The sequence below is a fragment of the Nitratireductor aquibiodomus NL21 = JCM 21793 genome (assembly GCF_000615975.1).
GTDB classification, from domain to species: Bacteria; Pseudomonadota; Alphaproteobacteria; order Rhizobiales; family Rhizobiaceae; genus Nitratireductor; species Nitratireductor aquibiodomus.
The window spans coordinates 1-100,815 of the sequence record NZ_BAMP01000005.1 but is presented as its reverse complement, the minus strand read 5'-3'; the positions used below and the strand labels follow the sequence as shown (position 1 = coordinate 100,815).

Genomic DNA, 100,815 nt, shown 5'->3' with positions numbered 1-100,815 from the left:
AAGCGCGCCCTGCGCCCTGACGCCGGCGGCGGTTTCCGCCGTCAGCTCGGTCTTTAGCGGCTGCATGACGTCGTCCGGAAAAAGCTCCTGACTGTTGCTGTCGACCGGCTTCTGGCTCCAGATGAGACCCATGGGGGAAACCTCCGCATAGTCGCCGCCAACGGGCGCATCGCGCGTCAGATCAACGACGCGTCGGCATCGGCCATGAATGTCGCTTGGCTGTACCAGACAACGCCGCCGGCCCGCACCGTCCGCGCGGAAATCGCGACGAGCTCGTCGGGCGCGAGGCCCGAAACGACAATGCGGCGTGGCTCGTCGATCAGCCCGTCAGCGGGGGTGACGGAAACAACGGGCGCGGAAGCAGGATTTGTCGTCATCTAAGGCACCATTTCTGCATAGGAGAACTTCAGCGGTTTGAGGAAGAGCGGTGCGGCATTGTCACTGCGCCCTGCCGGAAATGCGTGCGAGCTGTGCATCGAGACGTTTTGCGAAATCATCGTCCAGCGCGGCTTCGGGCGAGCGCGCGCCGCCGCGCGGCCAGTGGCCGCCACTTCCGGTCCAGTCGCTTTTGAGGGCTGCAAGCCGCGCCTGCCAGTCGATGCTGTCTCCGGCCGCTTCAGGATCGAAGGCAAGCAGGAACACGCCCCGGCCTTTCGGGTCGTCGCGGCCACCGCCGGCGACGCCGGCCAGAAGTTCGACCACAAGGCCGAGCAGGGAGCCGACCTGTCCGCCGCGCGGCAGAAGTGCGGCGACTTCGGAGGCGATGGTGGTTGGCTGTCCTTCGCTATTCAGCGCTATTCCCTCCGGCAGGGTGGCGCCGGTGCTGCGGGCGTTGCGGATGTCGGCCATGGTGGCTGTGCTCGTGGCCACGTCGATCACCACGCGGTCTGCGCCGGTGCCTATGGCGAGGGCAAATGGATTGGTGCCGATGACGGCGCGCGTGCCGCCATGGGCGGCGACGAAAGGCGGGCCTTCGGCCCCGGCGATCCCGACAAGGCCGGAATCGGCAAGATGGCGAACGAAGGGAGCAAGCCGCCCGAAGCCCCTGACGCCACGCAGAAAGACGGCGGCGATGCCCTTCGCCTGAGCGGCACCGGTGAGGTCCAGCGTGGCGCTCGCAACGGCAAGCGGTGCAAAGGAGGCCGAGCAGTCGAGCCAGCTCACGGCCTGCGGGGTTTCGGCAGCGCGAACGGGTGTGGTGTCGGCTGTCCACTCATCCAGCATGGCAATGCCAAAACGCGGGAGGTTGAGCGCGTCGGCTTCGATCAGTGCTGCGGCTGCAAGTTTCGCTGCCGGACTGTCGCCAAGCGCTGCCGACAGCCGCGCAACTGCGTCGGGAAATGCGATCATTCGTCCAGGCCCCGCGCTGCATTGCCGATCTGGACTTCGCCAGCGGATAGGTAACCGAGCGTCATCAGGCGTTCGATCAGGAACTCCCGGCTGTGTTTGATGTGGGCCGCTTCGATGGCGGCCGCCCGCTCGCCATCGCCGGCCTCGATGGCGTCGACAAGCGCTGTGTGCTCGTCCGAGTGCTCGCCGATCTTCACCGAGAAGTCGATTGCGAAGCGCAGAAGGCGCTCCAGTTCGTCGAACAGGGTTTCCGAGAGAGCGACAACGCGCTTGTTGCGGCTGCACCGTGCGATGGCGACATGGAAGCGCCGCGCCACCTGCTGCATGGCCCCGATGTCGAGCGGCGTGGCGTATTCGGCGACGATCTCGCGCAGCTCGGCGATGTCGGCGGGGGTGGCATAGCGCGCTGCCTGCCGTGCCGCGTGCGGGCCGATGGCCGCGCGCAGGTCAAGAATCTCATGCACGGCCTGAAACGTGATGGTGGCCACGCGATAGCCGCTGCGCGGCAGGATCGTCACCAGCCCGTCGGCGGCCAGCTTCTGCATGGCGTCACGCACCGGCGTTTTCGAGACGTCGTAGTCACGCGCAATGGAATTCGCATCGAGCGTGGTACCCGGTGCTATCTCGCAACGCACGATCTTCTGCCGGAGCGCAAGGTAGATGCGCTCCGAAACGGGTGTGTGGGCGTTGGGGGCCGGGCCGGTGTCGACGGTCATGAGCCTCTTGTCCTCAGCCGATCAGTTTTTCGCCCAGGCTACGAAATGCCGCTCCAGCGCCTCAAGGGCGAGGATGGTGAGATAGCCCATGACCGAGATCACGACGATGCCGACGAACATGCGCGAGACCGCAAAGGTCTGCCACGATGCCCAGATGAAGAAGCCGACGCCGCTGCGCGCACCGAGGAACTCGGCGGCCGCGATGATGATGTAGGATGAACCCGCGGCAAGCTTCAGTCCGGTGAAGATGCTTGGCAGCGCAGCCGGGAAGGCGATGCGCGTGAAGGTCTGGAACCGGCTCGCGCCTGCGTTCTTGGCAACATCCATGTAGATCTGCGGGGTCTGCAGGACACCGCCCATGGTGTTGTAGAACATCAGGAAGAAAACGCCGATGGCGATGACGACGAACTTGGAGGCGTCGCCGACGCGAAGATCAGCAGGATCAATGGGAGGATGGCGATCTTCGGCACAGGATAGAGCGCGGAGAAGATCGGACCGAGGAGGCGGCGAACAGGCCGGGAGAGGCCGAGGATGAGGCCGAGCGTGATGCCGGGAACCGCACCCATGACATAGCCCACACCCACGCGGCGCAGGGTTGCGCCGATATGCTCAAAGAGCTCCAGGCTCACAATCATGCGCCAGGCCGTTTCGGCGATGGCGCTGGGAGCCGGGAAGAAGCGGCGGTCGATCAGGTTGAATTGGCTCGACAACTCCCAGATCAAAAGGAGCAGAAGCGGGCTGAAATAGGACGCGAAGCGGAACAGCTTTTCGCGCCGTGCCGGTGCTTTGAGCCGACGCAGTTCGTCTTCAGTCAGTGTCGTGGTGGGAGTGCTCATCTCATGCCTCCGCAGGAGAGGCCAGCAAGCGCCAGACCTCGTAAGTCATGTCCCAGAAGCGCTTGTCGCGGCGCATCTCGACCACGTCGCGCGGGCGCTCGAAGGGAACCCGCATGTCGGCGACCAGCCTGCCGGGGCGTGGCGACATGACGAGAACGCGATCCGCCAGCGTCAGCGCTTCATCGACGCTGTGCGTGATGAAGACCACGGTCTTGCCGGTCGTCTCCCATATCCGCAACAATTCCTGCTGGAGGACCAGACGCGTCTGTTCATCGAGCGCGCCGAACGGCTCGTCCATCAGCAGAATGTCGCGGTCGTCGACAAGGGCGCGCGCCACGGAGACGCGTTGTTTCATGCCGCCGGAAAGCTGGTGGGGGAGGGCGCTGGCGAATTCTGTAAGGCCGGTCAGTGTCAGCATTTCGCGCACGCGTTCGGCCTGTTGTGAACGGGGCGTGCCTTTCAGGCTCAGCGGGAAAGCGATGTTCTGCGAAACGGTGAGCCAGGGCAGAACGGACGCTTCCTGGAAAACCATTGCCGGCGGTGTGGAGCTGTGAAGCTTCACCGTGCCGTTCAGCTCGTCCTCAAGGCCTGCGAGAATGCGCAGTACCGTTGTTTTGCCGCAGCCGCTGGGGCCGACAATGCAAACGAATTCGCCGCGTTCGACTTTAAAGCTGACATCGGAGACGGCCACGGTCACGCGGTCGTCCTGGCTGTCATAGAACGCCTTGGTAAGATGGTTGACCTCAATGGCCGCTCCGGCGGATTTCGCCGGAGCGGGAGGCAGTTTTTCCTGCGCGGCCTGCATCATTTCTTGCTTGCGAGTAGGTCGTTGGCACGCTGCAGCAGATCGCGGCGATAGACGCCGTCGATATCGGAAAGCCCTTCATATTCAAGTGCACCGCGCTGACGGAAGAACTCTTCCTGTTCACGCACGGACTCCATGTCGATGGCACCATCTTCGGAGCGAACCGTATAGGGGATGCCACGCAGGGCGTCTGGCTCGGTGCCGGTGTAGTTCGAGACGATTTCGAGAATCCTGTCGTCCTGCCAGCCGCCATTGTCGAGCTGGCGGGCAGCCTTGAGATAGGCTGCTACGAAGCGCACAACCGCGTCTTCGTTCTCTTCAACGAAATCCTGATTGAAGGCGATCAAACCAAGCTCTGTGCCAAAAGTGTGATCTTCGACCAGGCGGCGGCCCAGCCCCTGTTTTTCGAGCTGGTGAGCGAAAGGCTCGATGCTCCAGCCGGCTTCAAGGCCGCCATTTGCGAAGGCGGCAGCCGTTGCGGGCGGTGGCAGGTAAACCGCCTCGACATCTTCTATTGTCAGGCCGCCCTTCTCGAGTGCCTTTGCCACCGAATACATGCCGAAACCGCCGGGGCCGGGAATGCCGATGCGCTTGCCTTTCAGGTCGGCGACGGTGCGGATGCCTTCGTCCCACGCTTTCTGCGACACCATGAATGGCGAGGGGGAGGGAACCGTGTCGGGCATGCGTGCCATGGTGGCAATGATGGAGACGGTTGCGCCGCGGTCGAGCGCGTTGAAAAGGCTGGAAGCCCAGGTGGCGGCACCTGCTTCGATGTTGCCGGAGGCAAGCATCTGGATGGTTTCGGCCGTGTTGCCCTTGGGCGAAAGTGTCACGTCAACGCCAAACTCCTCGAAATAGCCGAGGTCCTCGGCGACGAAGAAGGGCGCATAGTCGGCGAAGGGCGAATAGAGGAACTCGATCTCCGGCAGGTCCTGGGCCCTGACCGGCAGGGCGGCTGCGGGCGTCAAAGCGGCAGCGAATGCGGCTGCCATAAGAACACGACGACTGACTGAGAGCATGCGTGAGACTCCTCCTTCTCCGCAAAAATTGTTTTCCGCGCCCGGACGATCTGCTTGCCGGTTACGAAGATTGGCGCCGGCTTGCATAAGCCGGGCCTGAGAAGAAAGCCTACAACTGATGTATCAGATGCGCAACTTGATATTTTAATTTTGTCGCGCCGGTTTGGCATTACCGATAGGGATCGGCTGCAGTGTCCCGTTATGCCGCCCGCGCCATCACATATGAAATGCCTGCGGTTTCGGTCTGTCGCAGGCAAAGAAATTGCGGGACCGAAGCCCCGCCTTTCAGAAGCCGGATCACGCCGTTTCAGGTTCCCGGATTTCCTCGACCCTGTATCCGCCATTGTGCACGCAGATCAACGATACCGGCTGCAGTGGCACCATGGTTTCGCGCGTGTAGATGATCTCGCCGCCGAATGGGCAGACCTCATTGCGAGAGGTCCCGTGGCCACCAAGCCGAAGTTGGGTGGCCAGCCAGGTCTGGCTTTTCACGTGAGAGGATGAGGCTGTCGCTCAGGCCGTATGCTTGCGGATGACACCGTAGACGATGTTGCGATTGCTGCCGTAGAACACCTCGGTCTCGGCATGGTTCCTGTCAATCGCGCGGTCGATTATGTCCTGCATGTCCTTGTCCGAGCGCAGGATCAGCGGCCAGTCCATGAAGGTTTCCATGTAGCCATCGGTGGTGATCTCGTCGCTGAAATTGGCGAACAGGAATTCTCCGCCCGGCTTGACCAGTTCCATGGCGCGTTGCGTGAGGCGGATTGCGACTGCACGCGGCAGATAGTCGTAAAGCCCCGACGCATAGACGAGATCGAACGTGCCGAGACTGTAGGAGCGGCGCAGGATGCCTTTCACGGAACCGTCAATGGCCTCCACACCAGTGCCGGCCAGGTCCCGGTTGACCGTTCCCACACTGATCGGGTCCTGATCCAGCCCGATCCAGCGCTTCAGCTTCTTTCCGGCCAGGGCCGTCGAGAGTTCCGCTTCGCGCAGGTGACCGCATGCGATTGCAAGAACTTCCGCATTCTCCACACGCTCTGCGGTGGCATCCACCGTGCGCGCAAGAATGTCGCGCCGCTCGCGTCCGGCGACCGAACTCGCTGCTTCGCTGGTGTAAGCGTAGATTTCACGGCCGAGTTCCGTGGAAGAAGCCACGATCTCGTCGGCGCTTGGATGCTTGTAATAGATGTCGAGCAGGCTGGCATCGCCGGAATAACCGCGCGGCTTGTCGAAGGACCAGCGCGTGAAGGGATCCTGCTTCAGAAACTCTGAAACCGGATGCTCCTGAGCCAGGGGAATGAGCTGTTGCCATACGACAGGCGAAGCCTGGTTGCGGAGATCGTGCAGACGGGCCGCCAGACGGTCGACAATGTCCGCTGCCGGTGTGCCCGATTCGAAGCCCTGGCGCGCCAGATCGAGAACCAGCGCAAGCTGGGCAACCTTCTCCTTTAACTCCGTGGAATCGGCTACATCCGACGTGGTCGTATGCTTCTTGACGAGCTGAGATGTGATCAAACTCTGCTCATCAAGCTTCAGGTGAGAGGCTTGTGCCACTGGTCCGTCCCCATTGATTTGCACACTTTCACTATACCCACACAGACCGGGATGCGAAAGAATTTAATCAATTTCGACTAAAAGTTATCCGGGTTCAGGACCTCGATAAGCCGGGTAAAGAGACGGATGATCGTGTCATCATTTACGCACTATTAATATAAAATACCCTTTCCCGCGGCGCTCCGGCGGGGGAATGGGGAAGTTAAGACATCCTAACCGATTCCCGTGTACTGAGGGTCTGTTGCAAAGGAAGGTCACGATGCAACTATCCGCGGATATCGCACGAAAGGTTGTAGAAGCGCTTTCGAGCCCTCGTACGGGTCTTGCAGATCCGAAACTGCTCCGGCTGCTTTTTCAGCATGACGCTGCCCAGCAACGCCTGGTCGTTCGCTGGGGCATGTGGGCTGCCGTGCTCAGTTATATGGCCTATGGGGTCTTCGACTGGTTCCTGTTTCCCGACATCGCGGATCAGCTGGTGTTTGCCCGGTGCGCGATCGGCATTTCCTTTCTTGCGGTGATCGAGTTTGGTGTGCGCCGCGGCGCATCCCTTGCCGTGATGCATCTGGTGGCTGCCGCAGCCATTGTCGTCGGTGCTGTCGGGTGGTTGCTTCTGGCGCTTGAAACCTCACATCAGCAGGCGCTTTCGCACTTTGTGGCGTTCGGTATCGTCTTTGTGCTTGGCGCAAATCTGTTCTTCAATTTCCGCTTCATGCTGTCCGCGATCTCGTCGACGGTCATCGCCGTCGTCTTCATCGCTGCGACGCTGTACACGCTACAGATCGGCCTGACTGCGCGGATCGTCATTGCCGCGCTCTTCGTCAACTGCCTTGTCTTTTCACTTTACCTGTCGTGGCGACTGGGGGTGGAGCGCTACTGGACGTTTCTTGAAGCGCTGCAGGCAAAATCTCAGGCCCATGCTGCCGTCAAGAAGGGCGACGAGCTCCACAGGATCGCTCACACCGATCCCCTCACGGGATTGCGCAATCGCCGTGCGATCACAAGCGCTTTCGCCGAGCTTCATGAATCGTGTGTTCGGGACGGGAAGGAGCTCGGCGTCGTGCTGATCGACGTGGATCACTTCAAGCGCTTTAACGACCGGCTGGGCCATCAGGCCGGTGACGATTGCCTGATACGGGTTGCCCAGACGCTGGAGGCGGCGGCGGATGCGAACGAAGCAATCGTCGGGCGTTATGGCGGCGAGGAGTTTCTGGTGTTGCGCCGCGTCTCCGGGTCGGACGAACTGCGTGAACTGGCGCAGGAGTTCTGCCGTGTGGTTGAGGAACTGGAAATCTACCATCCAGACCGGGGTGACGGTATCGACATTGTGACGATCAGTGCTGGTGCATCGCAGACGCTGGAAGATGGGGCCTCCGAGTTGCAGGAGGTTCTGCAGGAAGCTGACCGGGCACTTTATATCTCGAAGTTTACCGGCCGCTCCAGAGTGACGGTTTACGATCCGCAGATCGTCGACGCCGACCATTCGAATGAAAGCCTCGCCGGCCTGTTGGCGCACGCCATTGAAAGGCAGTGCATTTCAGTGGTCTACCAGCCGATCGTGCAACTGGGAACCGGCGAGGTTCTTGGCTATGAGGCGCTGATGCGGCTCAAGGGCAGCAATGGGCGGCTGGTGAAACCCGATGTGTTCATTCCGGTGGCAGAGCAGAACGGCGCGATCGTCGAACTGGGCGCATGGGTTTTCGAACAGGCCTGTGCGGACGTGGCGCGCTACAAGCTTACCGGGATTGTTGCCGTCAACATATCCGCCGTTCAGCTCAAGGCTCCAGGATTTGCGCTTCGCGTTGCCGAGATGCTGGCCCGTCACGGACTGGCGCCAAGACAGTTTGCGCTCGAACTCTCCGAACGGGGCGACATCCTGGGACAGTCGCAGGCCGCTCAGGCAGTGGAGCAGCTTCGGAGCCTCGGTGTGCAGATCTGGCTCGATGACTTCGGGACCGGTTACGCCGGGATCGACTGCCTGCGCCGCTTCGACCTCGATATTGTCAAGATCGACCGAAGCTTTCTGCCTGAACGCCAGTGCGCGCAGGATGTCCGCATGCTCGAGGGCATGATCCAGCTTCTGCGCAGTCTTGGCCGTACCGTTCTCGTTGAAGGCGTCGAGACGGAAGAGCAGAAGGCGCTTCTTGAAGAACTCGATGTCGACCTCATTCAGGGCTTTCTTATCGGCCGTCCTCAGCCGGTCGGTGAAATCGTGGGGATCGAAAACTCTGAAGTCGCCTGAGCGGTGGCGCGCCGAACGACAATCCTCATTGACATGGCTTCTCGAAGGAGGCACCGCACGGCATCGAAGCTGCGATGAACAGCGCCAGCGGATGGGGACGGGGAATGTCGAGACGCGATTGGCTGGCTGCTGAAGCAGCCGCGCATGAAAAGCTCAAAAGCTGGACCAGTGACGGGCCAGGGGGTGTGGTTCTCGGCATGGAAAGAGGCATGCCACGCCTGATCGCGGTAGCGGGTCATTGCGGGGCAGGGCGCGGGCCGCTGGGGCCCGACAGCGTCTTTCGCTGGGCGTCCGTGACCAAGCATGTTTTCGCAACCTGTCTACTGGAGTCCGAGGCGTTTAGCTCGACATGCCTCTGGGCGAGGCGCTGTGCGAGCTTGCAGCCGCGCCCGCGGCGGTGACGGTCGGACAGGCGCTGGCCATGCAGGGCGGTTTGCCGGATCCTCGCGAATGTCTGACGCTGCTGGGCGTCGGCGCGCATGAGCGCACCGAGGCGGATGCGCTCTATACGTGGATGGCCGGTTTTGACTGGCTCAACGCCGCGCCGGGGTCGGAGGTCGCTTATTCGAATGGCGCTATCGCCTGCTGGAAATGGCGTTGGCACGACGGGGTTTTGTCTTCTCGGAGATGGTCGCGGCCCATGCGGCGCGGCTCGGGATCGGAATGCGGGCTTCGGAGTTCTGGACCGATCCCGTGCCGGGGCTGGTGCCCGGGCACGTGCCCGAGGCCGGTGGCTGGTCCGAAGGAATTCAGGGCATGCATCTTTCGGCAGCCGGCTCACTTTCCGGGTCTGCCATGGATCTCGCCCGCTGGCTCGCGGACCTGATGCCGCGCGCGATTTTCGACCGGATAGCCCGGCCGCTGCCGCTCGGCTCGGGAGAGGCAACCGGCTACGGGCTTGGAATAAGCCTGACGCGCATCGGCAATATGGCGGTGCCGGGACATGGCGGGGCGCAGGCCGGTTACCGTGCCGGGTTCCTGTGCGATCGCGAGCGGGAGATCGCGCTGATGGTTCTCACCAACCGTGACGATGGCGATGCGACCGGGCTCGCAGCGCATGTGTGGGCAGCGCTTTGCGGTGTGTCGCCCGGCGTTTTGCCGAAGCCTGCAGGGGAATGGGCACCGCCGGGTCTCTATGCGGCTGCAGAGGGGGAGCTCTGGGCGGAGGTGCGGCCAGGATCGATCGTGGTCCGCGATGCAGAGGAGATGTTGTTTGAGGGGGATGACGGCTGGTTCGTCTCCAACGCAGCTCAGTCGCGCATGCGCCTGCGGTATGAGGATGGTGCACTGACCGGAGAGCTCTTTCATCGTCCAGTCAGGCTGTTGCCTGTGGCAGCCGATGACGAAGCGCCGGACCTCGACGGCGACTGGATGTGCGATGGCGCGCATCTGCAGATCAGGGGGCGGACGCTGCATTGGGGACGCGGCCCATTGCGCCAGACGGTGACATTGATGCCACTGGGCAGTGGGCGGTGGCTCTTTTCGGCCGGTGGTCGGCGCATTTGTCTTTGCCGCCTCACGCGTGATCGCATCAAACTGTCACTTGCGCGGGCGCGTGGTGTTGAATATCGGCGGGTATAGTGTTCCGGAACGAAGAGAGGGAGACGAATGCACAACATCATTCTGATGGGCATCATCGTTCTTGTCTCGGCAGCCGCCGTGATTCAGGGCGACACCTACATTCTCGGTATCAACACCCATCTTGTAACGCTGTTCTTCACCTCAATGCTGTTGGCACGAGCCATCATGCTCAGGTGCAGAGACGACGACTGATTTTCCTTGCTGCGGACACGGGGCTGCAGACACGGGTTTTCTCGAATTGATGAGCATGAGCTCCGGAGCAGTTGCTGGCATCAATATTGATCATTTCGTTTCAATATGATGGTATTCCATCAAAACTTATGAACCTTTGAAGTGCGGTGCCTACTGTTGCGACCATCGCTTCCGGCCACACAACAGGCTGGCGCTTCGTGGGCCTGGAGAAGCATTTGGCGAGACCTTCCGGACGAGAAGCGCGGATCATGGCGCTCAAGAAACTCTGTGCTTCGGGAAAGATACTGCACATCGCTGAGGCTGCGCGGGAACTCGGCACTTCGGAGATAACCATTCGCCGCGATCTGGGGAATGGTGAAAACGGGCTCTTGTGCCTGGGCGGCTACATCATGTCGGCCAATGAGAACGGCGAACGCTATTCGCTGTCGCACGCGCAGGGCACGAACACACAGGCCAAAACGCAGGTGGCACGCCGGGCGGCAGCTCTGGTCGAACCGGAAGACACGATCTTCGTGGACTGCGGGTCGACGCTGCAATATCTCGCTGCGAGCCTTCCGCACAACGCGAATGTCACGGTGGTGACGCAGGCGATGAACATCGCCGAAATGGTCTCCCGGCTGGATGGCGTGACCCTAATCCTGCTGGCCGGCATCTATCATCCGAGAGCGGAAGCTTTAGCTCCGACACCGCGCTTGGCATGCTGCAGGAAATCAACATCACCAAAGGCTTCTTCTCCGCCGCCGGAATCCATGAAAGCGAAGGTGTGACCTGCTTTCACTTTCATGAAGTTGCCGTCAAACGCGCGGCGATGGCGCGGTCGCAGCGGAGATTTCTTGTTTCCGATGCCTCCAAATGGGGAAAGCTGCGCCCGGCAACTTTCGCCCAGTTGGATGAGTTCGAGACATGGATCGGGAAGCCCGAAACCGAGTGAAAAGGCTCGACGAAACTAGTCGCGCAGGACTGTCAAACGTTCCGGCTCCCAGCTAATCCAGAGCTGATCATTGGCAATTTCGGCAGCATTGCCAGCGTCCATATAGCGCGGATGATGCTGTCTTCGCGCTCGCCGACACGGATGTCCAGCGAGGTGCGACTGCCTTTGAAGAGCTTGCTGATCACCTTGCCCTCGACGGCATTCTGATTTGCCGGCTTTTTGTTGTGGCAGGTCACGTTTTCCAGCCTTAGCGAGGCAGTGACGTTGTCGCCGGCGGCGGGACGGTGACCATGGCCCGAACCACGGACGGAAAGGCCGTTCCAGTCGAGAACGACCGCGTTCTCCTCCACGCCGCGCACGGTGCCGTTGATCAGGTTCGTTTCGCCGATGAACTCGGCGACGAAACGGCTTTCGGGACGGAAGTAGAGATCTTCAGGCGTGCCGGACTGCTCGACGCGGCCGGCATTCATGACGACGATGCGGTCGGACATGGTCAGCGCTTCTTCCTGGTCGTGGGTGACGAAGAAGAAGGTTTTGCCCGTGCGCTTCTGGATATCCTTGAGCTCGATCTGAACCTGACCGCGCAGCTTGGCATCGAGCGCGCCGAGTGGCTCGTCCAACAGCAGGAGTTTCGGGTCCGGGGCAAGCGCGCGGGCAAGCGCGACGCGCTGGCGCTGGCCACCGGAAAGCTGGTCGGGCGTGCGGTCGCGGAAGCCGGAAAGCTGCAGGAAGTCGAGCAGTTCAGCCATGCGCCGCTCGATCTCGGGCCGTGACTTGCCCTTGAGTTCGAGCCCGAAGGACACGTTCTGGCCCACGGTCATGTGCGGGAAGAGCGCATAGTCCTGAAACACCATGTTGACGTCGCGCCGGTTGGGGGGCTGGCTTGTCACATCGACGCCATCGAGCACGATCCGGCCCTCGGAGGGGTTTTCGAACCCGCCCAGCATGCGCAGGGTCGTCGACTTGCCGCAGCCGGAGGGGCCGAGGAAGGTCACGAATTCGCCGGCCATGATTTTCATGTCCAGTTGATCCACCGCGACGACATTGCCGAAGCGTTTGGTGACGTTGTCGATATGGACGATGGTGTCCTTTTCGCCGGTCATGGTCAGGAACCTTTGTTCAGGCGCCGCATGGAACGCTCGGCCCATAGGCCGAGGATCGCGGTCATGATGAGAACGATAGTGGAAATGGCGTTGATCTCGGGCGACATGCCCGACCGCAGTTTGGCGAAGATCAGCACCGGAAGCGTCGGCTGGTAGCCGCCGAGGAAGAAGGCGCGCACAAAGTCGTCAAAGGACAGGAGCATGCAGAAGATGCCGGCTCCGATCAGCGCGGGCTTCAGATAGGGCAGCGTGACGCGGAAGAAGGCGACGATGCTGTCGGCCCCCAGATCGCGCGCGGCCTCGATATGGCTTTTCGGCTGGGTCGAAAGGCGGGCCATCACCACCAGAGCCACGAAGGGCACATTGTGCACCGTGTGGCCGAGAATGATGGCGAACATGCCCGGCTCGATGTCGATCAGGCGGGCGAAGATGCGCAGCGCGATCGCCGAAATGATGCCGGGGATGACCGCTGGCAGGCAGGCGAGCGCAAAGATGATCGCCTTCCCGCGAAACTGGTTCGGACCGAGAAAGACGGCCACCCATGTGCCGATGATCAGCGACAGGATCGTGGTCGCAATGGCGATGGTCATCGAATAGCCGAAGACCGACAGGACCTGCGTGTCCTGTATGACGGCGGCGTACCAGTCGAGTGTCCAGGAGCGGATCGGGAAACCGATGAACTTCGAATCCTTGAAGCCCATAGTGACCATGAGCGCCAGCGGCACAAAGAGATAGACGATGAAGGCCCAGTAGATGACCGACATCAGAATGCGTGTGTTACGGGTCATCGCATCATCCCCTTTCCGTCACGGCCCATCAGCTTGAGGAAAAGGCCGGTTACGCCGAGCGTCGCGATCAGCATGATCGAGGAGAAGGCCGCGCCCATGGGCCACTAATCGCCGGCGACGTGGAAGAAGCCGGCAATGGTTTCCGCAAAGACGGTCGAGCGTGGCCCGCCCAGAAGGACGGGCGTCGCGTAATAGCCGGTGGAAATCAGGAAGACGAGGGTGCAGCCCGAGGCGATGCCTTCTTTGGAAAGCGGCAGCGTGATGCGGCGGAAGCGCGTCCACGCACCCGCACCGAGATCGGCTGCGGCTTCGAGATAATTGTCTGGCAGCTTTTCCAGCGCCGAGTAGAGCGGCAGAAGCATGTAAAGCGCGGTCAGATAGATAATGCCGACACCGAGCGAGAAGCCCGTATACATGAACGGTATGGGTCGATCGATGAGCCCGAGCGACTTGAGCGCCAGATTGACCGCGCCGTTGTTGCCGAGCAGGATCATGATCGCGTAGGTGCGCACGATCTCGCCCACCCAGAACGGAATGAGCAGGAGCAGCAGGAACAGAAGCTGGTTCTTGCGGCTTACATGCTTGGCCAGAAAATAGGCCACCGGATAGGTGATGAGCAGCGTGATCGCGGTGAAGATGAACGAGAAGGCCAGCGTGCGGAAGAACGGGATGATGAACACCCGGTCCTGAAAGAACGCTGCCCAGTTTGCGAGCGTGAACTGCGGCTCATGACCCACTTTCGGCGGATAGGAGTCCAGAAATCCGATCCAGAACATCTCGACGATGGGGCCGAGGTTGGCAAAGAATATCCAGAAGAGCGGCAGGCTCGCCAGAATCCAGAACTGGCGGCGCTGCGACTTGAACAGCGTGTTGGCGACGGCCTGATAAGCGCCGTTCTGCAGCAGTGCTCCCCAAAAGGTCATCCTGCCATCCGGCGCGGTCGACTTTCGAAGGTCTGCCCTGTCGGTATCTGCGTGGGCCATTGAGACGGTTGCTCGTATTTTTCATTGCGCGCTGTCCGGGGTGTGATGAACCCGGCGGCACGACGAAGGTTTAAGACCTGCCGGGCGAGGGTTGCCCGCCCGGCGTTTTGGCCATCAGGCGGCCTTGATCTGCTCCACTGCCGGGTCGATGAGCTTGTATTTCATGTCGTTGGCCTCGGCGCGGAAGAACTGCAGACCGGCCAGTTCCTCTTCCGTGAAGGACGATGCCTTTTTCTCGATGTCCGAGAGATACTGGTCAGCGCCCTTGTAGGTGGAGATGAAGCCCGACGACTGGGTCATCTTGGCACCCACTTCAGGGTTGGCCAGCAGCGCATCGAGAAGCGCATAGGCATTGTCGGAATTGGGAGCGTTGTTGGCGACGTTCAGCGTGTAGACAAAGCCATAGGTGCCTTCCTTCGGAATGGTCATGTCGACCGGGAAGCCATCGGTGATGAGCTTGGCGATCGGGCCGTTCCAGGCGTGAGCCAGGACGATGTCCTGATTGATGAACATCTGCTGCACTTCTGCGCCTGCGTCGTAATATTTGCGCACGAGCGGCTTCTTCTCGATCAGGAAGTCGCGCGCTTCCGCAACGACCGCCGCAGCCTTCTCCGGATCGTCCATATAGGCGACCATGTTGCCATCATAGCCCTTGTAGAGCATCACGACGGACATCATGTCCTGAATGGTGTAGGCCGTCTGGCCGCTGTACTTGTCCGAGAAGAGAACGTCCCAGCTCTTCACTTCGTCTTCGCTGACGACTTCGGTGTTGTAGGCAAGGATTTCGGCACCCGAAAGGATCGGCGCGCCCCATTTGTTGCCGTTGATCGTGGCCCAGTCGCTTTCTGAATAGATCGGATTGATGTTGCCCCAGTTCTTGAGGCGATCCGTATCGAGCGGAGCCAAAAGATCGGAAGAGATGAACTGAAGGAAACGGTGCCCGGCGACCGTGACAATGTCGGCAGTCGGGTTCGGTGCTTCGGCGGCGAGCAGGTTGAACTGCTTGCCCTGATCGTCCACGAGGCGGATCTGGATCTCGATGCCCGTGTCCTTCTCGAACTCGGCCTTGAAATCATCGGGAATGAAGTTGGCGTAGGTCCACACATTGACGACGCCAGAGGCGCGCGCGGCAGTGGAACGGAGATAGGCGGGAGCAGCGACAAGGGCGGCGCCGGCGGCGCTGCTCTTGATGAATTGCCTGCGGTTGGTGATGAATTTGGTCATCGTTCTAACCCTCTTTCGGTTGTTGTCTGTTCGTCGCGTTCTGCGCAGTTCTGTCGGAGCTCTTTACGGCTCCTGTTGTCGCCCTGTTTTTATGCGGGTACCGTTTGTGCGCGATAGCCCTCACGACACAGGGTCTTCAGGTCATCGAGCGTCATGCTGTCCAGTGCTAAAGCGCCCAGAAGTTCGTTCTCGGCAAAGAAATTGCGCCCGTACATGGCCGAGAAAATCTCCACACCGGACCGGTGCAGACTGGCGTCACATTCGGTCATTTCGCCCAGCTTCACCGTCATCAGCAGGCCGTAGGGCACGTCTTCGGTGACGTAGCGGCTGTCTGCCGTGGCAGGACCGGTGCCGCCGCGGCCTTCCTCATGCATTTTCTGGTTCATGGCCGAGACGGTGTCCTGCGGCACATGGAACGACAGATGGAAATGTTCGAATATGGTGCGTACCGAAAGGCCAAGCGCTTCTGCGATGGCCAGCCGCTCACGGTCGAGCGCTTCGAGAAGCCGCCCCACATTGGGTGTGACGTTGAAACCCTGGCTCCAGGTTTCGCCATGCTCCATGCGGGTCATGTTGCAAAGGGCGATGCCCATATGGTTTTGCGGGTTCAGATTGCTGAGTGCAATGGCAAGCAGTCCGTCGCGCTCCACGAAACGGTCGCCGAAAAGACGCTGGCAAAGCGCCAGTCCTTCGCTGGCCCGGCTTTCAGGAACCGTGCAGAGATCGATCTTGCTGCGCACGGTGTTGACGCTGGCCTCCACCAGGCTCGGCTGGCGGCCTGTGGTGGCGGTGGTGCCCCATGCGACGATGGGGACGGTGATGCCGCGCGCGGCCAGAAGCTTGGACAGGTAGAGCGCGCCGAAGGAGGCGTGCGAGGAAATGATCACCGCCTGATCGGAGCGGATATGGGGGGCGATCGCATCGAAGACGTGCTTGTGGCCGTAGCCGGGCAGGGCAATCAGGATCACGTCTGCATCGGCGACGAGCGCCTCGGCCGACTGCGCAACGCCCGGATGGAACGTGCCTTCGACAGCACCGGTGGCAATCAGGGGTTCGCCCGCTGCCAGTCTCTTTGTGCGTTCGCCCGAGGGCGACCAGAGAACCGGGCTGTGGCCCGACTGCTCAAGAAAGGCCGCGGCGCCGAAGGCGATGGCTCCGGCCCCGGCGATGCCCACACGCAGATTGTTTTCCACTTTACTCAAAACATCAGCCCCAAAAGTTTCTACTCGACCACCGGATCGCCCAGCGTGTGCATCAGCCGGTTTGCCCAGCCGAACAGCGATGCGGACAGAATGAGATCGAGAATCTCGTCGTCCTTGAGCCCCGCATCGCGCAGCGCCTGCATGTCTTCTTCTGTCGCCTCGCTCGGCGCTTTGGACAGCTTTGCCGCAAACAGGAAGATCGCCTTCTGGCGTTCGTCAAGCTCGGCCTTCTCGCCGTCGGCGAAGATGGCTCCATCACCTGCTCGTCCTTGGTGAGCTGGTTGTACCGGCTTGCGTGGACGGCAGCGCAATAGACGCAGCGATTGACCACCGAGGCACCAACGGCGCTCAGCTCGCGCTCTGCCCGGCCCATGCCGCCACGATTATACATGATCGCGTTGAAAAGCGGGGTGCGGACTTTCAGCGTCTCGACATCATTGGCGAGCACCAGCACATAGTCGGAGACCTTCGTGTTGGAAGGCGTGACTTTCAGCGCATCGAGCTGTTCGGGTGTGGCCTCATCCAGCTTGATGGGCTGAACGCGCGGGCGCCAGGTCGGGATGCTGGTGGTGAACTCGTGGATGATGGTGCTCATGCTGTCGCCTTCATCAGCTTGAGGCCGGCGATCACGCGGATCTGATAGGCCAGGAATGCGTTCAGTTCGGAAAGCCGGACAATGTCGGCATCGGAAATGCCGGCGCTCCTTAGGGCTTCGATGTCTTCCGGTGCCGTGTCACGTGGATGCGCGGAAACGAGGTCGGTGTAGGCGAGAAGCGCGGCCCGGCGGGCGTTTCCTTCGCCGTCATGAGCCGGATCGGCCATGGATGAGACGGCTTCGTCAGCGCCTGCTTCTTCGAGCAGTGCCATGTAGTGCGCGGCAAGAGCCTCGTCTTCGTTGAGCCGGGCGACGCGTGCGGCGAGTGCGGCGCGTTCTCCATGGGAGAGGCCACCCGCATCACCGGGTTTCAGGGCGGCATCATGGGTTGCCTGCGTCATGGCCATGATGTCGGCACGACCTTCGAGCGCTTCGCGGACGGAGCCGCTCGCGTCGATCCCGGCCTGTGTGATGACGATGTCGTTGGGCGAAAGGTCGCTCATGAGGGTGTTCAGCCTCCAGTCTGATAGGTCGGTTCGCGCGCGCCCATGGCGGCACAGTCTTCCAGCTCGGTTTCGGTCCATTCGTCGCCGAGCAGTTCGGGTTTGTCGTAGTCGAGCATCGCCTGCCAATGGGTCTCGACGTCTTCGCCATAGAGCGTGGCCGCGATGGAATAAGCGAGCCAGCGGGCGCCGTCGCTGATGCCGGGAATGTCGCCGGAAACCTTGCCGAGGCTCGCGGATGCGCCGTAGTTGAAACAGTAAATGTTCGACAGCCACGGGGCGGCACCGGGCGTGCGCTCGCGGAACGAGAAGTCGGCGTTCAGATAGGGGAAGTTGGCCAGCTCGCGGCTTTCCTCGCCTGCCGGCGGTGTATAGCGGTCGCGCCAAAGCAGGATCTCGCCAGCAGCATCGCCGAGCTCGGCGCGGGCCAGGGGGTCGACGGTGAAACCGGTGCCGAGGATGAGATAGTCGGTGCGAACGGTCTTTCCGGCGGTGGTTTCGATGACAACCTCGTCGCCGTCGTTCCAGACGCGGGCTATGCCCTGTCCGAAATGGAAGAAGGCGTTTTCATGCCGGCTGACGCGCATGGTCGAGCCGCGCGGCGAGGGCGTCTGCGTACTGAAGGAATACTGCATGAAACGCCAGCGCCATTCGTCCGGCAGCGCGGCATAGCCCGAGGTGAAACCGAAGGAGCCGATGCCCATCATCTTGTTGATGGTGGGCATTTCGCGGCGGCGGATGAGGTGGCGCACTTCCTTGGCGCCGGCTTCCAGCGCTTCGGCCGAATTGTCGACCGCCGAGGCGCCGACGCCGATTACGACGACGCGCTTGTCCTTGAGCGAAGGGAAATCGATGTTTTCGGAGGAGTGGGCCCAGAGATGTTTCGGCAGGCCGGAAACGAAATCTGGAATGTTGGGGTGACCGGTGCCGTCGCGGCCCGTGGCCATGACGAATTTGCGGGTGAGGACGGAGCTTTCCTTCGCGCCTGCGCCGCGCAGCTCGAGCCGCAGGAATTCATCCTCCGGCGTGACACTGGTGACCTCCACCTCGTTCTCGACGGGAAGATCGAGAACGTTGCGGTACCAGATGAGATACTCCATCCACATGGGACGGGGGATCTTGTCGAGCCGTTCCCAGGCGTCCGCACCATGCTGCGCCTCGTACCATGCGCGGAAGGTCAGCGCGCCCATCCCAAAGGCCGGGCCGGGCAGGGTCTTCGGCGAACGCAGTGTCTCCATGCGGGCGTAGGTCAGCCACGGGCCTTCGAGCCTTCCGGGTTTCGGTCGAAGATGCGCATGTTGCGGATGCCGCTGGTGCGAAGCGCAAAGCTTGCGACGAGGCCGCACATGCCGCCGCCGATGACCACCACATCATTCACCGTCTCGCCCTTTTCGGTCCGCCGCTCGGGCACCCAGTTGGGAGACGGAAGGTTGAGACAGTCGAGATCGAAGCGGATGCGCTTTGCCAGAGCATCCAGACTGTTCGCGGCGCCGGGCGTGGTGTGGGGCTGACTGGTCATTCTGATCCTCGGTGGGGGACCGGACTGTCTGAAGCATGCCGGTCTATGGTCTGCGCACTGCGTGCGGGGTCGAGTATCTGCAGGTCGGGAATGAGACGGAGCGCTTCGGCTTCGACGGCTTCGATCATCTGGGTGACGAGAGGGCGAAGGGGGCGTGATGACGCGGTGACGGCGCCCCAGTAAAACGGGACGGCAACATCGATCGGCCGTATCACCACACCGGGCAGTTGGACACCGTATGCGCTGACCGGGTCGATGATGGAAACGACGCCGGTTTTCTGCACAAGACGGAGTGCGGAATAGGACACATTGGTGCGGATCAGCGGACCGGGTGTGACGCCGCGCGCTTCCATCGTCTGCGAAACCTGTCGCTGGAAGCGGCCCGGATCGAGCATGGTCACGAACCGTCGCCCGGCGAAGGCCGAAAGCGGCACCACGTCATAGTCGGCAAGCGGATCGCCTTCGGGCAGGGCGGCAACGTCGTTGGCGCAATAAAGGCGCACGACCTCGAGACCGGGCACATCCAGCGGCATGCTGGAAAAGCCGAGTTCGGCACCGCCGGAGCCCACTTCCTGGGCAACCCGGTTGGGCAGATATTGTGCGATCTGGATTTCAGGCGGCAGTTTTTCGACGGCGAATTGGGAAAGCGCGGCGGGGATGACGCCGGTTGCGATGGCCGAAGTTGCGGCGACTTGAAGCGTGCGGCCCCGGCCGGTGGCAATGGCACGCGCGCGGGCTGCCAGTCCCGTCAGCGAGTTCAGGACACGGCGGGCTTCTTCTTCGAAGGCGATGCCTCATCGGACAGCATGACCCGCCTGCCGGCGCGCTGGAGAAGCGAAAAGCCGAGTTTTGCCTCAAGTTCCTGGATGGTGCGGGTGACGGAGGGCTGAGAACGTTCCAGCAGCACCGCCGCTTTGGTGATGCTCCCTGTTTCGGCAACAGCCAGAAAAGTCTGAAGGTCCCGCGTCTCCATCCTTTATATGCTATATGAATGATTTCAAATAATCTATCCAAAATTGACATATATCAATGCGCGCCCGAAAAATGCCGGCGCGTAGAGTGGCGGAGCCCTTCGTCCCCCGGCTTCAGATGAAGCCGAGGCCGTTGATGAGGATCAGCAGAATCGCCACGGGCGCGACATAGCGGATAATGAACCGCCATGCCCCGACCAGAGCCGGGGCCAGAGTGGAGCCGTCGACGAACTCTTCTTCGCCCCTGTGCTTCAGAACCCACCCCAGGAACAGGGCGACCAGCAGCCCGCCGAGCGGCAGCGTGATGTTGTTGGTGAGATAGTCCAGCGCATCGAAGAGCACTTTTCCACCGATGGTGAAGCCGGACATCACGCCGAGGCTGAGAGACGCGGGCACGGCAAGGGCAAAGGTGGCAATGCCGGCTGTGACGGCCACTTTCCTCCGGTTCGCGCTGCCCTCGTCCATGAAATAGGCGATGACCACCTCCAAAAGGGCGACCGCGCTTGTCAGCGCGGCGATGGCCAGCAGAAAGAAGAAAAGGGCGGCGAAAAGAAAGCCGAAGGGCATCTGCGCGAAGATCGATGGCAGGGTAATGAAGGTGAGGCCCGGCCCGGCGGTCGGGGCGGCACCGAAGGCAAAGACCGCCGGCAGGATTACCAGCCCCGACAGCACGGCGACGAGTGCGTCCAGAACCGTAACGGCGAGGGCCGAACCGGCAATGTCGTCATGGCGCTGCATGTAGGAGCCATAGGTGATCATCGCCCCCATGCCGAGCGAGAGGGAGAAGAAGGCCTGCCCAAGGGCAGCCAGCAGGGTCTCCCACGTCACTTTTGAGAAATCGGGCTCCAGAAAGAACGCGATGCCTTCGACGGCACCGTCCAGGGTGACCGAGCGCGCGACCAGGACCAGGAGAATGAAGAACAGCGCCGGCATGAGGATGCGCGCCGCACGCTCGATGCCGCTGGCGACGCCGCCAAGCGCGACAAAGACAGTGAGCCCGATGAAAAGTGCGGTGTATAAGACCGGTTCGAGCGGATCGGTGATGAAAGCATCGAACACGCCGCCGATGTCTTCCGCATTTGCAGTCAGCACCGAGCCGGTGATCGACTTGATCATGTAAGCGACGGTCCATCCGGCGATCACGCAGTAGAACGACAGGATCACGAATGCGGTGAGAATGCTCATATACCCGACAATCGGCCAGGCGCCGCCGGCGAGTTTTCTGAACGCACCTGCGGGATCGAGCTGCGTTGAGCGGCCGATGATCAGTTCCGCGACAAGAACCGAGACGCCAATCGAAAAGACGATGCCGAGATAGATCAGGAGAAACGCCCCGCCGCCGTTCTCCCCCGTGACATAGGGAAAGCGCCAGACATTGCCCAGGCCGACAGCCGAGCCGGCGGCAGCCAGAATGAACCCCATTCTCGAGGTCCAGTGTTCGCGTGTTCGATTCATGATTTCAAAAATCTGCTATCTGGAGGAAAAGTGTTTGCCCGAACGGAAATGACTCCGGTTTTCGTTCAGCCCGACCAGTTCGGGAGCCTCAAGGTTCCCTCTGGGGGGTGCCTCTGGGGGTTGCCTTTTGGGGATGCCTTTTGGGTGCATTCTGTGTCGCCGACCGGAGCCGGCGCGATGCAGTCCGGTGGCGTGTAGGATCATTCGCGCCGAACTGCAAAATCAATTTGGTCATCGCGCGGCAACATTTGATGATCCGAAAATGAACGGTTTTGCTTCATGCGCTTTCTGCCATCGCTGTCGCATTTGCGCTGCACACCGAAAACCTGTCGATGGGGCAGTGTTGCGGAAGCTCTTCCGTTGAAAGAGCCGGCAGGGTTCATCAAGGTGGAGACATGATTCGAGCTGCGCCACAACGAGCCAGAGGGTGGAACGGTCCGCCAGGTGGCAGCGCGATGTGCGCGGGATGTTTCCTTTGTCTGGCATCGGACGCCCGACAAGAAACAGTCGCCGCCGATACGGAATCTGAGAGATGAGCCCGCAAGCCAGCCGGCACAAGAGTGATGTGGATGCAGACAGTCCCCTGTTCGATCGGGAACTGGAGCATCTGCCGCCGGCCCTGCGCTGGCGCGAATGGATGGCGCGTGTGGAAGCGGTGATCTTCGCGGCGCCGGACCCGGTCAGCCGCGAGACACTGCTTCGGGTTGTGGGGCGCGACTGCAATCTCGATCTGATCATCGATGACATCCGCGCAGAACTTGCAGACCGGCCTTATGAACTGGTGCGTGTGGCGGGTGGCTGGCAGCACCGGACCCGTCCGTCCCTTGCCGAGGCGATACGAACGGCATTCGGCATTGTCGAGGCCGGGGAGAGCCTGAGCGATGCCGAGGCGCTGGTGCTGATGACCATTGGCTATTTCCAGCCGATCACGCGCGCCGAGCTGTCGAGGTTTTTTGCCCGCGAGATCTCGCGCGACGTGATCGGCAAGCTGCGCCGTTCCGGGTTCATCGCCTCCGGTCCGCGCAGCCCGCAGCCGGGCGCGCCCTATACCTATGTGACGACATCGGCCTTTCTTGGCCATTTCGGGTTTGAAACGCTTCGAGATCTTCCTGATTTCGAGAAGCTGGAGGATGCCGGCCTTCTGAACAAGGAGCGGCTCCTTGAAGACATCCCAGGCGCCATCGAGCGCTGGTAGAGTATCGATAATTTATTGAAATATAATAATTTTTGCGAATGCACTCCGAGTGCGCCCGCTGTTAGCCGGGTGACGTAACTCCAAACGCCGAGCACCAATCCGACGTGAGAGCGATTGACTGAAATGCGAAACGGTGTAATAAGTTCGGTAACAGAACGAACTAAAAGAAATGGCTGTGAACGAAGCTCCGCGCATCTCCCGTCAATTCTCTCTCTGCATGGTCATGGAGGCGATCGTTCATTGCGGTCCGATCTCCCGCGCAAGCATTGCCAAGCAGACAGGTCTTTCCAAGCAGACGATCTCCGAGATCGCCCGTCAGCTCGAGGAGGACGGGTGGATCCGGGAGACCGGGCGCACCCAGGGGCATGTGGGGCGAAGCGCCGTCACCTATGAGATCGTCCCGGACGCAGCCTGCATCGCCACCGTCGATCTTGGTGGCACCAAGGTGCGCGCGGCGATTGCCGATCTTTCCTGTCAGGTCCTGGCGGAAGTGACCGAACCGACGGATGCACGGGGCGGTGTTCATGTGATCAGCCAGATTGCCCGTCTTTGCCGCGAGGCTGCGGCGCACAACGATATCCCCTATGAGAGACTCCGCATGGCCGTTGTCGGTGTCCCGGGCGTGCCGGATCAGGAGCGCGGGCGCATTGTGATGTCACCCAATGTGACGGGTTTCGAGACGCTCGATGTGCGTGCGGCGCTCGCCGCTGAACTCGGGGTCGAGATCGTTCTGGAGAATGACGTCAACCTTGCCGCCATCGGTGAGCACTGGATTGGCAGTGTCGCCGGTGTGGACGATCTGGCCTACATCGCCATCGGAACGGGTATTGGCGCGGGGCTGATGGTCGGTGGCGACCTGGTGCGCGGCTTCGGCAACGCGGCGGGTGAGCTTGGCTTTCTGCCGTTTGGCACCGATCCGTTTGAAGCGGAATCGCTGAAGGTGGGTGCGCTGGAGCGGGTGACGGGAACCGTGGGCATCCGCCGGCGATATCGGGAGCTGTCCGGCCATGAACTCGACGTTCCGGGAATTTTCGATGCGCTTGGGGCGGGTGACGTCCACGCGCGTCAGGTTCTCGACGAAACGGCGCGTTATGTGGCGCGCGCCGTCGCCGCGATCTGCGCCATCACCAATCCCGGCAAGGTCGTGCTCGGAGGGTCCATAGGCAGCCGCAGAGAGCTGGTCGAGCGTGTGCGCGACCTGCTGCCGCTCTGCTTTCCGTCTCCGGTGGAGCTCGATGTTTCCGAGCTTGGGTCGCGTGTTGCGATTGTCGGTGGCGCGGCCGTGGGGCTCACACATCTTCATTCAACGCTCTTCGCAGGCGGTGTGCCGGGAGCCGAGATCAGCCTGCCTCCGGCGAAGGTGGTCAAGCTGGTGGAGGCGGCGCAATGACGGGCGACAGGAGCGTGCAGGACAGGCTGAAAAGCGCTCTCGATGCCGATTCCGCGCTGGACCTTCTCAAGGGCGCGATAGCGCGGGAGAGCGTGACCGGCAACGAGGCCAACTTCGTTTCCTTCCTTGAAACGCAGATGCGGAAACTCGGGCTCTCGCCGCAGAGTGCCGAATTCCTGCCGGGCCGTCCCAATGTCTGGGGCGAGCGCAAAGGGGCGGGCGGTGGTCCGCGGCTCCTTTTCATCGGGCATACCGATACGGTCCATGTGCGCGGCTGGGCCGAGCACTGGGAGGGCACCGAGCGCGAAAACCCGTTCTCCGGCGCTGTCATCGACGGTGAAATATGGGGCCGGGGTTCCGGCGATCTGAAGGCTGGTATCTCAGCCTCGCTTTGCGCGCTCAATCTGCTGGATCGAGCGGGACTGGCACTCAAGGGCGACGTCTCCTTCGCTTTCGTCGGTGACGAGGAGAGCGGGGAGCCCGGAACGGGTGTAAGTGCCGGCATCAAGGACCTGGCGCAGCGCTTCGAACGCGGCGAGATCGCAAAGCCGGATTTCGCGGTTTATGTCGAGCCGACGAAACTCTCCGTTTTTCCGGCCCAGATGGGTTTTTTCATTGCGGATGTCACGGTGACCGGAAAGTCGGCCTATTTCGGTGTTCCCGAAGAGGGCATCGACGCGCTCAGGGCCATGCACGGTGTTCTTGATGCGATCTGGCGCCACTCGGACGCGATTGCCGCAAGGGCCAGCCACCCGCTTGTCGGACGGGCCTTTGCCCTTGTGACCGGCATTGATGGCGGCGGCTACATAGCCGTGCCTGGCGAATGCCGCATTTCGCTCATTCGCAAGCTTTTGCCCGGTGAGGCGCTGGACGATGCGGTTGCCGAGCTTGAAAGCGTCGTCAACGAGGCGGTCTCCGGCACGGGCACGACCGTATCGATGGACTATCCGGCGGGGCGCGATCATCGCCATGGCGGATCGCCTGCCGAAGTCGATTCCGAACGCCAGGACATTCAGGCCCTGGCGGCAGCGATGAATAAAGCGCTGCCGGGCCGGGGCGCGATCACCGGGGCTCCCTACTGGTCGGAAGCGCCTTTCCTGATCGACCGGGTCGGTTGCCCGACCGTCTATTGCGCGCCGGGCGATATCTCCAACTGCCACACATTCGAAGAGCGCGTGAGCGTTGAGGAATATTTCGCGGGCATTGTCGGCTTCGCGAGCTTTATCGCCGGCTATTGCGGCATCGAAAACGCATAAGCGCCCGCAAGGGGCAAAGAGAAGGGGAAGAGGAGAAAATCATGTCGATAGTCAATCTGTTGCGCGCGGCATCGCTTTCCGCGCTTTTCATCACGGGCGGCGCTTATGCGCAGACCGTTGGTCCGCAGGGCGAGACCGCTACGCCCACAGCCGACATTTCGGTTCCCGACGACAAGGTCGAGGGCCTGAAGGCAGGCGGCCATCGCGCAGCCCTTTTGTGGCACGACCAGTCGGATTTCGTGAATGCGGTGACGGCCGGCGCAAGCGATGAGTTCGCGCGACTTGGCATTGAAGTGGTGGCAACCACCAGTGCCGGTTTCGACGCCGCCAAGCAGCGCAGCGACATTGAAACGGCCATGGCCAAGAAGCCGGACATCATTCTTTCGCTGCCGCTCGACCCGGTGACATCGGCAGCTGCCTTTGAGGAAGCGAAGGCGCAGGGTGTGAAGCTTGTGTTCCTTTCCAATCTGCCGAAAGACTACAAGCACGGGTCCGACTATGCGGCGATTGTCACCGACGATCTGTTCCAGATGGGCAAGCAGGCCGCCGATGCGCTGGCAAAGGCCATGGGCAGCAAGGGCACGGTGGGCTGGGTCTATCACGATGCCGATTATTACGTGACCAACCAGCGTGACAACGCTTTCAAGAGCACCATCGAAAACGACTATCCGGAAATGAAGATCGTTGCCGAACAGGGCATCAGCGATCCCGCACGGGCAGAAGAGATCGCCAATGCGATGCTTTTGAAGAACCCGGATATCGGCGGCATCTTCGTGACCTGGGCAGGGCCTGCCGAAGGTGTTCTGGCCGCCCTGCGCGCCAATGGCAACAAGACCACGAAGGTGGTCACGCTGGACCTGAGCGAGCCGGTCGCGCTCGACATGGTGCGTGGCGGCAATGTGACCGCCATCGTTGCCGACGAAGCCTATGAGCTTGGCCGCGCCATGGCGGCGACCGGCGCACTGGCCCTGATCGGTGAAGAGACGCCGCCCTTCATCGTCGCGCCGGCGGTGACGGCGACGGCCGACAATGTGAGTGAGGCCTGGCACCAGTCGCTGCATGTGGATGCACCGAAAAGCGTGATGCAGGCCGGGAAATAATGCCTGCGCGGCGGCCGCGGGGCGCGGCCGCCAAACGGGGAAACGGGAGGAAACGATATGAAACTCAAAGCTCTTTTTGCAGCGGTCCCGCTTCTGGCAGCGACAACCGCGATGGCCTTTGCCGAACAGCCCGCAACGGTCGGGCCGAACGGTGAGGCACCCACGCCGGCGGCTTCGCTCACCCTCAGCGATGCGGATATCGAGACCATCAAGTCCGGCGGCCACACCGCCGCGCTCGTCTGGCACGAACTCTATGACTGGTCGAACGCCGTCGCGCAGGGTGCGAAGGACGAATTCGCCCGGCTTGGCATCGAGGTGGTCGCGGAAACCGATGCCGGTTTCGACACCGCGCGCCAGAAGGCCGATGTGGAAACGGTGATGGCGCGCAATCCTTCCATCATCGTGTCGCTGCCCATCGATCCGCCGACGGCCAAGTCCGTCTATGGCGTTGCCAGGGATGCGGGCGTCGAACTGGTCTTCATCGACAATGCGGTTCAGGGCTTCACCCATGGTGAGGATTACACAACCGTGGTTTCGGCCGACCTCTTTCAGATCGGCAACAAGGCGGCAGTGGCGCTGGCCGAGGCCATCGGCGGCAAGGGCAAGGTGGGCTATATGTTCCACGATGCCGACTTTCCCGTCACCAACCAGCGCGACGGTGCGTTCAAATGGACCATCGAAAACGAGTATCCCGAAATCGAGATCGTTATCGAATCCGGCATGACCGATCCGGCCAATGCCGAGGACATTGCAAGCGCCATGCTTTCGCGCAATCCTGACCTCGACGGCATCTATACTCCATGGGCCGAGCCGGCTCTGGGCGTGCTCTCCGTTCTCCGCCAGCAGTCCAACGACCGGACCAAGGTGGTGACGATCGATCTGAACGAGCCTGCCGCGCTCGACATGCTGAAGGGTGGCAACATTGCCGCCATCGTCGCCGACGAGGCGTATCAGATCGGTGTCACGGCGGCGCGGGCCGCCGCCGCCGGCCTGCTCGACAAGGCGGTGGAGCCTTTCCTCGTCGTCGATGCGCTGAGTGTCGGCTCCGACAATGTTGTCGACGGCTGGATGCAGTCGATGAACCGGCAGCCGCCGGAAAGCGTCAAGGCCGCGGCCCAATAGCAACTCCGGCAGGCCGTGGTGGGATCCTGAACCCACGGCCTGCCAACCCGTTCAGTTCTTTCAGAGATGTCACATGTTCAAGCGCACATCCGCGATAGCCAGAAAGTTCGATCTGCAGGGCAGCGTCATCTATCTGGGCTTCATCGCGATCTTTCTCTTCTTCGCCATCACGCTCGCGGATGACGGCTTCCTGACCACCAGGAACCTTTCGAACATCGTGCTCCAGACCGCACCGGCGACGATCATGGCCATCGGCCTCGTCTTCGTTCTATCGGCGGGCGAGATCGATCTTTCCTTCGGCTCCATTGTTGCCGTCTCAGCCCTTGCGGCCGCTGTGGTGATGCAGGAGCATTCCATGCTGTTCGGCATTCTTGCCGGGCTTGGCGCGGGTCTCGCCATTGGCTGGATCAACGGGGTGATGGTGGCTTATCTGCGCTTGCCATCCTTTCTTGTGACACTCGCCACGATGGGGCTTTTTGCTGGTGTGGCACGGTCCATGACGGATTTGCGCTCCATTCCGGTTCTGAGCGACACGTTCACCGGCTTCTTCGGTTCGGGCTCGTTCTTCGGCATCCCCTCGCTTGTACTGTGGACGCTTGCCGCCGTGATCGTCGGCCATCTGGTCTACCGGGAAAGCCGGTTCGGTGCGCATGTGATCGCGACCGGTGACAATGCGCGCGCCGCGCAGGTTTCCGGCATCAAGGTTCCACGCCTCCGTCTTGCGGTGCTGATGATAAGCGGCGGCTGTGCCGGGCTTGCCGGGCTGCTCTATGCCGGGCGGCTGCAGGCGGCAAAATACACGCTCGGCGAAAGCGACCTGATGACCGTGATCGCGGCCGTGATCGTCGGCGGCACGGCGCTGAACGGCGGCAAGGGCTCCGTGATCGGCGCGCTGGTGGGCTCGCTTCTCATGGGCATGCTGAACAACGGGCTGATCCTGATGGGGCTCTCGGTCTCCGATCAGATGATCGTGCGCGGGCTCATCATCCTTCTGGCCGTTGCCATTTCCCTGCGCGACACCACACGCGCCTGATCCGAATTCTGGAGAAGTCCGATGTTTCTCGATGTTCTTAGACGCCGCAATCCCGCATTCATCGAAGCGGCAATCCGCCTGCATCAGGAGGGCAGGGTGCCCGCCAATGCCTATCTGCTCGATCTGGACGCGGTCGAGGAAAATGCCCGGCATTTCCGCACCGCTGCCGACAGGCATGGCCTGAAAGTGTTCGCCATGACCAAGCAGGTGGGGCGGAACAGCGGCTTCTGTCAGGCGGTGATGCGCGGCGGCATCGACCGTTCCGTGGCCGTGGACATGGCCTGCGCGGTGGCCTGCGATCGTGCAGGCCTCAAGACCGGGCACCTCGGCCATCTGGTGCAGGTGCCGCGTCGTGAGGCGCCGATGGCCGCATCGCGTCTGGCGCCTGATTTCTGGACCGTTTTCAGCAGGGAGAAGGCGCAGGAGGCCGCCCACGCGGCAAAGCTAGCCGGGCGCACGCAGTCTCTCCTCGCGCGGATCCACACGGAGAAGGACACGTTCTATCGCGGGCATGAGGGCGGTTTTCCCGCGGAGGACATCGCCGATGTGGCGGCGATGATCGACGGGCTGGATGGCGCGCGGTTCGCGGGTCTCACCACATTCCCGGCGCTGCTTTACGATCAGGAAAAAAAGAAGGTTCTGCCCACGCACAACCTCTCGACTCTCGCCCGTGCCGCCGAAGCGCTGGCGAAGGCCGGTCGCACCGATGTGGAGGTGAACGCGCCGGGCACCACTTCGTCAATCGTGCTCGACACGCTGGCCGAGGCGGGCGCAACGCAGTGTGAGCCGGGCAACGGCCTGCACGGAACGACGCCCCTTCACGCCATTGAGGACCTGCCGGAGCGTCCCGCTGTGCTCTACCTCTCGGAGGTTTCGCATCTTCACCAGCAGCGCGCCTACTGTTTCGGCGGCGGCCTTTATATCGATCCGGTCTTCCCGGATTACGATGTTCAGGCAATCGTGTCCGATACGCCGACGGCTTCGGCGCAGGCGATGGCCAGCGTGGAAATTCCGCCACCTTCGGCAATCGACTATTACGGCATGATCGATACGACCGGCGCGGTTAAGCCCAGGGCGGGCGACAGTGTCGTCTTCGGTTTCCGGGGGCAGGCCTTCGTCACCCGTGCCTACACAGTGGGAATTTCCGGCGTTTCCAGCGGCGATCCCAAAGTGGTGACCATCGAGAACCCGTTCGGGGTTGCACAAGACTGGCCGGAGCTGAGGTAAGCTATGTCAGCGAATTCGGAAACCATCACCAGCCCCGTTCTCGAATTGAAGAACATTCACAAGGCGTTTGGCGGGGTTGTCGCCATTCAGGATTTCTCGCTCGACCTGAAGGCCGGTGAAATCGTTGCGCTGGTCGGCGACAACGGTGCCGGCAAGTCGACGTTGATCAAGATCATCTCCGGCGTGCATGCCCCGACCTCGGGCACCATCCGGCTCGATGGCGAGGCGGTCAGCTTCTCCGATGCCAGCATGGCGCGCTCCAGCGGCATCGAGGTGGTCTATCAGGATCTGGCGCTGGCCGATCTTCAGCCCGTTTACATGAACCTCTTTCTCGGGCGCGAGAAGGTGCGAAAGCCTTTCGGCATGCTCGACCGCCGCGCGATGATGCAGGAAACGCAGGCGCTTGTTGACGAACTGGACGTCCGGATTCCATCGGCCAATGCGATGATCCGCGATCTTTCGGGCGGGCAGCGGCAGGGTGTCGCGATTGCGCGGGCGACACACTGGGCCACCAAGCTGATCCTGCTCGACGAGCCGACCGCCGCGCTCGGCGTTGCCGAAACGGCCAAGGTCGAGGAAATCGTCCAGTCGCTCAAGGCCCGCAATCTGGCGATCCTCATCATCAGCCACAGCCTCGACCAGGTTTTCCGCCTCTCGGACAGGATCTGCGTCTTGCGCCGCGGCAATCAGATCGGCGTGCGCGAAACCGCGAAAACAGACAAGAACGAGATCGTATCGATGATTACCGGCCTCGCCTGAGGCAGTTCGCCGCCGGGTGCCCGCACCCGGCGCGGCAGGCGTTTTCATTGCCCTTCACGACCTGAATCCATTCGCACGGCGCGATGCGTAAAGCACCGCGCCGTCATCTGTTTGTCCGGTCGCTTCACGATGCATACGTTATTGAGGAGGTGCCGGATTTTACAAACTTCCTGATGTTCCTTGTTTTGCATGTTGCGCTCCATTCGGATTGAAGCCACTATGCAACAATGAATACATTAAGGAGGGAGGAGCCTTAATGGCCACAGTGAAGTTTCGCGATGTCCGCAAGGCGTTCGGGCAGGTGGAAGTTCTGCATGGCGTTTCGGTGGATATCGAGGAGGGGCAGTTCGTCGTTCTGGTCGGGCCGTCCGGCTGTGGGAAATCGACCCTGCTGCGCATGCTGGCAGGGCTGGAGCACATCAGCTCCGGAGACATCGTGATCGGCGACCGGGTGGTCAACGCGCTTCCGCCCAAGGAGCGCGATATTGCGATGGTGTTCCAGAATTATGCGCTTTATCCGCACATTACCGTGGCCGAGAACATGGGTTTCTCGCTCATGCTCAAGGGGGCGTCCAAGAGCGATATCGAGGCGAAGGTTCGGCCGGCGGCGGAAATTCTTGGCCTGACGCATCTGCTTGACCGCTATCCGCGCCAGCTTTCCGGCGGCCAGCGCCAGCGCGTCGCCATGGGGCGCGCAATCGTGCGCAACCCGCAGGTGTTTCTCTTCGACGAACCGCTCTCGAATCTGGATGCGAAGCTACGCGTTTCCATGCGCTCGGAAATCAAGAACCTGCATCAGCGGCTGAAGACCACGACAGTCTATGTGACCCATGACCAGATCGAGGCCATGACCATGGCCGACAAGATCGTGGTCATGCATGACGGCATTGTCGAGCAGGTCGGCGAACCGCTGGAGCTCTATGATCGCCCGGCCAATCTTTTTGTCGCAGGTTCATCGGATCGCCGGCGATGAACATGACACCGGGCATGCTGGCCGAGGGTGAGCCCGGCATTTTCGTGACAGGGCAGGGGCAACGCATTGCGGTTGCCAATGCCGGAACGGCAAAGCCCGGTCAAAAGCTCATCTGCGGGATCAGGCCCGAGGCAATCCATCTGCGTGGTGATGTCGCCCTGCGGGTGAAGGTGGTGGAGCCGACAGGGTCTGAAACCCATGTCGTCGCCGAGCTCGACGGCAATGAGATGACCTGCGTTTTCCGCGAGCGCATCAAGGCCGGGCCGGGTGACGAACTGAAGGTCTCCATCGATCCGGAGGCAATCCATCTCTTTGATGCGGAGGGAGGACAAAGGCTCTCGGCATGATCGGATTGGCGCTGCCGGGGAGGGCGGCGTCAGGACGGGGCGTTTCAGCGCCCGGCGTTAATGCGGCAGTCAACCGCTTTGCGGCATCGGGAGGATGCCCGCAGATTTGAGGAGGAGACGTGCAATGACGATCAATCGCAGGAGATTTCTTTCAGGCACGGCGGGTCTCGCCGCCGGTGGCCTTCTGGCGGGAACGCTGGGAACGCGGCATGCGCTGGCGCAGGCAACGGCATCGATGTTCACACCGGAGGAGGGTGCCACCCTGCGCCTTCTGCGCTGGGTGCCTTTTGTGACAGGCGAAGAGGAAGCCTGGAACGCCAACACGGCCGCCTTCACCGAGGCCACGGGCGTGGAGGTTCGCATCGACCAGGAAAGCTGGGAGGACGTGCGCCCGAAAGCGGCGGTGGCGGCCAATGTCGGGTCTGGCCCGGACATGGTGATGAGCTGGTTCGACGATCCCTTTCAGTATCCCGACAAGCTGGTGGATGTGACGGATCTGGCCAACGCGCTCGGCGAGGAGCATGGCGGCTGGTATGAAGGGCTTGAGGGCTATGCCCGGCAGGGCGACAAGTTCATCGCCATCCCGCTCTGCGCCATCGGCAACGCCGTCTGCTATCGCGACAGCCACATGAAGGCGGCAGGTTTCAGCGAGTTCCCGCAGGATACGGCCGGCTTCCTCGAACTGTGCAAGGCGATGAAGGCCAATGGCACACCGGCCGGTTTCCCGCATGGCAAGGCGGTTGGTGACGGCAACAATTATGCCCACTGGCTTCTGTGGAGCCATGGCGGCATGACGGTGGACGAAAGCGGTGCAGTGGCGATCAACAGCCCCGAGACGAAAGCGGCCATCGACTATGCGAAGGCGCTCTACGAGACCTTCATTCCCGGAACGGAAAGCTGGCTCGACATCAACAACAACCGCGCCTTCCTCGCCGGTGAGGTGTCGCTGACAGCGAACGGTGTTTCGCTTTACTATGCGGCGACCAAGGATGAGGCCTTAAAGGAAATCGCCGAGGACATCCGCACCACCAATCTGCCGGTCGGGCCGGTGGGCAAATCGGTGGAACTGCACCAGACCTCGACGCTCTCGATCTTCAATCACTGCAAATACCCGCAGGCGGCCAAGGCCTATCTCGCCTTCATGTATCAGCCGACCGCATGAATGCGTGGCTGGAAGGTGCGAGCGCCTATTGCTGTCAGGCTCTGAAGGGCTTCGAGAACAACCCGGTGTGGACCTCGAACCCGGTTCACGCGCCCTATGCCAAGGCTTCGGCTTCGCTGCGGCCCAATGGCTATGCAGGCCCGCTCGGACCGGCATCGGCAGGCGTCATGGCCGACTATGTGCTGGTCGACATGTTTGCCGAAGCGGTGACCGGACAACGCACGCCTGAAGAGGCCATTGCCAACGCGGAGCGGCGCATCGCGCGCTACTACCGCTGATGGACAGGCGGCGCCGGCTGACCGTCGGCGCCGCTCCTTCATGCAGGTCAGTATCAAGAAAGGCAGGATGATCCATGCAGGCCAGGCCCGCGCGTTCCTTTTCGATCCTGGGATGGCTTCTGGAAAGCCGCAACGGGCTCGGCATTCTGTTCATGCTTCCGGCAGCGGTGTTTCTTCTGTGCTTTCTCACCTATCCGCTGGGGCTGGGCGTGTGGCTCGGTTTCACGGATGCGCGGATCGGACGCGAGGGCATTTTCGTCGGGCTCGAAAACTATATCTGGCTGTTCGACGATCCGGTGTTCTGGCTCTCCGTTTTCAACACGATGCTCTACACCGTGGTGGCTTCGGTATTGAAGTTCGTGCTGGGGCTCTGGCTGGCGTTGATCCTGAACCAGCATTTGCCGTTCAAGACGTTTTTTCGCGCGATCATCCTTCTGCCTGGGTGGTGCCGACCGTGCTTTCGGCGCTGGCTTTCTGGTGGATCTACGATTCCCAGTTTTCGATCATTTCCTATGTGCTGATGAATCTCGGTGTCATCAGCGAGCCGATCAATTTTCTTGGCGACCCGAACACGGCACGGGCTTCCGTGATCGCCGCCAACGTCTGGCGGGGCATCCCCTTTGTGGCGATTTCGCTGCTGGCCGGGCTGCAGACCATTCCGCAATCGCTCAATGAGGCGGCGGCACTGGATGGCGCGACCTCGTGGCAGCGCTTTACCAAGATTACGCTGCCGCTTCTGACGCCGATCATTGCCGTGGTGATGACGTTTTCAGTGCTGTTCACCTTCACTGACTTTCAGCTCATCTATGTGCTGACGCGCGGCGGGCCGGTTAACGCCACCCATCTGATGGCAACGCTTTCCTTCCAGCGCGCCATTCCCGGCGGGCAACTGGGTGAGGGTGCGGCGATTGCCGTGGCGATGATCCCATTCCTGCTGGCGGCGATCCTGTTCTCCTTCTTCGGATTGCAGCGCCGCAAATGGCAGCAGGGCGGCGGCGACTGAGGAGGACGGCCATGAGCGAGATCATCCAGAACACAAAACAGGCCGGCCTTCACGACGATTCGGAAGGCATGGAGCAGTTCAACACGCTGCCGCGGCGCATCGTGACGGTCTATCTGCCGCTCGCGGTGTTCGTTTTCGTGCTGCTGTTTCCGTTCTACTGGATGGCGATCACCGCCATCAAACCGGATTACCAGCTCACGGATTACAAAAACTACAGCCCCTTCTGGGTGATCGAGCCGACGCTCGAACATGTGAAATTCCTGCTGTTCGAGACGTCTTATCCGGGCTGGCTGTGGAACACGATGCTGGTGTCCTTTGCCTCGACCTTCATCTCGCTCGCAGCGTCGGTTTTTGCTGCCTATGCAATCGAACGCGTGCGGTTCACGGGCGCGCGGGTGACGGGGTTGATGATCTTTCTCGCTTATCTCGTGCCGCCATCCATCCTGTTCATTCCGCTGGCTTTCATCGTGTTCAAAGTGGGCATTTTCGATTCACGTCTTGCGCTGATCCTCACCTATCCGACCTTTCTGATCCCGTTCTGCACCTGGCTTCTGATGGGGTATTTCCGCAGCATTCCCTTCGAGCTGGAAGAAAGCGCGCTGGTGGACGGGGCGACACGCTGGCAGATCCTCACCAAGGTTATCCTGCCTCTGGCCGTGCCCGGTCTCATCTCGGCCGGTATCTTCGCGTTCACGCTGTCCTGGAACGAGTTCATCTATGCGCTGACCTTCATCTCCTCGTCGGAAAACAAGACGGTGCCTGTCGGTGTGCTGACGGAGCTGGTGCGCGGCGACATTTATGAATGGGGGGCGCTGATGTCGGGCGCGTTGCTTGGCTCCCTGCCCGTGGTTATCCTCTATTCCTTCTTCGTCGATTACTACGTCTCGTCCATGACGGGTGCAGTGAAGGAATGATAATTCCGGTCTTTTGGGAGTGAGCGATGCGGGTGATGGTGGTCGGCCTCGGGTCGATGGGAATGGGGGCGGCTCTTTCACTTGTGCGTGCCGGGCACGAGGTTTTCGGAGTGGACCCGCGCTGTGAGGCCCGTGCGGAACTTCGCTATGCGGGGGCCAGGGAGACCGGGCCGCGGGGGCTCGATTTTGCCTGTCGTGTCGAGGCCGTGCTGATCCTCACCGTCAATGCCGAGCAGGTGGAAAGCGTTCTCTTCGGAGAGGCGGGCATAGCCGGAAAGTTGCCGGCGGGAACGCCTGTCATGATCTCTTCGACGGTCTCGGCGGACGATGCGCGCCGTTTTGGCACGGACCTGGAGCAGGCGGGGCACATGATGCTCGATGCACCGGTTTCGGGTGGGCCGGCCAAGGCGCGTGAGGGCGCGATGACCGTGATGGCGGCAGGGTCGGAGGCTGCATTCGACAGGCTCGCACCGGTGCTTGAAGCCATCGCCGAGCGGGTTTTCCGCATTTCCGACCGGATAGGCGATGGCGCGGCCGTCAAGGTCATCCACCAGCTTCTTGCAGGCGTTCATATCGCTGCCGGCGCTGAAGCCATGGCTCTCGCCTCACGGGCAGGCATCCCGCTCGAGACCATGTATGAGGTGGTCACCAATGCTGCCGGCAATTCCTGGATGTTCGAGAACCGTATGCGCCATGTGGTGGACGGGGACTACACGCCACGATCCACGGTCGATATTTTTGTAAAGGATCTGGGGCTCGTCACGGACGCTGGGAGAGCGCTCGGGTTTCCGCTGCCGCTTGCCTCCACCGCCTATACGATGTTCGCCTCGGCAAGCATGGCCGGCTACGGACGATGGGATGACAGCGCCGTCATCAAGATGTTTCCCGGTATCACGCTGCCGGGCAAGAATCCCGAAGAGTAGACGTCTGAGAGTGTCAAAAATCACTCTTGCATGATCCCCGAGTGCACCTATATTCCGCTCGAAAGCGAGGACGACCTCCCCCATTCAGGGAATCATGTCGGGACGGCCCGAGGACCAGATGGGGAGCAGTATGCGCACCGCTGCAGATCGTATTCGCCATGCCATCAGCTTCGAGCTGATTGCCCTTCTAATCGTTACACCGGCCGCTTCATGGTTGTTCGGCAAGCCCATGTTCGACATGGGTGTCGTTGTCATTGTGAGCGCCACGATCGCCACACTGTGGAACTATGTTTACAATCTCGGCTTCGATCACGCCCTGCGAAGGCTCACCGGCAGTGTACGCAAATCCGTGCCCGTTCGTGTCGTCCACGCGCTTCTGTTTGAAGGCGGGCTTCTGATGGCCCTCATGCCCACCACGGCATTGTTCCTCGGTGTTCCGGTGCTGGACGCATTGTTCGTCAACGCGTCTTTCGCGGTGTTCTACCTGGTATACGCCTTCGTGTTTAACTGGGCATATGACGTGATCTTCCCGGTGTCCGAGAAGCCAGCTTCCGCAGCGCACAGCGCCTGATCGTCATGCCTTGAGCGGCGGGGCGCTGGTTTCACCCGTGCCCAGCCGCTTGCCGGAATTGATGGCTTCGAGCCAGAGAAGATAGGCAGCGTGATCGTGGCGGCCCATCTTCATCTCATGGGCCAGCGTGTGGAATGCGTCGCGGGTTTTTTCCGTCAAGGGAAGCGAGAGCCCGGCACTGCGGGCGACTTCAAGCGCATTCTCCAGATCCTTGAGCTGCAGTTCAAGCGGGCCGCCGGGCACGAAATTGCGTTCGACCATCCGTTCGCCGTGCAGCTCCAGAATGCGTGAGGTGGCAAACCCGCCCATCAGCGCATCGCGCAGTGCGGCCGGGTCGCAGCCGCCTTCCTGCGCCAGAAGCATCGCCTCCGAAACCGCACCGATGGTCACGGCGACGATCACCTGATTGGCGAGCTTGGCGACCTGACCCGCACCATGAACGCCCACATGGGTCGCGCGACCCATGGCGGACAGAAGCGTCTCGGCTTCTGCGAAATCGGAAGCTTCGCCGCCGGCCATGATGGCGAGCGTTGCCTCGATCGCGCCTTTCTCGCCGCCCGACACCGGCGCGTCGAGATGCCGGTGCCCCGTCTTTGAAAGTGCATCGGCGTGGTCGCGCGCGACCGCAGGCTGGATTGACGACATGTCGATGAAAAGCGCGCCCTTCGGTGCGGCTTCCACGATGCCGTTCTCACCGAAATAGATCTGGGTGACGATGGGTGAATTGTCGACCATTGTCACGACGGCATCGGCGCTGGCGACGGCTGAGCGGGGATCATCAACGACGGTTGCAACGTCTGAAAGGGCCTCCGCCTTGGCGCGCGTGCGGTTCCACACGGTGAGACTGAAACCCGCCCTGGCAATGTTTCGTGCCATGGGAGCACCCATGATGCCGGTGCCGATGACGGTGACGTTTTTGATGCTCATGGCGGGCTCCAGTTTTTCGGTTCAGGCCTGAACGACGGTCTGGCGCTGTTCGCCAAGTCCGGCGATGGAGAGCGTCATGACATCGCCAGCCTTGAGATATTGAGGCGGTTTCATGCCCATGCCGACGCCGGGCGGTGTGCCGGTGGAGATCACGTCACCGGGCATCAGCGTCATGAACTGCGAGAGGTAGGAAACGACATGCGGCACGTTGAAGATCAGCGTGTTTGAGTTTCCGGTCTGGCGACGCTCGCCATTGACGTCGAGCCACATGCCCAGATTGTGCGGGTCGGCCACTTCATCGCGGGTGACGAGCCAGGGGCCGAGCGGGCCGAACGTGTCGTGGCTTTTGCCCTTGGTCCACTGTCCAGAGCGCTTTGTCTGGAAGTCGCGCTCGGAAACATCGTTCATGATGGCGAAGCCCGCGACATGATCCATCGCGTCGGCTTCGCTGACATATTTGGTCTTCGAGCCGATGATGACGGCGAGTTCAACCTCCCAGTCGAGCGCCTTTGAACCACGCGGGAGTTCGACATCGTCGTTCGGGCCGCAGAGGGCATTCAACGCCTTGGCGAAAACGATGGGTTCTTCCGGCGGTTCGGCGCCGGTTTCGGCGGCATGGTCGGAGTAGTTGAGGCCAATGCAGATGATCTTCTGAAGGCCCGCGACACAGGGGCCGAGGCGGGGATTTCCATCGACGGCCGGAAGGGTCTGCGGATCGATGGCGCGCAGCCTGTCGAGGCCCGCCGGCGAAATGACGTCGCCGGCAATATCGTCAACGACGCCGGAAAGATCGCGCAGGGTGCCATCGGCAGCGAGCATGCCCGGTTTTTCCCGACCCGCCGGACCGTAACGCAACAGTTTCATATCGGTATTCCTCTGTACTTGCCTTGATCAGTAGACGGCGCGGCCGCCTGAAATGTCGAACACACCGCCTGTCGTGAAGGAGCATTCCTGCGAGGCGAGCCACGCGATCATGGCAGCCGCCTCGGCCGGTTCGAGAAAGCGCTCGAGCGGAATTTTCGACAGCATGTAGTCGATGTGTTCCTGGCTCATCTGGTCGAAGATCGGGGTGCGGGCCGCCGCCGGGGTAAGGCAGTTGACGATGACGCCGGTTTTGGCGAGCTCCTTGCCGAGCGATTTGGTCAGCCCGATCAGGCCGGCCTTGGAGGCGGAGTAGTGCGAGGCGTTGGGATTGCCTTCTTTGCCGGCTATGGAAGCAATGTTGACGATGCGCCCGTAGCCGCGTTCGATCATGCCTGGCACGAGTGCGCGGCAGGTGAGATAGGGGGCGACGAGATTGACCTCGACCGTGCGGCGCCAGACATCCGGCGCCAGTTCCAGGTCTTGCCATTGCCGCCGGTGATGCCTGCATTGTTGACGAGAATGTCGATCGCGCCGGCTTCCCGTGCGGCGTCGTTTACGGCACTTTCGTCGGTGAGTTCCACCACACGGCCAGATGCACTGCCTCCCAGCGCGTCTGTTGCCCTGTCGAGGTTCGCGGCATTGATGTCCCAAAGAACGACCTCTGCGCCGCTTGCAATGAAACGCTCCGCGGTTGCGAGCCCGATGCCCTGCGCCCCGCCTGTGATGATCGCCCTCCGTCCGGCAAGATCGATCTGGTTCATGAACGGCCCCTCCTCATTCTGTTCCGTTCGCTGTCATCGCACAGACGCGGCAAAAGGACAATGTATACATTGTTATCCGGTGCTGGTGCGGCTGTCGCGTGGCTCCACCTGACTGCAAAAATGCCCTATTGGCTCAGCGGGAATGTCGCCTGCCGGCGCAGGAGGGAGACGAGCTGCTCGTCGGCGCGATCGCGGTGCTGCTGATGGAGGCGGGTTGCCTCCTCTTCGTTTCCCGCCGCGATGGCGGCAAGGATTGCGCGGTGTTCCCGGTCTGAAACAATCGGCAGGGGACGCAGTTTTATGATCGCGCGACGGGCGTGGTATTGCAGGTCCCAGAGCTGCCGCAGCATGGCCTGCAGGCGCGGGTTGCCGCAAAGGCCGACCAGTTCGGAATGAAACTCGTCATCCAGCTCGGACCAGGCTTCAATGTCGCCTCGCTTTGAGGCGCGTTCCATCTGCGTGAGGATGCCGTCGAGGCGCTCATGGTCGGCCGCCGTGATGCCGCGTCGCGCTGTAAGCTGCGCCGCCTTGACCTCGAGGGTCGAAAAGACCTGGTAGATCTGTTCGATCTCTTCGACCGACAGCGACTTGACGGTGATGCCATGGCGCGGCCGCACATCCACAAGCCCTTCTTCCTCAAGCCGTATCAGCGCTTCGCGCACGGGTGTCCGGCTGAGCGAAAGAAGGCTCGCAACCTCGGTTTCCAGAAGTGTGGTGCCGGGCGGCAGCCGCCCTTCCAGAATGCGGAACTTGAGCTCGTGATACGCCCGGTCGCGTGCCGGCATCTTGGCGATGCCCTGCAGGCTCGGGCGGGGGCGTGACGCCGCCTGCGCATCGGCGCTCCTGCTTGCCGGTTTCCGTCCTGCGGTTCCGACCTTTCTGCGCTCGCTCGTGCTCAGCACCCCCTCCATTTTTGCCCGGTGCGGTTCAGCCCTACCGACGATGGTTGGCAGATATCCACTGTCATGTCCAAGCGCATGGGCGTCGTCATACCGGTTCTTCACAGGCAAGGATGTCGTCGGTCAATGGTCCTCGGCCGCTTCAACCCCTTTATTTGCGTGCCTCTTCGTCAGCGATGTGCGCGCGTATGATGGAATCGAAATCCCGGTCGGCCGTGAAACCGGCTTCCTGCGCGCGCCGGGCGATGAAATCACGCGGCCAGCCATCCACGATCGCGGCGATCTGCGGATCGTGCCTGCGCTTTATATGGGCCACGACGTCATGGCCGGCAACGCGTGCGAGGGCCTCTATCATCTCCGCAATGGTGACGGAGAGACCGGGCATGGTGAGGCAACGCCGGTCTCCGAGCTGCGCAAGGTCCATGGTGCCGGCATGCAGCAGGAAACCCACCGCAGCATCAGGGCTCGCCACCCAGTGGCGCACATCGTCCGGGACCGGCAGGATGGCATCCTGCCCGGCGAGCGGCTCGCGGATGATGCCGGAGAAGAAGCCGGACGCAGCCTTGTTGGGCTTGCCGGGCCGAACGACAATCGTGGGCAGGCGAATGCCGATCCCGTCTATGAAACCCTTTCGCGTATAGTCGGCCAATAGAAGCTCGCCAATCGCCTTCTGCGTTCCATAGCTGGTGAGCGGGGCCCGGAAGAACTCGTCGTCGATCTTGTCGGGGAAGGGTGCGCCGAAGACCGCGATGGAAGAGGTGAAGACGAGGCGGGGCCGGTAGGAGCCTCCTCCATTTTCGCCCCGAAGGCGGATGGCTTCAAGCAGATGGCGCGTGCCATCCATGTTGATGCCGTAGCCCTTCTGGAACGCGACCTCGGCCTCGCCGGAAACGATGGCCGCCAGATGAAAGATGACATCGGGCTTTTGCGCGATCAGCCCCTCGACGGTTTTTGCATCCGCGATATCGCCGGCCTGCGCCTCGATCTGAATGCCATTTGCCGGGGCGAGCGGAGCTTCGACCACATCGAATGCGTGAATGGTTTCTATGCGTTCGCTGCCGAGCTTGCCATCGGAGAGCAGCTTTTCGGCCAGCCGGCGACCGACCATGCCGGCGGCTCCGATAATCAGGATGCGCATGCGGGTTCCTCCTCCCTGTGGCGTGTTTTCGACGGTCTGCTTCAGTGGTTGTCGCGCGGGACTGGCGGCATGTTGCCGTCCTTTCCGCCCTGTGCGAGCCGCTGGTAATTGACGGCGGGTTCCAGCACCATGCCGGCTTCGAGCTGGGCGACCATGCCGCGCTGGATTTCCTGCCAGGGCGTCTGGTGCGCGGGATAGGCATATCCCCCGGCCTTCTCCAGTTCCTCACGGCGCCGGTTCAGTTCCTCATCGGAGGTGAGAATGTTTGCCGTGCACTTGTTGAGGTCGATGCGCACGCGGTCACCGGTTTTGAGAATCGCAAGTCCGCCATTGGCGGCCGCTTCCGGCGAGGCGTTGAGGATGGACGGCGAGCCCGATGTGCCGGACTGGCGACCATCGCCGATGCAGGGCAGAGAGGTGATGCCGCGCTTGATGAGGTAATCGGGCGCGCGCATGTTCACCACTTCCGCCGCGCCCGGATAGCCGATGGGTCCCGCGCCGCGCATGAAAAGGATGCTCTTCTCATCGATGGCGAGTGCCGGATCGTCGATGCGCGCGTGATAATCCTCCGGCCCGTCGAACACGATGGCGCGACCCTCGAAGGCCATGGGATCGTCGGGGTTGGAAAGATAGCGGTTCCGGAACTCGTCGGAGACGACCGAGAGTTTCATGATGGCGGAATCGAACAGATTGCCTTTCAGAACCCGGAAGCCTGCATTCTCCTTGAGAGGGTTGGCGAAGGGACGGATCACCTTCTCGTCAGCGATGGCGGCATCGCGGCAGTTCTCGCCAATGCTTTTGCCGTTGACCGTCAGGACATCCTCGTTGATGAGCCCGACCGACATGAGCTGATTGACAACCGCCGGCACACCGCCGGCATGGTAATAGTCCTCGCCCAGATATTCGCCTGCAGGCTGGAGGTTCACCAGGAGAGGCACGCTCTCGCCATAGGTCTGCCAGTCGTCGATGGACAGTTCAACGCCCAGGTGGCGGGCGACAGCCGTCAGGTGGATGGGGGCGTTGGTGGAGCCGCCTATGGCGGAGTTGACGCGGATCGCATTGATGAAGGCTTCGCGGGTCATCACGTCGCTCGGCTTGATGTCTTCATGAACCATGTCGACGATGCGAAGGCCGGTGCGATACGCCATTTCCTGCCGGTCGCGATAGGGCGCGGGGATGGCTGCGGAACCGGGCAACTGCATGCCGAGCGCTTCGGCCAGCGAGTTCATCGTGGTGGCCGTTCCCATCGTGTTGCAATAGCCGGTGGACGGCGCGGAGGAGGCGACGAGCCGCACGAAACCCTCATAGTCGATCTCGCCGGCAGCCATCATCTCGCGTGCCTTCCAGACGATGGTGCCCGAACCCGTGCGCTCACCCCGGAACCAGCCATTGAGCATCGGGCCCACCGAAAGCGCGATGGCCGGGATGTTGACCGTGGCTGCCGCCATGAGTAGCGCCGGCGTGGTCTTGTCGCAGCCGACGGTGAGCACGACGCCATCGAGCGGATAGCCGTAAAGCACTTCCACGAGGCTGAGATAGGCGAGATTGCGGTCGAGAGACGCTGTCGGGCGCTTGCCGGTTTCCTGGATCGGGTGAACGGGAAACTCGATGGCGATGCCGCCGGCCTCGCGAATGCCTTCGCGCACGCGCTTCGCCAGTTCCAGGTGGTGCCGGTTGCAGGGCGAAAGATCGGAGCCGGTTTGGGCAATTCCGATGATGGGCTTGCCGGATTGCAGTTCTTCCTGCGACAATCCGAAATTCAGGTAGCGCTCCAGATAAAGCGCTGTCATATCCGGATTGCCCGCATTGTCGAACCACGCGCGTGAGCGCAGGGAAGAGGCTTTGGGATTGTTGCTCATGTCGTCTCCGGATATTCGATTGCGCGCCTATTCTAGCCTCTTGCCAATCAATGTATACACAAAAATCAAGACTGCGCCGAATTTCGAGAGTTGCCGAAGCCGGATTCCTTCGCGCTGATTTTATCAGGAAAAACAAATAGAAAAAGCACGGTTTCGTGAGATTTTCCCGGACCTTCTTTGTCCAGAATTCGCGCAGAACCTCTCCCATTCATCTGCATTGACTTTTATGGATACGTTGTCGCATTAAGCCGTGATGCATGCGCGAAGGAGGAGGTGCGAATGTTGCTCGGCTGTATTGGGGACGATTTTACAGGCTCTTCCGATCTCGCCAACATGCTGGCCAGAAGCGGTATGAAGACCATCCAGTATTGTGGTGTGCCGAACGGCCCTGCCGATCCCTCCGTGGAAGCGGGGGTGGTGGCGCTCAAGTCGCGCACGATTCCGGTGGCGGATGCGGTCCGCCAGTCGCTCGAGGCGCTTGACTGGCTTCTGGAGCAGGGCGCGGGGCAGATCTACTTCAAATACTGCTCGACCTTCGATTCGACGCCGGAGGGCAATATCGGCCCGGTCATCGATGCGCTGATGGAGCGTCTCGGTGCGGAGCAGACGGTGGTTTGTCCGGCTTTTCCGGCGACGGGGCGTACGGTCTACCAGGGGCATCTCTTCGTGAATGACCGTCTTCTCAACGAGAGCGGAATGGAACATCATCCGCTCACACCGATGCGCGATGCAGACATCCGCCGCTGGCTTGCGCCGCAGACGGGCGGAGCAGTGGGCCATGTTTCCGCGCAGGCGGTGCGCGAGGGGGCGGCGGCCATTTCCGATGCGCTTGACCGGGCGGCGGCGGAGGGGAAGACGCTCATTGTCGTCGACACGGTCTCCGACGAGGATCTCTATCGCATCGGCACCGCCGTGCGCGGCATGAAGCTCGTCACGGGCGGATCCGGGCTGGGACTGGGACTGGCGGCAAATTTCCGTGAAGCGGGACTGCTTGGAAAGAACAGAGAGGGCTGGCAGGGATCGTCAGGCCGTGCGGCCATCCTTTCAGGGTCGTGCTCGGGCCAGACGCGGCGGCAGATCGCCGAATATTCAAAGCTTCATCCCACGCTCAGGGTTGAGCCTGAGGCCGTTCTTTCGGGCACGATGACGCCGCAGGCAGCGGTGGAGTGGATCGGGGCGCAGGACGCAGGTGCCGCGCCGCTCGTCTATTCCTCGGCCGATCCCGAAGTGGTGCGCGCGGCGCAGGCTGCGTTCGGGCGGGAAGAGGTCGCTTCAGCCCTTGAGGGTTTTTTTGCTGCGACCGCCGTGCAGCTTGTCGCCGGTGGATATGAGCGGCTTGTGGTGGCGGGCGGCGAGACGTCGGGTGCGGTTGTCGAAGCGCTCGACTGCTCCGCGCTTGAGGTTGGCCCGCAGATCGCGCCTGGCGTGCCCGGGCTGAAGGTTGCGGGCCGCCCCGTCTGGGTGGCGCTCAAATCCGGCAATTTTGGTGACGATGCGTTTTTCATGAAGGCGCTTGATGTGTTGAAGGGAGAGGCGGCATGAGCGAGGAAAGCAGGCTTCGTGAGGAGATGTGCAGCCTTGCCGCCTCGCTTCATTCGCGCGGGCTGACGCATGGGGCCACCGGCAATGTTTCCGCCCGCACGAGCGACGGTGGATTGCTGGTGACGCCGACGGGCTCGACGCTCGGCACGCTCGATCCGGCCCGGTTGAGCCGTTTCGATGCGGCGGGCCGGCATGTGGATGGCGATAAGCCGACAAAGGAAATGCCCCTGCACGAGGCGTTTTATGAGACGCGTTCCAAGGCCGGTGCTATCGTGCATCTGCATTCGACGCACTCGGTCGCCTGGTCGCTTCTTCCCGATGTCGACCCGGACAATCTGTTTCCGCCGCTCACGGCCTATTCCATCATGCAGCTCGGTAAGGTGAAGCTGCTTCCCTATTTCATCCCCGGGGACGTGGCCATTGGAGAGGCGATCCGCGGACTGGCAGGCAAGCGCTCGGCGGTGATGCTGGCCAATCACGGCCCGGTGGTGGCGGGCAAGGACCTGCGGGCAGCCGGTCAGGCGATCGAGGAACTGGAAGAGACGGCGCGTCTCGCGCTTCTCACGCGCGGGCTTTCGCCGCGTCTTCTCACACCGGAGCAGATCGATCAGGTGGTGACGAAATTCGATGTGGAGTGGTCGTGATGCTGCGTTTTTCCGCCAATCTCGGGTTTTTGTGGACAGAGCTCGCCCTTCCGGATGCGGTCCGGCGGGCGCATGCGGCCGGTTTCGATGCCGTCGAGTGCCACTGGCCTTATGCCGTTCCGGCTGAAGAGCTACGCAAGGCACTTGAGGAAACGGGCCTGCCGCTGCTGGGATTAAACACCCGCAAGGGAGAGCGTGAGGGAGACTTCGGCCTTGCGGCGCTGCCGGGGCGTGAAGACGAAGCGCGGGCAGCAATCGACGAGGCGGTGTCTTACGCAGCAGCCGTGGGCGCGGGTGCGGTGCATGTGATGGCGGGCAGGGTGGCGGAAAGCACGTTGGCGGAAACCGCATTCGCCGAAAACCTCGCATATGCCTGTTCGGCGGCGGCAGCGCGGGGCATTGGCATTCTGATCGAGCCAATCAATCACCGCGACGTTCCCGGCTATTTCCTTTCCCGTGTCGAGCAGGCGGCGGATGTCATTGCCCGCGTGGGCGCGACCAATCTCAAGATCATGTTCGACTGCTATCACACGCAGATCATGCAGGGCGATCTGCTTAACCGGTTTATCGCGCATCGCCCGTTGATCGGACACGTGCAGATCGCGGCCGTGCCGTCACGCGCTGAACCCGACGAGGGCGAAGTCTGCTACGAGCGCCTTTTGCCGGCCATGCGTGATGAAGGGTATGACGGTTACATCGGTGCCGAGTACAGGCCGCGCGCCGGGACTGATGCAGGGCTCGGTTGGCGCGAGGCTTACACCCAAAGCTGACGCCGCTTCGTCACAGATTGTCCTTCACGCGATCCCAGGTGTTCATCAGGTGCTGCGCCATCACGCGGCCGAGGGCGTCGCCGTCGCGCTTTCTGAGGGCGGCGGCCATCTGCTCGTGCTCGGCAACGGCCGAGGCCCAGTAATCCGGCTTGCTGTTTCCCAGAAACCGGATGCGTTTGAGGCGTGCCTGAATGTTGGCCTGAACCTCGCGCAGCGATTCATTGCCTGCCAGCTCGGAAACGCGGGAGTGAAACTCCTGATTGAGCTTGTAATAGGGCAGGCGGTCGCCTTCGCGATAGCGCTTCAGCATGTCTTCGTGGAGCTCGAGCAGCCCCTCGATGTCTGCGTCGCTGGCGCGTTCGCAGACGAGTTGCCCCGCCAGTTTCTCGAGATGCGAGAGCAGCTCCAGCATGGAGAACACGTCCTGGGCGGTGAGCTTGCGCACCACGCTGCCCTTTGACGGGCGAATGATGACCAGCCCTTCAGCCGCCAGGGTGCGCAATGCTTCCCGGAAGGGAGTGCGGGAAACGCCAAGCTGCTCGACAAGCGTTGTTTCATCAATGCGCGTACCGGGCGCCAGATGGCCTTCGATGATGAGATCGCGAATCCGGTTCGCGACCTGGTCGTGCAGCGTCTGCTTTTCGATCGCGACGGTTTCCAGGGGGAAAGGGCTGCTGAGTTCCAAACGAGGTCTCCTGAATCATCCGGATTTGTCGATCATACAAAAAAGATGCGTTGACGTGTGAATTTTCAATAGTATATTTTGTATACAAAATAAGGAATACACAATGCAGCAGTCACGCATCGCCTTTGCGATTGGAGATCCGGCAGGCATCAGCCCGGAGCTTTCGGCCCGCATTCTTGCCGATCAGGACGCCAATCGCGGCGACCTGATCGTTATCGGAGATGAGCGTGTTCTTGCGCTGGGCGCGCGCCAGGCGGGCGTGACGCTGGATGTGCCGGTTGTCTCGCGCGATGCGCTGGAAGGCGATCTCCCGGACGGTACGGTCCTCGTGGACATGGCCAATTGCGATCCGGACGATGTGCCGCTTGGCGAGGCGAGCACGGAGGGTGGCCGCGCCGCGCTGGAGAATTTCGCAACAGCCTTGCGTGTTGGCAAGGCCGGCCTTGCGAAAGCGGTTTTCTTCACGCCGTTCAACAAGCATGCAATGCGGCTCGCGAAAGCCGACTATGTGGACGAGATCGGCTTTATCGATGCCACCATCGAGGCAGAACGCAGCGGGCGTGAGTTCAACGTTCTCGATGAAGTGTGGAACGCGCGCGTCACGTCGCATATTCCCCTGCGCGACGTGGCCGGCAAACTTTCGGTAGAGCGAATCTATGAGAGTCTGAAACTGACCACCGAGGTGATGGAGGGGGCAGGCATCAAGCGCCCGCGCATTGGCGTGGCCGCGCTCAACCCGCATGCGGGAGACGGGCGCAATTTCGGCTGGGAGGATGAGGACATCCTGCTTCCGGCAGTGCAGCGCGCGCAGGAGGAACAGATGGCCGTCACGGGGCCGATCCCGTCTGACACGGTCTTCGTGCGGGCGATCAGGGGGGAGTTCGACGCGGTGATGACCATGTACCACGATCAGGGGCAGATCGCGATGAAGCTGCTCGGCTTCGACCGCGGCGTCACGTTGATTGCCGGCTACCCGTTTCCAATCGTCACGCCGGCCCATGGAACGGCCTATGACATTGCCGGCAAGGGTATTGCCGACACTGGCGCGTCGTTCAACGCGCTGGCGCTTGGCCGGAGGCTTGGTGACCGGATTGCTTCGCGTGCTGTCGAGGAGGACGCCGGCACACGCAGATACCAGGAGGCTCAGGGTTAGGCGGACCGGCAACAGTGAGCGCGCAACCGGGGAGGGCTGCGCGAAACGAAACAGAGGGAGGAAAACATGAGACTGAAGCACATAGCATTCTGCGTGGCGGCACTGATGCCCGCCATGGGAGCCGGCGCCGCCCAGGCGCAGGAAGAGATCATTTTCGGGATCAGCGCGGCAACAGGGTCACTGCAGGAGCAGACGGCCAGCGAGTTTGCCCGCCGCGTCAACGAGAAGCTCGACGGCAAGGCGGTGGTCAAGGTCTTCGACAGCTCGCAGCTCGGCAAAGACAAGGACATGCTGCAGAAGATCAAGCTCGGAACCATGCACCTGACGCTTCCGTCTTCCACCATGCCCGACATTGCCGCTGAATACGCCATTTTCGATCTGCCGTTCCTGGTGGCCGACCGCGAACATCTGAAGAAGATTGACGAAACCCTTTTCAAGGACGTGCTGGTGCCGGCTGCCGAGGCGCAGGGTTATCGGCCGCTCGCGATCTGGGAAAACGGTTTCCGGCAGATCACCAACAATGAGCGCCCGATCAACACGCCGGAAGATCTGAGCGGGCTGAAAATCCGTACGCCAAATTCATCCTGGCGGGTGGCCATGTTCAAGGAGTATGGCGCGAACCCCACCCCGATGGGCTTTTCGGAAGTGTTCGTCGCGCTGCAGACGGGCGTGATCGACGGGCAGGAAAATCCGCTGACCAACATTGCCGCCGGCAAGCTGAACGAAGTGCAGGAATATCTGTCGCTTTCCGGGCACGTCTATTCACCCGCCTATCCGACGGTGGGGCTGGCGGCTTTTGAGAAACTGGAACCGGAGATCCAGACGGTTCTGGCCGAAACGGCTCAGGAAGTGGCCGGTTGGGCGCGCGAGACGGGCGCTTCCAAGGATGACGATCTGCTGAAGCAGCTCGAGGAAAGTGGCATGAAGGTCAACAAGGCGGATCGCGCCGCGTTTGTGGAAGCCTCCAAGCCGCTTTATGAGAAATTCGCCACCGAAGTCGAAAACGGACAGGCGATGATCGATCAGGTACTGTCGCTGGCCGACGGTTCCTGACGCCGATCCTGACGCCACGGGGGGTGGTGCTTTCCTTGAAGTGCCACCCCGCTATCCACCAAATCGTTTTCCGCCCGGCTTGGGATTTCCTGACATGGCACGGCTTGCCCATTGGCTCGATCTTTTTTTACAGGTGGTGACGCTGACACTGCTTCTGGCGCTTTCATGTGTCGTGGTGCTTGGCGTCGCCTTTCGATATTCGGGCAATTCGCTGATCTGGTATGACGAGGTCGCAGCGGTGCTGCTTGCCTGGATCACCTTTTCCGGCGCTGCGCTGGCGACGCTCCGCAATGCGCATTTGGGCTTCAACGGTCTGCTGCTTGGCTCGCCACCTGCCATGAGGATGGTGCTTTTCTGGCTTGGCGAGGCGATCTTCGCCGCAGTCTTCGCCGCGATGCTCTGGGCGGGCTGGGCCATTCTGGACATTTTCGGCAATGAGAGCATGACCACGCTGCGTTTCGTGCCGCGCAGCTTCGTTCAGTCGATCCTGCCGATCAGTGCGGGCCTGATGCTTGCCGGGAGGCTTCTGACCCTGCCGCAACGACTGGGTGCGGCGCAGGCCGGCATCGACCACGAAGCGGTCGAGATTGAACATGAAATTGCCCGCGCACAGGAAGAGCTGTCGCGCGTCCGCGCGGAGACGTCACGATGACCGAAGCCCTGATCCTCTTGTCCATGTTTGCGATGATCGCGATTGGCCTTCCGATTGCCGTTTCGATCCTGGCGAGCGCGCTTTTAGGCCTGTGGCTTCTCAACGGACATCTCGGATTCCTGAATGCCGCGCTGTCCATCTTCGACGGCGCGACCAGCTTTCCGCTGATTGCCATCCCGCTGTTCATTCTCGCCGGTGCTTGATGAACACGGGTGGCATCTCCACGCGTCTTATCGCCTTCGTTTCCGCGCTTATCGGCTTCATTCGCGGCGGGCTTGCCATGGTGAATGTCGGCGTCTCCATGTTCTTTGCCGAAATTTCGGGCTCTGCCGTGGCCGATGTCGCTGCGACCGGGTCTGTCCTGATTCCAGCCATGAAGAAGCGCGGCTACAGCCCGCGTTTTGCCGCCGCGATCACCTCGTCTTCCGCATCGCTGGCAATCATCATCCCGCCATCCATCCCGATGATCCTTTATGGCGCGCTGTCGGACACGTCCATCGTGCAGCTTTTCGTTGCGGGCATCGTGCCGGGCGTGATCGGCGGCTTTCTGTTGATGGCGCTCTCCTATTATTTCGCAGTTCGCTACGACCTGCCGCGCGAAGCGGGTTTCAGCCTGCCGCGCCTGTGGGAGACCACGAAGGACGCTGCCTGGGCGCTGGTGCTTCCGGTGATCATTCTCGGTGGCATTTTCGGTGGTGTGGTTACGGCAACGGAAGGTGCGGGCCTGGCCGTCGTCACCGCGCTCTTCATCGGCGTTTTCATATACCGAGAGATCGATCTTGGCCGGCTCTATCACGCGCTGGTGGAAGGTGTGGTGCAGACGGCGGTGGTCATGCTTCTTGTCGCCACTTCCGCCGTGCTCGGGCTCTATCTGACCGAAACCGAGCTGCCGCAGCGGCTGGCGCAAGGCATTTCGGCCGTCACCACCAACAAGCTGGTCGTGTTGATGATCATCAATGTGTTCCTGCTGTTTCTGGGCATGATCCTGCACGGCGCGGCCGCGATCATTCTGACGGTGCCGATCTTCATGCCGCTGGTGCATCAACTGGGCATCGACCCCGTGCAGTTTGGCATTCTCCTGACGCTCAACATCGCGCTCGGTCAGCAGACACCGCCGGTTGCGAGTGTTCTGGTGACGTCCTGTTCCATCGCCAAAACCGATGTATGGAGCACGACCAAAACCAATCTGCCATTCATCGCCGTCCTGATGCTTGTGCTTCTGCTGGTGACCTATGTGCCGTCCGTTTCGCTCGGGCTTGTGGACGCCTTTTACGATCGCTAGAAAATCTCGCAGTCGCGAGGGTCTTCGGGATTGCAGAGAGATCGACGTGGCGGCGTGGCCGGTTTGGGTCTTTCCCGAACTCGCCTCAGCGCTGCGAACGGTTTGGCGACGAGCGGGCAGGGGCCCGGGTGCGCGCCTGCTCCGGCTGCCGCGCTGCCGGAAGCGCTTCGTCATCCAGCGTGAATTCTTCCAGCGCGAACGGTTTGCTGAAGTAATAGCCCTGCGCGATCCTGATCGCCGTGTGCTGCTTCAGGTAGTCGACCTCTTCCCGGGTCTCGACCCCCTCGATCACCAGTGTCATGCCGAGGGCGCGGCCAAGCGACTCGATGGCCTTCAGCACGCTTTGGCTGCGTGGCCTCTGATGGACGTTCTGCACGAAAGACCGGTCGATCTTCAACTCGTCTGCGGTCACGGCAGCGAGCGCGGAGAGGGAGGAATACCCAACGCCGAAATCATCGATGGAGACTTTCACCCCGGCCTCGCGCACCATGGGCAGGATGTTCCTGCTCAGGAGATCGCCGTTTAGAAAAGCCTCTTCGGTGATTTCGAGAACAAAGCGCTCCGGGCGGCGATAGGAGGTCAGCCGGTCGAGCAGATTGCGCATGAAACCGGGATCGGTCGACTGGTGCGCCGTGATGTTGAGGCTGATTGAGGTGCCGTGCGAAAAAACGGCGTCAATCTGTGGAAGCGAGGTCATCACCTCGTCGACGACGTGTTCGGAAACCGCATCAATGATGCCTGCGTCGGTGGCGAGATTGACGAAGTCGCCCAGAACCCGGAGCTGGCCGTCGTCATCTCTCCAGCGCAGCAGTGTCTCGATCCCGACCACACCATTGGTATGGATGTCGACCTTCGGCTGATAGGCGCAACGGAGCCTGTGGTCGCGCAGGGCGGTGCGCAGGCGCTGTTCGACGGACATGTCGCCATTGCCGGGCCGGGCCGGTGTGTCCGGCTTGTAGCCGACTCTTCCCTTCGATTCCGACTTTGCGCCACGAAGCGCCTGGTCTGCCGAGACCAGCAATTCCTCGAAACTGGCACCATCCTTCGCAAACATGCTGATGCCAATGGAGGCGGAGGAGAAGGTTTCGATACCCTTGACCTGGAAAGGCTCCTTGGAGCGGTCGAGGATTGCGCCTGCGTAGTCCGGGAGGTCGAGGCCCGAAAGATCGGTCACGAAAACGCAGAACATGCCGTTTGAGAGGTAGCCGAGAATGTCGGAGCGTCGAACACAGCCCGACAGGCGCTCGGCGAATGCTGCAATGAGCCCGTCGGTAAAGGCTGCGCCGTAATAGTCGTTGGTGCGACCGAGCCCGTCGAGATCGATCAGAAGCAGGGCGGCTTCTGCGTTGGGCTGGGCCTCGAGTTCGGCGCCTATGGCGCGCGCCAGAAGCGTTTTGTTCGGCAGGCCGGTCAGTTCATCAAAGAAGGCGAGCCTGAAGATATCTTCGTCGAATGCGGGCTCCGCTTCGCTATCCAGCCAGAGGCTGCAATTATAGGTGCGATCACCGGTCTTCGAGGCAAAACGCAGCTCACGCATCGACTGCGGTTCGAGTGCGGATGAGCACAGGCTGGCCTGCTGATTGGTGTAGACACGCCGCCCTTCGGAATCGGCAATGGCCAGGCCGAACGGAGCGTGCTCGAGAATGGCCTCCAGATCGGCGTCTGCCGGGCGAACCGGGTTCATTTCGCTACCTGCCCAGATATTCGCGCCGCGCCGTCTGCAGAGCTCTGGCGATCTTGTCCTCAGCGGCTCCCGCGGATGTGCGAACCTGCCCGCTCGACCCTGTATCGGCAGCAGAGGGCTCCTGTGGCGGGTCGGTCTGAGTGTGGCTCATGATTGACCCGCGCCAGCGTTCCACGACAGCATTGACAAATTCCCGACGCGATCCGGGATTGAGGTCTTTGGGAAGCGCTGATGCGGCTTCGCTTCTGGGAAGCAGCTCTTCAGACAGGCGGTTGAAGACGAACTGGACGGGAAGCGGCATCCCCTCACCGAAGCCGATCACTTCACCGGTGCCGAGCGACGGAACGAAGTCCACCAGATTGGCCGTTGCGTCGGAGACGGCCGATTTGAGCAGGGCCTGGTCGCGGTCATTGGCCATGCGCATCGCAAAGAGCGTGTTGCACTGTGAGATGATGGTCGCATCGAGCTCGGCCGGTCGCTGGGTCACGAGGCCGAGATAGACGCCGTATTTGCGCCCTTCCTTGGCAATGCGGGAGAGCGCGCTCTTGCTCGGCAGGAAGCCGACGCTCGGATCGGCTGCAGCAAATCGGTGTGCCTCCTCGCAAACGAGAAGCAGTGGCATGGCGCCGTCGCTCCACATGCCGAAATCGAAGGCAAGCCGCGAGATGACACAGACCACCGCATCCACGACCTCGATCGGTAAACTGGCGAGCTGGATCACCGTCACCGGACGGCCGTTCGCCTCGAGGCGGAAAAGCTCGGTCAGTATCGTCACCATCGTATCGCCTCCGACTGTCGCATTGGCGAACATGAAGGCGTAGCGCGGATCGTTCTTGAGGGTTTCGATACGGCCGATCAGCCGGTGATGGGTCATGCGCGAGGAGCGGTTTTCCAGCTTGCCCATGCGCTCGTCGATCAGCGCCAGAAGGTCCTGCATCAGATAGGGAGCCGGCGTGTCGGCGGTAAAACCCGACTGCCGTGGCTCGACCTTTCGCAAGGCGCTCGGGCGTTCGGCGCTCTGGCGGCGGTTGAGATACTGGGTTTTCGCGAGAGGAATGAGTTCCGAAAGGATATCCTGCTCAGCCGGAACGGGCGGTTTGCCCGCGTAGAGGACGTCCGAGAACTCTTCGAAGTTGAAGAGCCAAAAAGGCAGGCGCAGGTTTTTTGCCCCGACGAGGTTGGCCTGGTCGCCGAAGACGCTGCCATACTCATTGTGATGATCGAGGATGAGAACACGCAACTCCTGCCAGGTTCTGATCACCTGCCGAAGGATGACTGCAAGCCCGCTGGATTTGCCCACACCGGTGGAACCCAGGACGGCGAAATGCTTGGTGACGAGATTTTCGACATCCACATAGGCGGGAACACTGGTGTCGTTATGAAGCCGCCCGACTTCAGCGAAGGTGGACTTGTTGCCACGGAAGATGAGGCGTAGCTGCTCACTGTTGATGATGCGCGCCCTGTCGTGGATTGCCGGATAGGCTCCGACGCCCCTCCGGAAGCGCTGTCGGCCTGTCTCGTCCGTGGAAATCTCGCCGACGAGATCAACACGGGCGATCGCCTTGAGCTCGGGACCGGAAACGGTATGGGGCGCCTTCAGGGAGACTTCCGTTACCACGCCGAGAAGTTCGCGCGTGCCGGCCATGATCGCCATGAATTTTCCGACAGTTGTGCGAAGCTCCTCCGTCGTTCTGACAATCGGCAGCTCGATATAGGCTTCCGAGCCTTAACGGAGCATACGTGGCAGTCTGGTGCGTTTTGGCCGGGTGCCGCGTGTGCGATACCGTTTTGGTGCTCAACCATGAATGTCCGCTTCCTGCAGCCTACCGGAGACATTGTTTTTGTTCAGGCGCGTAAGGCGGGAATTTGCCATGCATTCCATGATTTTTCGTTAAGACGCGTAGATTTCCGCCAGAAACGACGCGGAATGATGGAATAATTTTCCCGCTTCGCACGTCTCTGTGTCGACGCATACCTACAGATGTGTCCGCCAGCCAATTTCGCCAGCGCAGAGGGAGGAACCAGATGACGCGCATCGCCGAGACAACCAGGGCCCGGGACGGGGCCGCACCTGCGGATGATGGTCATCCTGCAGAGCCTTCGGAAGGCATCGTCAATTCGGGGCGTCGTGGTTTCCTGAAAAACACCGGGCTCGCCACCATGGCTGCCATGGTCGGGGCTTCGATACCGTTTCACCGCAACATGCCTGCGGGGCTGGTGCCGGCGGCATTCGCACAGGACAGCGACGTGCTGGCCGGAAAGGAGGGGCTGACGCTTCTCAACGACCGCCCGGTCAACGCCGAGACCCCGGCTGAACTGCTTGACGATGCGGTCACGCCCACGAGCCGGCATTTCATTCGCAACAATGGCATCCCGCCACAGGATGTGAACCCGGAAAGCTGGACACTGATGATTGACGGTTTCGTCGACAACAAGCTCGAGCTTTCCATCGCCGATCTGCGCGAGCAGTTTGAAGTGGTGACGCTGCAACTCACGCTGGAATGCGGCGGCAATGGCCGCAGCGCCTTCGATCCGCCGGCGAAGGGCAACCAGTGGACCCATGGCGCCGTGGCCTGCTCGGAATGGACGGGCGTTCGGCTGAAGGACGTGCTTGAAAAGGCCGGTGTCCAGTCGAATGTCGTCTACACCGCCCACTACGGCGCAGACGGCCACCTTTCGGGTAACCCCGACAAGCTGCCGATTTCGCGCGGTCTGCCCATCGACAAGGCGATGACCGACAACATTCTCATTGCCTTCGAGATGAACGGCGAGGCGCTGCACCCGATGAATGGCGCGCCGCTGCGCCTGGTGGTGCCGGGCTGGCCGGCCTCGACCGCCCAGAAATGGCTGACCCGCATCGAGCTGCGTGATCAGGTTCATGACGGCCCCAAGATGACGGGCACCTCCTATCGTGTGCCGGCCTATCCGGTGGCGCCCGGCCAGGAAGTGCCTGAAGAAGATTTCGTCATCATCGAACGCATGCCGGTGAAATCTCTCATCACCTTCCCGGCCAAGGGTGCGGATATCGGCATGGAAACGGAGGTGCGCGGCCATGCGTGGTCGGGCGACCGTTCCATCAGCAGGCTGGATATTTCCATTGATTTCGGCACGACCTGGCAGGAAGTGGAACTGGACGATCCGGTCAATGACGGCGCCTGGCAGAACTGGCGCAGCAAGGTGACATTCCCGCAGGCCGGCTACTATGAGGTCTGGGCGCGGGCGACGGACAGTGAGGGCGACATGCAGCCTTTCGCAATCGCCTGGAATCCCAAGGGTTATCTCAACAACACGATGCACCGGGTTGGTGTGCGCGCGAGCTGATCGCACAGCGCAACTTGCTCAATCATCATGATACCGTGAAGCGGTGGAATGCCGCTTCACGGACCCCATTTCCATGGAGAAAAGAAGAATGAAGCTTGCTCGCGTTCGGCTGGGTGTTGTCGGACTTGCTCTCTTTGCCGCCACGCCCGCTCTGGCGGATGTTCAGGCCGGGCTGGCCGATGCCGACACCGCAAAAGGCGAAAAGCTCTTCAAGCGGTGCGTTGCATGCCACACGATCGATAAGGACGGCAAGAACAAGGTTGGCCCCAATCTCTATGGAGTGGTCGGCAAGCCGGTCGCACAGGTTGAAGGCTACTCCTACTCGCCTGCCATGAAGGCATATGGCGGGGAGTGGACGGTCGAACGGCTGGACGCTTATCTGCTTCAGCCCCGCGCCGAGGTGAAGGGCACCAAAATGGCCTTTGCCGGCCTCAAGAAGGAAGAAGACCGCGTCAACCTGATCGCTTATCTAGGCACCTTCTCCGACACGCCCGTTCAGTCCGGTGCCGCAGTGGAAGAGGCCGCCCCGGCCGAGCAGACAGCGAGCGCGGAACCTGCGAAGGGCGACGTTCAGGAGATCGAGGGTGATTTCGGACGTCTGAAGGTCGCGCCGGGGTCGATACGACCTTCTACGCCTGTACTGCCTGCCATTCGGAAATGATTGTCGCGCAGCAGGGTCTCACCCGTGAGCTGGGACGAGATGCTTGAATGGATGGTCGACGAGCAGGGCATGGACGACATTCCGGAACCGGATCGCACCGAGATACTCGACTATCTGGCGACGCACTATAATGAGGACCGCCCCAACTTCCCCAATCCGAACTAGAGCATCGGACCGAAGCCTGCACCGCTTCACCCGGCCTGGGTGAAGCGGTGCAAAGGTTTGCTCTAGAGCACTTCCGCTTTTGGTTGAATCGCGAAAGCGCTCTAATTTGTTGTTTTTTTTGCAATTCCGGGCGGAAAACCGGTTCCCACTTTTCCTGGAATTGCTCTAGCCGCAGGATGTGGCCTGTGCGGTCGCGTCCCTTAGAGCGATCACGGTGTCGGGTTGCGCCATCCTGCGCGTCGCCTGTTCCAGATAGGCCGTGATTGCCGCGAACTTGCCTGCATCCATGCCGGTGGCGACGATCCGATAGAGGCGGTCGGGAACTTCCCATGCCGCGCTCTGCAGATCCGCGGCAGAGCCTCCTGCATTCAGCGGCTTTTCGCTCGAAAAGACCGTCAGGCGGCAACCCTCCCGGCCGGCGAAATGGGCTGCCACGCCATGCGGCACTTTCCTGACCGCGACAAGCGTGAGATTGGCCGCCGAGAGATCGGGGAACAGAGCGATCTCTTCGCCCGAAACAGTCTGGAAAACACCGTCCTGCGAAACAAATGCCTGAGCGGAGAAAGTCTCGTGAATGGCGAGTGGATCTTCCGGTGCAGGCGTATCCGGGCGGGTGAGCGGATAAGCGAGGACAATGGCGAGTGCGACGGAAGCCGCAAGGGCTGAGCCGACCCACCAGGGTCCCCATCGGCGCCCTGCACTACGGTTGTCGTTTCGCGCAGATGGTTGTGTGGCTGGCTGCGGCTTCAGGGCCTTCAGGCTGGCGGACATTTCGCGGATTTCGGCGAGCGCCGCCTTCAATTCCGGCTCTGCCTCGAGCCGGCGTGCAAAAGCTGCGCGGTCCTCGATCATTTCGCCGTCGTGAAATGCGTTGACCCTGATGAAATCCTCTTCCGTTACCTTGCTCATGGAGTCTGCTTTGCCTGCTCTTCATCCTGGCCGTCGCCGTTGACGCGGCGCAAAAGTTCTTTCCGGGCCCTGCTGACGCGGCTCATGACGGTGCCAATGGGCACGTTCATGACGTCCGCCGCCTCCGCATATTTGAAACCCATTATGTCGATGAGAAACAGCACCTCCCGTGTTTCGGGCGGCAGTCTCTCGAAGGCGAGGCGGATCAGAACATCGCGGCCTGCGCTGCCCGTTCCGTCGCTTTCATCCATAAGACGTTTTTGCACTGCGATATATTCACGGCGCACACGTCTTTTTCTGAGTTCGTCATAATGCAGGTTGCGGATGACGCGAAACATCCAGGGGCGCAGTTCGTCCATGTGTCCGGGGCGGGTTTGGTGACGCAGGGCACGTTCGACCGCGTCCTGAACCAGATCCTCCGGGCTTTCCGCAGGCCCGCAGATCGAGCGCGCATAGGCACGCAGCTCGGGAAGAAGCAGTTCGATCTGCGAAAGATGCCCCATTTGCTGCCGGCCGCGTCCCCTGTGCTCCGGTTGCGCCGGCATCGCCAAATGAGCCTTGCCGCCCGGAGTTGTCCTCTCGGCAAAGTAACCCCTGGGCTTGGCCTGTGGCAAGGCGGGGCGGCTTGACAGAGGGGTGGAAATTATGAAACGATCCAAACATAATGTTTCTATCGTAACATATCGATCGGGTGCCCGCCTCGCCGGCACAACCGAAACCACGGACGCAGCCATGACCGACGCACTCGCCCGAAACACCGGTACGCAACTGAAACCCGAATGGTTCGAGGATGTGACCGTCAACCGCACGGCGGCTGAGCGCCGGGCGGGCTCGCTGACGGCGCGTCGCTCGGTCAAGAAGGCCTATCAGGCGGCCTGGCTGGTGAAGGCCATCACCTGTATCGACTTGACCACGCTTGCCGGCGATGACACGCCGGGCCGCGTGCGACGGCTTTGCGCCAAGGCGCGGCGTCCGGTGCGCGAGGACATTCTGGCAGGCTGGGGCTTGCCGATGCCGGCATCACCACCGGCGCCGTCTGTGTCTATCCGACCATGGTTGGCCATGCGGTCAAGGCGCTGGAAGGCAGCAACATCCCCGTTGCATCGGTCGCCACCGGGTTTCCGGCAGGCCTCATGCCCCTGCCGCTGCGGCTGGCGGAAATCCGCTATGCGGTGGAGGAGGGCGCGCATGAGATCGACATCGTGATCACGCGCGAGCACGTGCTGACCCAGAACTGGAGCGCGCTTTATGACGAGATTGCCGCGATGCGCGAGGCCTGCGGCGCGGCGCATCTGAAAGCCATTCTGGCAACCGGCGATCTCAGCACGCTCACCAATGTCTACCGCGCCTCGATGGTGGCCATGCAGGCAGGGTCCGATTTCATCAAGACGTCGACAGGCAAGGAAGGCGTGAACGCCACACTGCCGGTAAGCCTGACCATGGTGCGGGCGCTGCGCGACTATCGCGAATATTCGGGCCAGATCGTCGGGTTCAAGCCGGCGGGCGGCCTCAAGACCGCCAAGGATGCGCTTGCCTGGCTGACGCTCATGAAAGAGGAGGCCGGCAATCGCTGGCTGGAGCCGGACCTGTTCCGCATCGGCGCCAGCTCGCTTCTCGGCGACATTGAACGGCAATTGGAGCACTACGTGACCGGCCGCTATTCCAGCGCCAACCGTCACGCGGTCGCATGAGGATCAAAGACATGTCTTCCATCAAGGATATTCTGAGCACCATGGAATACGGCCCCTCTCCGGAAGCCAATGGCGATGTTGTTGCGTGGCTCGATTCCCATGGCCGCTCCTTTGGCCATTTCATCGACGGGCGGTTTGTCAAACCGAAGGGTGCGCGCCAGATTGCCGTATCCAATCCGTCGGACGGGTCGCAGCTGGCCGAGATCGCCTGCGGCATGGCAGAGGATGTGGACGCCGCCGTGAAAGCGGCGCGTGGTGCATTCGGCAAATGGTCGAAGTTCTCCGGCCATCAACGCGCGAAATATCTCTATGCGATTGCCCGCCATGTGCAGAAGCGCTCGCGCTTTCTGGCGGTGCTGGAAACCATGGACAATGGCAAGCCGGTGCGCGAGACGCGCGACATCGACATTCCGCTGGTCGCCCGCCACTTCTATCACCACGCCGGCTGGGCCGAGATGGTGGAAGACGAGTTCCGCGGCTTCTCGCCCGTGGGTGTGTGCGGGCAGGTGATCCCGTGGAATTTCCCGCTATTGATGCTCGCCTGGAAGATCGCGCCGGCGCTGGCCGCCGGCAACACGGTGGTGCTGAAGCCGGCCGACCTGACGCCGCTGACGGCTGTCGCCTTTGCCGAGATCTGCCACGAGGTTGGCTTGCCTGCCGGCGTGGTCAACATCGTTCAGGGCGATGGCACAACGGGTGCCACCATCTGCGGCCATGCGGGCGTCGACAAGGTGGCCTTTACCGGCTCCACGCAGGTGGGTCGCGTCATCCGCGAGCAGATTGCCGGTTCCGGCAAGAAGCTTTCACTGGAGCTGGGCGGCAAGTCGCCGTTCATCGTGTTCGAGGATGCCGATATCGACGCGGCTGTCGAGGGCGTGGTGGACGCGATCTGGTTCAACCAGGGCGAGGTGTGCTGCGCCGGCTCGCGCCTGATCGTGCAGGAAGGGATTGCCGAGCGCTTTCATGCCAAGCTGAAGGCACGTCTTGAAACGCTGCGCGTCGGCGACCCGCTCGACAAATCCACCGATGTGGGCGCCATAGTGTCGCCGGTTCAGGTGGAGCGGATTTCCGCGCTGGTGGCAAAGGGTGTCGAGGAAGGCGGGCAGCTCTGGCAGGCTTCCGCCCCGCTGCCCGAGAAGGGCAATTACATTGCGCCCGGCTTCTTCACCGATGTCGAAGCCGCCGCGACCGTCTGCCAGGTGGAAATCTTCGGCCCCATAGCGGCCTCGATGACCTTCCGCACACCGGACGAGGCCGCAGCACTCGCCAACAACAGCCGCTACGGGCTTGCTGCTTCCGTCTGGTCGGAAAACATCAATGTGGCGCTGGATCTCGCCGCGCGCGTGAAAGCCGGCGTGGTCTGGATCAACTGCACCAATATGCTCGATGCGGGCGCAGGGTTCGGCGGTTATCGCGAGAGCGGTTTCGGGCGCGAGGGCGCGCGCGAGGGGCTTTACGAATATCTCACGGCCGACTGGGAAAAGAAACTTTCCGCTCCCAAGGCATCGGAAGCCTTCGTACCCTCAGCCTCTCCGGCGGGTGAGGGCAAGGTTCTGGTCGAGGGCATCGACCGGACCATGAAGAATTATATCGGCGGCAAGCAGGCAAGGCCCGATGGCGGCTATGTCTATTCGGTTGCCGGCAAGGGCGGGGTGCTGATCGGGCAGGCCGGCATCGGCAATCGCAAGGACATTCGCAACGCGGTCGAGGCAGCGGCGAAGGCCGGCGGCTGGGGTGGCGCGACCGGCCACAATCGCGCGCAGGTGCTTTATTATCTTGGCGAAAACCTGGAGGCGCGGCGCGCGGGCATGGAAGCGCTTCTGTGCGAGAGCACTGGCATCAGCGCGAAGAAGGCGACCGAAGAGTTCGACACCGCGCTGCGCCGCATCTTCTATTACGCGGCGCAGGCCGACAAATTCGACGGCGCGGTTCATTCCACCCAGTCGCGCCATGTGACCCTTGCCATGAACGAGCCTTTGGGGTTATGGGCATTGCCTGCCCGGACGAAGCGCCGCTTCTGTCTCTGGTTTCGCTGGTGCTGCCGGCCATTGCCATGGGCAACCGGGTCGTGGTCGTGCCGTCCGCACGTCATCCTCTGGTTGCCGGCGATTTCTATCAGGTGCTCGACACGTCCGATGTGCCGGGTGGCGTGGTGAACATCGTCACCGGCGAGCGCGATCTTCTGGTGAAGACGCTTGCCGAGCACGACGAGGTGGCAGCCCTCTGGTATTTCGGCTCGGCTGAAGGCAGCGCTATGGTGGAGAAGGCGTCGGCCGGGAACCTGAAGGCAACCTGGGTCAACAATGGCCGCATGCCGGATTGGCTGGATGACGCGCAGGGACGCGGGCGCGACTATCTGCGCCGTGCCGTTCAGGTGAAGAACATCTGGGTTCCCTACGGCGCGTGACGCGTGTCTTACGTTCTACGAATTAGCGTTCTGAAGGAATAAATTTCGCATCGGCCCGGCAGAAATGTCGGTCCGGTGCGAACATTTTGCTCTTTGCGGGATTCAAATGTCTCGCAGTCATCGTGTTTGCCGGTTAGATTAGCCACGAAACTGCGGGTTCGTGGCCACGGGCCAGGCGACTGCGCGGTTTGGAATTCGCAAAGGACAAGCAAGATGACAGCATCGCTGAAAGAGACGGGTCTGGGCCTTCGCAGCCTGACGATAAGTGTGGCGTTCGCCATTGTTGGTGCGACCGGCGCCATGGCGCAGGACAATGCAGACCCTTCCGCCGTCATTCGCATCGGCTCGCTCTATGAGCCGCAGAACCTCGACAACACGGCAGGTGCCGGGCAGGGCATCAACGAGGCCTTCAACGGCAATGTCTATGAGGGCCTGTTCCAGCTCACCGACGATGGCGACGTGGTGGAAAAGCTGGTCTCCGGTTTCGAGATGAGCGAGGACGGTCTCACCTACACCTTCACGCTGCAGCCGGACGTCACATTCCACTCGGGCGACCCGTTGACGGCGGCCGATGTGAAGCACAGCATCGAGCGCGTGACGGCCGAGACTTCGCAGAGCTCGCGCAAGCGCAGCCTGGCGAACATCGAGAGCGTGGAGGCGAAGGACGACAGCACGGTCGTCGTCACCCTCAAGGAGCGCTCCATCTCGCTGCCTTACAATCTGACCTATGTGTGGATCGTCAACGATGCCGCTGAGGACCTGACCTCCGGCGAGGACGGCACCGGCCCCTACAAACTCGACAACTGGCGGCGCGGCTCCAGCATCACGCTTTCGCCCTATGAAAACTACTGGGGTGAGAAGCCGAAGAATGGCGGCGTGACCTTCTCCTATTTCAAGGAGGCGACCGCCCTCAACAACGCGCTTCTGACCAATGCGGTGGACATCATCACCAGCGTGCAGAGCCCCGATTCCCTGATGCAGTTTCAGGACAATCCTTCCTTTGTGGTGACCGATGGCCAGTCCACCACCAAGGAAGTGCTCGCCTATAACGACCGCGTCGCCCCATTCGACAATGTGAAGGTGCGCAAGGCCGTTGCCCGCGCCATCGACCGCAAGCGCCTGCTGAACTCCATCTGGGGCGATCACGGCACGCTGATCGGCTCCTTCGTTCCGCCGACGGACCCGTGGTATGTCGACCTGAACGATGTCGACGCCTATGACCCGGAAAGCGCCAAGGCGCTGCTGGCCGAAGCCGGCTATGCGGACGGTTTCACCTTCACGCTCGACACGCCGAACTACGACCCGCATCCGATCGTCGCCCAGTTCCTGCAGAACGAACTGGCCAAGGTCGGCATCAAGGTGGAGATCAACATCATCACCGCGAATGAGTGGTACACGAAGATCTACCAGGCGCAGGATTTCCAGGCGACGCTGCAGGAACATGTGAACCACCGCGACATCGTGTTCTACGGCAATCCCAATTTCTACTGGGGCTACAACAACCCGCAAGTGTGGAATTGATTGCCTCTGCGGAGGCCAGCGGCTCCGAAGCGGAACGCGATGAGAAGCTCACGCAGGCAAACCGCCTTATCGCCGAGGATGCCGCCAGCGGATGGCTTTATCTCTATCCGCAGATTGTGGTATCGACCGCGTCGGTCAGCGGGTACCCGGTCAACGGCCTGAACTCGCAGTTCTTCGCATACGATATCGTCAAGCAGGCTCAGTAACCGATCCGGCGAGCCGCCATACGGTTCCACATCGCGTGGAATTGTCCTGAGGGAGGTTCCGATCCTCGTTTACATCGCCCGGCGGCTCGCCATTCTGTTTTTCTCGCTTCTGGCGGCCTGTGTGGTTCTGTTCATACTGCTCAGGCTCCTGCCCGGTGATCCGGCCAATTCGCTGATCTCCGTTGGCGCCGACGAAGCGCAGATCGCGGCCGCGCGGCGGCAGGTCGGTTCCGATCTGCCGCTCGCCCAGCAATTTCTCCAGTTCATCACCAGTCTGGCGCGTTTCGATCTCGGCACGTCCTTTATCAGCCGCACGCCGGTGCTGCCCGAGATCATGGACCGTCTCGCCGTTACGCTGCCGCTGACCGTGCTGTCGTTCCTGCTGGCGCTGGTAATCGCCGTGCCGCTTGGCATTCTTTCGGCAGTCAAGGCCGACCGCTGGTATGGCGCGGCCATCTCGGTTGTCTCGCAGCTCGGCATCGCCATCCCCGTTTTCTGGGTGGGCATTCTTCTGGTCACGCTGTTTGCCGTCAATCTGCGCCTCTTTCCCTCCGGCGGCTTTCCGCCGCGCGGGTGGGGCGCGCCGGTCGAGGCGCTGCGCACGCTGTTTCTGCCGATCCTCACCATCGCCATCGTGATGTCCGCCTCGCTTCTGCGCTATGTGCGCTCGGCCACGCAGGATGTGCTGGGCAGCGACTATCTGCGCACGGCGCGCGCGCTTGGCGCAGGCTTTTCCGAAGCGCTGGTGCGCCACGGCATCCGCAACGGCGCGGTGCCGGTGATGTCGATTCTCGGCATCGAGCTTGCAACCGCCCTTCTGGGCGCGGTGGTGGTTGAACGGGTGTTCAACCTGCCGGGGCTCGGCTCCATGCTGCTGCTTGCCATCGAGCAGCGCGATTATCCGAACATTCAGGGCGTTCTCTTCATCTCCACGCTGCTGGTTCTCCTGATCGGTTTCCTTGCCGATCTCGGCCAGCGGCTGGTCGATCCGAGGCTGCGTGAGAGCCGGGGAGCGCGGTCATGAGTGGGCAGGTGGAAACGGCGACAATGCCGAACAGGCGCGGTTCCCTCACGCTTACTGTCGGGCTGGTTCTCGTCGGACTTCATGTGGCGGTCGCGCTGCTGACACTGATGTGGACGCCCTACGACCCCACGGGCATGTCCGGCGGGCGGCTTGAAGCGCCGTCGCTTGCCCACTGGGCCGGCACGGATCGTCTTGGCCGCGATCTCTTCACGCAGATCATGATCGGCTCGCGCATCGCTCTGATCGTCGGTTTCGGTGCGGTGGCCATCGCGGCCACGATCGGTGTGACGCTTGGCGTTCTGTCGGCTTTTGCCACGCGTTATCTGGATGACATTCTGGCTGCCGCCTTCGACATTCTGATCGCCTTCCCGACGCTGCTTCTGGCCATGCTGGTGGTCGCGGCAACCGAGAGCGCGAGCCTGTTTTCCGCCACGCTGGCGCTGGGCATCGCCATCTCGGCCATCGTCGCGCGGCTGACCCGCATTCTCGCCAAGCGCATCCTGTCGATGGATTACATCACCGCGGCGCGCACGGCCGGGGCCTCCTGGCCAAGCATCGTCTTCCGCCATCTCCTGCCCAACATCTGGCCCATGCTGGCGGTGAATTTCGCATTGCAGTTCGGCCTCGCCGTCATTGCGGAGGCTTCGCTCTCCTATCTCGGTCTCGGCGCACCGCCGCCCAACGCCTCGTGGGGACGTCTCCTTCAGGAGGCGCAAGGCACCGTCTACACCGCGCCCTTCGGCGCAATCGCGCCGGGCATCGCGCTTGTCACGCTGGTGATTGGCATGAACCTTCTGGCCGATGGCCTGCGCGACGCGGGCGACCCGACCCGGAGGGGCCGGCAATGAGCCTTCTCGATATTCGCGGCCTGACGCTGAGCACTGGCGGTCAGACACTGGTTTCCGATGTCTCCTTTTCCATCGCGCCGGGTGAACGGCTCGGCCTGATCGGCGAATCCGGCTCCGGCAAATCGCTCACCGCACTTGCCACCATTGGCCTTCTGCCGCGTGGGTTCCGGGTTCAAGGCTCCATCAAACTCGATGGTCACGAGGTCGTGGGAGCATCCGAAAGCGCGATGATCGCCCTGCGTGGTGCGACGGCGGCCACCGTGTTTCAGGAGCCGCTTACCGCGCTCAACCCCTTGATGAAGGTGGGGAAGCAGGTTGCCGAGCCGGTTGTCCGCAGGCATCGCCGCGCCGGCGAAACGGTTGATCGCGCAGCCGTCGCACGCGAGGTGCATTCGCTTCTCGAACGTGTTTCATTGCCGGACATCGACCGGATCGTAAAATCCTACCCTTACGAGATTTCCGGTGGGCAGCGGCAGCGCGTGGCCATTGCCATGGCGCTCGCCTGCCGTCCGAAACTGCTGATCGCGGACGAACCCACCACGGCGCTCGACGTCACCACGCAGGTGGAAATCCTCGATCTTCTCTCGGGTCTCGTTCGCGAGGACGACATGGCGCTTCTCTTCATCAGCCACGATCTTCCGGTGGTGGCGCGCGTGACGGAAAACGTTGTCGTGTTGCGCCGTGGCGAGGTGATCGAGCGCGGGCAGGTTCACGCGGTGTTCGATGAACCGAAACACGAATACACGCGTTCTCTGGTCGATGCGGCCACCGCGTTCGACAAGGCGCTGGGGCCTGCAAGATGAGCCTGATTTCACTCGACAATGTGGCCTTTGGCTACTCACGCAAACAGCAGGTTCTGCACGATGTCTCGTTCAACCTGCGCTCCGGCGTGAATGTTGGGCTGGTGGGGGAGTCCGGCTCCGGCAAATCCACGATCCTGAAGCTTCTGCTCGGTCTGGCACGTCCGACCGGCGGGCGAATTCAATTCGGCGACGCCGAACTCAACCCCGGCGACCGCGCCTTCATGCGCGATTACCGCAGGGCGGTTCAGGCTGTCTTTCAGGATCCCTATTCCTCGCTCGACCCGCGCCAGAAGGTGCAGTCGATCATCGCCGAGCCGTTGCGGGCGCTGCGCATTCCCGGGTCTCATCAGGAGGCGGTTGAAAAGGCGATCCACGATGTCGGCCTGCCGGTGGACGCCATCGACCGCTATCCGCATGAATTCTCCGGCGGTCAACGCCAGCGCATTGCCATTGCGCGCGCCATCGTCGCGCGGCCGCAACTCATTCTGGCGGACGAGGCGGTGAGCGCGCTCGACCTGTCGACGCGGGCCCGTATTGTCGATCTTCTCAAGGCGCTGTCGGAAGAGATGACGATCCTGCTTGTCTCGCACGATCTGGCCGTTGTCGCGGCGCTTTGCGAGGAGATCGTCATTCTGGAAAAGGGGAAGGTCGTCGAAAGCGGCAGGACCGCCGACATTCTTGCAAACCCCGCGCATCCCTACACGCAGAAACTTCTGGCGAGCGTGCCGCGAATGCCGGCCTGAGGCCGGCACCCGCAGTAAAAACTAGAGTTCGATCTCAACCCATAGCGGCTGATGGTCCGAGCCCTGCGCATCCATGTCGATCCATGCACGTTTCACGCTGCCGGCCATGTTGCTGCTAACCACGCAATGGTCGATGCGCTCGCCCGAGCCGATGAAGCTCACGCCTTCGTCCTCGTCATTGCCTGCAGCCACCCATGCGTCGGTGAAACCGCCGTCCTGCACGAGGCGGCCATGCTTCTCCACGCGGTCGCCAATCAGCAACGCGTATTCCTCGCTGTCGGGCGTGAAGTTGAAGTCGCCCATCACGATTGTGCGGCCGGGCACGGGCGGCGGCGGGATTTCATACCAGTCGCCGGCGATGTTTCCGCCCCATGCCGAACCACGATGCGACGCGTTGAGGAGAAGGTCCATCGCCTGATGCACCTGTGGCAGTCGCGTCTGCGGGCCGATATGGTCGAAATGGACCGAGCAGAAACGCAGCGCACCTGCGTCCGTCGCGATCACGGTTTCGATGAGCGCGCGTTGCTGGTGATACTGGTTCACCAAAGCCATCTTCGGCAGAAGATGGTTCATGGATGAGAGGATCGGCCAGCGCGACAGCACCATGTTGCCGACCTGCCGGCGACGATGCGTGACCGTGCCGTCATCGCCCACGATGGAGGCGTCGATGTCGATGCCCGGTCCATAGACCCAGTGATAATCCGGCAAGCGCGCGCCGATCTCGCGCGCCTGATGCACGAGGCCGGTGCGCGGGAAATGGGTTTCCACTTCCTGCAGGGCGATCAGGTCTGCGCCCTTGATCTCCGAGACGATGCGGTCGAGGTCGAACCGTTCGTCCTTCCCCTTGGAGTACTGGATGTTGTAGCTGACGAGCTTCATTGAACGGCTCCGGCAAAACTGGTCTGACTGGAAGTGGCGGTTCTGGCGGGTGGGGTGGTTTCCGCCACGATGCGTTTTTCGGTGACTGGATCGAACAGGTGCACGCTCTCGGCGTTGATGGCGAGCTGGCAGGGTGTGCCCGGCGCCGGGTGCTTGCGCCCTGCGGAGTGCAGCACGAAATCGCGCCCGGCGAGGCGCCCGTGCATCAGCCGGCCGCTGCCCTGTTCTTCGGAGAAGTCGAAAGCGACGGTCAGAAGGTTCGGATCGTTGGCTTCGGGTGCGATCTTCAGGTCTTCCGGCCGTAGCCCGACGATCACCGACTGGCCCGCGATGCCCTTGCCGATATCCGGGTTCACGGGCAGGCGGAAACTGGTGTTGTCGATCACGGCGAAGGTGCCGCATTCGGACACGCCGCAGGGCAGGAAGTTCATGGCAGGCGAGCCGATGAAACCGCCGACATAGACGCTTGCAGGCGCATGATAGACGTCTTCCGGCGTGCCGACCTGCTCGATCCGGCCCCCGTTCATCACCACAAGACGGTCGGCGAGCGACATGGCTTCCACCTGATCGTGTGTCACGAAGACGGAAGTTGCCTTGAGCGCGCGGTGAAGGCGGCGGATTTCAAGACGCATCTGTACACGCAGCTTGGCGTCGAGGTTGGAGAGCGGCTCGTCGAACAGGAACACTTTGGCTCGCGCACGATGGCGCGGCCCATGGCGACGCGCTGGCGCTGACCGCCCGAAAGCTGTGCCGGCTTGCGGTCGAGAAGCTGGTCGAGGCCGAGGCTCTTTGCTGTGGCTTCCACCTTCTGCATCCGTTCGGCCTTTCGCATGCCGCCAACCTTCAGCGCATAGCCGATGTTCTGCGCCACGGTCATGTGCGGGTAGAGCGCGTAGTTCTGGAACACCATGGCGCAGCCGCGCTCGCGCGGTTCGAGCCGGTTCACAACCGTGTTCTCGATGGCGATCTCGCCAGCGCTGATTTCCTCAAGCCCCGCGATCATGCGCAGAAGCGTGGACTTGCCGCAGCCCGAAGGGCCGAGAATGACGATGAACTCGCCATTATGGATATCGAGGTCGACACCGTGGACGACCTGGTTTTTCCCGTAAAATTTCTCGACTTTGCGAATGTTGATATCGGCCATGACGACAGCCTTTCCTAAACTTATTTTTCGGTGCTGATGAGGCCGCGCACGAACCAGCGTTGCATCAGGACAACGACGAGCAGCGGCGGCAGCATGACGATGAGTGTGCCGGCCATGGCGACGTTCCAGTCGGCAATGGCGTCAGGGCCGGGGATGAGACGGCGCAACTCCATCACCACAGTGGAGTAGTTGGCCCGGTCGGTGATGATGAGCAGTGGCCAGAGATACTGGTTCCACGCATAGACGAACATGATGGTGGCAAGGGCTGCGATATTGGTGCGCGACAGCGGCAGAAGCACTTCGATGAAGAAGCGGAAGGGGCCGGAGCCGTCCATCTTGGCCGCCTCCACCAGTTCGTCGGGAATGGTGAGGAAGAACTGGCGGTAGAGGAATGTGCCGGTGGCCGTGGCCACCAGTGGCAGGATCAGGCCGGTATAGGAGTTCAGCATGTTCCATTCGAGCGAGAGCTCGACGCCGGAGATTTGCGCGATGAGCCAGCTTATGCCCGTTGCATCGAGAATGGTCTGGAACGGGTAAAGCGCGTTGGCAGCCACCGAGTAGGTGGGCACGATGCGCACTTCCAGCGGCAGCATAAGGGTGATGAAGATCACCCAGAAAAACACCATGCGCAGGCGGTAGTTGAAGAACACGATGGAGAAGGCGCTGATGGCCGAGATGATCACCTTGCCGATCACGACGGCGATGGCGACGATCATGGAATTCATGAACTTCACGCCGAATTCGGCACGGGTCCATGCGGCGGTGAGGTTGGTCCACAATTCGCCGCCAGGCAGGTAATGCACGTCCGGCGAGTTGACCTCGGCGACCGTCAGCGTAGCGGCGACAAAGGCCATCCAGATCGGCACGACAAGCAGAAGCGCGCCGAGGATCAGGATCGCGTGGGTGACAATGTTGAGGAGTGGGGTGCGTTCGATCATGGCTGGCTCCTCAGGTGTAGTGCACGCGGCGTTCGATGAAGCGAAACTGGAAGAAGGTCATGAGGATGACGAGTGCCATGAGAACCAGTGATTGCGCAGCGGCACCGGAATAATCGAGCCCCTGAAAGCCATCCACATAGATCTTGTAGACCATGAGCTCGGTGGCGCGGGCCGGACCGCCTTCGGTCAGAATGTCGATGATGCCGAAGGAGTCCGTGAAGGAATCCGTCATGTTGATGACCAGCAGGAAGAAGATGGTCGGCGCGAGCAGCGGAAGCTGCAGATCGACCATGCGGCGCATCACGCGCGCGCCGTCCATGGAGCCTGCCTCGATCAGCGAGCGCGGAATGGACTGGAGGCCGGCGAGAAAGAAGATGAAGGAATAGGAGACCTGTTTCCACGCCTGAGTGATGATGATCGCGGTCATGGCATCGACGCCGGAAAGCGCCGGGTTCCAGAGGCCGGGGGAAAGCGTGTTCAGATAGGCGAAGACGCCCGACTGCGGATTAAAAAGAAAGCGGAACGCGAGCGCGGCGGCTGGTGCCGCGATGGCATAGGGCCAGATCATGCCGACGCGAAAGAAGCGATAACCGCGTAACTGCCGGTCGGCAAAGAGCGCCAGCACCAGCGCCAGAGACATGGCAAGCCCGGTCGAAAGCACGGCAAAGACGATGCTGCGCCAGATCGAGGCCCAGTAGGTCTCGTCGGAGAAAACCGCCTTGAAGTTGTCGAGCCCGACCCACTGATTGCCGCCGCCGAAGGGTTGTTCAAGGGTGAAAGCCCAATACATGGCCTGGGATGCCGGCCAGTAGAAGAACACGAAGATGATCAACAACTGGGGGGCGATGAAGAGATAGGCCAGCCAGTTGGCTTTGAAATAAGCGCGCTTTTGCATGGACGTTCCGGGGGTTGCGAAGGTCGCTGGAGGTCGGGCTCAAATGGAACGCGCCACGGCCTGGATGAGCCGCGGCGCGCTGTTTCTGGCCTGCCTCAGGGAAGCGTCTTGCCGTTGTAGGTACGCTCGAACTTGCGCAGGATCGTGTTGGAACGCTTGGCTGCGTCGTCCAGTGCTTCCTGCGGGGTCTTCTGTCCGCTCAGGACTGCCTGCATCTGCGAGGTCCACTCGGCGCGAATCTGCACGAAATTGCCGAGACGGATGCCACGGGTCAGCGGGGTGACCGGCGAGTAGGTGAGCGATTCGATGGCTTTCTCACGGCCCTTGTAGGGGCGCTCGTCGTAGAAGCCTTTTTTGACCAGATAGTCGAAGCCTTCATCGGTCACCGGAATGTAACCGGTAACGGTGCTCCAGAACTCTGCGGATTCGGGCTTGGCGAGGAATTGGAAATACTCGGCAGCGCCGCGATACTGTTCGTCGGTCTTGCCGGAGAGGGTCCAGAGCGATGCGCCACCCACGACCGAGTTCTTGCGCTCCGTGCCCTCGTAGACTGGCAACATGGCAACGTCCCAGAGGAAACCCTCGCCGACCTGCTCGGTGACGGCCTGGTGGCTTGCGATGGAACCGAAGTAGTGCGCGCACTCGCCCGCTGCAAAGGCATCACGCGTGGAAAGGCCGGTTTCGCGTGTCTTGATGAGAAGAAGGCCCTCATCGATCCAGCGCTTGATGTCTTTCATGTGCTTGGCATGAAGCGTGGTGTTGAACACGATTTCGGCGTCAAGGCCGTCATAGCCATTGTTCTTCGTGGCGATCGGCTCGCCATGCACCATGGAAAACTGTTCGAGATCGACCCAGGAAGACGGCGCGTAGCCAGCGGGGCAGGCGTTGCCGGCTTCCTTGAGCTCGCGGAGAACCTGCTCATATTCTTCCCAGGTCTTCGGCGCTTCGTCGCGGCCGATGGATTTGTAGGCGTCGACATTCCAGTACATCATCGCCGTCGAGGAATTGAACGGCATGGACCAGAGGCGGCCCTGCGAATCCGCATAATAGTTGCGATGCCGGGAAAGTAGGAATCCCAATTGATGTCAAAGCCGTGGTCTTCCATCAGCTTGTAAGCCGGGTAAACCTGCCCGGAGAGCATCAGGTCAGGTGCCGAGACCTCGACGCCCTGCACGATGGTCGGATGCTTCTTGGCGCGGAAAGCGGCGATGGTGTTCTGTAGAGCCGTGGCATAGTCGCCCTGGCTGACGCAGGAAATTTCGTATTTGTCCTGGGAGGCGTTGAAACGGTCGCAGGTGGCCTGGACCTGGTCGCCCAACTGGCCTGTCAGGCCATACCAGTATTCGAACTTCACCTTCTCGGCCATGGCTGACGTTGTCAGCGCCAGAAGCGCGAATGTGCTTGCGATGAGGGTTTTCTGCATCTTGGTTCTCTCAGATGGGAAAGGAGCGGTCGCCGGCTTCAGCACCGGTCGCGCCTTGGCTATCGGTGCGCCTTGACAGTCGGGTGACCGCAAAATGAAAGTTATTTGAAAGCTGTGGATCGACTTCTTTAGCCGGCCACTTTTTCGCGCTCAGCACCGTCGTCGGCGTGCCTGCGCCGTTTGCCGAACAGGCCGTCGGCCATTTCCGCGTGGCGGTGAATGTAGTCATGGAAATGCACGAGCGTGCTGTGCTCGTCAGCCAGAACCACGGCGTACTGAGCGGGGCCATCGAGCCGCAGCGGCTGGCCGGGCATGCCTGGCAGGTGCGCGTTGACATCGTAGTGGTTGCCCGAAATCGTGGTCAGCGGGATGCCGTGCCACAGGCCCGTTGTCTGGCGGTGCACATGGCCGGCGATAACCTGACGAATGTCGGGGTGCGTCTTCAGAACATCGCGGAAGCGGTCTGATTCCTGCAGCTTGATCTGGTCCACGGGCATGTGGAGATCGTTTGCATGGTGATGCATAACGATGATGACGGGCTGGTCCTTCGCCTCTTCGAGGCGTGCAGCGAGCCATGAAAGGCGCGTTTCGCACAGAACGCCGCTGACAATCTCCGGCTCGGAGGAATCGATGACGATGACGCGATAGCCCTTCACATCGATGGCCTTCTGGATATGGCCGTTCTCGTCGTCGTGCAGGGTGCCGAAGACCTGCTTGAAGCGATCGCGGTGATCGTGATTGCCGAGCGTGAGAACGACGGGCATGTTGAGCTGGTCGATCAACCGGTCAAGGATCTCATAGGCGGGCACTTCACCACGGTCGGCAAGGTCGCCGGCAAAGATGCAGAAATCTGCGTCGCCATGGTTGGTGTTGGCGCTGTCGATTGCCGCCTGAAGGCGCCTGGTCGTGTCCAGGCCGTTTGTGGCGACACCCTCGGGTGAAAGATGGATGTCGCTCATGACGATGAATTTCAGCATGACTGTCCCGCTTTTGTGTTGGGTCTTGATTCATGGGCCGGGTGGCCGATGAGCAGCGGGTATCATTGCTCTGTGTCGGGCAACTGACAGATTTGTTGCGGCTGCACGACAGTGCGTTGACTGGAGGCGCGGAACCGGAAGAGAGGCTTCAGGCTTCGGCTGGGATGGCGTATTTCTCGATCATGGTTTCGAGGTAGCTCGCCGCTTCATCGCCCTTGAGCGCATCGCCCCAGAGACCTTCGGCGATGTCTTCATGCAGTTTCATCGCTTCGGGAGCGGAGGTGATGAGCGCCACGCCAACGCGAATGTTCGGCTGTTCGCCGAGCCGGAACGGGCTGATCGCCAGAACCGAACGGTCCTGTTGGCGGAATATCTGGAAACTCGTAGCCGGGACGGGCTCGCGCACGATGCCGATCTGGATGCCGATGGGCTGTTCGCGCAGCATGGAGAGGATGTATTCGGCTTCACGTCGGGCTTGGAGGCGGCGTTTGTTCACCACGTCTGGCGGCAGGTCATGCCGGCCGATCAGACCGTGCAACAGGAACCCTTCGAGATCGGACGAGGCGATCAGGCTCACGATCAGTGGCCGGCGGAGGCGAAACGCTTTCTTGCGCGCACGCAGGATGTCGATCAGTGCATCCACCACCTCTCCGGCGCTGCCTTCGGGGTCGATTTCCGGCGGCACGGATTCGCGCAGCACTTCCTGCAGCGCGTCGTCATAAGCATCCGAGGTGAGAAGATAGGAGACAGGACTGAACAGGCCGATCACCTGCTGGCAGTCGTCTTCGAGTTGCCGCATGCGCTCGAAAAAGGCGATGGCGCTTGACACATACTCCACGCCGACGCCCATCAGGCTTGGCAGCGAAACGCCCAGCACATCGGCGATGCTGGTGAGCATCTCGATCTTCCGAATTTCGCCTTTTTCCGCGCGATAAAGCGCGGCACGCGAGATGCCGAGCTTTTCTGCCAGTTCATCGGGAGCAAGCCCCTTGCCGAGACGATACGCGCGCAGCCGGGCACCGATGTCGCTGAATCTGATCAAGTCGCCCTGTGACACGCTTTTTTCTCGCAAGTTCCCGTTCCTTCCGTTATCGGGTGCCCTGTATCGGCTTGTCAACGAAGATGCTCAAATAAGCGTTGAAAGCTCATAAATTGGACAAAAATACAGTTCGTCTCAATTTTGAGAATTTCGTTGACAGGCTTTTTCGGGGCTCGTAGTCTGCGTTTTCAAAAAAGCAATGGAGGCGGAACAATGAAACATCTCATTCGTAAACTGGCTGCAACGACCGTGATGGGCGTGGCTGGCGCGGCATTCGCGACAGGCGTCTGGGCGGCGGATTTCGTGGCCAAGATCGGTCACCTGGAATCGGCGCAGCAGTCGCGTCACGTTCATCTTGAGAAGGTGGCCAAGCTGGTCAATGAGCGCACCGACGGTGCGGTTGAGTTTCAGCTCTTCCCGCAGGGCCAGCTCGGCCAGCAGCGCGAAATGACCGAGGGTGTCCAGCTTGGCACGCTAGAGGCAACGGTTGCTCCGGCTGCCTTCCTTGGCGGCTTCAACCCTGCCGTCTCCATTATGGACATCCCCTTCCTGCTTCCCGACAATGACGAGACCGCACAGAAGATCCGCGGCGGTGCATTCGGTGAGGCGCTCTGCGATTCCTTCAATTCGCGCGGCGTGACCTGCATCGGTCTGTGGCCGAACGGCAAGAAGAACTTCACCTCTTCCAAGCCGCTCGCAAGCCTTGACGACTTTGCCGGCCAGAAGTTCCGCGTGATGGATTCCAATATCCTGATCGAGCAGTTCAACTCGCTTGGCGCATCGGCCATCGCGCTGCCGTTCGGCGAGCTTTACACCGCGCTTCAGACCGGCGTTGTCGATGGCGAGGAAAACCCGCTCGACACCATCCAGCGCATGAAGTTCTACGAAGTGCAGAAGCACCTCGTGCTTTCCGATCATGGCGCGATGGAAGATGTGATCCTGTTCAATCCGACCTGGTGGGCAAGCCTGCCTGAGGAGCACCAGAAAACCATCGTCGACACGTTCAACGAGGTCATTCCGGACCTGATCGCCCACAAGGCCGAGGCCGTTGCCGCAGCGCTTGAGGAGATCAAGGCTTCCGGCATCGACATTCGTGAGATGAGCGACGACGAGAAGGCCGCGTTCCGCGACAAGATGTATCCGGCTGGCCGCGACGCCTATGTAGAGCGCGCCGGCGAAGAGGGCGAAAACCTGATCGCCGTCTATGAGAAAGAGTACGAGGCGGCCACCGCGCAGTAAGCGCGAGCCTCTAACCAAACCGAAGCATTGACTTTCATATGCCGGGCTCCACCGTGAGCCCGGCAACGGTTCCCTTTTTCCAAGGAATGAGACCTTGAAAGCACTTGCCATCATCAGAACAGCCGAGCGCGCCGCAGCGGTCTCCATCTTCCTTGTCATGGTCGCGCTCTACTTCGCCAATGTGCTGGCGCGGCAGGTTGGCGGCACGTTCGCCTCCGAGTTCGCCTGGGTCGAGGAAGCCGTGCGGCTGATGAGCCTTTTCCTCGTCTTTCTCACGGTCGGTCTTGCCCTTGAGAATGGGCGTCACGCCGGCGTTCACACCTGGCGCGACCGCATCGCGCGGGCTACGGGCCTGCCGCTTCGAAAGATCGTCGACGCGGTCGGCTTCGTGTTCTGCATCTATCTCGTCTGGCTCGGCTACCAGATGACCGCCTTCGTTTACGGCATGGGCCAGAAAAGCCCGACACTGAACATCCCGGTCTTCTGGATTTATCTCGCGCCCACCATCGGTTTTGCGCTCATGGCGCTGCGCTTCGCGCTCAGCTTCTTCGGCCGCATCGATCGTTTTGCCGGACAGGCGTCGGAGGAACAATGATCCTTTTCGCACTCGTCATCATCGTCGCGGTCCTGCTGCTGGTTCTCGGTTTCGAGATGTTTCTCGTGCTGGGCGTGCCGGCGCTCATGATTAAGGAATTCTTCTACGGAAACCTCCCCGATCCGGTGGTGATCCAGAAGGTTCTCGGCGGCATCAACCACACGACGCTTCTGGCCATTCCCTTCTTCATTCTCGCTGCAGAACTGATGGGCGAAGGGCAGATCGCGCGCCGCCTGACAGGTCTGGTCAAGGTGCTCGTCGGTCATTTGCGTGGCGGCATGGGCTACACCACAATCGGCGGTTCCATGGCGTTCGGCTCGGTTTCCGGGTCAGCTCCGGCCACGGTCGCGGCTATGGCGCGCATGGTCTATCCGGAAATGCGCAAGGCCGGTTTCAGCGACAAATTCTCGCTCGGTCTGATCGTTTCCAGCGCCGAGACGGCGCTGCTCATTCCGCCGTCCATCACCTTCATCATCTATGGCTGGATGACAGGCACCTCCGTTGCCAAGCTCTTTGTCGGTGGTCTTGCCGTGGGGCTGGTGCTTGGTCTCGCCTTCGCCATCATGGCGGCGCTTGAAGCGCGGCGCTCCGGCGTCGAGCGCGGGCCGCGCACAAGCTGGAAGGAGCGCGTTCTCGCAATACGCGACGCCGGCTGGGCGCTCGGCATGCCGATCATCATTCTTGGTGGCATCTACAGCGGCTATTTCACGCCGACCGAGGCGGCGGCTGTCAGTGTCGTCTACGCGATCTTTGTGGAAGGGGTGATCTTCCGCGAACTGACGCTGCGCAAGCTTTTCGCCGTCACCGAGCGTGCCGCGATCTCCACCGCGATCATCTTCATTCTACTGGCGATGGGTGGGCTTCTTTCCTATTTCATCACGCTGGCGCAGGTGCCTTCGGCGATCACCGCTTTTCTGGAAGCGATCCATGCCGGGCCGATCATGTTTCTGCTGATCGTCAATGTCAGCTTCCTGATCGCGGGCATGTTCATCGACCCGAATTCAGCGCTGCTGATCCTCGTTCCGCCGCTTTATCCGGTGGCGACGGCGCTCGGCATCGATCCCGTCCATTTCGGCATGATCGTCACGCTGAACATTTCGATCGGCATGATCACGCCGCCCTTCGGGCTCGACATCTTCGTGGCGTCCTCGACGCTGTCGAAGCCGGTTCTGACGATCATTTCGGGCCTGTGGCCCTTCATCATCGCGAACCTCATCGTGCTGGCGATCATCACCTATGTGCCGGACATTTCCATCTTCCTGCCGAACCTGGTGTTCGGATGACGGGCATGTCAGAAAGGATTGAGCCGATGGACGACGTGCCGTCAATCAAGGCTTTCGAGCTGCCGCTCTCGGTCAAGAGCAACGAGCCGGTCAATGACGAATATCGTCTTCTGGTTCTTGCGGCGCCACACGACATATTGAAGCGTTGCCGTGCAGGGCAGTTCTTTCATCTCCTGTGCCCGCAGGCGGGTGGTGAGACGCCATATCTGCGCCGACCTATGAGCATTTACGGCTTCTATCCCGAGAAGGGGGAGCTGCATTTTCTCTACAAGGTGACGGGGGCGGGCACCCGTGCGCTGGCCTCGCTGGCGCTGGGCGACAGGCTTAATGTTCTCGGCCCTCTCGGCGAGCCCTTCACCATTGCCGATGACTGGCAGAACCTCGTTCTGGTGGCGCGCGGCGTCGGGCTTGCCACGCTTGCACCGCTGGCGCTGGAGGCCAACCGGCTTGGCCGCAAGCTCACGGCCATCTGTAGCGCGCGCCATCCCGATTATCTGATGTCGACGGATTATTTCGCGTCGCTGGGCGCAGACGTCATAACCCTGACCGATGCGGAAGGCACGTCCGATCTGGACAATCTCGAAAAGGTTATCGAGGGGTTGATCGCGGACGGGCGCGCCGACGCATTCTACACCTGCGGGTCCAACCGCATGCTCAGGCTGTTGCAGATCATCGGCGAACGCCGCGGCATTCCCGGCCAGATCGCGCTGGAACAGCAGATGGCCTGCGGCATTGGCATGTGCCATTGCTGCGTGCGCCCGTTCAATCGCGGCGACCGGCAGGTGCATCTGCGCGTGTGCCGCGAAGGCCCCGTCTTCGACATGATGGAGGCGATTGCATGGTAGATCTTTCGGTCGATATTTCCGGGCTCAAGCTCAAGAACCCGATCATGCCGGCATCCGGCACCTTTTCCGAGGATCTCGCGGAGGTGTTCGATCTGGACCGGCTGGGCGCGCATGTGACCAAGACCATCACCCGTGGCTGGCGCGACGGCAACCCGACGCCGCGCGTCTGCGAGGTGAACGGATCGATGCTCAACTCGATCGGCATTCCGAGCAAGGGCGTCGGTGCCTTCATCGAAAAGGTCGTTCCGTTCTACGCGCATTACGAGACGCCGCTCGTCGTCTCCATTTCCGGCAACACGGCGGATGAATTTGCAACCCTGTGTTCCGAGGTGAGCGTTCCCGGCGTCGCGGCTATCGAAGTGAACATCTCGTGCCCGAACATCGAGGAAGACGGCAAGGCATTTGCCATTCGTCCGTCCTCGACCCATGACGTGATGCGCAAGCTGCGCGCGGCGACCGAGTTGCCGCTGTGGGCGAAGCTCACCCCCAATACGGGCGAGACCTCGGAAGTAGCGCGCGCCGCGGAAGAAGGTGGCGCCGATGCGCTGGTGGTGGCCAACACCATCCTGTCCATGGCCATCGACATCAACACACGCCGGCCCAAGCTCGGCAATCTCATGGGTGGCCTGTCGGGCCCCAGCCTGAAGCCCATTGCGCTGCGCATGGCTTATCAGTGCGCCCGCGCGACCGGCATTCCGGTCATCGGCTGCGGCGGCATTTCCACCGTTGAAGACGTGATCGAGTATCTGATCGCCGGGGCATCCGCCGTGCAGGTCGGCACCGCCACCTTTATTCACCCGACGATCATGTTGTCGCTGATCGATGGTCTGGAAGACTGGCTTTCCAACCAGGGGCTTTCGTCGGTGAAAGACCTGATCGGCACGGTGATCGATGGCGAACAGGACGAGGCCGTCGTCTTCATGGAAGCGGCGCCATGAACGCGCAACCCGCTCCGTTCGCCGACGTTCGGGCGCAGGACCATGCGCTCGCCGCGCGCCTGTTCGATGATGTCGCGCGCATGTCTCCGGATGTGGAAGGCGTCAGTCGTCCGGCCTTTTCCGAGATCGAGACGCGGACGCTGAAATATCTGGAGGATGTGGCGAAGGCCGAGGGGCTGGCGGTCTGGTACGATGCAGGCTGTAACGCGCTTTTCTCGCTTCCGGAGGATCGCGATGCCGAACGTTTCGTCGTCGTCGGCTCCCATGTGGACAGCGTGCCTTTCGGCGGAAACTTCGACGGGCTCGCCGGTGTTGTCGCGGGGCTCATTTGCCTGATCCGGGCTCGGCGCGAGGGGCGCCGCTTTGAAAAGCCGGTGCATGTGCTCGCCATGCGCGGCGAGGAAAGCGCCTGGTTCGGCCCGTGCTATATCGGCTCGAAAGTGCTGACGGGAACGCTTGCAAAGCGCGAGCTTGAAGAAACCCACAAGGGCGATGGCCGCACGCTCGAAGCGCATATGGCTGATATCGGCCTGCCGGTCGAAGATGTCCAGGCGCAAAAGCCGTTGATGGATGTCAGCCGTATCGAGGCCTATCTCGAACTTCACATCGAGCAGGGGCCGCTCCTGATCGGCAAGAACATTCCGGCAGCCGCTGTCTCGGGTATTCGCGGCAATATCCGCTACCGCTCGATCACCTGCCACGGCGAAGCCGGCCATTCCGGCGCGGTGCCCAAAGCTACCGGCGCGATCCCGTTCTGGCGATGGCCGATCTTCTGGTGCGGCTCGACGAGAGCTGGACGACGATCCTCAACAAGGGCGACGATCTGGTGCTCACAAGCGGCATCGTGGCGACCGATCCGGAAAAACACGCCATGTCGCGCATTCCCGACAGCGTGTCCTTCAGCCTCGACATGCGCAGCCAGAAGCCGGAAACGCTGGACGACATGCGCGCCCTCTTGAAGAGCGAGATGAAGGAGATCGAACGCGACCGACGGGTGCGTTTCGAGCTTGGCGAAGAGCTCCGTGTCGAGCCGGCGCTGTGCGACAGGGGGCTCGTCGCCGGCCTCGAAGAGGCCATGCGCCAGGTCGGACAGGAGCCTTTCGTCATGCCGAGCGGCGGCGGGCACGACGCAGCCGTGTTTGCCGCCGCCGGCGTTCCTTCCGCCATGGTGTTCGTGCGCAACCGCAACGGCTCGCACAATCCTCAGGAAGCGATGGAGATCGACGATTTCCTTGCTGGTGTGGACATCCTTTCTGCCTTTCTTGCGAGGGCGGAGTAGGCGTGTGGTTTCTCCCGCACGCGAATCCCTGCATTGCCGGGCTGGCTCAGGCAGGAGATAGCTGTTAGCGAAAAGGCCCGATCAACGAACAGGACCACGATATGTTCTCCAACACCTTTCCCGATCAGACTGCCATTTCGCAGATGGTCGCCCGCATGCTTCTGGAGATCGAGGCGGTGCATTTTCGCGCCGAGCAGCCGTTCACCTTCACATCTGGTCTTGCAAGTCCGGTCTATATCGATTGCCGCAAGCTGATTTCCTATCCGCGCGTTCGCGCCGCGATCATGGATTTCGCGGCATCGATCATTTTCCGCAATGTCGGCTTCGAGCAGTTCGACGCCGTGGCGGGCGGCGAGACGGCGGGCATTCCCTTTGCCGCCTGGCTTGCCGAGCGCATGGGGTTGCCCATGCAATATGTGCGCAAAAAGCCGAAAGGCTTTGGCCGCGATGCGCAGATCGAGGGCGCGTTGAACGAAGGCGCGCGTGTGCTTCTGGTCGAGGATCTGACCACCGACGGCGGCAGCAAGATCAAGTTCGCCGAAGCCGTGGCGCGCACCGGCGCGCAGGTCACCGACACGTTCGCTGTCTTCTACTATGATATCTTCCCCGACACGCCGAAGCGGCTTGAAGCCGCCGGCATGCGCCTGCATCATCTGGCCACCTGGTGGGATGTGCTCGCCGTCTGCAAGGAAGAAAACCGCTTTTCGCCGGAAACGATCGCTGAGGTCGAAAAATTCCTGAATGCGCCAACCGAATGGTCGGCGAACCATGGCGGCATTTCAGAACTGCCGCAGTAAATCCCAAAGGACCTGGATCATGTTTGATACGTTTTTGAAGGATCTGAACGAGCAGGGCGGAAGCGTTCGCGCCTATGAAGGCTGCGCGGTCAAGGCCCATGCCCGCATCACCAGCGAGCCGGAAAACGCCGCTGCCCTTCTGCTCATCGCCTATGCCGCCCAGCGCTTTGTAGAGGCCTATGACGATCAGCCGCTCACCATGACGGCGGCGGACGAAGAGCTGGAGCTCTTCACCGAGATCGTCAACACGCTCGATGCCGCCTACAGGGATGGAGCCGAGGACGCAAAGCTTGCGGCCCTCAACAAGGCTTCGGCGCGACTGGCCGCCACGATCAAAGCCGGATAACAGGCTTCAAACCACTGGCATGTCACGCGCTCGCCGGATATCTCCGGCGAGCGATTTCGTTGCGCGCCGGTTTCGACCAAATAGCCGTTTCCTTTCCTCCACGCATGCGATAGCGTCGCGCCCGAATTCGCATGGGAGCCGGGTTTGCATCTGTATTTGAGGTTTTGCGCCGTGCTGGATCGGCTGGCGACGGCGTTTTGTGTCATTGCCTGCCTGGCTCTGACAGCCAGCGTGCTTGCCATCGTGGTGATGCGCTATGGTTTTGGCATCGGCTTCATCGAGCTGCAGGATTTCGCTTCCTACACATTTGCCGTGCTTCTGATCTTCTCCGTGCCGGTCTGTCTTCGCAGGGGCGGGCATGTGCGCGTTGAGGTTCTTTCTGAGAATCTTTCACCCACCTACGCGCGTATCGCGGATGCGGTTGCGGTGCTCCTGTTTCTCATACCGGTGTTCGGGCTGATCATCTGGGCCGACTGGGCGGACCTTGCCTACTCCTGGTCCATCCGCGAGGCTTCGGTTGAAACGGGCGGGCTTCCGGGGCTGTTCATCGTCAAGACGGCCCTGCCGCTCGGGGCTGCGATGATGATCCTGCAGGGTATTGCGATGGTGCTCGCGCCGGACGCACAACGCACCGCCGAAGACGAGCCGGCCCTATGACCCTTTCCGAACTCTTTTTGTGCCTGATGCTGGTCGGGCTGTTCGCCGGCATTCTGAGTGGCATTCCGGCCATGCTCGCCATTGCCGGTGTGCCCTTCGTCGTCGCGGTCATTGCCAGCCTCTTCGGCGCGTTCGATCTGTCTTTTCTCGATTTCTTTCCAAGCCGCGTCTGGGGCGTGATGAGCAACACGCTTTTGATGTCGGTGCCGCTCTTCATTCTGATGGGGGTGGTGCTGGAGCGGTCGCAGCTTGCCGAGCGCATGCTGGAAGTGCTGCGTGAAATGCTGGGCGCATCGCCGCGCGGCCTTGCCCTTTCCGTGTTGCTCTTCAGCGCGCTCATTGCGGCGTCCACCGGCATTGTCGGCGCGACTGTCGTCATGCTCGGCCTCGTCAGCCTGCCGGCCATGCTGCAGGCGGGTGTTTCGCCGCGCGTGTCGAGCGGCATCATCTGTGCCAGCGGCACGCTTGGGCAGATCATTCCACCTTCCATCCTGCTCGTGCTTCTGGGCGACCAGATCGGCAACACCTATCTGGAGGCGCAGCAAAAGGCCGGAAACTTCGCGCCTGATGCCGTTTCCGTGGGCGATCTCTTCGCCGGCGCGCTTTTGCCGGGGCTGCTGCTTGTCGGTCTCTATGGTATCTATATCCTGTTTACTCTGCGCGGCGCGCACGCGGCCATTGAGGATACCGGACGCAAGCGGGTTCCGCTGAGCCGTATTCTGGGCGTCTTCCTGCCGCCGCTCCTGCTAATTCTGGCAGTGCTGGGGTCCATTCTCGGCGGTGTTGCGACCACAACGGAGGCGGCGGGACTGGGTGCCGTGGGCACGATCCTGCTGGCCGGTTACACGCGTGGCGGTGTTGGCCGGGCGGGGCGGGCGTCATCCTCTCTGCCGTTGTCGCGGGCGGCGTGCTGGTGCTCCTGCGCGCTTTCGGGTTTGTACCGCCATCCGGGCTAGGCACACCCGCTGGGTTCATCGCGCTCCTTGCTGCCACGCTGATCGCTGCGGGCGTCGTTTTCGCTGGCTGGCGGCTGATGCGTACGGATATTCTCGTTCCCGCCGTCATCGATACGCTGCGCATCTCCGGCATGGTGTTCGGCATTGTCATTGCCGCGTCCATGCTGTCGCTGGTGTTTCGTGGTTTTGGCGGCGATGAGCTGGTGGCCGGTTTTCTGGAGCAGGTGCCGGGCGGCAAGTGGGGCGCGCTCGCGCTCGTCATGGTGGTGGTTTTCTTCCTTGGCTTCATTTTGGAAGCCGTGGAGATCATCTACATCGTCGTGCCGCTGCTCGGCGCGCCCATTCTGGCAACGGATTTTTCGCCCGTCTGGTTTGCCGTCCTGCTCGCCATGAACCTGCAGACCTCGTTTCTGACGCCCCCCTTTGGCTTTGCACTTTTCTATTACCGCTCGGTTGCGCCGCGCAGCATCACGACGATGGAGATTTACCGCTCGGTGATCCCGTTCGTGGCCATACAGCTTGTCGCTCTGGCGCTTCTCATCACATTCCCGGCTGTGGTTACATGGCTGCCGGACATGCTCTTCAGATAGTCGTTGTTCAGGAGGAAACCCGACATGAAACGCAGAACATTCCTTACGGCTGGGGCTGGTGCCACGGCTGCGGCGCTCGCCACACCAGCCATCGCGCAGGGCAAGATCGAGTGGAACCTGCCCACCAGCTTCCCCAAGAATGCGCCGGGCGTGGGCACGAATGTCACCAATTTCGCCGAGAAGGTGGCAGCCATGTCCGATGGCCGGCTGAGCTTCAAGGTCTTCGGTGGCGGCGAGCTGGTGCCGCCGTTCGGTGTTGAAGATGCGGTGCAGCAGGGCAAGGCCCCGGTTGGCCACAACCCGCCCTATTATGCCGCCGGCAAGAACCCGTCGCTTCACTGGTTCACCGCGGTGCCCTTCGGCATGACGGCGGCTGAGCACTATGCGTGGCTGCGCTATGGTGGTGGTCAGGAGCTATGGGACGACATCTACGCCCAGCGCAACCTGAAGCCGCTCTATTCCGGCAATTCTAACACGCAGAGCGCCGGCTGGTTCAAATCCGAGATCAATTCGCTGGAAGACCTCAAGGGCCTGAACATGCGCATCGCCGGTCTCGGTGGCGAGATGTATCGCAAGCTCGGCGTCAACGCCGTTCTCATGCCCCCGCCGGAAATCTTCCAGGCGCTCCAGTCCGGTGCGCTCGATGCTGCGGAATGGGTCGGGCCGTTCCTCGACCAGGCGTTCGGCCTGCAGAAGATCACCAAGAACTGCTACCTGCCGGCCTATAACGAGCCGAGCGCGGCACTTGCCATCGTCTTCAACAAGGACGCATGGGCCGAGCTTTCGCCAGACCTTCAGGCGATCTGCGAGGCGGCGGCCCTCGCGGCCAGCCAGGAGGCGCTGGCCCAGTTCGACTACCACAACGCCCGCGCCATGGCCGCGCTCGAAGCCGAGGGCGTCATCTTCCGCGATGTCCCGGACGATGTGGCCGAAGGCCTCAAGAGCGCGTGGGAAGAGGTTCGTGATGAACTGACCGCACAGAGCGAGGACGTTGCCCGCGTGCGCGAGAGCTACGACACCTTCCTGGCCGAAAGCGTGAAATATGCCAACGCCATGAACATGCCGCTTCTCAAGCGGCGCTAAGAGAAGCAGCTTTTGCAGTGGGCGCGCGTTTTCGCCCACTGCAATCCTAAGTGCAGCATTCGTCGCAGTGACACGTCTTCCGAAATGTGTCACGAAGCTTCCATGAAACTCATGCGTGACATGCTGAAGGATCGCCTTGCGACTGGCCTGATTGCCGGTCTTCTGGCCTATTTCCTCATCATGCAGGGTTTTGCCGCCGCCTTCGCCCAAGGGACGATGGCAGGTACTGGCGGCATTCCCGGTTTCATCATCTGCACGCCGAGCGGCATTGGCCTTGCCGAAAGCGATGATCCTGCGCCGGCGCGCAGCGCGCATGAGTGCTGCACCACGCTCTGCCAGGCAGGCTGTGCCGTATCGCCGGCCCTGCCGGGTGAACATGCGGGGCTAGACTGTGCCTCCCGTGATGCTTTCTCCATTGCGCGCCTGCCAGGTGCGCTGGTTCTTCATCCGGTTGCGCTTGGCTTTCTTGCAGAGGCGCGCGCGCCACCGGCTTTCTCCATCTGACGCATTGAATCATGAAAACGTCCACGGGTGACCGTGGCCGGTATCTGCGCTTATGGAGACAAGACATGCGCATTTTGACCCGTACCCTAACGGCTGCAATGCTGTTCATTGCCGCCCCCGCATTCGCTGGCGATTACACGCTCGGCAAACTGGAGCTCGACCAGCCCTGGACCCGTGCGACACCGCCCGGTGCCAAAGCTGCGGGCGGCTTCGTTACCATCGTCAATGGTGGCGAAGAAGACGACCGCCTGGTCAGCGCCGAGGCCGCTTTTGCAGGCCGCGTGGAACTGCACACGATGGACATGACCGATGGTGTCATGAAGATGCGTCATCTGCCTGATGGCATCCTGGTGCCGGCAGGCGAGGCGGTCAATCTCGCACCGGGCGGTCTGCATGTGATGTTCATGGAACTGAAGAAGCCGATTGCCGAGGGAGCGCCGGTTCCCGTCACGCTCACCTTCGAGAAGGCGGGTTCAATCGAGGTGGAGATGTCTGTGGCGAAACCGGGCGCACCTGCCCCTGAAGGCCACAGCCACATGCACAGCGAGAGCAAGAGCTGATGTCTCGCCGCTCGCTTTCAATCCTGGCCGGCGCGGTTCTCGCGCTGGTCCTTGCCATCGTGGCTGTGGCGACGATGAACATCACCCCCGGTGGCAGGGCCGGCGGGGGAACCGGCACCGCCGATATAGGCGGTGCGTTCACGCTCACCGGAGAGGACGGAGAGACCGTCACCGAGGCTGATTTCCTTGGCAAGCCGACGGCGATTTTCTTCGGTTTTACCTTCTGCCCGGATGTTTGCCCGACCACGCTTTTTGAGCTGTCAGGCTGATCGAGGCGTTGGGCTCCGACGCAGATAAGCTGAATTATGCGTTCGTTTCGGTCGATTGGGAAAGGGACGGACCGAGGACCTTGCCCGCTACACATCAAGCTTCGACGATCGGATCAGGGGGTTGGCTGGAACCGAGGAGCAGATCGAGGCGATCACCAAAGCCTATCGGGTCTATTACAAGAAAGTCCCGACGGAGGATGGGGACTACACGATCGATCACTCTGCGTCGGTCTATCTGATGGACGCCACAGGCGGCTTCGTTGGCACGCTGTCCTACGGCGAGGCGCACGATTCCATGCTGGAAAAGCTGAAGCGTCTGGCAACGCAGAGCTGAGGGGGGGATTATGAGCAATACCGATACACAGGCGCTTCCCGGCCTGCCGACGCACGAGGCGACCGGCAAAACGCTGACGCGCAAACTCTATCTGGCGGCATGGCGCTGGCATTTCTATGCCGGTCTCTACGTGGCGCCTTTCCTGGCGATGCTCGCCATTACCGGGCTGATCATGCTCTGGGTGAGTGCCATAGACGGTCGGGACGGCGAGAAGATTGCCGTGACGCCACAGGGTGAACAGACCAGCATTCTTGCACAGGCCTCCGCCGCACAGACAGCGCTGCACGAAGGCCATGTGGTCGAGTATATCGCGCCGACCGCAGCCGACCGCGCCACCGTTTTCCGCGTGGACAGCGGGGGTGAGGCGAAGATGGTTGCTGTCGATCCCTACACGTCCGAGGTGCTTCAGATCTGGAGCCGTCAGGCCGGCTGGTACGACTTTGCGTCAGACATTCACGGAACGCTGCTGATCGGCGATCTGGGTGACCGGTTGATCGAAATAGCCGCCGGTTTCGGCATCGTCCTGATCGTGACCGGGCTTTATCTGTGGTGGCCGCGTGACGGGCAAGGGCTTGGCAAGGCGCTTCGCCCCGATCTCGGTGCGCGGGGCCGCTCGTTCTGGAAGTCGCTGCACAAGACCACCGGGCTCTACGTCGCGGTGCTTCTCGTTGTGTTTCTCCTCAGTGGGCTTTCATGGGCCGGCGTCTGGGGAGAAAAATTCGTCCAGGCATGGAGCACCTTTCCGGCGGAGAAATGGGACAATGTGCCTCTTTCCGAGAAGACGCATGCCTCGCTCAATCATGGAGCGATCAAGGATGTGCCCTGGGCGCTGGAGCAGACGCCGCTTCCTGCGTCAGGATCTGATGCAGGCCGTGCCGGACTGCCGGCTCCCGGTCCATTCAATCTTGATGAGATCGTCGCGTTCGGGCGCAGCTTGGCTATGAGGGGCGCTTCCGCGTCGCCACGCCGCGCGGTGATACGGGCGTGTGGACGCTTGCTCAGGATTCCATGAGCAACGATTCCACCGACCCCGCGTCCGACAGGACGGTGCATATCGACCAGTACACCGGCAATGTTCTCGCTGATGTGGGCTTCGCCGACTATTCGCCGGCGGGCAAGGCGATGGCAGTCGGTATCGCTTTCCACGAAGGCGACATGGGGCTGTGGAACCTTGTGCTGAACACGGTTTTCTGCCTGTCCGTTATCTTCCTGTCGGTCAGCGGCCTCGTCATGTGGTGGATGCGCCGGCCCTCGCGCGCGCTGCGGCTCGCCGCTCCACCGCTACCGGCCAACCTTCCCCTGTGGAAAGGGGCGGTGGTCGTGATGCTTCTGGTGTCACTGCTGTTTCCATTGGTGGGCATCACGCTGCTGGCGCTTCTTGCGTTTGATGTGCTGGTGATCCAGCGTGTTAAACCTCTTGCACGCCTTCTTGCCTAACGCGTTGTTTGAAAGTGGTATCGCCGGGCGGCGCTTTCCGATTGAGCGCCGCCCGCTCTCGTCCTATGATCGCCGCGAATGGAGAGTGCGATGCAAAGCGAAAAGCCCCCGAGAGTTTCGTCTCTGATCAACAAGGTTCTGGCCAATGCGCCGCAGCCGAACGATATCCGCCTTCTGGCGCAGCGCCTGCATGACCACGCGCTCGAGCCGCGCTCGACGCCGGAGGAGACGCAGGCGCTTGTCACGGACCTGGGTTACAGGAACATCGCGGCTTTTTGCGAGGCGGCCGGTCTTCCAAGCCATCTGGCGGATCGCTGGGAGCGCTTTGGTATTTCCGGTGAGATGCGGCAGGTGCTTCTGCTGCTGGCGGCCCAACGCCGCGCCATGGTTGAGGCGGTGCGCGAGTTCGAAACCATTACCCATGTCGGTCTCGATGATTTCATGCGTGAGCGCGGCCTGATCTGATCGCCTGCCTGCTTTCAGAGCCGGTCTTCATCTGCCTTTTCAAGCAGCATCCTTGCAGTAGCGGCATCCGTGATGAGTGCCGCGGCAGACACCGTGCGCAGGGCCGCCAGGATTGCGGAAACCTTCTGTTCGCCGCCGGCAGCGAGAATGACATGTGGAATGCGTGCCACGACATCGAGATCGATGGCCATGATCCGCTGGTTCACCTCATGATCGACCATCTGTCCCGCCGCATCCACGAAATAGCAAAGAATGTTGGCCACCGCGCCCCTGTCGCGCAGCGGTTCGATCAGCGCTTTCGGCACGATGCCGTGACGGAAGATCGTCGCGTCGGGTGAGATCGCGCCCACGGTCAGGAGCGCCATATCCGCCCTGGCGGCGCGCTCGCGCACGTCACGCAGGGATGGCTGTTCCCACAGGCGCTCGCGCAGGTCTGGATCATCCACCACCACCGGCGCGCTGATCTGGTAGCTGTCCACTTTGAAGCGCTCCGCCACCTTGGTGGCGACAATGGAGGGATTGACCCATTTGGAATGTGGCAGGCTGCCCACGAGACCGATCACGGTCGAGCCGGTCAATTCGCGCTGCGCCATGAAGCTCAGGCTCGAATGCAATGTCGCGCCGCCGCCAATCGCCAGCGTCATGCCGGGCGTCATCTGCTCTTCGAGATAGCGCGCCACGGCATGCCCGATTGCCCGCTCGAGATTGTCTTCTTCCTCCGGAGCGGGCACGACGATGGCGCTTTTCAGGCCCCAGCGCTTTTCCAGCTTGCGCTCCAGCGCGACCTGCTCGGCCGTATCGGCGTTGATCGTGGTCACCACCATATGGCTCTCTGCACTGGCCGCCAGCGCCCGCATCACCTTCATCCGGCTCACATTGAGCAGGCTGGCGATCTTTTCCTGCGTCAGGCCTTCCACATGGTAAAGCCAGGCCATCTTCACATTGATGTCGGCGGAAGACAGCGTCGGCTCGTCTGCCGGCTTTTTTTTGCTTTTTCTCGGCACGCCGGTGATTCCCTCTCTCATCGCGCAATGATTTTAGCACAATGCGACTCTGCCCGCGGTTCATTTGGCCGGCAAATATGCGAAATTTTATTGCGTTCTTTTGTTATTGACGAAAAACATATGTTCATATTCAATGTCCGAGCGCTTTTGTTACAAGCCTGTCATATTGCGCATGCAGGGGAGGAGCTCCGGTGCGAGATGCCCGGAGATGCAAACAGAGGAGTTATCCCATGGGACGCCAGTCCACGATTCGTTCGGTTGCCTTTGCAGCCGCACTGCTCACATCCACCGCCGCTTTCGCCGACAACCTCGTGCTCTACACGTCGCAGCCCGACGCTGACGCCGCCGAGACGGTTGACGCCTTCAAGGCCGCCAATCCGGGCGTCGAAGTCGAGATCTTCCGCTCCGGCACCAGCGACCTGATGACCAAGCTCGCCGCAGAGTTTGCCGCCGGCAGCCCGCAGCCGGACGTGCTTCTGATCGCCGATGCAGTCAGCATGGAGACGCTCAAGAAGGACGGCCACCTGATGGCCTATCCGGAAGCCAATGTGGAAGGCTTCGAGGAAGCCGCCTATGACGCCGAGAAGACCTATTTCGGCTCCAAGCTCATCACCACCGGCATTGCCTACAACACGGCAGCGGCCGAAAAGCCGGAGCATTGGTCCGATCTGACGGGCGAGGCCTACAAGGACCTCACCATCATGCCGAGCCCGCTCTATTCGGGTGCTGCAGCCTATCTCCTGTCCGCCTTCGTCAATCGCGACGATCTCGGCTGGGACTATTTTGAGAAGCTGAAGGAAAACGGCCACGTTGCCGTGCGCGGCAATGGCGCTGTTCTGAAGTCCGTCGCCAGCGGTGAGAAGGCCTATGGCATGCTCGTCGACTTCATGGCCATGAACGCCAAGAAGGACGGCTCGCCCATCGAGTTCGTGTTCCCCGAGGAAGGCGTGACCGCCGTCACCGAGCCGGTCGCCATCATGTCGACCGCCAAGAACCCGGACGTAGCCAAGAAATTCGTCGACTTTATTCTCTCCGACGATGGTCAGAAGCTGGCGCTCAAGCAGGGCTATCTGCCGGCGAAGCCTTCTGTCGGTTCGCCCGACTGGCTGCCCGAGGGCACCGAGATCAACGTCATGAGCGTTGATGTGAAGAAGGTTGTCGACGAGATCACCGGCAACAAGGAGAAATTCTCCTCCATGTTCGGCGGCTAAGGAAAAACCTTAATGACCGCAATTCGTAAGGAACGTCAGGGCCAGGATATGGCCCTGACAGCGGGGATCGTCGCGCTTATCGTCATCTTTTCGCTGCTGCCCATGGCGCGGCTTTTGCAGGAAGTCATCCTGCCCGGCGGTCAGTTCTCGCTTGATGTCATTCGCAATGGTCTGATCGACGACACGACCTGGCGCGCCACCTGGAACACGCTGGTGGTTGGCCTGGGCGGAACGATTTTCGCCCTGGTGCTCGGTGTGGCTGTTGCCATTCTCGTTTCGCTGTCGGATGTGCGCCAGCGTCAGGCTTTCGTCTTGTGCTTCGTCACACCGCTCATGATTGCGCCGCAGGTGACCGCGCTCGCCTGGCTGCAGCTTTTCGGCCCCTCCAGCCCGCTTCTGAACATGCTGGGCATGGCGCCGCCGCTCGGCACGCGCAATCCGCTCTATTCGCCGGAAGGCATCGTCTTCCTGCTCGGCATCCAGTATGCGCCGCTCGTCTTCCTGATCGTGCGTGCCGGCATGCGCAAGCTGCCGCGTGAGCTGGTCGAGGCCGCGCAGTCCAGCGGTGCTGGCTGGGTACGCGTGCTTGGCACCATCATCCTGCCGCTCATGACGCCCTCCATAGTGGGCGCGGCAGCACTCACTTTCGTTTCCTGCGTCGGCAATTTCGGCATTCCCGCCTTTCTGGGTATCCCGGCAAACTATCTTGTCCTGCCGACGCTCATCTATCAGCGTCTGGCCGGTGGCGGACCGGATGTTCTCTCCGATGTCGCATTCCTTTCGGTGCTCATCGGCGTCATCGCCATGGTCGGCATCGTCATGCAGGACCGCATTGCGAGCCGGCGCGATTTCCGCATCACCTCCACCTCGCTGCCTGCCGCGCCATACCAGCTCGGTGTCTGGCGTGTGCCGGTGGAACTCGGCATGTGGGCGCTGATCGCGCTCATTCTCGTGCTGCCGCTGGTGGGACTCATCCTCACATCGCTGGTGCGGGGCTATGGCGTGACACTGACGGCTGAGACGGCCACGCTGGAGAACTACTATTTCGTGATCTTCCAGCATGCGGCGGCAAGCCGTGCCTTTCTCAACAGTCTGTATCTCTCGGCAGGGGCGTCCATCTTCGCCGTCTTCGTGGCGATCCCGCTCGGCTATGTGATCGCCTGGGGCAACAAACGCTGGATCAAGGCACTCAACCTTGCCATCGAGCTGCCCTATGCGCTGCCGGGCGTGGTGCTCGCCATCGCCTCGCTGCTCCTGTTCCTCAAGCCCATGCCGATCACAGGCATCCAGATTTACAACACGGTCTGGATCATCCTCTACGCCTACCTCGCGCGCTTCCTGATCCTGGCGGTCAGGCCGACGATCACGGGCTATTTTCAGCTCGACCGGGCGCTTGAGGAGGCTGCACAGGTAGCCGGCGCAGGACTGTTCACGCGCATGCGCACCATCATTTTCCCGCTCATCGCTCCGGCGGCCATTGCCGGCGGCCTGCTGATCTTCATGACAGCGCTGTGCGAGCTGACGGTGTCGGCACTTCTGTGGTCCTCCGGCTCGGAAACCATCGGCGTTGTCATCTTCTCTTTCGAACAGGGCGGGGATTCCAAGTATGCGGCGGCGGTTTCCGCCATCATGGTCGCAACCACCTTCCTTCTGATGCTGCTCGCCAGCCTCTTTGCAAACAAACTACCGGACGGAGTTCTTCCATGGCGGGACTGAGCATTAAGAACGTCACCAAGACTTTTGGCGAGGCGAAGGCCCTCGACAATGTCTCCATCGATGTCGCGGATGGCGAGTTCCTTGCTGTCCTCGGTCCCTCGGGCTGCGGCAAGACCACGCTCCTGCGCATGATCGCCGGTTTCGAGACCGTGACCGGCGGTAACATCCATATCGGCGATCGTGAGGTCTCGTCGGCCGAGGCGAACGTCCCGCCGGAAAAGCGCCGCGTGGGCATCGTCTTCCAGAATTACGCGCTCTGGCCGCACATGAGCGTGTCCGAGAACATCGGTTATGCGCTCAAGGTGGCGCGCGTCCCCCGGGCAGAGCGCGAGGAGCGGGTGAAGAATGCGCTGGCGCTCGTCAATATGGAGCAGTATGGCGACCGCCGTCCGGCAAACCTGTCCGGCGGTCAGCGGCAGCGCGTGGCGCTGGCGCGCTGTCTCGTGGCAGAGCCACGGCTGGTGCTGTTCGACGAGCCGCTGGCCAATCTCGATGTGCATCTGCGCGCCTCGATGGAGGACGAGTTCGCCGACTTCCACAAGCGCACGGGCACGACCATTCTCTACATCACCCACGACCAGGCCGAGGCCATGGCGCTGGCAGACCGCATCGCGGTCATGGATCATGGCCGTCTGATGCAGCTTGCCACGCCGCGCGAGCTTTATCATGAGCCGGCAAATGAGATGGTCGCCTCCTTTATCTCGCAGGGCATGGTGCTGCCGGCGAATGTCGAAACGGCGGAAGCCGACGGACAGTGCCGCGTCACCGTGCTTGGCCAGGAGCTGGTGGTGCGTTGTCGAAAGGGCGAGAAGCCGCGCAAGGATGCGCGCATCTGTTGCCGCGCATCGCAAATCCAGTCGGTTGGCACCAGCCAGCCCGGTTTCGAAGGCACCATCACACGGGCGGTGTATCGCGGCGGTTCGGCGCGCATCGAGTTCGAGCCCGAGGCGGCGCCCCATCTCGGCCTGCATTTTGATCAGCCCGATCCGGTGTCTTTCGCGGCGGGAGAGCGCGCCAGGCTTGCCATCACATCGGGTTGGCTGATCCCGGCTGATGGGGCCGCCTGATGTTGCAGGTCGATCTTCAGGGCGGGTTCGGTGAGAAAGGGCGCACCAGCGTCGCCGTCAGCGACGGCAACACATGCATCATGCTCGATGCCGGCATAAAGGTGGGGGCGACAGGGGACGAATACTACCCTGTGCTCGCCCGCCCGGTTGGCGAGATCGACGCGCTTTTCATCTCTCATGCCCATGAAGATCACATCGGCGCGCTCTGCCATTTGCTGCGGCAGGGTTACGCCGGGCCCATTTACATGACCGAGGAAACACATTCGGAGATGCCGGCGACGCTCGCGCAATATGCGGACGCCGCCGATCTGGCAGAGTTCCCGCCGCGTGCGCAGCAGATCCGGCTGTTTCGACCTGGCGAAACGGTGTCCGTCGGTGCACTGAATGTGTCGACCGGTGCCTCCGGCCATGTGGTTGGTGGCGTCTGGTTTTGTGTCGAGGGGGCGGGAAAGCGTGTGGTGTTTACCGCCGACATCGTCCCCGAGAGTGCTGTTTTTCCAATGCAGGCTTTGCCCGTCTGCGACCTTCTCGTTCTCGACACGTCCTACGGTGCCGACCCTATTCCGGGGGCGGAGCGTGCGCGACAGATCGGAGAATGGGTCGCCGGATATGCCGATGGCTGTCTCCTTCCGACGCCGCTCTCCGGTCGCTCACTTGAGCTGATTGCGGCCATCGACGTGCCTTTTGCAATCGAGGCCGGCATGCGTTCAGCGCTGTCAGCGCAAATCCTGGCGCCGTCTGCCGTTCATCAGGATCGCGTGTCGATCCTTTCCGAGCGGTTGGAGGCCGCGCGCGACTGGAATGTAGGCGATCCGCTGCCGGACTGTCCGCTTCTGGTTCATGATGGCATGGGTGTCGCAGGGCCGTCGCGCCCGGCGCTTGCCGCTGCAGAGGCTGCGGGCTTTCCCATTCTCCTAAGCGGACATCTGCCGGCAGGCTCGCCCGGCGCGCGGCTTGTCGATGAGGGCAAGGCTGCCTGGATACGCATGCCAACACACCCAACACTGCCCGAGAACATCGCCCTGTGGGAGGCGGCTGGCCGCCCGCGACTTATCGGCCATTCCTGCGATGCTGCCGCGCTTGATGCGCTCTGTCAGCACATTCCCGCCCTTCTGACCGGTGCCCGCACCGGTGACACCTATCAGATTGATGAAGAGACGATACATGCGCATTCTGATTTCCAATGACGACGGCATCGAGGCTCCCGGCATTGCGCTGGCAGCTGAAGCGGCATCACTCCTGACGGACGATGTCTGGGTGGTCGCGCCGGACGGCAAACGCACCGCCGCCGGCCCGTCGCTAACGGTCGCCCGGCCGCTCACCATGCGCCGTCTCGGCGAGCGCCGCTTTTCCTGCTCGGGCACGCCGGCGGACTGTATCGTGACCTCCATGGGCTGGCTCTTCAACGACGGCAGGAAGCCCGATCTCGTTGTCGGCGGCGTCAATGACGGGCGCAATGTCGGCGAGGATCTTGCCTATTCCGGCACGCTTGGCATCGCCCGCGAAGCGACCTTCTGGGGCATTCCCGCGATCGGGTTCTCCCGCGTGAAGGAGGCGAATGTGCGTGAAGGAGACGCGGCATGGCTGGCTCGCTTCATCGAGCGCCTCTGGCAGACACGCAATGAGTGGTCTCTCGAAGGTCACTGGCTGAGCGTCAATCTTCCGGCAGATCTTCCGGCATCCGTCTCCCAGCCTTCGATCGGCCGGGATAAGATCGCCCGCAAGGTGGAGGTTCTGCGTGAGGACGGCGATGAGATCGAACTGGTTGTGCCGCGCGGTCGCGAGCATGCAAGCCGAAAGGGCGATGAGAACAGTCTCATCGCCGAGGGTTTCGCCACGGTGAACCGGCTCAACTGGTTCGGCGAAACCCAGCTTGCAGGCGCCTTCATGGAAGGGCTCAGATCGGCGACGAAATAGTCTGTGCACACGGCATTAGCGGTTGTTCGTCTGATATTCTTTCACCCATTCCGAAGTGCGTTGTTGTCTGGATTGCGATGTCCCCGTGATCGATGTCTCGTCAAAGCGGGTTCTGATCATCTCTTCTCCTGCGTGACCTTGCGTTTCAGCAAGCCATGCATCTGGTATCGTCAGGTTTTCTGGCTCATCTGCATTGTTCAGCCAAATCTCATTCAACCATTTTTGGACGCGCGTTTGGAACGCTTCCTGAAAATCGGGAGGAGTTGGGGATTGAGAGGGGGTGTTTGCTTCAATGACATCTTCCGGTTCTTCTATTTCTTCCGGCATCTCGTGCTGCATCGATCGTGAGGAGCCCGGTTGCGGTTCTTCAACGGCGGTGCCAGTGGTGGGAATACCATCCACCCATTCCTGGGTGCGCTTCTGCCCACGTTTTGTCATATCGAGAGATTTGAGGCTGTCGCTGGCTTCGCCAGTTGCCATGGAACTTTCTGGCAACTCTGGCGGCGGGCTCGCATCAAGAGTGATCCGCCCTAGCCTGAAATCTTCGTAGACCTGGAGAGGGATGCCGTAAGTCGTGTTGACTGAGCGGGAAGCGGCAAGCTCTGCGATGGTTTTTCTGATGTTCTCGTCTGAAGAGTCCAGCAGATAGACGTTCTTGGCTGGCGGTGGCGGAAAGTGCACTTCATCCAGGAATTCGTAGTCGTAGCCTCCACCGTCTACGAAAGAGCCCACTTTCCTGCCTTCTGTCACGATGGCATATTGATACATGACACCGTCAGCCGAGTCGTATTGCCAGATGTCCAGCACATTGTTGCTGGCGGCGAGAGATGCGCTACCAATGGTTGCTGGCCTCTCGAGCATGTTGACAACTGCGTGGAAATCTCGGGATGGGCGAAACCAGCCAGCCGCAAGAAGCTGGTCGGGTCTTAGATTGTCCACGCGATAGACGAGGTGATAGGTGCCGATCCGGCCGTTTTTTTCGGCTTCACGGCCCAGGTCCTCGAGTTTGAACCGCAGCGCATCCACACGTTCCTTCATGGCTTCGATCTGGTCGAGAGCAGCACTTTCGTCCGCATCCGCGATGACATAGTAACCACGTCTGTTCAGCGATTGCTTGATTTGGGCTGCGCGCTGACCCTGATAGGGGGGGCGATCAGGACCGGCACCATTGGCGGTTATACGCTTCCAGCCACCATTGCCATCCCCATGCAGAATCGCCACGGACTTTCGTGTTTCCGGGTCGATAACGTTTACGTAGCCATCACGCAGCTTGAAGTCGCTTCTGATTTCGTAGACGCGGGAAACGCCTGTTGTGTCGCTGTGTCGAATAAAATACCGCTCGCCTGACTGATAGATGTTCGCACTGTTTGGAGTGCGCCCGTCGATAAGCGACGGATCAACCTCATGGTCGGATATATTTCCGATACGAAGCGGCTGTTCCCCGGCAGGGGGACGGACGGCCGAAGCCGGAATTGTGTCGCCACCGCCAGCAGAAACCGGCTCAGCTCTTGAAAGAGCTCTGACGGCGGCCCCAAGGGCCGTTCCCGCGAGCAGGGTGCTTCCTGTCGAGACGACACCGACAGCACCTGCTTTCCGCTCTTCGTAGGTATCTCCTGCGACCGCCTGCTCAGTTTCGAGAACAAGTTCGCTCCCCATGGTGGTTGCCAGTGTTGCAAACTCGAGCTCGGGGGCGAGCATCAGGATCGGCCAGAACACCTTGTTGAATGTGCGCAGGTTCCCGATCCAGATGTCACGCGTGACTTCGCTGTCGGACTTGATCAGTATGTCGGCGTCGGAAAGGCTCCGCTGCCGCATGTTTTCTGCAAGCTCGGAGAACAGGTTGTCAGAATAGGGGCGGTTCTTGGAATCAACACCGGTGCTCCAGGCGCCTGACCCGAGCTTCTCCAGGCCATTGGCAACGCCCGTGTACCAAAAGCCATCCTGTAGATTATAGAGTGAAAAATGGTGCGAGAGTCGCGTGCGCTCCTCCGGAGACGCTGCCATCTCCCTGACCCAGCGGTCGAGCGCCTCTTCACTGCCGAACTCATGGAATGATGGCGCTTCGCCCGGAATGTAGAGCACCGTGTGCTGGTTTGAGCGGGTGAACCGGACAATGTCGCTGGAAGGGTAGCCGTTTATGTCGAAGGCCGTGACCTCTACGTTGTCCGCGCTTTCCGGTTCAGCGACGATCCCGTTGGAGAGCGCTGCCAGAAGCTGATCGACATCTGCTCTCGCACCTCGCATGACCATTATGACACCGGAAAGCGAAAGGTCCGACTCCTCAAGGGCACGCATCGCGGATACCGCGAACTGGACCTTGGCCAGAAGCACGATGTCGCCCTGATGGCTGGCCCAGAATTCGTTCAGACTGGAGAGAACCTCCGACTGGAAGTCGGCCTTCCATATAGCCTCTCGAAGACTGGAAGCCAAAACCCTGAATTCGTTCGGCGTTCCGTAGAAGCCCTCACCCGGCCCATGCGTGTAGACCCCTTCATAGGCATCCAGCGCCGTGGACTGGAGTGTCTGTCGCTCAGCACCGAAATTTTCGAGAAGCAGATTTGTCAACGATGTTGACGAGTTCGGTTCGCCCGTGTGCTCGACGCCGGTGAAACTGGTCTGGGATGAGACCGCCGAACTGAACGTGTTCAAATAGAGCGCGTCGGGATTGGCATCCTGTCCGGTCAGTTCTTTTATGATAGCGCTCATTCTCGCCCGCGCCATTGCGTGAATGTTGGGAAGATCCTGACGGACGGTACGGGAAACCCTGCTGATTTCCGACTGTTGTTCTTCCGTCAGAGTGCATCTGAGAAATTGCACATGGGGCGGTATGCGGAGGGTCGTTTCACGCGCATCGACGCGCGCTGGCGGTGACCTGGTTCCCTGCGATGGCCCTTCAGGGCGTTCCGCCAGCTTTCGCGCTGAAGGCGTCGTGATTCTTCCGTTTGGGTTATTGGTTATTATGAAGCCTGATTGTATCATTATATATCAATCCAAAACAAAACAAGTATTATTAATACTTATATTTATTTTTAAGATTTAATACTAATGATGAGGTTTGTCTATTTATTCAAAACTGCAATGAAGAAGAGAAATAGCCGACCCCGGTTTTGACAGGATCGGCTTTGATGTTTTGGGCTGCTGACCCCAAAAGGGGGAGTGGCTTTCAGGTCGCTTTCAGGCGCGAGCCGCTCAGCAGTCCACGCTCTTCGAGCACCGGATATGCAAATGTCGCCAGAAGCGAGTTGATCTGCTTCAGGTCGCGGATCGTATCAAGGTGGATCGAGCTTGTTTCCACGCTCTGTTCCGTGCCCTGTCTCAAGCGTTCGAAGTGGCGCTGGCTGGTTTCCTTCTCGACATCCCGCAGGCGGTCTTTTTCCATCACCAGCTCGCGCGCGGTCTCGGTGTCCTGGGTGACCAGCAGGTTGAAAGCCAGGCGTGCATTGGCAAGAACGGAGGCATGGAAACCGGCGAGCTCCCGCCAGCCTTCACTGGTAAACTCGACGCCGCGTTCCATCTTCTTCTGCACATGGGCGAGCATGTTGCGGACAATGATGTCGCCCACCTGCTCGAGTTTGACGCACACGCCGAGCAGTTCCTGGCAGCGTCGTGCATCGTCTTCCGTCATTTCATGGCGTGTGATGCGGGCGAGATAGAGCTTGATGGCCGCGTGGCGCCGGTCCACCGTATCGTCGACGGCGGCCAGTGCGGCGATCGATTTCCGATCCGCCTTTTCGTAGAGTTCAAGAATCCGGCACAGCATGAACTCCACCGTTTCGCACATGCGGACGGTTTCCCGCGTCACATTGGCGAGCGCCTGATGCGGTGTGTCCAGTGCCGTGACGTCCAGCGCGCTGGTTTCCGTCACTTGTGCTTCGCTTTCCTCACTGGCCCCTTCGGCTTCGCTTCCTGACTGCAGGGAGACCAGCGCCTGCGTCGCTTTGAGGATCAGGCCTGAAAGCGGAATACCGACAATCAGTATCAGCACGTTGAAGGCGATGTGTGTGTGGATGATGCGGTCCGCAGGGTCGCTGCCCAGCCGCTCCAGGCTGGGATCGAAGACAATGAAGGCCACCAGAAGCACAACGGACCCGAGGCCACGCATGAGGAGGTTGCCAAGGGGAACGATGCGGTAGCTTGGCGGTGAGCTCCGCGTCAGCATCGGTGCGATGAAGGAACTGCCGAGATTGACGCCCAGAACCATAACGATGCCGAGCTCGGGGGAGACGATGCCGCGCGCGGCGAACGTGGTCAGCAGGAGCACGGCGGCGATGCTTGAATGAAAAAGATAGGTGGTCACTGCGGCCAGCAGGAACGCGGTGATCGGATCGTCGGAGAGATATCCCACGATCAGCGGCACGATGGTGCTCTGCCTGAGTGGCTCAGAGGCCTCGCCCATCATTTCAAGCGACAGGATGAGCAGGCCTACCCCGACAAGAATACGGCCGAACTGGCGCCACTGCCGGCGTTCTGTCGCAAGAAAAATAACGGTCCCGGTGAGGATGCAGAGCGGGACGAGAAGTGTCAGGTCGAAGCTCAGTATCTTGACGACCAGCGCCGAGCCGACTTCCGCGCCCCGCACGGCCAGAATGCCCGACAGGCCCGTAACGATCCCGAGCCCGGCGAAGGAACCGATCAGAAGTGTAACAGCGGTCGAACTCTGCAGGGCGATGGACAAAGCCAGTCCCGTCAGAGCTGCGAGCACCGGGTTGCCCAGTGTCTGCCGCAGCCGTTGGCGCAGCACATTCCCGTAGGCGCGTTCAACGCCTGTTCGCACCATGCGCGTCGCCCAGAGCAGCAATGCCACTGCCCCGGCCATATGCAGAAAAAAGACGGAACCGCTCATATCGCCTCGAACAAGTCTAACACAAATCTGGTTCTGCAGAGAGCCTGAAGCGAATCCTGCCGGTGAATCGCGGCGTTTCCTTCAGGGCAGTCGAGCGAGCCAGGGCAGCATGTTACATTTGTTATTTCTATTTAGCAAATGTTCAATCTCGGTCGCCCTCGCTGGGCCGTCCGCCAGATTCCCGAGCAAAGCAAAAATCAGGTTGACCTATTGAGTAAAATAAACTCAAGTGAAAATGCATTTTCTGAACGGAAAGTGCAAGTAGTAATGGAAGATAATTTTATTTTAATAAAGGAGTTTGTTATGAATATTTCCGTAGAACGTCATGATAATCTTCATTCGCCATACAGTTATGGCGGCGGCGGCTCGTCGTTTGGAGCCATTGCGACGGGTGGCGGCTTTGGTCTGGCCGTGGGCAGCCCCATTGGAGCGGCCTTTGGCACTGCGGGTGGAGCGCTGGCTGGTGGCATCGCCGGCGGTGTTCTGGGGTCTGTCTTCCCCGTTGTTGGAACCTTCGCTGGCGCTGCGACGGGCGCCGGGCTCGGTGCGAC

87 protein-coding genes and 15 pseudogenes are annotated in these 100,815 nt (G+C 61.4%); 60 read left to right on the top strand and 42 right to left on the bottom strand.

Annotated features, from left to right (window positions below; all coding sequences use genetic code 11):
* The 10 genes from JCM21793_RS30835 to JCM21793_RS02855 all read right to left on the bottom strand — a co-directional run.
* A partial coding sequence (locus JCM21793_RS30835; protein WP_280113471.1) for an acyl-CoA thioesterase/BAAT N-terminal domain-containing protein occupies positions 1 to 132 on the bottom strand: 132 nt, incomplete at its 3' end.
* Between the two features lie 44 nt (positions 133 to 176).
* Positions 177 to 377, bottom strand: a complete 201-nt coding sequence (locus JCM21793_RS30830; protein WP_025029400.1) for an acyl-CoA thioesterase/BAAT N-terminal domain-containing protein — start codon at positions 375 to 377, stop codon at positions 177 to 179.
* 61 nt (positions 378 to 438) lie between these two features.
* The gene (locus JCM21793_RS02890; protein WP_025029399.1) at positions 439 to 1,350 is read right to left on the bottom strand and encodes an Ldh family oxidoreductase; all 912 of its coding nucleotides are present in this window, start codon (positions 1,348 to 1,350) and stop codon (positions 439 to 441) included.
* On the bottom strand, positions 1,347 to 2,066 hold the full coding sequence (locus tag JCM21793_RS02885) for a GntR family transcriptional regulator (protein WP_025029398.1): 720 nt from the start codon (positions 2,064 to 2,066) through the stop codon (positions 1,347 to 1,349). The genes JCM21793_RS02890 and JCM21793_RS02885 overlap by 4 nt, the downstream gene beginning before the upstream one ends.
* Before the next feature lie 21 nt (positions 2,067 to 2,087).
* On the bottom strand, positions 2,088 to 2,441 hold the full coding sequence (locus tag JCM21793_RS30000; protein WP_244439641.1) for an ABC transporter permease: 354 nt from the start codon (positions 2,439 to 2,441) through the stop codon (positions 2,088 to 2,090).
* Positions 2,441 to 2,902, bottom strand: a complete 462-nt coding sequence (locus tag JCM21793_RS29995; protein ID WP_244439640.1) for an ABC transporter permease — start codon at positions 2,900 to 2,902, stop codon at positions 2,441 to 2,443. The genes JCM21793_RS30000 and JCM21793_RS29995 overlap by 1 nt, the downstream gene beginning before the upstream one ends.
* Position 2,903: 1 nt before the next feature.
* Positions 2,904 to 3,710, bottom strand: coding sequence for an ABC transporter ATP-binding protein (locus tag JCM21793_RS02875; protein WP_244439639.1), 807 nt, complete (start codon positions 3,708 to 3,710; stop codon positions 2,904 to 2,906).
* Positions 3,707 to 4,726 carry an ABC transporter substrate-binding protein gene (locus JCM21793_RS02870; RefSeq protein ID WP_007007349.1) on the bottom strand — a complete coding sequence of 340 codons (1,020 nt, stop codon included), beginning with the start codon at positions 4,724 to 4,726 and terminating at the stop codon, positions 3,707 to 3,709. The genes JCM21793_RS02875 and JCM21793_RS02870 overlap by 4 nt, the downstream gene beginning before the upstream one ends.
* 297 nt (positions 4,727 to 5,023) lie before the next feature.
* Entirely contained in the window at positions 5,024 to 5,218 is a 195-nt protein-coding gene (locus tag JCM21793_RS02860; protein ID WP_025029395.1) for a hypothetical protein, read from the bottom strand.
* Between the two features lie 21 nt (positions 5,219 to 5,239).
* On the bottom strand, positions 5,240 to 6,244 hold the full coding sequence (locus tag JCM21793_RS02855; RefSeq protein WP_081784621.1) for a class I SAM-dependent methyltransferase: 1,005 nt from the start codon (positions 6,242 to 6,244) through the stop codon (positions 5,240 to 5,242).
* 298 nt (positions 6,245 to 6,542) lie between these two features.
* On the opposite strand from JCM21793_RS02855, the gene JCM21793_RS02850 reads away from it, so the two are divergent.
* The 4 genes and pseudogenes from JCM21793_RS02850 to JCM21793_RS23815 all read left to right on the top strand — a co-directional run bounded on the left by JCM21793_RS02850 (position 6,543) and on the right by JCM21793_RS23815 (position 11,226).
* Positions 6,543 to 8,522, top strand: a complete 1,980-nt coding sequence (locus JCM21793_RS02850) for a putative bifunctional diguanylate cyclase/phosphodiesterase (RefSeq protein WP_025029393.1) — start codon at positions 6,543 to 6,545, stop codon at positions 8,520 to 8,522.
* Positions 8,523 to 9,119: 597 nt separating this feature from the next.
* On the top strand, positions 9,120 to 10,103 hold the full coding sequence (locus JCM21793_RS28085) for a serine hydrolase (RefSeq protein ID WP_162175206.1): 984 nt from the start codon (positions 9,120 to 9,122) through the stop codon (positions 10,101 to 10,103).
* Positions 10,104 to 10,130: 27 nt separating this feature from the next.
* Positions 10,131 to 10,295: a hypothetical protein gene (locus JCM21793_RS29095; protein ID WP_155983364.1), complete on the top strand. Its 165-nt coding sequence runs from the start codon at positions 10,131 to 10,133 to the stop codon at positions 10,293 to 10,295.
* 248 nt (positions 10,296 to 10,543) lie between these two features.
* A pseudogene (locus tag JCM21793_RS23815) lies at positions 10,544 to 11,226 on the top strand (DeoR/GlpR family DNA-binding transcription regulator).
* 32 nt (positions 11,227 to 11,258) lie between these two features.
* On the opposite strand, the gene JCM21793_RS23810 reads toward JCM21793_RS23815, so the two are convergent.
* From JCM21793_RS23810 to JCM21793_RS02785, 11 genes and pseudogenes are all read right to left on the bottom strand, one after another.
* On the bottom strand, positions 11,259 to 12,329 hold the full coding sequence (locus tag JCM21793_RS23810) for an ABC transporter ATP-binding protein (protein WP_244439637.1): 1,071 nt from the start codon (positions 12,327 to 12,329) through the stop codon (positions 11,259 to 11,261).
* A gap of 2 nt (positions 12,330 to 12,331) precedes the next feature.
* A complete protein-coding gene (locus JCM21793_RS02825; RefSeq protein ID WP_007010292.1) occupies positions 12,332 to 13,117 on the bottom strand; it encodes an ABC transporter permease in 786 nt (261 codons plus the stop codon).
* 104 nt (positions 13,118 to 13,221) lie between these two features.
* Positions 13,222 to 14,040, bottom strand: a complete 819-nt coding sequence (locus JCM21793_RS23805) for an ABC transporter permease (protein WP_244439636.1) — start codon at positions 14,038 to 14,040, stop codon at positions 13,222 to 13,224.
* Positions 14,041 to 14,214: 174 nt separating this feature from the next.
* Entirely contained in the window at positions 14,215 to 15,324 is a 1,110-nt protein-coding gene (locus JCM21793_RS02815) for an ABC transporter substrate-binding protein (RefSeq protein WP_025029392.1), read from the bottom strand.
* A gap of 89 nt (positions 15,325 to 15,413) precedes the next feature.
* The gene (locus tag JCM21793_RS02810; RefSeq protein ID WP_025029391.1) at positions 15,414 to 16,505 is read right to left on the bottom strand and encodes an NAD/NADP octopine/nopaline dehydrogenase family protein; all 1,092 of its coding nucleotides are present in this window, start codon (positions 16,503 to 16,505) and stop codon (positions 15,414 to 15,416) included.
* Between the two features lie 41 nt (positions 16,506 to 16,546).
* Positions 16,547 to 17,121, bottom strand: a pseudogene (locus JCM21793_RS23800) (peroxidase-related enzyme).
* Positions 17,118 to 17,624, bottom strand: coding sequence for a CMD domain-containing protein (locus tag JCM21793_RS02800; RefSeq protein ID WP_025029390.1), 507 nt, complete (start codon positions 17,622 to 17,624; stop codon positions 17,118 to 17,120). Before JCM21793_RS02800 ends, JCM21793_RS23800 begins: the two are co-directional and overlap by 4 nt.
* Positions 17,625 to 17,632: 8 nt before the next feature.
* Positions 17,633 to 19,143 (bottom strand): annotated as a pseudogene (locus tag JCM21793_RS23795) (NAD(P)-binding domain-containing protein).
* A complete protein-coding gene (locus JCM21793_RS23790; protein ID WP_244439642.1) occupies positions 19,140 to 19,802 on the bottom strand; it encodes a LysR substrate-binding domain-containing protein in 663 nt (220 codons plus the stop codon). The pseudogene JCM21793_RS23795 and the gene JCM21793_RS23790 overlap by 4 nt, the downstream one beginning before the upstream one ends.
* Before the next feature lie 98 nt (positions 19,803 to 19,900).
* Positions 19,901 to 20,116: a LysR family transcriptional regulator gene (locus JCM21793_RS29990; RefSeq protein WP_007010301.1), complete on the bottom strand. Its 216-nt coding sequence runs from the start codon at positions 20,114 to 20,116 to the stop codon at positions 19,901 to 19,903.
* A 112-nt stretch (positions 20,117 to 20,228) separates the two neighbouring features.
* The gene (locus JCM21793_RS02785) at positions 20,229 to 21,569 is read right to left on the bottom strand and encodes a sodium-dependent transporter (protein WP_025029389.1); all 1,341 of its coding nucleotides are present in this window, start codon (positions 21,567 to 21,569) and stop codon (positions 20,229 to 20,231) included.
* Positions 21,570 to 22,101: 532 nt separating this feature from the next.
* Here JCM21793_RS02785 and scpB point away from each other — a divergent pair.
* The 14 genes and pseudogenes from scpB to JCM21793_RS02705 all read left to right on the top strand — a co-directional run bounded on the left by scpB (position 22,102) and on the right by JCM21793_RS02705 (position 36,822).
* Entirely contained in the window at positions 22,102 to 22,764 is a 663-nt protein-coding gene (gene scpB / locus JCM21793_RS02775; protein ID WP_025029387.1) for an SMC-Scp complex subunit ScpB, read from the top strand.
* Between the two features lie 169 nt (positions 22,765 to 22,933).
* Positions 22,934 to 24,154: an ROK family transcriptional regulator gene (locus JCM21793_RS02770; protein WP_036539403.1), complete on the top strand. Its 1,221-nt coding sequence runs from the start codon at positions 22,934 to 22,936 to the stop codon at positions 24,152 to 24,154.
* Entirely contained in the window at positions 24,151 to 25,410 is a 1,260-nt protein-coding gene (locus JCM21793_RS02765; RefSeq protein WP_025029385.1) for a M20 family metallopeptidase, read from the top strand. Before JCM21793_RS02770 ends, JCM21793_RS02765 begins: the two co-directional genes overlap by 4 nt.
* Positions 25,411 to 25,451: 41 nt before the next feature.
* Positions 25,452 to 26,510: a substrate-binding domain-containing protein gene (locus JCM21793_RS02760; protein ID WP_025029384.1), complete on the top strand. Its 1,059-nt coding sequence runs from the start codon at positions 25,452 to 25,454 to the stop codon at positions 26,508 to 26,510.
* A gap of 57 nt (positions 26,511 to 26,567) precedes the next feature.
* Positions 26,568 to 27,632, top strand: a complete 1,065-nt coding sequence (locus tag JCM21793_RS02755; protein ID WP_025029383.1) for a substrate-binding domain-containing protein — start codon at positions 26,568 to 26,570, stop codon at positions 27,630 to 27,632.
* A gap of 73 nt (positions 27,633 to 27,705) precedes the next feature.
* Positions 27,706 to 28,665 carry an ABC transporter permease gene (locus tag JCM21793_RS02750; protein ID WP_025029382.1) on the top strand — a complete coding sequence of 320 codons (960 nt, stop codon included), beginning with the start codon at positions 27,706 to 27,708 and terminating at the stop codon, positions 28,663 to 28,665.
* A gap of 21 nt (positions 28,666 to 28,686) precedes the next feature.
* Positions 28,687 to 29,892, top strand: a complete 1,206-nt coding sequence (locus tag JCM21793_RS02745) for an alanine racemase (protein WP_025029381.1) — start codon at positions 28,687 to 28,689, stop codon at positions 29,890 to 29,892.
* A 3-nt stretch (positions 29,893 to 29,895) separates the two neighbouring features.
* On the top strand, positions 29,896 to 30,651 hold the full coding sequence (locus tag JCM21793_RS02740) for an ATP-binding cassette domain-containing protein (RefSeq protein ID WP_007009155.1): 756 nt from the start codon (positions 29,896 to 29,898) through the stop codon (positions 30,649 to 30,651).
* Between the two features lie 256 nt (positions 30,652 to 30,907).
* A pseudogene (locus tag JCM21793_RS23785) lies at positions 30,908 to 31,971 on the top strand (ABC transporter ATP-binding protein).
* 124 nt (positions 31,972 to 32,095) lie between these two features.
* A pseudogene (locus JCM21793_RS23780) lies at positions 32,096 to 33,411 on the top strand (ABC transporter substrate-binding protein).
* 74 nt (positions 33,412 to 33,485) lie between these two features.
* Positions 33,486 to 34,414 (top strand): annotated as a pseudogene (locus JCM21793_RS23775) (carbohydrate ABC transporter permease).
* 11 nt (positions 34,415 to 34,425) lie between these two features.
* Positions 34,426 to 35,328 carry a carbohydrate ABC transporter permease gene (locus tag JCM21793_RS02715; RefSeq protein WP_025029380.1) on the top strand — a complete coding sequence of 301 codons (903 nt, stop codon included), beginning with the start codon at positions 34,426 to 34,428 and terminating at the stop codon, positions 35,326 to 35,328.
* Between the two features lie 26 nt (positions 35,329 to 35,354).
* Positions 35,355 to 36,251, top strand: a complete 897-nt coding sequence (gene ltnD / locus JCM21793_RS02710; RefSeq protein WP_007009161.1) for an L-threonate dehydrogenase — start codon at positions 35,355 to 35,357, stop codon at positions 36,249 to 36,251.
* A gap of 130 nt (positions 36,252 to 36,381) precedes the next feature.
* Complete coding sequence (locus JCM21793_RS02705) at positions 36,382 to 36,822, top strand: PACE efflux transporter (RefSeq protein WP_007009162.1); 441 nt, start codon at positions 36,382 to 36,384, stop codon at positions 36,820 to 36,822.
* Positions 36,823 to 36,825: 3 nt separating this feature from the next.
* Here the strand turns inward: JCM21793_RS02705 and JCM21793_RS02700 are convergent, their stop codons facing one another.
* The 6 genes and pseudogenes from JCM21793_RS02700 to JCM21793_RS02675 all read right to left on the bottom strand — a co-directional run bounded on the left by JCM21793_RS02700 (position 36,826) and on the right by JCM21793_RS02675 (position 43,270).
* Positions 36,826 to 37,749 (bottom strand): NAD(P)-dependent oxidoreductase, encoded by a 924-nt coding sequence (locus tag JCM21793_RS02700; RefSeq protein ID WP_025029379.1) that lies wholly within the window; start codon positions 37,747 to 37,749, stop codon positions 36,826 to 36,828.
* Positions 37,750 to 37,770: 21 nt separating this feature from the next.
* Positions 37,771 to 38,613, bottom strand: a complete 843-nt coding sequence (locus JCM21793_RS02695; RefSeq protein ID WP_025029378.1) for a fumarylacetoacetate hydrolase family protein — start codon at positions 38,611 to 38,613, stop codon at positions 37,771 to 37,773.
* 27 nt (positions 38,614 to 38,640) lie between these two features.
* A pseudogene (locus JCM21793_RS23770) lies at positions 38,641 to 39,374 on the bottom strand (SDR family NAD(P)-dependent oxidoreductase).
* Between the two features lie 125 nt (positions 39,375 to 39,499).
* Complete coding sequence (locus JCM21793_RS02685; protein ID WP_244423479.1) at positions 39,500 to 40,378, bottom strand: GntR family transcriptional regulator; 879 nt, start codon at positions 40,376 to 40,378, stop codon at positions 39,500 to 39,502.
* Between the two features lie 46 nt (positions 40,379 to 40,424).
* Positions 40,425 to 41,411: a D-erythronate dehydrogenase gene (gene denD / locus JCM21793_RS02680; RefSeq protein WP_025029376.1), complete on the bottom strand. Its 987-nt coding sequence runs from the start codon at positions 41,409 to 41,411 to the stop codon at positions 40,425 to 40,427.
* A gap of 41 nt (positions 41,412 to 41,452) precedes the next feature.
* The gene (locus JCM21793_RS02675; protein WP_025029375.1) at positions 41,453 to 43,270 is read right to left on the bottom strand and encodes an IlvD/Edd family dehydratase; all 1,818 of its coding nucleotides are present in this window, start codon (positions 43,268 to 43,270) and stop codon (positions 41,453 to 41,455) included.
* Between the two features lie 279 nt (positions 43,271 to 43,549).
* Here JCM21793_RS02675 and otnK point away from each other — a divergent pair, with 279 nt between their 5' ends.
* The 3 genes from otnK to JCM21793_RS02660 are packed head-to-tail and all read left to right on the top strand — an operon-like array spanning position 43,550 to position 46,226.
* Positions 43,550 to 44,812, top strand: coding sequence for a 3-oxo-tetronate kinase (gene otnK, locus JCM21793_RS02670; protein ID WP_025029374.1), 1,263 nt, complete (start codon positions 43,550 to 43,552; stop codon positions 44,810 to 44,812).
* Positions 44,809 to 45,456 (top strand): 3-oxo-tetronate 4-phosphate decarboxylase, encoded by a 648-nt coding sequence (gene otnC, locus JCM21793_RS02665; protein WP_007009169.1) that lies wholly within the window; start codon positions 44,809 to 44,811, stop codon positions 45,454 to 45,456. Before otnK ends, otnC begins: the two co-directional genes overlap by 4 nt.
* Positions 45,456 to 46,226 (top strand): hydroxypyruvate isomerase family protein, encoded by a 771-nt coding sequence (locus tag JCM21793_RS02660; protein WP_036539399.1) that lies wholly within the window; start codon positions 45,456 to 45,458, stop codon positions 46,224 to 46,226. Before otnC ends, JCM21793_RS02660 begins: the two co-directional genes overlap by 1 nt.
* 10 nt (positions 46,227 to 46,236) lie before the next feature.
* On the opposite strand, the gene JCM21793_RS02655 is transcribed toward JCM21793_RS02660, so the two are convergent.
* Complete coding sequence (locus JCM21793_RS02655; protein ID WP_007009172.1) at positions 46,237 to 46,911, bottom strand: GntR family transcriptional regulator; 675 nt, start codon at positions 46,909 to 46,911, stop codon at positions 46,237 to 46,239.
* 103 nt (positions 46,912 to 47,014) lie between these two features.
* Between JCM21793_RS02655 and JCM21793_RS02650 the strand changes: the two genes are divergently transcribed.
* The 4 genes and pseudogenes from JCM21793_RS02650 (at position 47,015) to JCM21793_RS23765 (ending at position 51,051) form a co-directional block, all read left to right on the top strand.
* Positions 47,015 to 48,064 (top strand): 4-hydroxythreonine-4-phosphate dehydrogenase PdxA, encoded by a 1,050-nt coding sequence (locus JCM21793_RS02650; protein WP_007009173.1) that lies wholly within the window; start codon positions 47,015 to 47,017, stop codon positions 48,062 to 48,064.
* A 66-nt stretch (positions 48,065 to 48,130) separates the two neighbouring features.
* Positions 48,131 to 49,117, top strand: a complete 987-nt coding sequence (locus JCM21793_RS02645; RefSeq protein WP_081784619.1) for a TRAP transporter substrate-binding protein — start codon at positions 48,131 to 48,133, stop codon at positions 49,115 to 49,117.
* A 94-nt stretch (positions 49,118 to 49,211) separates the two neighbouring features.
* Positions 49,212 to 49,769 (top strand): TRAP transporter small permease, encoded by a 558-nt coding sequence (locus JCM21793_RS02640; protein ID WP_025029371.1) that lies wholly within the window; start codon positions 49,212 to 49,214, stop codon positions 49,767 to 49,769.
* Positions 49,766 to 51,051, top strand: a pseudogene (locus JCM21793_RS23765) (TRAP transporter large permease). The gene JCM21793_RS02640 and the pseudogene JCM21793_RS23765 overlap by 4 nt, the downstream one beginning before the upstream one ends.
* A gap of 85 nt (positions 51,052 to 51,136) precedes the next feature.
* Here JCM21793_RS23765 and JCM21793_RS02630 read toward each other — a convergent pair.
* Positions 51,137 to 52,735: a putative bifunctional diguanylate cyclase/phosphodiesterase gene (locus JCM21793_RS02630; RefSeq protein ID WP_025029370.1), complete on the bottom strand. Its 1,599-nt coding sequence runs from the start codon at positions 52,733 to 52,735 to the stop codon at positions 51,137 to 51,139.
* 4 nt (positions 52,736 to 52,739) lie between these two features.
* Positions 52,740 to 54,389: an ATP-binding protein gene (locus JCM21793_RS23760; RefSeq protein WP_051556102.1), complete on the bottom strand. Its 1,650-nt coding sequence runs from the start codon at positions 54,387 to 54,389 to the stop codon at positions 52,740 to 52,742.
* A gap of 371 nt (positions 54,390 to 54,760) precedes the next feature.
* On the opposite strand from JCM21793_RS23760, the gene JCM21793_RS02615 reads away from it, so the two are divergent.
* The 3 genes from JCM21793_RS02615 (at position 54,761) to JCM21793_RS29985 (ending at position 56,882) form a co-directional block, all read left to right on the top strand.
* Entirely contained in the window at positions 54,761 to 56,056 is a 1,296-nt protein-coding gene (locus JCM21793_RS02615; RefSeq protein WP_025029369.1) for a sulfite oxidase, read from the top strand.
* A gap of 88 nt (positions 56,057 to 56,144) precedes the next feature.
* Positions 56,145 to 56,717 carry a c-type cytochrome gene (locus tag JCM21793_RS28080; RefSeq protein ID WP_244439635.1) on the top strand — a complete coding sequence of 191 codons (573 nt, stop codon included), beginning with the start codon at positions 56,145 to 56,147 and terminating at the stop codon, positions 56,715 to 56,717.
* 24 nt (positions 56,718 to 56,741) lie between these two features.
* Entirely contained in the window at positions 56,742 to 56,882 is a 141-nt protein-coding gene (locus JCM21793_RS29985; RefSeq protein ID WP_244439634.1) for a hypothetical protein, read from the top strand.
* 165 nt (positions 56,883 to 57,047) lie between these two features.
* Here the strand turns inward: JCM21793_RS29985 and JCM21793_RS02600 are convergent, their stop codons facing one another.
* Together JCM21793_RS02600 and JCM21793_RS02595 are read right to left on the bottom strand one after the other, a co-directional pair.
* Positions 57,048 to 57,791 carry a hypothetical protein gene (locus JCM21793_RS02600; protein ID WP_025029368.1) on the bottom strand — a complete coding sequence of 248 codons (744 nt, stop codon included), beginning with the start codon at positions 57,789 to 57,791 and terminating at the stop codon, positions 57,048 to 57,050.
* The gene (locus JCM21793_RS02595) at positions 57,788 to 58,294 is read right to left on the bottom strand and encodes an RNA polymerase sigma factor (protein ID WP_007010739.1); all 507 of its coding nucleotides are present in this window, start codon (positions 58,292 to 58,294) and stop codon (positions 57,788 to 57,790) included. The genes JCM21793_RS02600 and JCM21793_RS02595 overlap by 4 nt, the downstream gene beginning before the upstream one ends.
* Before the next feature lie 229 nt (positions 58,295 to 58,523).
* On the opposite strand from JCM21793_RS02595, the pseudogene deoC reads away from it, so the two are divergent.
* From deoC to JCM21793_RS02560, 7 genes and pseudogenes are all read left to right on the top strand, one after another.
* A pseudogene (gene deoC, locus JCM21793_RS23745) lies at positions 58,524 to 59,482 on the top strand (deoxyribose-phosphate aldolase).
* A gap of 11 nt (positions 59,483 to 59,493) precedes the next feature.
* Positions 59,494 to 61,889, top strand: a pseudogene (locus JCM21793_RS23740) (aldehyde dehydrogenase family protein).
* 213 nt (positions 61,890 to 62,102) lie between these two features.
* Positions 62,103 to 63,616, top strand: a pseudogene (locus JCM21793_RS23735) (ABC transporter substrate-binding protein).
* A gap of 73 nt (positions 63,617 to 63,689) precedes the next feature.
* The gene (locus tag JCM21793_RS02575) at positions 63,690 to 64,640 is read left to right on the top strand and encodes an ABC transporter permease (protein WP_025029367.1); all 951 of its coding nucleotides are present in this window, start codon (positions 63,690 to 63,692) and stop codon (positions 64,638 to 64,640) included.
* The gene (locus tag JCM21793_RS02570; RefSeq protein ID WP_025029366.1) at positions 64,637 to 65,488 is read left to right on the top strand and encodes an ABC transporter permease; all 852 of its coding nucleotides are present in this window, start codon (positions 64,637 to 64,639) and stop codon (positions 65,486 to 65,488) included. Before JCM21793_RS02575 ends, JCM21793_RS02570 begins: the two co-directional genes overlap by 4 nt.
* Positions 65,485 to 66,291, top strand: a complete 807-nt coding sequence (locus tag JCM21793_RS02565) for an ATP-binding cassette domain-containing protein (RefSeq protein WP_025029365.1) — start codon at positions 65,485 to 65,487, stop codon at positions 66,289 to 66,291. The genes JCM21793_RS02570 and JCM21793_RS02565 overlap by 4 nt, the downstream gene beginning before the upstream one ends.
* On the top strand, positions 66,288 to 67,034 hold the full coding sequence (locus JCM21793_RS02560; RefSeq protein ID WP_025029364.1) for an ABC transporter ATP-binding protein: 747 nt from the start codon (positions 66,288 to 66,290) through the stop codon (positions 67,032 to 67,034). The genes JCM21793_RS02565 and JCM21793_RS02560 overlap by 4 nt, the downstream gene beginning before the upstream one ends.
* Before the next feature lie 21 nt (positions 67,035 to 67,055).
* Here JCM21793_RS02560 and JCM21793_RS02555 read toward each other — a convergent pair whose 3' ends face one another.
* The 7 genes and pseudogenes from JCM21793_RS02555 to JCM21793_RS02525 form a co-directional block, all read right to left on the bottom strand.
* Positions 67,056 to 67,913 carry an endonuclease/exonuclease/phosphatase family protein gene (locus tag JCM21793_RS02555; RefSeq protein ID WP_025029363.1) on the bottom strand — a complete coding sequence of 286 codons (858 nt, stop codon included), beginning with the start codon at positions 67,911 to 67,913 and terminating at the stop codon, positions 67,056 to 67,058.
* Positions 67,910 to 69,057 (bottom strand): annotated as a pseudogene (gene ugpC, locus JCM21793_RS23730) (sn-glycerol-3-phosphate ABC transporter ATP-binding protein UgpC). Before ugpC ends, JCM21793_RS02555 begins: the two are co-directional and overlap by 4 nt.
* 20 nt (positions 69,058 to 69,077) lie before the next feature.
* The gene (locus tag JCM21793_RS02545) at positions 69,078 to 69,995 is read right to left on the bottom strand and encodes an ABC transporter permease subunit (protein ID WP_025029362.1); all 918 of its coding nucleotides are present in this window, start codon (positions 69,993 to 69,995) and stop codon (positions 69,078 to 69,080) included.
* 10 nt (positions 69,996 to 70,005) lie between these two features.
* Positions 70,006 to 70,890 (bottom strand): ABC transporter permease subunit, encoded by an 885-nt coding sequence (locus JCM21793_RS02540; protein ID WP_025029361.1) that lies wholly within the window; start codon positions 70,888 to 70,890, stop codon positions 70,006 to 70,008.
* A gap of 95 nt (positions 70,891 to 70,985) precedes the next feature.
* Positions 70,986 to 72,313, bottom strand: a pseudogene (locus tag JCM21793_RS23725) (extracellular solute-binding protein).
* Between the two features lie 128 nt (positions 72,314 to 72,441).
* Positions 72,442 to 73,290, bottom strand: a complete 849-nt coding sequence (locus tag JCM21793_RS23720; RefSeq protein ID WP_025029360.1) for a metallophosphoesterase — start codon at positions 73,288 to 73,290, stop codon at positions 72,442 to 72,444.
* A gap of 148 nt (positions 73,291 to 73,438) precedes the next feature.
* The gene (locus tag JCM21793_RS02525) at positions 73,439 to 74,332 is read right to left on the bottom strand and encodes a helix-turn-helix domain-containing protein (protein WP_025029359.1); all 894 of its coding nucleotides are present in this window, start codon (positions 74,330 to 74,332) and stop codon (positions 73,439 to 73,441) included.
* 210 nt (positions 74,333 to 74,542) lie between these two features.
* Between JCM21793_RS02525 and JCM21793_RS02520 the strand changes: the two genes are divergently transcribed.
* The 19 genes and pseudogenes from JCM21793_RS02520 to JCM21793_RS02445 all read left to right on the top strand — a co-directional run bounded on the left by JCM21793_RS02520 (position 74,543) and on the right by JCM21793_RS02445 (position 88,506).
* Positions 74,543 to 75,568, top strand: a complete 1,026-nt coding sequence (locus JCM21793_RS02520; RefSeq protein ID WP_025029358.1) for a TRAP transporter substrate-binding protein — start codon at positions 74,543 to 74,545, stop codon at positions 75,566 to 75,568.
* Between the two features lie 94 nt (positions 75,569 to 75,662).
* Positions 75,663 to 76,163 (top strand): TRAP transporter small permease, encoded by a 501-nt coding sequence (locus JCM21793_RS02515; RefSeq protein ID WP_025029357.1) that lies wholly within the window; start codon positions 75,663 to 75,665, stop codon positions 76,161 to 76,163.
* Entirely contained in the window at positions 76,160 to 77,446 is a 1,287-nt protein-coding gene (locus JCM21793_RS02510; RefSeq protein ID WP_036539395.1) for a TRAP transporter large permease, read from the top strand. The genes JCM21793_RS02515 and JCM21793_RS02510 overlap by 4 nt, the downstream gene beginning before the upstream one ends.
* A gap of 5 nt (positions 77,447 to 77,451) precedes the next feature.
* Positions 77,452 to 78,291, top strand: coding sequence for a dihydroorotate dehydrogenase electron transfer subunit (locus tag JCM21793_RS02505; RefSeq protein WP_244439632.1), 840 nt, complete (start codon positions 77,452 to 77,454; stop codon positions 78,289 to 78,291).
* Complete coding sequence (locus tag JCM21793_RS02500; RefSeq protein WP_025029354.1) at positions 78,285 to 79,229, top strand: dihydroorotate dehydrogenase; 945 nt, start codon at positions 78,285 to 78,287, stop codon at positions 79,227 to 79,229. Before JCM21793_RS02505 ends, JCM21793_RS02500 begins: the two co-directional genes overlap by 7 nt.
* Complete coding sequence (locus JCM21793_RS23715; protein ID WP_244439631.1) at positions 79,226 to 80,188, top strand: M20/M25/M40 family metallo-hydrolase; 963 nt, start codon at positions 79,226 to 79,228, stop codon at positions 80,186 to 80,188. The genes JCM21793_RS02500 and JCM21793_RS23715 overlap by 4 nt, the downstream gene beginning before the upstream one ends.
* Complete coding sequence (locus tag JCM21793_RS29980; RefSeq protein ID WP_244439630.1) at positions 80,101 to 80,508, top strand: M20/M25/M40 family metallo-hydrolase; 408 nt, start codon at positions 80,101 to 80,103, stop codon at positions 80,506 to 80,508. The genes JCM21793_RS23715 and JCM21793_RS29980 overlap by 88 nt, the downstream gene beginning before the upstream one ends.
* 101 nt (positions 80,509 to 80,609) lie before the next feature.
* A complete protein-coding gene (locus JCM21793_RS02490) occupies positions 80,610 to 81,305 on the top strand; it encodes an orotate phosphoribosyltransferase (RefSeq protein ID WP_025029353.1) in 696 nt (231 codons plus the stop codon).
* Between the two features lie 19 nt (positions 81,306 to 81,324).
* Positions 81,325 to 81,651: a hypothetical protein gene (locus tag JCM21793_RS02485; protein WP_007010759.1), complete on the top strand. Its 327-nt coding sequence runs from the start codon at positions 81,325 to 81,327 to the stop codon at positions 81,649 to 81,651.
* A gap of 171 nt (positions 81,652 to 81,822) precedes the next feature.
* Positions 81,823 to 82,308 (top strand): TRAP transporter small permease subunit, encoded by a 486-nt coding sequence (locus JCM21793_RS02480; protein ID WP_007010760.1) that lies wholly within the window; start codon positions 81,823 to 81,825, stop codon positions 82,306 to 82,308.
* The gene (locus JCM21793_RS29665; protein WP_202901393.1) at positions 82,305 to 83,264 is read left to right on the top strand and encodes a TRAP transporter large permease subunit; all 960 of its coding nucleotides are present in this window, start codon (positions 82,305 to 82,307) and stop codon (positions 83,262 to 83,264) included. The genes JCM21793_RS02480 and JCM21793_RS29665 overlap by 4 nt, the downstream gene beginning before the upstream one ends.
* A complete protein-coding gene (locus JCM21793_RS29660) occupies positions 83,222 to 83,854 on the top strand; it encodes a TRAP transporter large permease subunit (RefSeq protein ID WP_202901392.1) in 633 nt (210 codons plus the stop codon). Before JCM21793_RS29665 ends, JCM21793_RS29660 begins: the two co-directional genes overlap by 43 nt.
* Before the next feature lie 24 nt (positions 83,855 to 83,878).
* Positions 83,879 to 84,937 (top strand): TRAP transporter substrate-binding protein, encoded by a 1,059-nt coding sequence (locus JCM21793_RS02470; protein ID WP_025029352.1) that lies wholly within the window; start codon positions 83,879 to 83,881, stop codon positions 84,935 to 84,937.
* A 102-nt stretch (positions 84,938 to 85,039) separates the two neighbouring features.
* Complete coding sequence (locus tag JCM21793_RS02465; RefSeq protein ID WP_155983362.1) at positions 85,040 to 85,441, top strand: hypothetical protein; 402 nt, start codon at positions 85,040 to 85,042, stop codon at positions 85,439 to 85,441.
* Positions 85,442 to 85,506: 65 nt separating this feature from the next.
* Positions 85,507 to 86,001 carry a copper chaperone PCu(A)C gene (locus JCM21793_RS23700; RefSeq protein WP_025029350.1) on the top strand — a complete coding sequence of 165 codons (495 nt, stop codon included), beginning with the start codon at positions 85,507 to 85,509 and terminating at the stop codon, positions 85,999 to 86,001.
* A pseudogene (locus tag JCM21793_RS23695) lies at positions 86,001 to 86,604 on the top strand (SCO family protein). Before JCM21793_RS23700 ends, JCM21793_RS23695 begins: the two are co-directional and overlap by 1 nt.
* Before the next feature lie 10 nt (positions 86,605 to 86,614).
* The gene (locus tag JCM21793_RS31140) at positions 86,615 to 87,616 is read left to right on the top strand and encodes a PepSY-associated TM helix domain-containing protein (RefSeq protein ID WP_306306726.1); all 1,002 of its coding nucleotides are present in this window, start codon (positions 86,615 to 86,617) and stop codon (positions 87,614 to 87,616) included.
* Positions 87,613 to 88,041 carry a PepSY domain-containing protein gene (locus JCM21793_RS31135; RefSeq protein WP_306306725.1) on the top strand — a complete coding sequence of 143 codons (429 nt, stop codon included), beginning with the start codon at positions 87,613 to 87,615 and terminating at the stop codon, positions 88,039 to 88,041. Before JCM21793_RS31140 ends, JCM21793_RS31135 begins: the two co-directional genes overlap by 4 nt.
* Before the next feature lie 90 nt (positions 88,042 to 88,131).
* Complete coding sequence (locus JCM21793_RS02445) at positions 88,132 to 88,506, top strand: hypothetical protein (RefSeq protein WP_025029349.1); 375 nt, start codon at positions 88,132 to 88,134, stop codon at positions 88,504 to 88,506.
* 14 nt (positions 88,507 to 88,520) lie between these two features.
* On the opposite strand, the gene JCM21793_RS02440 is transcribed toward JCM21793_RS02445, so the two are convergent.
* Positions 88,521 to 89,531: a sugar-binding transcriptional regulator gene (locus JCM21793_RS02440; RefSeq protein ID WP_051556101.1), complete on the bottom strand. Its 1,011-nt coding sequence runs from the start codon at positions 89,529 to 89,531 to the stop codon at positions 88,521 to 88,523.
* 209 nt (positions 89,532 to 89,740) lie between these two features.
* Here JCM21793_RS02440 and JCM21793_RS02435 point away from each other — a divergent pair, with 209 nt between their 5' ends.
* Genes JCM21793_RS02435 through JCM21793_RS02415 form a run of 5 tightly spaced genes read left to right on the top strand, consistent with a single transcriptional unit; the run spans position 89,741 to position 95,421 of the window.
* Positions 89,741 to 90,721 carry an ABC transporter substrate-binding protein gene (locus tag JCM21793_RS02435; RefSeq protein WP_025029347.1) on the top strand — a complete coding sequence of 327 codons (981 nt, stop codon included), beginning with the start codon at positions 89,741 to 89,743 and terminating at the stop codon, positions 90,719 to 90,721.
* A gap of 12 nt (positions 90,722 to 90,733) precedes the next feature.
* Positions 90,734 to 92,437, top strand: coding sequence for an ABC transporter permease (locus JCM21793_RS02430; protein ID WP_007010769.1), 1,704 nt, complete (start codon positions 90,734 to 90,736; stop codon positions 92,435 to 92,437).
* Positions 92,425 to 93,504 carry an ABC transporter ATP-binding protein gene (locus tag JCM21793_RS02425; RefSeq protein ID WP_007010770.1) on the top strand — a complete coding sequence of 360 codons (1,080 nt, stop codon included), beginning with the start codon at positions 92,425 to 92,427 and terminating at the stop codon, positions 93,502 to 93,504. Before JCM21793_RS02430 ends, JCM21793_RS02425 begins: the two co-directional genes overlap by 13 nt.
* Complete coding sequence (locus JCM21793_RS02420; RefSeq protein WP_036539389.1) at positions 93,504 to 94,691, top strand: MBL fold metallo-hydrolase; 1,188 nt, start codon at positions 93,504 to 93,506, stop codon at positions 94,689 to 94,691. The genes JCM21793_RS02425 and JCM21793_RS02420 overlap by 1 nt, the downstream gene beginning before the upstream one ends.
* The gene (locus JCM21793_RS02415) at positions 94,669 to 95,421 is read left to right on the top strand and encodes a 5'/3'-nucleotidase SurE (protein ID WP_007010772.1); all 753 of its coding nucleotides are present in this window, start codon (positions 94,669 to 94,671) and stop codon (positions 95,419 to 95,421) included. Before JCM21793_RS02420 ends, JCM21793_RS02415 begins: the two co-directional genes overlap by 23 nt.
* A gap of 15 nt (positions 95,422 to 95,436) precedes the next feature.
* On the opposite strand, the gene JCM21793_RS02410 is transcribed toward JCM21793_RS02415, so the two are convergent.
* Positions 95,437 to 98,400, bottom strand: coding sequence for a dermonecrotic toxin domain-containing protein (locus tag JCM21793_RS02410; protein WP_370671620.1), 2,964 nt, complete (start codon positions 98,398 to 98,400; stop codon positions 95,437 to 95,439).
* 184 nt (positions 98,401 to 98,584) lie between these two features.
* On the bottom strand, positions 98,585 to 100,264 hold the full coding sequence (locus JCM21793_RS02405) for a Na/Pi cotransporter family protein (RefSeq protein WP_007010567.1): 1,680 nt from the start codon (positions 100,262 to 100,264) through the stop codon (positions 98,585 to 98,587).
* Between the two features lie 138 nt (positions 100,265 to 100,402).
* On the opposite strand from JCM21793_RS02405, the pseudogene JCM21793_RS29085 reads away from it, so the two are divergent.
* Positions 100,403 to 100,815, top strand: a pseudogene (locus tag JCM21793_RS29085) (hypothetical protein); the annotation flags it as partial.

Excerpts from the sequence above, each read along its gene's own strand:
- JCM21793_RS30830 (WP_025029400.1), bottom strand. The coding sequence starts at position 377 with ATGACGACAAATCCTGCTTCCGCGCCCGTTGTTTCCGTCACCCCCGCT.
- JCM21793_RS02890 (WP_025029399.1), bottom strand. The coding sequence starts at position 1,350 with ATGATCGCATTTCCCGACGCAGTTGCGCGGCTGTCGGCAGCGCTTGGC.
- JCM21793_RS02885 (WP_025029398.1), bottom strand. The coding sequence starts at position 2,066 with ATGACCGTCGACACCGGCCCGGCCCCCAACGCCCACACACCCGTTTCG.
- JCM21793_RS30000 (WP_244439641.1), bottom strand. The coding sequence starts at position 2,441 with ATGTTCTACAACACCATGGGCGGTGTCCTGCAGACCCCGCAGATCTAC.
- JCM21793_RS29995 (WP_244439640.1), bottom strand. The coding sequence starts at position 2,902 with ATGAGCACTCCCACCACGACACTGACTGAAGACGAACTGCGTCGGCTC.
- JCM21793_RS02875 (WP_244439639.1), bottom strand. The coding sequence starts at position 3,710 with ATGATGCAGGCCGCGCAGGAAAAACTGCCTCCCGCTCCGGCGAAATCC.
- JCM21793_RS02870 (WP_007007349.1), bottom strand. The coding sequence starts at position 4,726 with ATGCTCTCAGTCAGTCGTCGTGTTCTTATGGCAGCCGCATTCGCTGCC.
- JCM21793_RS02850 (WP_025029393.1), top strand. The coding sequence starts at position 6,543 with ATGCAACTATCCGCGGATATCGCACGAAAGGTTGTAGAAGCGCTTTCG.
- JCM21793_RS29095 (WP_155983364.1), top strand. The coding sequence starts at position 10,131 with ATGCACAACATCATTCTGATGGGCATCATCGTTCTTGTCTCGGCAGCC.
- JCM21793_RS23810 (WP_244439637.1), bottom strand. The coding sequence starts at position 12,329 with ATGACCGGCGAAAAGGACACCATCGTCCATATCGACAACGTCACCAAA.
- JCM21793_RS02825 (WP_007010292.1), bottom strand. The coding sequence starts at position 13,117 with ATGACCCGTAACACACGCATTCTGATGTCGGTCATCTACTGGGCCTTC.
- JCM21793_RS23805 (WP_244439636.1), bottom strand. The coding sequence starts at position 14,040 with ATGACCTTTTGGGGAGCACTGCTGCAGAACGGCGCTTATCAGGCCGTC.
- JCM21793_RS02815 (WP_025029392.1), bottom strand. The coding sequence starts at position 15,324 with ATGACCAAATTCATCACCAACCGCAGGCAATTCATCAAGAGCAGCGCC.
- JCM21793_RS02800 (WP_025029390.1), bottom strand. The coding sequence starts at position 17,624 with ATGAGCGACCTTTCGCCCAACGACATCGTCATCACACAGGCCGGGATC.
- JCM21793_RS29990 (WP_007010301.1), bottom strand. The coding sequence starts at position 20,116 with ATGGAGACGCGGGACCTTCAGACTTTTCTGGCTGTTGCCGAAACAGGG.
- JCM21793_RS02785 (WP_025029389.1), bottom strand. The coding sequence starts at position 21,569 with ATGAATCGAACACGCGAACACTGGACCTCGAGAATGGGGTTCATTCTG.
- scpB (WP_025029387.1), top strand. The coding sequence starts at position 22,102 with ATGAGCCCGCAAGCCAGCCGGCACAAGAGTGATGTGGATGCAGACAGT.
- JCM21793_RS02770 (WP_036539403.1), top strand. The coding sequence starts at position 22,934 with ATGGCTGTGAACGAAGCTCCGCGCATCTCCCGTCAATTCTCTCTCTGC.
- JCM21793_RS02765 (WP_025029385.1), top strand. The coding sequence starts at position 24,151 with ATGACGGGCGACAGGAGCGTGCAGGACAGGCTGAAAAGCGCTCTCGAT.
- JCM21793_RS02760 (WP_025029384.1), top strand. The coding sequence starts at position 25,452 with ATGTCGATAGTCAATCTGTTGCGCGCGGCATCGCTTTCCGCGCTTTTC.
- JCM21793_RS02755 (WP_025029383.1), top strand. The coding sequence starts at position 26,568 with ATGAAACTCAAAGCTCTTTTTGCAGCGGTCCCGCTTCTGGCAGCGACA.
- JCM21793_RS02750 (WP_025029382.1), top strand. The coding sequence starts at position 27,706 with ATGTTCAAGCGCACATCCGCGATAGCCAGAAAGTTCGATCTGCAGGGC.
- JCM21793_RS02745 (WP_025029381.1), top strand. The coding sequence starts at position 28,687 with ATGTTTCTCGATGTTCTTAGACGCCGCAATCCCGCATTCATCGAAGCG.
- JCM21793_RS02740 (WP_007009155.1), top strand. The coding sequence starts at position 29,896 with ATGTCAGCGAATTCGGAAACCATCACCAGCCCCGTTCTCGAATTGAAG.
- JCM21793_RS02715 (WP_025029380.1), top strand. The coding sequence starts at position 34,426 with ATGAGCGAGATCATCCAGAACACAAAACAGGCCGGCCTTCACGACGAT.
- ltnD (WP_007009161.1), top strand. The coding sequence starts at position 35,355 with ATGCGGGTGATGGTGGTCGGCCTCGGGTCGATGGGAATGGGGGCGGCT.
- JCM21793_RS02705 (WP_007009162.1), top strand. The coding sequence starts at position 36,382 with ATGCGCACCGCTGCAGATCGTATTCGCCATGCCATCAGCTTCGAGCTG.
- JCM21793_RS02700 (WP_025029379.1), bottom strand. The coding sequence starts at position 37,749 with ATGAGCATCAAAAACGTCACCGTCATCGGCACCGGCATCATGGGTGCT.
- JCM21793_RS02695 (WP_025029378.1), bottom strand. The coding sequence starts at position 38,613 with ATGAAACTGTTGCGTTACGGTCCGGCGGGTCGGGAAAAACCGGGCATG.
- denD (WP_025029376.1), bottom strand. The coding sequence starts at position 41,411 with ATGCGCATCCTGATTATCGGAGCCGCCGGCATGGTCGGTCGCCGGCTG.
- JCM21793_RS02675 (WP_025029375.1), bottom strand. The coding sequence starts at position 43,270 with ATGAGCAACAATCCCAAAGCCTCTTCCCTGCGCTCACGCGCGTGGTTC.
- otnK (WP_025029374.1), top strand. The coding sequence starts at position 43,550 with ATGTTGCTCGGCTGTATTGGGGACGATTTTACAGGCTCTTCCGATCTC.
- otnC (WP_007009169.1), top strand. The coding sequence starts at position 44,809 with ATGAGCGAGGAAAGCAGGCTTCGTGAGGAGATGTGCAGCCTTGCCGCC.
- JCM21793_RS02660 (WP_036539399.1), top strand. The coding sequence starts at position 45,456 with ATGCTGCGTTTTTCCGCCAATCTCGGGTTTTTGTGGACAGAGCTCGCC.
- JCM21793_RS02650 (WP_007009173.1), top strand. The coding sequence starts at position 47,015 with ATGCAGCAGTCACGCATCGCCTTTGCGATTGGAGATCCGGCAGGCATC.
- JCM21793_RS02645 (WP_081784619.1), top strand. The coding sequence starts at position 48,131 with ATGAGACTGAAGCACATAGCATTCTGCGTGGCGGCACTGATGCCCGCC.
- JCM21793_RS02640 (WP_025029371.1), top strand. The coding sequence starts at position 49,212 with ATGGCACGGCTTGCCCATTGGCTCGATCTTTTTTTACAGGTGGTGACG.
- JCM21793_RS02630 (WP_025029370.1), bottom strand. The coding sequence starts at position 52,735 with ATGAACCCGGTTCGCCCGGCAGACGCCGATCTGGAGGCCATTCTCGAG.
- JCM21793_RS23760 (WP_051556102.1), bottom strand. The coding sequence starts at position 54,389 with ATGGCGATCATGGCCGGCACGCGCGAACTTCTCGGCGTGGTAACGGAA.
- JCM21793_RS02615 (WP_025029369.1), top strand. The coding sequence starts at position 54,761 with ATGACGCGCATCGCCGAGACAACCAGGGCCCGGGACGGGGCCGCACCT.
- JCM21793_RS28080 (WP_244439635.1), top strand. The coding sequence starts at position 56,145 with ATGAAGCTTGCTCGCGTTCGGCTGGGTGTTGTCGGACTTGCTCTCTTT.
- JCM21793_RS02600 (WP_025029368.1), bottom strand. The coding sequence starts at position 57,791 with ATGAGCAAGGTAACGGAAGAGGATTTCATCAGGGTCAACGCATTTCAC.
- JCM21793_RS02595 (WP_007010739.1), bottom strand. The coding sequence starts at position 58,294 with ATGGGGCATCTTTCGCAGATCGAACTGCTTCTTCCCGAGCTGCGTGCC.
- JCM21793_RS02570 (WP_025029366.1), top strand. The coding sequence starts at position 64,637 with ATGAGTGGGCAGGTGGAAACGGCGACAATGCCGAACAGGCGCGGTTCC.
- JCM21793_RS02565 (WP_025029365.1), top strand. The coding sequence starts at position 65,485 with ATGAGCCTTCTCGATATTCGCGGCCTGACGCTGAGCACTGGCGGTCAG.
- JCM21793_RS02560 (WP_025029364.1), top strand. The coding sequence starts at position 66,288 with ATGAGCCTGATTTCACTCGACAATGTGGCCTTTGGCTACTCACGCAAA.
- JCM21793_RS02555 (WP_025029363.1), bottom strand. The coding sequence starts at position 67,913 with ATGAAGCTCGTCAGCTACAACATCCAGTACTCCAAGGGGAAGGACGAA.
- JCM21793_RS02545 (WP_025029362.1), bottom strand. The coding sequence starts at position 69,995 with ATGATCGAACGCACCCCACTCCTCAACATTGTCACCCACGCGATCCTG.
- JCM21793_RS02540 (WP_025029361.1), bottom strand. The coding sequence starts at position 70,890 with ATGCAAAAGCGCGCTTATTTCAAAGCCAACTGGCTGGCCTATCTCTTC.
- JCM21793_RS23720 (WP_025029360.1), bottom strand. The coding sequence starts at position 73,290 with ATGCTGAAATTCATCGTCATGAGCGACATCCATCTTTCACCCGAGGGT.
- JCM21793_RS02520 (WP_025029358.1), top strand. The coding sequence starts at position 74,543 with ATGAAACATCTCATTCGTAAACTGGCTGCAACGACCGTGATGGGCGTG.
- JCM21793_RS02510 (WP_036539395.1), top strand. The coding sequence starts at position 76,160 with ATGATCCTTTTCGCACTCGTCATCATCGTCGCGGTCCTGCTGCTGGTT.
- JCM21793_RS02505 (WP_244439632.1), top strand. The coding sequence starts at position 77,452 with ATGTCAGAAAGGATTGAGCCGATGGACGACGTGCCGTCAATCAAGGCT.
- JCM21793_RS02500 (WP_025029354.1), top strand. The coding sequence starts at position 78,285 with ATGGTAGATCTTTCGGTCGATATTTCCGGGCTCAAGCTCAAGAACCCG.
- JCM21793_RS23715 (WP_244439631.1), top strand. The coding sequence starts at position 79,226 with ATGAACGCGCAACCCGCTCCGTTCGCCGACGTTCGGGCGCAGGACCAT.
- JCM21793_RS29980 (WP_244439630.1), top strand. The coding sequence starts at position 80,101 with ATGTCGCGCATTCCCGACAGCGTGTCCTTCAGCCTCGACATGCGCAGC.
- JCM21793_RS02490 (WP_025029353.1), top strand. The coding sequence starts at position 80,610 with ATGTTCTCCAACACCTTTCCCGATCAGACTGCCATTTCGCAGATGGTC.
- JCM21793_RS02485 (WP_007010759.1), top strand. The coding sequence starts at position 81,325 with ATGTTTGATACGTTTTTGAAGGATCTGAACGAGCAGGGCGGAAGCGTT.
- JCM21793_RS29665 (WP_202901393.1), top strand. The coding sequence starts at position 82,305 with ATGACCCTTTCCGAACTCTTTTTGTGCCTGATGCTGGTCGGGCTGTTC.
- JCM21793_RS02470 (WP_025029352.1), top strand. The coding sequence starts at position 83,879 with ATGAAACGCAGAACATTCCTTACGGCTGGGGCTGGTGCCACGGCTGCG.
- JCM21793_RS02465 (WP_155983362.1), top strand. The coding sequence starts at position 85,040 with ATGAAACTCATGCGTGACATGCTGAAGGATCGCCTTGCGACTGGCCTG.
- JCM21793_RS23700 (WP_025029350.1), top strand. The coding sequence starts at position 85,507 with ATGCGCATTTTGACCCGTACCCTAACGGCTGCAATGCTGTTCATTGCC.
- JCM21793_RS31140 (WP_306306726.1), top strand. The coding sequence starts at position 86,615 with ATGAGCAATACCGATACACAGGCGCTTCCCGGCCTGCCGACGCACGAG.
- JCM21793_RS31135 (WP_306306725.1), top strand. The coding sequence starts at position 87,613 with ATGAGCAACGATTCCACCGACCCCGCGTCCGACAGGACGGTGCATATC.
- JCM21793_RS02445 (WP_025029349.1), top strand. The coding sequence starts at position 88,132 with ATGCAAAGCGAAAAGCCCCCGAGAGTTTCGTCTCTGATCAACAAGGTT.
- JCM21793_RS02440 (WP_051556101.1), bottom strand. The coding sequence starts at position 89,531 with ATGAGAGAGGGAATCACCGGCGTGCCGAGAAAAAGCAAAAAAAAGCCG.
- JCM21793_RS02435 (WP_025029347.1), top strand. The coding sequence starts at position 89,741 with ATGGGACGCCAGTCCACGATTCGTTCGGTTGCCTTTGCAGCCGCACTG.
- JCM21793_RS02430 (WP_007010769.1), top strand. The coding sequence starts at position 90,734 with ATGACCGCAATTCGTAAGGAACGTCAGGGCCAGGATATGGCCCTGACA.
- JCM21793_RS02425 (WP_007010770.1), top strand. The coding sequence starts at position 92,425 with ATGGCGGGACTGAGCATTAAGAACGTCACCAAGACTTTTGGCGAGGCG.
- JCM21793_RS02420 (WP_036539389.1), top strand. The coding sequence starts at position 93,504 with ATGTTGCAGGTCGATCTTCAGGGCGGGTTCGGTGAGAAAGGGCGCACC.
- JCM21793_RS02415 (WP_007010772.1), top strand. The coding sequence starts at position 94,669 with ATGCGCATTCTGATTTCCAATGACGACGGCATCGAGGCTCCCGGCATT.
- JCM21793_RS02410 (WP_370671620.1), bottom strand. The coding sequence starts at position 98,400 with ATGATACAATCAGGCTTCATAATAACCAATAACCCAAACGGAAGAATC.
- JCM21793_RS02405 (WP_007010567.1), bottom strand. The coding sequence starts at position 100,264 with ATGAGCGGTTCCGTCTTTTTTCTGCATATGGCCGGGGCAGTGGCATTG.